Source organism: Pustulibacterium marinum (assembly GCF_900116665.1).
In the GTDB taxonomy this organism is placed as follows: domain Bacteria; phylum Bacteroidota; class Bacteroidia; order Flavobacteriales; family Flavobacteriaceae; genus Pustulibacterium; species Pustulibacterium marinum.
Map to the genome: position 1 here is coordinate 89,917 of NZ_FPBK01000004.1, position 115,343 is coordinate 205,259.

General features: G+C 35.5%; 90 protein-coding genes (2 of these 90 only partly in view). 41 read left to right on the forward strand and 49 right to left on the reverse strand.

Features of this window, described 5'->3' with window-relative positions; all coding sequences use genetic code 11:
- The 3 genes from gldF to dnaN all read left to right on the forward strand — a co-directional run.
- A protein-coding gene (gldF, locus tag BM383_RS07735; protein WP_093024554.1) for a gliding motility-associated ABC transporter permease subunit GldF crosses the window boundary here: on the forward strand, nucleotides 1-441 show its 3' portion. The gene continues 288 nt to the left of window position 1, outside the view; 441 of the gene's 729 nt are visible here — the last part of the coding sequence; its start codon lies off the left edge, out of view; the stop codon is at nucleotides 439-441.
- Nucleotides 441-2,096: a gliding motility-associated ABC transporter substrate-binding protein GldG gene (gldG, locus tag BM383_RS07740; protein ID WP_093024555.1), complete on the forward strand. Its 1,656-nt coding sequence runs from the start codon at nucleotides 441-443 to the stop codon at nucleotides 2,094-2,096. The genes gldF and gldG overlap by 1 nt, the downstream gene beginning before the upstream one ends.
- Before the next feature lie 73 nt (nucleotides 2,097-2,169).
- Nucleotides 2,170-3,288, forward strand: a complete 1,119-nt coding sequence (gene dnaN / locus BM383_RS07745; RefSeq protein ID WP_093024556.1) for a DNA polymerase III subunit beta — start codon at nucleotides 2,170-2,172, stop codon at nucleotides 3,286-3,288.
- 68 nt (nucleotides 3,289-3,356) lie between these two features.
- Here dnaN and BM383_RS07750 read toward each other — a convergent pair whose 3' ends face one another.
- Nucleotides 3,357-4,193, reverse strand: a complete 837-nt coding sequence (locus tag BM383_RS07750; RefSeq protein ID WP_093024557.1) for a universal stress protein — start codon at nucleotides 4,191-4,193, stop codon at nucleotides 3,357-3,359.
- A 223-nt stretch (nucleotides 4,194-4,416) separates the two neighbouring features.
- On the opposite strand from BM383_RS07750, the gene BM383_RS07755 reads away from it, so the two are divergent.
- The 3 genes from BM383_RS07755 to BM383_RS07765 all read left to right on the forward strand — a co-directional run bounded on the left by BM383_RS07755 (nucleotide 4,417) and on the right by BM383_RS07765 (nucleotide 7,020).
- Nucleotides 4,417-5,502: a sensor histidine kinase gene (locus tag BM383_RS07755; protein ID WP_093024558.1), complete on the forward strand. Its 1,086-nt coding sequence runs from the start codon at nucleotides 4,417-4,419 to the stop codon at nucleotides 5,500-5,502.
- Entirely contained in the window at nucleotides 5,499-6,188 is a 690-nt protein-coding gene (locus tag BM383_RS07760) for a LytR/AlgR family response regulator transcription factor (RefSeq protein ID WP_093024559.1), read from the forward strand. The genes BM383_RS07755 and BM383_RS07760 overlap by 4 nt, the downstream gene beginning before the upstream one ends.
- 97 nt (nucleotides 6,189-6,285) lie before the next feature.
- On the forward strand, nucleotides 6,286-7,020 hold the full coding sequence (locus tag BM383_RS07765; RefSeq protein ID WP_093024560.1) for a dioxygenase family protein: 735 nt from the start codon (nucleotides 6,286-6,288) through the stop codon (nucleotides 7,018-7,020).
- 136 nt (nucleotides 7,021-7,156) lie between these two features.
- Here the strand turns inward: BM383_RS07765 and BM383_RS07770 are convergent, their stop codons facing one another.
- Nucleotides 7,157-8,071, reverse strand: coding sequence for a sialate O-acetylesterase (locus BM383_RS07770; RefSeq protein ID WP_218157919.1), 915 nt, complete (start codon nucleotides 8,069-8,071; stop codon nucleotides 7,157-7,159).
- Nucleotides 8,072-8,186: 115 nt separating this feature from the next.
- Here BM383_RS07770 and BM383_RS07775 point away from each other — a divergent pair, with 115 nt between their 5' ends.
- From BM383_RS07775 to BM383_RS07800, 6 genes are all read left to right on the forward strand, one after another.
- Entirely contained in the window at nucleotides 8,187-9,263 is a 1,077-nt protein-coding gene (locus BM383_RS07775) for a DUF748 domain-containing protein (RefSeq protein WP_093024561.1), read from the forward strand.
- A gap of 57 nt (nucleotides 9,264-9,320) precedes the next feature.
- The gene (gene trmD / locus BM383_RS07780) at nucleotides 9,321-9,998 is read left to right on the forward strand and encodes a tRNA (guanosine(37)-N1)-methyltransferase TrmD (protein WP_093024562.1); all 678 of its coding nucleotides are present in this window, start codon (nucleotides 9,321-9,323) and stop codon (nucleotides 9,996-9,998) included.
- Nucleotides 9,999-10,168: 170 nt separating this feature from the next.
- Nucleotides 10,169-10,519, forward strand: coding sequence for a 50S ribosomal protein L19 (rplS, locus tag BM383_RS07785; protein ID WP_093024563.1), 351 nt, complete (start codon nucleotides 10,169-10,171; stop codon nucleotides 10,517-10,519).
- 214 nt (nucleotides 10,520-10,733) lie between these two features.
- On the forward strand, nucleotides 10,734-12,950 hold the full coding sequence (locus BM383_RS07790; protein WP_093024564.1) for an NADP-dependent isocitrate dehydrogenase: 2,217 nt from the start codon (nucleotides 10,734-10,736) through the stop codon (nucleotides 12,948-12,950).
- A gap of 87 nt (nucleotides 12,951-13,037) precedes the next feature.
- A complete protein-coding gene (gene murQ, locus BM383_RS07795) occupies nucleotides 13,038-13,856 on the forward strand; it encodes an N-acetylmuramic acid 6-phosphate etherase (RefSeq protein WP_093024565.1) in 819 nt (272 codons plus the stop codon).
- Nucleotides 13,834-14,076 (forward strand): DUF6095 family protein, encoded by a 243-nt coding sequence (locus BM383_RS07800; protein WP_093024566.1) that lies wholly within the window; start codon nucleotides 13,834-13,836, stop codon nucleotides 14,074-14,076. Before murQ ends, BM383_RS07800 begins: the two co-directional genes overlap by 23 nt.
- Here the strand turns inward: BM383_RS07800 and BM383_RS07805 are convergent, their stop codons facing one another.
- On the reverse strand, nucleotides 14,077-15,096 hold the full coding sequence (locus tag BM383_RS07805; protein ID WP_093024567.1) for an arginase family protein: 1,020 nt from the start codon (nucleotides 15,094-15,096) through the stop codon (nucleotides 14,077-14,079). It lies immediately after the preceding gene.
- A gap of 169 nt (nucleotides 15,097-15,265) precedes the next feature.
- Between BM383_RS07805 and BM383_RS07810 the strand changes: the two genes are divergently transcribed.
- Nucleotides 15,266-16,156 carry a hypothetical protein gene (locus BM383_RS07810; RefSeq protein WP_093024568.1) on the forward strand — a complete coding sequence of 297 codons (891 nt, stop codon included), beginning with the start codon at nucleotides 15,266-15,268 and terminating at the stop codon, nucleotides 16,154-16,156.
- Nucleotides 16,157-16,234: 78 nt separating this feature from the next.
- Here the strand turns inward: BM383_RS07810 and hutI are convergent, their stop codons facing one another.
- The 12 genes from hutI to BM383_RS07870 all read right to left on the reverse strand — a co-directional run bounded on the left by hutI (nucleotide 16,235) and on the right by BM383_RS07870 (nucleotide 29,306).
- Entirely contained in the window at nucleotides 16,235-17,470 is a 1,236-nt protein-coding gene (hutI, locus tag BM383_RS07815) for an imidazolonepropionase (protein WP_093024664.1), read from the reverse strand.
- Between the two features lie 61 nt (nucleotides 17,471-17,531).
- Nucleotides 17,532-18,938, reverse strand: coding sequence for a dihydrolipoyl dehydrogenase (lpdA, locus tag BM383_RS07820; protein ID WP_093024569.1), 1,407 nt, complete (start codon nucleotides 18,936-18,938; stop codon nucleotides 17,532-17,534).
- 303 nt (nucleotides 18,939-19,241) lie between these two features.
- A complete protein-coding gene (locus tag BM383_RS07825) occupies nucleotides 19,242-21,530 on the reverse strand; it encodes a VWA domain-containing protein (protein ID WP_245766550.1) in 2,289 nt (762 codons plus the stop codon).
- A 3-nt stretch (nucleotides 21,531-21,533) separates the two neighbouring features.
- A complete protein-coding gene (locus BM383_RS07830; protein WP_093024570.1) occupies nucleotides 21,534-21,905 on the reverse strand; it encodes a TonB-dependent receptor plug domain-containing protein in 372 nt (123 codons plus the stop codon).
- Between the two features lie 112 nt (nucleotides 21,906-22,017).
- Complete coding sequence (locus tag BM383_RS07835) at nucleotides 22,018-23,100, reverse strand: AMP-binding protein (protein WP_093024571.1); 1,083 nt, start codon at nucleotides 23,098-23,100, stop codon at nucleotides 22,018-22,020.
- A gap of 35 nt (nucleotides 23,101-23,135) precedes the next feature.
- The gene (locus BM383_RS07840; protein WP_093024572.1) at nucleotides 23,136-24,047 is read right to left on the reverse strand and encodes a CPBP family intramembrane glutamic endopeptidase; all 912 of its coding nucleotides are present in this window, start codon (nucleotides 24,045-24,047) and stop codon (nucleotides 23,136-23,138) included.
- A gap of 2 nt (nucleotides 24,048-24,049) precedes the next feature.
- Complete coding sequence (locus BM383_RS07845) at nucleotides 24,050-25,087, reverse strand: o-succinylbenzoate synthase (RefSeq protein WP_177229086.1); 1,038 nt, start codon at nucleotides 25,085-25,087, stop codon at nucleotides 24,050-24,052.
- A 46-nt stretch (nucleotides 25,088-25,133) separates the two neighbouring features.
- Nucleotides 25,134-25,541 (reverse strand): response regulator, encoded by a 408-nt coding sequence (locus tag BM383_RS07850; protein ID WP_093024574.1) that lies wholly within the window; start codon nucleotides 25,539-25,541, stop codon nucleotides 25,134-25,136.
- Nucleotides 25,541-26,650 (reverse strand): sensor histidine kinase, encoded by a 1,110-nt coding sequence (locus tag BM383_RS07855; RefSeq protein WP_218157920.1) that lies wholly within the window; start codon nucleotides 26,648-26,650, stop codon nucleotides 25,541-25,543. Before BM383_RS07855 ends, BM383_RS07850 begins: the two co-directional genes overlap by 1 nt.
- Nucleotides 26,651-26,792: 142 nt before the next feature.
- On the reverse strand, nucleotides 26,793-27,476 hold the full coding sequence (locus tag BM383_RS07860; protein WP_093024575.1) for a metal-dependent hydrolase: 684 nt from the start codon (nucleotides 27,474-27,476) through the stop codon (nucleotides 26,793-26,795).
- Nucleotides 27,477-27,559: 83 nt separating this feature from the next.
- Complete coding sequence (gene menA, locus BM383_RS07865; RefSeq protein ID WP_093024576.1) at nucleotides 27,560-28,456, reverse strand: 1,4-dihydroxy-2-naphthoate octaprenyltransferase; 897 nt, start codon at nucleotides 28,454-28,456, stop codon at nucleotides 27,560-27,562.
- A 10-nt stretch (nucleotides 28,457-28,466) separates the two neighbouring features.
- Nucleotides 28,467-29,306, reverse strand: a complete 840-nt coding sequence (locus BM383_RS07870; protein ID WP_093024577.1) for a 1,4-dihydroxy-2-naphthoyl-CoA synthase — start codon at nucleotides 29,304-29,306, stop codon at nucleotides 28,467-28,469.
- A gap of 60 nt (nucleotides 29,307-29,366) precedes the next feature.
- Between BM383_RS07870 and BM383_RS07875 the strand changes: the two genes are divergently transcribed.
- Nucleotides 29,367-30,485: a C1 family peptidase gene (locus tag BM383_RS07875; protein WP_093024578.1), complete on the forward strand. Its 1,119-nt coding sequence runs from the start codon at nucleotides 29,367-29,369 to the stop codon at nucleotides 30,483-30,485.
- A gap of 107 nt (nucleotides 30,486-30,592) precedes the next feature.
- Here the strand turns inward: BM383_RS07875 and BM383_RS07880 are convergent, their stop codons facing one another.
- Entirely contained in the window at nucleotides 30,593-31,429 is an 837-nt protein-coding gene (locus tag BM383_RS07880) for a glycerophosphodiester phosphodiesterase family protein (protein WP_093024579.1), read from the reverse strand.
- Between the two features lie 57 nt (nucleotides 31,430-31,486).
- Entirely contained in the window at nucleotides 31,487-32,320 is an 834-nt protein-coding gene (locus BM383_RS07885) for a CvfB family protein (RefSeq protein WP_093024580.1), read from the reverse strand.
- A gap of 205 nt (nucleotides 32,321-32,525) precedes the next feature.
- Between BM383_RS07885 and BM383_RS07890 the strand changes: the two genes are divergently transcribed.
- The gene (locus BM383_RS07890) at nucleotides 32,526-32,942 is read left to right on the forward strand and encodes a hypothetical protein (protein WP_093024581.1); all 417 of its coding nucleotides are present in this window, start codon (nucleotides 32,526-32,528) and stop codon (nucleotides 32,940-32,942) included.
- Here BM383_RS07890 and menD read toward each other — a convergent pair.
- From menD to BM383_RS07920, 6 genes are all read right to left on the reverse strand, one after another.
- Nucleotides 32,890-34,683: a 2-succinyl-5-enolpyruvyl-6-hydroxy-3-cyclohexene-1-carboxylic-acid synthase gene (menD, locus tag BM383_RS07895; RefSeq protein ID WP_093024582.1), complete on the reverse strand. Its 1,794-nt coding sequence runs from the start codon at nucleotides 34,681-34,683 to the stop codon at nucleotides 32,890-32,892. The genes BM383_RS07890 and menD overlap by 53 nt on opposite strands.
- A 134-nt stretch (nucleotides 34,684-34,817) precedes the next feature.
- Nucleotides 34,818-35,564: an SDR family oxidoreductase gene (locus BM383_RS07900; RefSeq protein WP_093024583.1), complete on the reverse strand. Its 747-nt coding sequence runs from the start codon at nucleotides 35,562-35,564 to the stop codon at nucleotides 34,818-34,820.
- A gap of 184 nt (nucleotides 35,565-35,748) precedes the next feature.
- Nucleotides 35,749-36,633, reverse strand: a complete 885-nt coding sequence (locus BM383_RS07905; RefSeq protein WP_093024584.1) for a carbohydrate kinase family protein — start codon at nucleotides 36,631-36,633, stop codon at nucleotides 35,749-35,751.
- 7 nt (nucleotides 36,634-36,640) lie between these two features.
- On the reverse strand, nucleotides 36,641-38,251 hold the full coding sequence (locus BM383_RS07910; protein WP_093024585.1) for a glycoside hydrolase family 32 protein: 1,611 nt from the start codon (nucleotides 38,249-38,251) through the stop codon (nucleotides 36,641-36,643).
- Complete coding sequence (locus BM383_RS07915; RefSeq protein ID WP_093024586.1) at nucleotides 38,251-39,606, reverse strand: sugar porter family MFS transporter; 1,356 nt, start codon at nucleotides 39,604-39,606, stop codon at nucleotides 38,251-38,253. The genes BM383_RS07910 and BM383_RS07915 overlap by 1 nt, the downstream gene beginning before the upstream one ends.
- Nucleotides 39,607-39,819: 213 nt before the next feature.
- On the reverse strand, nucleotides 39,820-42,549 hold the full coding sequence (locus tag BM383_RS07920) for a substrate-binding domain-containing protein (protein WP_093024587.1): 2,730 nt from the start codon (nucleotides 42,547-42,549) through the stop codon (nucleotides 39,820-39,822).
- Between the two features lie 115 nt (nucleotides 42,550-42,664).
- On the opposite strand from BM383_RS07920, the gene BM383_RS07925 reads away from it, so the two are divergent.
- The gene (locus BM383_RS07925) at nucleotides 42,665-43,099 is read left to right on the forward strand and encodes a hypothetical protein (RefSeq protein ID WP_093024588.1); all 435 of its coding nucleotides are present in this window, start codon (nucleotides 42,665-42,667) and stop codon (nucleotides 43,097-43,099) included.
- A 54-nt stretch (nucleotides 43,100-43,153) separates the two neighbouring features.
- Here the strand turns inward: BM383_RS07925 and BM383_RS07930 are convergent, their stop codons facing one another.
- A complete protein-coding gene (locus BM383_RS07930) occupies nucleotides 43,154-44,200 on the reverse strand; it encodes a glycoside hydrolase family 43 protein (protein ID WP_245766551.1) in 1,047 nt (348 codons plus the stop codon).
- Between the two features lie 99 nt (nucleotides 44,201-44,299).
- Between BM383_RS07930 and BM383_RS07935 the strand changes: the two genes are divergently transcribed.
- Entirely contained in the window at nucleotides 44,300-44,857 is a 558-nt protein-coding gene (locus BM383_RS07935; protein ID WP_143106369.1) for a hypothetical protein, read from the forward strand.
- Between the two features lie 48 nt (nucleotides 44,858-44,905).
- Here the strand turns inward: BM383_RS07935 and BM383_RS07940 are convergent, their stop codons facing one another.
- Genes BM383_RS07940 through BM383_RS07955 form a run of 4 tightly spaced genes read right to left on the reverse strand, consistent with a single transcriptional unit; the run spans nucleotide 44,906 to nucleotide 51,013 of the window.
- Nucleotides 44,906-46,216: a TolC family protein gene (locus tag BM383_RS07940; protein WP_093024590.1), complete on the reverse strand. Its 1,311-nt coding sequence runs from the start codon at nucleotides 46,214-46,216 to the stop codon at nucleotides 44,906-44,908.
- 3 nt (nucleotides 46,217-46,219) lie between these two features.
- The gene (locus tag BM383_RS07945; protein ID WP_093024591.1) at nucleotides 46,220-49,333 is read right to left on the reverse strand and encodes an efflux RND transporter permease subunit; all 3,114 of its coding nucleotides are present in this window, start codon (nucleotides 49,331-49,333) and stop codon (nucleotides 46,220-46,222) included.
- 27 nt (nucleotides 49,334-49,360) lie between these two features.
- Nucleotides 49,361-50,410: an efflux RND transporter periplasmic adaptor subunit gene (locus tag BM383_RS07950; protein ID WP_093024592.1), complete on the reverse strand. Its 1,050-nt coding sequence runs from the start codon at nucleotides 50,408-50,410 to the stop codon at nucleotides 49,361-49,363.
- A 15-nt stretch (nucleotides 50,411-50,425) separates the two neighbouring features.
- Complete coding sequence (locus tag BM383_RS07955) at nucleotides 50,426-51,013, reverse strand: TetR/AcrR family transcriptional regulator (protein ID WP_093024593.1); 588 nt, start codon at nucleotides 51,011-51,013, stop codon at nucleotides 50,426-50,428.
- A 436-nt stretch (nucleotides 51,014-51,449) separates the two neighbouring features.
- Between BM383_RS07955 and BM383_RS07960 the strand changes: the two genes are divergently transcribed.
- From BM383_RS07960 to BM383_RS08030, 15 genes are read left to right on the forward strand one after another with little or no spacing between them, the layout of a single operon-like run.
- Nucleotides 51,450-52,910 carry an MBOAT family O-acyltransferase gene (locus tag BM383_RS07960; RefSeq protein ID WP_093024594.1) on the forward strand — a complete coding sequence of 487 codons (1,461 nt, stop codon included), beginning with the start codon at nucleotides 51,450-51,452 and terminating at the stop codon, nucleotides 52,908-52,910.
- A gap of 6 nt (nucleotides 52,911-52,916) precedes the next feature.
- Nucleotides 52,917-53,963 carry a hypothetical protein gene (locus BM383_RS07965; protein ID WP_143106370.1) on the forward strand — a complete coding sequence of 349 codons (1,047 nt, stop codon included), beginning with the start codon at nucleotides 52,917-52,919 and terminating at the stop codon, nucleotides 53,961-53,963.
- A gap of 9 nt (nucleotides 53,964-53,972) precedes the next feature.
- Nucleotides 53,973-54,347 carry a response regulator transcription factor gene (locus BM383_RS07970; RefSeq protein WP_093024596.1) on the forward strand — a complete coding sequence of 125 codons (375 nt, stop codon included), beginning with the start codon at nucleotides 53,973-53,975 and terminating at the stop codon, nucleotides 54,345-54,347.
- Between the two features lie 12 nt (nucleotides 54,348-54,359).
- Nucleotides 54,360-55,556 (forward strand): sugar transferase, encoded by a 1,197-nt coding sequence (locus tag BM383_RS07975; protein ID WP_093024597.1) that lies wholly within the window; start codon nucleotides 54,360-54,362, stop codon nucleotides 55,554-55,556.
- On the forward strand, nucleotides 55,553-56,350 hold the full coding sequence (locus tag BM383_RS07980; protein WP_093024598.1) for a TolC family protein: 798 nt from the start codon (nucleotides 55,553-55,555) through the stop codon (nucleotides 56,348-56,350). Before BM383_RS07975 ends, BM383_RS07980 begins: the two co-directional genes overlap by 4 nt.
- Nucleotides 56,347-58,587 carry a GumC family protein gene (locus BM383_RS07985; RefSeq protein WP_093024599.1) on the forward strand — a complete coding sequence of 747 codons (2,241 nt, stop codon included), beginning with the start codon at nucleotides 56,347-56,349 and terminating at the stop codon, nucleotides 58,585-58,587. Before BM383_RS07980 ends, BM383_RS07985 begins: the two co-directional genes overlap by 4 nt.
- A complete protein-coding gene (locus BM383_RS07990; RefSeq protein ID WP_093024600.1) occupies nucleotides 58,587-59,933 on the forward strand; it encodes an oligosaccharide flippase family protein in 1,347 nt (448 codons plus the stop codon). Before BM383_RS07985 ends, BM383_RS07990 begins: the two co-directional genes overlap by 1 nt.
- Nucleotides 59,930-61,399 carry an O-antigen ligase family protein gene (locus BM383_RS07995; protein ID WP_093024601.1) on the forward strand — a complete coding sequence of 490 codons (1,470 nt, stop codon included), beginning with the start codon at nucleotides 59,930-59,932 and terminating at the stop codon, nucleotides 61,397-61,399. Before BM383_RS07990 ends, BM383_RS07995 begins: the two co-directional genes overlap by 4 nt.
- Nucleotides 61,400-61,417: 18 nt before the next feature.
- On the forward strand, nucleotides 61,418-62,320 hold the full coding sequence (locus tag BM383_RS08000) for a glycosyltransferase family 2 protein (protein WP_093024602.1): 903 nt from the start codon (nucleotides 61,418-61,420) through the stop codon (nucleotides 62,318-62,320).
- Between the two features lie 16 nt (nucleotides 62,321-62,336).
- Nucleotides 62,337-64,274 carry an LruC domain-containing protein gene (locus tag BM383_RS08005; RefSeq protein WP_093024603.1) on the forward strand — a complete coding sequence of 646 codons (1,938 nt, stop codon included), beginning with the start codon at nucleotides 62,337-62,339 and terminating at the stop codon, nucleotides 64,272-64,274.
- A 21-nt stretch (nucleotides 64,275-64,295) separates the two neighbouring features.
- On the forward strand, nucleotides 64,296-65,501 hold the full coding sequence (locus BM383_RS08010; protein WP_093024604.1) for a glycosyltransferase family 2 protein: 1,206 nt from the start codon (nucleotides 64,296-64,298) through the stop codon (nucleotides 65,499-65,501).
- Between the two features lie 16 nt (nucleotides 65,502-65,517).
- Nucleotides 65,518-66,672: a glycosyltransferase family 4 protein gene (locus BM383_RS08015; protein ID WP_093024605.1), complete on the forward strand. Its 1,155-nt coding sequence runs from the start codon at nucleotides 65,518-65,520 to the stop codon at nucleotides 66,670-66,672.
- 1 nt (nucleotide 66,673) lies between these two features.
- Entirely contained in the window at nucleotides 66,674-67,873 is a 1,200-nt protein-coding gene (locus BM383_RS08020) for a glycosyltransferase (protein WP_093024606.1), read from the forward strand.
- Nucleotides 67,857-68,477: an acyltransferase gene (locus BM383_RS08025; RefSeq protein ID WP_093024607.1), complete on the forward strand. Its 621-nt coding sequence runs from the start codon at nucleotides 67,857-67,859 to the stop codon at nucleotides 68,475-68,477. Before BM383_RS08020 ends, BM383_RS08025 begins: the two co-directional genes overlap by 17 nt.
- A 6-nt stretch (nucleotides 68,478-68,483) precedes the next feature.
- Nucleotides 68,484-69,698 (forward strand): glycosyltransferase family 2 protein, encoded by a 1,215-nt coding sequence (locus BM383_RS08030; protein ID WP_093024608.1) that lies wholly within the window; start codon nucleotides 68,484-68,486, stop codon nucleotides 69,696-69,698.
- Here the strand turns inward: BM383_RS08030 and BM383_RS08035 are convergent.
- Complete coding sequence (locus BM383_RS08035) at nucleotides 69,682-70,815, reverse strand: hybrid sensor histidine kinase/response regulator (RefSeq protein ID WP_093024609.1); 1,134 nt, start codon at nucleotides 70,813-70,815, stop codon at nucleotides 69,682-69,684. The two genes, BM383_RS08030 and BM383_RS08035, sit on opposite strands and share 17 nt — an antisense overlap.
- A gap of 219 nt (nucleotides 70,816-71,034) precedes the next feature.
- Here BM383_RS08035 and rfbB point away from each other — a divergent pair, with 219 nt between their 5' ends.
- The 3 genes from rfbB to BM383_RS08050 all read left to right on the forward strand — a co-directional run bounded on the left by rfbB (nucleotide 71,035) and on the right by BM383_RS08050 (nucleotide 74,630).
- The gene (gene rfbB, locus BM383_RS08040; RefSeq protein ID WP_093024610.1) at nucleotides 71,035-72,072 is read left to right on the forward strand and encodes a dTDP-glucose 4,6-dehydratase; all 1,038 of its coding nucleotides are present in this window, start codon (nucleotides 71,035-71,037) and stop codon (nucleotides 72,070-72,072) included.
- 16 nt (nucleotides 72,073-72,088) lie between these two features.
- Entirely contained in the window at nucleotides 72,089-72,946 is an 858-nt protein-coding gene (rfbA, locus tag BM383_RS08045) for a glucose-1-phosphate thymidylyltransferase RfbA (RefSeq protein ID WP_093024611.1), read from the forward strand.
- A gap of 346 nt (nucleotides 72,947-73,292) precedes the next feature.
- Nucleotides 73,293-74,630 carry an exonuclease domain-containing protein gene (locus BM383_RS08050; RefSeq protein WP_093024612.1) on the forward strand — a complete coding sequence of 446 codons (1,338 nt, stop codon included), beginning with the start codon at nucleotides 73,293-73,295 and terminating at the stop codon, nucleotides 74,628-74,630.
- A 72-nt stretch (nucleotides 74,631-74,702) separates the two neighbouring features.
- On the opposite strand, the gene BM383_RS08055 is transcribed toward BM383_RS08050, so the two are convergent.
- The 5 genes from BM383_RS08055 to BM383_RS08075 are packed head-to-tail and all read right to left on the reverse strand — an operon-like array spanning nucleotide 74,703 to nucleotide 83,897.
- Entirely contained in the window at nucleotides 74,703-76,850 is a 2,148-nt protein-coding gene (locus tag BM383_RS08055) for a glycoside hydrolase family 97 protein (RefSeq protein ID WP_093024613.1), read from the reverse strand.
- Between the two features lie 45 nt (nucleotides 76,851-76,895).
- On the reverse strand, nucleotides 76,896-78,272 hold the full coding sequence (locus BM383_RS08060; RefSeq protein ID WP_245766552.1) for an alpha-amylase family glycosyl hydrolase: 1,377 nt from the start codon (nucleotides 78,270-78,272) through the stop codon (nucleotides 76,896-76,898).
- 11 nt (nucleotides 78,273-78,283) lie between these two features.
- A complete protein-coding gene (locus BM383_RS08065; protein WP_177229087.1) occupies nucleotides 78,284-79,333 on the reverse strand; it encodes a SusE domain-containing protein in 1,050 nt (349 codons plus the stop codon).
- A gap of 37 nt (nucleotides 79,334-79,370) precedes the next feature.
- Nucleotides 79,371-80,864, reverse strand: coding sequence for a RagB/SusD family nutrient uptake outer membrane protein (locus tag BM383_RS08070; protein ID WP_093024616.1), 1,494 nt, complete (start codon nucleotides 80,862-80,864; stop codon nucleotides 79,371-79,373).
- 9 nt (nucleotides 80,865-80,873) lie between these two features.
- On the reverse strand, nucleotides 80,874-83,897 hold the full coding sequence (locus BM383_RS08075; RefSeq protein WP_093024617.1) for a SusC/RagA family TonB-linked outer membrane protein: 3,024 nt from the start codon (nucleotides 83,895-83,897) through the stop codon (nucleotides 80,874-80,876).
- Between the two features lie 367 nt (nucleotides 83,898-84,264).
- Between BM383_RS08075 and BM383_RS08080 the strand changes: the two genes are divergently transcribed.
- Entirely contained in the window at nucleotides 84,265-85,938 is a 1,674-nt protein-coding gene (locus BM383_RS08080; protein ID WP_093024618.1) for a DUF6377 domain-containing protein, read from the forward strand.
- A gap of 8 nt (nucleotides 85,939-85,946) precedes the next feature.
- On the opposite strand, the gene BM383_RS08085 is transcribed toward BM383_RS08080, so the two are convergent.
- The 7 genes from BM383_RS08085 to BM383_RS08115 form a co-directional block, all read right to left on the reverse strand.
- A complete protein-coding gene (locus BM383_RS08085) occupies nucleotides 85,947-86,693 on the reverse strand; it encodes a peptide deformylase (RefSeq protein ID WP_093024619.1) in 747 nt (248 codons plus the stop codon).
- Between the two features lie 184 nt (nucleotides 86,694-86,877).
- Nucleotides 86,878-87,795, reverse strand: a complete 918-nt coding sequence (locus BM383_RS08090; protein ID WP_093024668.1) for a glycerophosphodiester phosphodiesterase family protein — start codon at nucleotides 87,793-87,795, stop codon at nucleotides 86,878-86,880.
- Between the two features lie 13 nt (nucleotides 87,796-87,808).
- The gene (locus BM383_RS08095) at nucleotides 87,809-89,386 is read right to left on the reverse strand and encodes a calcineurin-like phosphoesterase C-terminal domain-containing protein (protein ID WP_093024620.1); all 1,578 of its coding nucleotides are present in this window, start codon (nucleotides 89,384-89,386) and stop codon (nucleotides 87,809-87,811) included.
- An 11-nt stretch (nucleotides 89,387-89,397) separates the two neighbouring features.
- On the reverse strand, nucleotides 89,398-90,828 hold the full coding sequence (locus tag BM383_RS08100) for a SusD/RagB family nutrient-binding outer membrane lipoprotein (protein WP_093024621.1): 1,431 nt from the start codon (nucleotides 90,826-90,828) through the stop codon (nucleotides 89,398-89,400).
- An 11-nt stretch (nucleotides 90,829-90,839) separates the two neighbouring features.
- Nucleotides 90,840-94,286, reverse strand: coding sequence for a SusC/RagA family TonB-linked outer membrane protein (locus BM383_RS08105; RefSeq protein ID WP_093024622.1), 3,447 nt, complete (start codon nucleotides 94,284-94,286; stop codon nucleotides 90,840-90,842).
- Between the two features lie 84 nt (nucleotides 94,287-94,370).
- Nucleotides 94,371-95,309 carry a FecR family protein gene (locus BM383_RS08110; RefSeq protein ID WP_093024623.1) on the reverse strand — a complete coding sequence of 313 codons (939 nt, stop codon included), beginning with the start codon at nucleotides 95,307-95,309 and terminating at the stop codon, nucleotides 94,371-94,373.
- 93 nt (nucleotides 95,310-95,402) lie between these two features.
- Nucleotides 95,403-95,939 carry an RNA polymerase sigma-70 factor gene (locus BM383_RS08115; protein ID WP_093024669.1) on the reverse strand — a complete coding sequence of 179 codons (537 nt, stop codon included), beginning with the start codon at nucleotides 95,937-95,939 and terminating at the stop codon, nucleotides 95,403-95,405.
- Nucleotides 95,940-96,332: 393 nt separating this feature from the next.
- On the opposite strand from BM383_RS08115, the gene BM383_RS08120 reads away from it, so the two are divergent.
- The 3 genes from BM383_RS08120 (at nucleotide 96,333) to BM383_RS18805 (ending at nucleotide 97,710) form a co-directional block, all read left to right on the forward strand.
- Entirely contained in the window at nucleotides 96,333-97,229 is an 897-nt protein-coding gene (locus tag BM383_RS08120; RefSeq protein ID WP_317040067.1) for a Gfo/Idh/MocA family oxidoreductase, read from the forward strand.
- Nucleotides 97,230-97,318: 89 nt separating this feature from the next.
- Nucleotides 97,319-97,522, forward strand: coding sequence for a hypothetical protein (locus BM383_RS08125; RefSeq protein WP_093024624.1), 204 nt, complete (start codon nucleotides 97,319-97,321; stop codon nucleotides 97,520-97,522).
- A 23-nt stretch (nucleotides 97,523-97,545) separates the two neighbouring features.
- Nucleotides 97,546-97,710 carry a hypothetical protein gene (locus tag BM383_RS18805; RefSeq protein WP_177229088.1) on the forward strand — a complete coding sequence of 55 codons (165 nt, stop codon included), beginning with the start codon at nucleotides 97,546-97,548 and terminating at the stop codon, nucleotides 97,708-97,710.
- Between the two features lie 591 nt (nucleotides 97,711-98,301).
- Here the strand turns inward: BM383_RS18805 and BM383_RS08130 are convergent.
- From BM383_RS08130 to BM383_RS08160, 7 genes are all read right to left on the reverse strand, one after another.
- Complete coding sequence (locus tag BM383_RS08130) at nucleotides 98,302-99,540, reverse strand: AGE family epimerase/isomerase (protein ID WP_093024625.1); 1,239 nt, start codon at nucleotides 99,538-99,540, stop codon at nucleotides 98,302-98,304.
- Nucleotides 99,541-99,568: 28 nt separating this feature from the next.
- A complete protein-coding gene (locus BM383_RS08135) occupies nucleotides 99,569-100,864 on the reverse strand; it encodes a BNR repeat-containing protein (protein WP_093024626.1) in 1,296 nt (431 codons plus the stop codon).
- Between the two features lie 3 nt (nucleotides 100,865-100,867).
- Entirely contained in the window at nucleotides 100,868-102,139 is a 1,272-nt protein-coding gene (locus tag BM383_RS08140; protein ID WP_093024627.1) for a DUF2264 domain-containing protein, read from the reverse strand.
- 79 nt (nucleotides 102,140-102,218) lie between these two features.
- The gene (locus BM383_RS08145) at nucleotides 102,219-103,817 is read right to left on the reverse strand and encodes a RagB/SusD family nutrient uptake outer membrane protein (RefSeq protein ID WP_093024670.1); all 1,599 of its coding nucleotides are present in this window, start codon (nucleotides 103,815-103,817) and stop codon (nucleotides 102,219-102,221) included.
- Nucleotides 103,818-103,833: 16 nt separating this feature from the next.
- On the reverse strand, nucleotides 103,834-106,836 hold the full coding sequence (locus tag BM383_RS08150; protein WP_245766553.1) for a SusC/RagA family TonB-linked outer membrane protein: 3,003 nt from the start codon (nucleotides 106,834-106,836) through the stop codon (nucleotides 103,834-103,836).
- Between the two features lie 373 nt (nucleotides 106,837-107,209).
- Nucleotides 107,210-111,256: a hybrid sensor histidine kinase/response regulator transcription factor gene (locus BM383_RS08155; protein ID WP_177229089.1), complete on the reverse strand. Its 4,047-nt coding sequence runs from the start codon at nucleotides 111,254-111,256 to the stop codon at nucleotides 107,210-107,212.
- 436 nt (nucleotides 111,257-111,692) lie between these two features.
- On the reverse strand, nucleotides 111,693-112,163 hold the full coding sequence (locus tag BM383_RS08160) for an endonuclease/exonuclease/phosphatase family protein (RefSeq protein ID WP_143106372.1): 471 nt from the start codon (nucleotides 112,161-112,163) through the stop codon (nucleotides 111,693-111,695).
- A 16-nt stretch (nucleotides 112,164-112,179) separates the two neighbouring features.
- Here BM383_RS08160 and BM383_RS19090 point away from each other — a divergent pair, with 16 nt between their 5' ends.
- Both BM383_RS19090 and BM383_RS18935 read left to right on the forward strand, forming a co-directional pair.
- The gene (locus BM383_RS19090; RefSeq protein WP_143106373.1) at nucleotides 112,180-112,968 is read left to right on the forward strand and encodes a molybdopterin cofactor-binding domain-containing protein; all 789 of its coding nucleotides are present in this window, start codon (nucleotides 112,180-112,182) and stop codon (nucleotides 112,966-112,968) included.
- 261 nt (nucleotides 112,969-113,229) lie between these two features.
- Entirely contained in the window at nucleotides 113,230-113,769 is a 540-nt protein-coding gene (locus tag BM383_RS18935; RefSeq protein WP_143106376.1) for a molybdopterin cofactor-binding domain-containing protein, read from the forward strand.
- 122 nt (nucleotides 113,770-113,891) lie between these two features.
- Here BM383_RS18935 and BM383_RS08175 read toward each other — a convergent pair whose 3' ends face one another.
- Nucleotides 113,892-115,343: the 3' portion of a RagB/SusD family nutrient uptake outer membrane protein gene (locus BM383_RS08175; RefSeq protein ID WP_177229090.1), read on the reverse strand. Its footprint extends 81 nt past the window's final position; the window shows 1,452 of its 1,533 coding nt (coding positions 82-1,533); its start codon lies beyond the right edge, outside the window — the gene reads right to left on this strand; its stop codon occupies nucleotides 113,892-113,894.

Consider the following 115,343-nt stretch of genomic DNA (forward strand, 5'->3'; position numbering starts at 1 on the left):
TTGGGCAAATATTTTGGAGCTTTGTTACTTGGCGTAATTGCTGTAGTACCAACGCTCATCTATGTATTTTCTGTCTACCAACTGGGGAACCCTGCAGGTAATCTTGATTTGGGTAGTATTTTTGGTTCGTATGCCGGTTTGTTTTTTTTAATGGCAACGTACACCGCAATTGGCATCTTTTGTTCTACACTTTCAGAAAATCAAATTGTGGCTTTCATTCTTGCTATTTGCCTTTCATTTATACTATTATATGGTTTTGATTTGGTAAATAATGCATTTTTTGACAGTTCGTATCTGTGGTTGAATTACATAGGATTTAAAACTCATTATGATAACATTAGCCGAGGCGTTATAGACACAAGAGATATTATATATTTTAGTTCTGTTGCATTCTTCTTTCTATATCTTACTGTGGTAAAACTTAAAAAAACACATCAATAATGCTGAAAAAAACTATTGTACAAATACTGTTAGTAGCTGTAGTTCTTGTTGTGATTAACTGGGTGTTTTCTGGTTTATACCTGCGTTTTGATGTGACGAAAGATAAAAGATATACACTTTCTGAAACCACATTACAAACACTAGAGAATATTGAAAAACCTTTGGTGGTTGATGTGTTGTTACAAGGAGACTTTCCTGCTCAATTCAAAAAATTGCAGTTTGAAACCAAGCAGCTCTTAGAACAATACGAAGCTGAAAATAATAACATCGTATTTAATTTTATCAATCCGTTGGAAGGAGAAGAAAATCCTGAACAGTTGATCAATAATATGATGAATATGGGCATGCCGCCTACCAATATTCCGGTTACTGAAAATGGAAGAAAAACGGTTACACAAATATTCCCTTGGGCGATTGCCAATTACGGTCAAAAAACGGTTTTAGTTCCTTTGCTCATCAATAATTTTGGGAATGACGGGCAGGAAAACATTACAAAATCAGTTCAGCAATTAGAATACAACTTTACAGATGCTATTACAAAGTTGACCATTCAACAGAAAAAAAGAGTTGCTATTCTAAAAGGAAATGGCGAACTAGATGAAAAGTATATGGGTGATTTTTTAGTGCATTTGAAACAATACTACGCACTTGGAAAATTTGATTTTGATTCGCTTCAAAATGATCCTCAAAAAACATTAGAGAATTTAAATTACTTTGACGCAGCCATTGTTGCCAAACCTACCAAAGCCTTTTCGGATAACGAACGCTACATTCTGGATCAATACATAATGAACGGCGGAAAAGTTTTATGGGCGCTAGATAAAGTGGCTGTAGATTTAGATAGTCTTCAAAACCAAACGCAATCTACGGTAGCATTACCTAGAAAGTTGAATCTTGACGATATGCTGTTCAAATATGGTGTTCGTATCAATTATAATTTAGTAGAAGATTTTATTTCTACTCCTATTACAGTGCAAGGACAACAAGGAAAAAATATTCCTATTGATTGGCCTTTGAGTCCCATCGTTTTGTCACCGGAAAATCATCCAATCAATAAAAATATAAATGTTGTAAAGTTAGAATTTGCGAATCAGATTGATCTTTTGGACAACGGGATTAAAGAAACCGTTCTTTTGCAAAGTTCACCACAATCTGCAGTAGAAGGAACTCCGGCAGAAATAAGTCTCAATCAATTTGCAAACCTTCAACCACAATACTTTACCAAAGGTCCGCAAAATTTAGCGGTATTATTAGAAGGTGATTTTACTTCAGCCTTTAAAAACAGAGTAAAACCTTTTGATTTAAAAACAGATCTTACCAATACCAAAGCTGGTAAAATGATTGTGATAAGTGATGGCGATATTTTCAACTATATGTACGCCAACAAAAAACCACTTGTAAATGGTATAGATCCTTGGACTCAACAAATTTATGGCAACAAGGATTTCTTGATCAATTGCATGAATTATTTGTTGGAAGATAACGGACTTATAAACATTCGTGGCAAAGAAATAAAGCTTGCCTTTCTGGATAATCAAAAAATTGAAAATGAAAAATGGCAATGGAAGCTACTAAACGTGGTACTTCCCGCAGTTTTGTTAATCATTTTTGGAATAGTATTTTTTGTTTTACGAAAAAGAATGTACACAAAATAATGTTAATAAGTTTGTTTCTTATTAAATTGCAATTAAAATATATTTGTATTTCTGAATATAAACAGAACCATCGATGAAATTTATAGTATCTAGCTCGTATTTATTAAAGCAGCTTCAAGTTTTAGGAGGCGTTATTAATAACAGCAACACATTACCAATCTTAGACAATTTTTTATTTGAACTTTCTAATAATACCTTAACCGTTTCTGCATCTGACTTAGAAACTACTATGAGTTCTACTTTGGAAGTAGAATCTGAATCGGAAGGTAGCATCGCAGTTCCTGCAAAATTACTTTTAGACACGCTAAAAACTTTTCCGGAACAACCGTTAACTTTTGTTATTGAAGATAACAACACTATTGAAATAAGCTCTAATCACGGTAAATATGCATTAGCTTATGCTGATGGAAATGAGTTCCCAAAAGCAGTTTCATTATCTGACCCAAGTTCTACAACTATCATGGGAGATATTTTGGCAACTGCCATTAGCAAAACTATTTTTGCTGCCGGAAATGATGATTTACGTCCTGTAATGAGTGGTGTTTTCTTTCAGTTCTCTTCTGAACATTTAACTTTTGTAGCTACAGATGCTCATAAATTGGTTAAATATCAAAGATCTGATGTAACCGCTTCTGAGGTTGCAGAATTCATTATGCCTAAGAAACCTTTAAATTTATTAAAAGGAATTCTTGGTGGTAGCGAAAGTGATGTAATTATTGAATACAACGAAAGTAACGCGAAGTTTACTTTTGATAATGTTGAATTAATTTGTCGTTTAATTGACGGAAAATATCCAAATTACGAAGCCGTAATTCCAAAAGAGAATCCTAACAAGCTTACTATTGAAAGAGGTCAGTTTTTAAGTTCTGTGAAAAGGGTTTCTATCTTCTCAAACAAAACGACACACCAAATAAGATTGAAAATTGCAGGAGCCGAATTAAATATTTCTGCAGAAGATATAGATTACAGTAACAAAGCGGAAGAACGCTTAACTTGTGATTACCAAGGTGACGATATGCAAATTGGTTTTAACTCGCGTTTCTTAACAGAAATGCTAAACAATTTAAGCGCCGATGATGTGACGCTTGAAATGTCTTTACCAAACAGAGCAGGAATTTTGACACCTGTAGACGGATTAGATGAGGGAGAAAGCATAACAATGCTTGTAATGCCGGTGATGTTAAACTCGTAACTAACCAACCTCAAATAATGAGAAACCGCTGATCAACTTTGTTGACAGCGGTTTTTTTTGTTTACAAACTAGCTCTTAAAGCTTAACAAAGGTATTTTGGTTTTTGCTTCCATACGCTTCACTAAGTCTTTTTGAAATCGTTCTTTTAATTTATTGTTTTGGCTTTTTCGCTCTTTCATGATGATCATGTCAGCTTTTTGAATGGTTACAAAACCTATTAACCCTTCTAATCGGTCTTCATTATAGATAATATCAAAACTATTCACTAAGCCGGAAACTTCATCATTTAAAAGTTCTTTGAATTCCGCTATTTCAGCTAATTTTTCATCAGATTTCTTATGAGCTATATGTACTACTTTTAAAATTGGTTTTACCGTTTCAAACAAACTGGCTATTTTTTTGATTGTAATAACATCTTCTTTTTTCAAAGCCGTGGCAAAAGCCATAGTTTTTAAAGTACTACTTTGTACATTCTCTGGAACTGCTATCACAGGAACAATTGAAGATGAAATAATAGACTGCGTAGTACTTCCCATAAAAAATTCTTGTACAGGATTCATCCCATGAACTCCCAAAATGAGAGCGTCGGGTTGATGTTCTTTTGAAAAATCTAAAATTGCATTCTCAACATCATCACCTTTTTTAACTTGATAGATAGCATTCTCTAAATGCCCTCCTATCTGTTTTTCACAAAACTCCTGAAGAAGATTTTTATAAGCATTTTCAGCTCCTTTCTCATAATCCTCAAACTCAGGTTTTGGTACATCACTATTCCAAATAGTGGGATATTCTAAAATGTTTAGAACTATCAATTTTTTATTTGTAAGCTGACTAAGACTATAGGCATATTTTAACGCTGGTACAGAATTCTTAGAATAATCTGTTGCATAAACTAAAGTGTTCATAACCTTTCTTTTTAAAGATATACTTAAAGTTACAAAAATATTATGGCAAAAAAATGATTAAAATCAATCAAAAAAGATGTTTTATTAAAAATTAATTAATTAGTAATCTTATTCTAAATCATATTATTTTTTAAATCATTTCTTAGATTTCAGAAATAACTATATGTTTTTCTTACAGGTTTTCATAAAATTGCAACACAAACTTTTTCTATCGTAATTATTTATGTTTCAAAAGCGAGAAACGTACAGTCAAATTCTTCTAGGAGTTGTTCTTCTGATACTTCCTTTTATTACCTCTCCAGATATTTCTTCGGGTTGGGCATTATTGAAAATAGAACCTTTTCAGCATAGCTTTTTAAGATATTTGCTACTCATCGTATTTATGTATGCTAATTATAATTTTATCATACCTAAATTTTATATCAAAAAAAGATGGATTTGGTTATTCGTAATACTCGTAATTAGTTACGTTTTCATCTCTCAAATACCGTCATTAATTTTAGGTAGTCCTGGAACGCCTCCAAATTTCAATGGAGAAATGCCACCAATAAGATCATCAGATATGGCTCCGATAAACTCCAGACCTAATATGCCTATGCCGCGAGGAGAAATGCCAAATCGTGGAATGAATTTCTTTTCTAATGATGGGTTTATTTTTCAGTTTCTTATCGTGTTTATTTTAACGCTTGTTATGCGATTGAATAGTCATTTGCGCGAAGTGAGAAGTGAAAAATTATTAGCGGAAGTTTCGTACCTAAAAGCACAAATCAACCCACATTTTTTATTCAACACCCTGAATAATTTATATGCATTAGCACTGAAAAAATCAGATCAAACTCCCGATGCTATTTTAAAATTATCTGGAATGATGCGCTACGTGGTTACCGAAAGTAATCAAGAAAAAGTGGCTTTGAAAAAAGAGATAAATTACATAGAAGATTACATTGCATTGCAAAAATTACGATTGAGCAATAGCAATATTTTCACTTTTAACGTTTCAGGAAATATTAATAGAGAACAAATTGCTCCCTTAATTCTTATCAATTTTATTGAAAATGCATTTAAGTATGGCGTTTCATCTCATCAAGAGTCGCAAATTACAATTGCTATACATGTTGAAGACGGAACACTTACCATGCAGGTAAAAAATACAATTTGCCGAAAACCAAAAGAAAGTGCAATTTCTACAGGTGAAGGAATTGCCAATTCCAAAAAACGTCTTGAAATGATTTATCCAAATGCCTATTCACTCAATATTCAGGAAGATTCAGACGTTTTTAATGTAATATTGAAAATTAATGTAGCATGATCACCGCAATTGCTCTTGATGATGAACCCCTAGCGCTTGATATTATTGAGGCGTATTGTAATGGAATCTCTTTAGTGTCATTACAGGGAAAATTTACAAGTCAACAAGAAGCTATTGATTATTTATACAAAGAAAACGTAGATCTACTTTTCTTAGATATTGAAATGCCAGGACTTAATGGCATTGAACTCTATAAATCTTTAAAAAACAAAACCAAAGTAATTTTCACAACGGCTTATAGTGAATATGCTATAGAGGGTTTTAATGTAAATGCTATAGATTACCTTTTAAAACCTATGGTAAAAACTAGATTTATAGAAGCTGTAGAAAAAGCACACCACATTATTTCTTTAGAAAAAAAGGAATTGGAAAAAGCTATAACTCATATTACTGTAAAAGCAGATTACAAAACCCATCAAGTTGCGCTAGATAGCATTCTATTTTTAGAAGGATTAGATGATTATGTCAAAATTCACAGAGAAACTGAAAAAATATTAGTGACTCGATCGACCTTGAAAAAAATGTTGGAGAAACTACCCACTGAAGAGTTTATTCGCGTACACAGATCCTATATCATTTCAAAAAATAAAGTTAGTAACTACTACAAACAGACGCTAAAAATTGGAACATTTACTATTCCTGTTGGAAATAGTTATAAAGAGAATGTTCAAAAAATCTTCGAATAAATTTTAGTTCACCTCACTTTGACCTGTGTTCACCTCATTTTTTTGAACTGAAAGCTAAAAACCAATAGTTTAGCTCAAAATTCAAAAATCGTCAGGTATGAAAAGGAAAGATTTTTTAAGAAAAGGAATTGTTGGTTTAGGAACTATAGTTGCTTTACCAACTGTTATTAATGGATGTTCAAAAGACGATGATGGCCTAGCTACCGGAGACACTTCTGCAAGTACTAGTGATGATGATGATAGTAGTGGTTCATCTGATTCTTGCGAACTTTCGCCAAGCGAAACTGCAGGACCATTTCCAATTGTAACGCCTGCAGATCTAGTTAGAGCTAATATAGTTTCCGATCGTGATGGAGTTGCACTTTTAATTACCTTGACAATTCAAGATAAAAGTGACGATTGTAATGCCTTGGAAGGAGTTTATGTAGATATTTGGCATTGTGATTCAGAAGGAAATTATTCTGAATATGGTGGTACACAAATGCAACAAACAGATTACACCGACAAACATTTTTTAAGAGGTAGACAACTTACAGATCGTAATGGACAAGTATCTTTTATAAGTATTTTTCCAGGCTGGTATTCAGGAAGAGCACCACACATACACGTAGAAATTTTGGATACCGACGAAAACTCATTACGAGTTACCCAAATAGCTTTCCCAGAAGATACTGTAGAAACGGTTTACGCTACCAGCAGATATAATGGAACGCCTGATACTGCTAACGAAAATGACAATGTTTTTTCGGATAGCTTAGGCGGAAACATGGTAGATAGTTTAACAGGAAATACCACAGATGGTTATACACTTTTAAAAACCATTGTAGTATAATTTTTTTTCATAATTAGTTTAGTTTGAGTTTTGATTTTCCCCCTAACCTAAATCAATTACACATTACCTAGCAACTCCTCATTTTTGAGGATAAAAAAAGCCTTGTGAACTCACAAGGCTTTTTACTATAAATTGCTTATTTCTCTAAAAGCGCTATCATTTTTTTGGCAAATTGCTTTCCAAAATCAATATAGCCTGCGGTATTGTAGTGCCATGGATCGGAATATTTATAATATCTGGTAGTTCGTACAATAGCTGCATTTTTATCGGTTGCCGCATATTTCTCTTCAGCATACTGAACCAATTCTCCATATTTCCATACCTTACCCGATTCGTTACTCCAACTATCAGAAATTTTACCTACAACCACTGGTAAATCGTCTTTTCGTAAACTAGCACGAATCAAATCCATCAATCTTTTAAGATGATCATAATAGCGTAAAGCAACTTCTTCTGTGGCTGCCGCATCTTGCTCTCCTTGCATCCATAAAATTCCAGCTGGAATCAACGTATCTTCTTTACCATCTCCGTTAATATCATGAATTTTCATAGCATTGTCCAATGTCTTTAGAAAATAATCATATTGATTCAATCCTTTTCTGCTATTCACATCAGGTTCCCAGCAGCCAGCCCAATCTACCATAGCAACACTGTCTATGGAGGTTCCGCCACGAGCATATTTTATAATTGCTATTTTTTTATCAGGATATTTCTGTTTTAAATCATATGCAAAACTCAATTCTGCTCCAAATCTATCTGAATAGTTGTTATTCTTTCCATCAGAAGCAAAACCGGTTCCATGACCTGGTTGTAATTTTGACCAAAGTCCATCACCTCCACCTTCTAGAGTACCATCTACAACGGTATTTCCTTGAAAAATATAAACATCTTTCATTTTTTTTGAAAGTGAATCCGGAAGTTCTTTCACATAACCATAGCCTTCCATATTGCTTTGACCTCCAAGGAAAAACAGCATAAAGTCGTCTCCATTTTTTTGTGCGTTCAAGCTGATTCCTATACATACGAATAGCATGAATATTGATTTTTTCATTGGTGAATTTTGTTTGATTTAGGAATAAATTTACACAAATGAGAAGTCTTTTAAGATACATTTCACGCAAAATTAATTTAACATTTCTAACTTTCTGATCCCTAAAACATTGAAAATGTCTAAAAGAAAAAAGTCTAGAAATATAATTATCATCGTTGTTGTTGCCTTGTTAGTTTTTCGCTTATTACTTCCAACCATTGTAAAAAACTATGTAAACAAAACTCTTGAGAATATCCCTGGTTATTGGGGACATGTAAATGATATAGATATTGCTCTTATCCGTGGAGCTTATGTAATCCATGATTTGAAATTGGATAAAGTAAATGGTGATAATAATATTCCATTTTTAAATTTTGAAAAAACAGATATTTCTGTCCAATGGCATTCCCTTTTCAAAGGAAAAATTGTTAGTGAGATAGAAATGTATAAACCCACCATAAACTACATTTTTGAAGAACAGGTACAAGATTCTACGCAACCATCAGAAGAAGATTGGACGAAAGCACTAACAGATTTGGTTCCGATTGACATTAACGAACTTACTATTAATGAAGGTAAAATTGGTTTTATGCAGTTTAATAAAGATCCTAATGTAGATTTATTTCTCAATCATATTCAGCTAACAGCAACCAACCTTCGAAATGTTGTAGATCAAGAGAAAAAATTACCTTCTACCCTACATGCTTCCGCAAAAAGTATTGGTGAAGGTGATGTAAGATTAGAAGGTAGGTTGAATTTAATCAAAGAAATACCAGACATGGATTTAGATTTCAAATTAGAAAATGCTGATGTAACGGCTCTCAATAGTTTAACATTAGCCTACGCAGGATTTGATTTTGAAAAAGGTCAGTTCGACTTGTATAGTGAACTTGCCATCAATGATGGTTATCTAAAAGGATACTTCAAACCAATTTTTACGAAAATTAAAATACTAGACTCTTGGAAAAAAGAAGACAGTAGTTTGTTTAAAAAACTATGGGAAGGTTTTGTAGGTGTTTTCAAGTTTCTATTCAAAAATCATAAAAAAGATACTTTAGCAACCGTTGTTAACGTAGAAGGAGATTTAAATGACGTAAAAAGTTCAACTTGGGGTACCGTACTTCGAATATTTAAAAATGCTTTTATAGAAGCCTACAAAAATGATATTAATAGAGATATTGAATTTGAAGATGCGTCTATACAAAATGAATGATAGCATATTGTTTTGTAAATGAATTATAGTCACCTTTGCAAAAAATAATTTTGCATCATGCGCATTGATATCATCACCGTATTGCCCGAGTTATTGGCTAGTCCGTTTGAAGCTTCTATTTTGAAGCGAGCTATTGAAAAAGAACTTGTTGAAGTTCATTTCCATAATCTTCGTGATTACGTTACTGACAATTACAAACAAATTGATGATTATCAATTTGGCGGTGGAGCAGGAATGGTGATGATGATTGAACCGATTGATAAATGTATTTCGAAACTACAATCGGAACGAAATTATGATGAAGTAATTTACATGACGCCAGATGGTGAAACTTTAAACCAAGGTATTGCAAATACACTTTCTTTAAAGGAAAACATTATTATTTTATGTGGACATTATAAAGGTGTAGATCAGCGGGTTCGCGATCACTTTGTAACCAAAGAAATTTCTATTGGAGATTATGTGCTTTCCGGTGGTGAATTAGGAGCTGCCGTTTTATGTGATACTATCATTCGCCTTTTACCAGGTGTTTTAAATGATGAAACCTCTGCCCTTACCGACTCTTTTCAAGATAATTTATTGGCGCCTCCAGTATACACGAGACCTTCAGATTATAAAGGCTGGACAGTACCTGAAGTACTTTTAAGTGGAAATTTCCCGAAGATTGAAGCATGGAGAGAAGAACAAGCCTATGAGCGTACAAAAACTCGCAGACCCGATCTTTTAGAAGATTAAAGTAACTCTTTGAATATCAAATACTCATATTTAAATAAAATTCATCTAAAAAATACAACTACACTGTTGCACGAATAGAAATATTTACTATTTTTGCAACCACTTTTGGAGTAACCTCTGGCGAGGTACGTGAATGTTGCTTTGAAATAACACAAAATCATTTAACAAAAATGGAATCGTTAATTAAATTTGTACAGGACGAATTCGTTACAAGAAAAGAATTTCCTGAATTTTCTGCAGGTGATACGATCACTGTGTATTACGAAATTAAAGAAGGTGAAAAAACACGTACTCAGTTCTTTAGAGGTGTTGTTATTCAAAAAAGAGGTACAGGTGCTTCTGAAACCTTTACTATTAGAAAAATGTCTGGTACAGTTGGTGTAGAGCGTATTTTCCCAATGAACATGCCTGCATTACAAAAAGTTGAAATCAACAAGAGAGGTAAAGTTAGAAGAGCTCGTATTTTCTACTTTAGAGGTCTTACTGGTAAAAAAGCAAGAATTAAAGAAGCTAGACGCTAATTTATTGCTAAAACATATCAAAAAGCATCGCCCACCGCGATGCTTTTTTTGTGTCTAATTCTTGGTAATTCAGAAGTAAATTATACCACTAATTAAAAAGCTCTAAAACTTTGTATAGTATTTAGCAAAACTATACATATCTTAATTTTCAAAAACTAGCATAAATTGTATATTTGTTTCCATTTGAAATATTTATACCAATATAATCACTCATATGTCAAACTCTAAAATAATGTACACCATAACGGATGAGGCTCCGATGCTGGCTACACATTCGTTTTTGCCTATTATACAGGCGTTCACTAAATCTTCAGGCATCGAATTTGAAACAAAAGACATTTCTTTAGCTGGAAGAATTTTAGCTAACTTTTCAGACATGCTACCGGCAGACCAACAAGTTCCAGATGCGCTTGCAGAATTAGGAGCTTTGGCTACTACTCCGGAAGCTAATATTATTAAATTACCAAATATATCTGCTTCAGTTCCTCAGTTAACTGCTGCAATCAAAGAATTACAAGCTTTAGGTTTCGACCTTCCTAATTATCCATCAGACCCAAAAACAGACGAAGAAAAAACCATCAAAGCAAAATATGCTAAGGTTTTAGGTTCGGCTGTAAACCCGGTTTTAAGAGAAGGAAACTCAGATCGTAGAGCGCCTAAAGCTGTTAAAAATTACGCAAAAGCACATCCACATAGTATGGGTGCTTGGACAGCAGATTCTCAATCACACGTTGCTTCTATGGACGAAGGTGATTTCTACGGAAGCGAAAAATCTGTAACTATACCTGCAGCTACTACTTTTACCATTTCTTTTGAAGGAACTGATGGAACGACTACCGAATTAAAAGGTGCGTCTCCATTAGAAGCAGGAGAAATTATTGATAGCTCTGTAATGAGCATGGGCAAATTAAAAACTTTTATTGCTAAAGAAGTTGCAGATGCCAAAGCAAGTGGAGTATTATTCTCTGTTCACATGAAAGCTACTATGATGAAGGTTTCAGATCCTTTAATTTTTGGTGCTTTTGTTGAAGTATACTTTAAAGACGTTTTTGAAAAATACGCTGCTCTTTTCAAAGAATTAGGTATAGATACTAAAAACGGTTTAGGTGATGTATATGCTAAAATTGACGGTCACGAAAAACAAGCTGAAGTAGAAGCTGCCTTAGCTGCTGCCATTACCAACGGACCAGATTTAGCCATGGTAAATTCTGATAAAGGAATTACCAACCTTCACGTTCCATCAGATGTAATTATCGATGCGTCTATGCCAGCAATGATCAGAAACTCTGGTCAGATGTGGAACAAAGACGGAAAATCTCAAGATACCAAAGCTATTATCCCAGACAGATGTTATGCGGGTGTTTACCAAGCAACTATCGACTTCTGTAAAACTAACGGAGCCTTAGATCCTACTACCATGGGTAGCGTTTCTAACGTTGGTTTAATGGCTAAAAAAGCTGAAGAATACGGTTCTCACGATAAAACTTTCCAATTAGCTAGCGCTGGTACTGTTAAAGTAACAGACGGAAATGGAACTGTTTTAATGGAACAAGCTGTTGAAGCCGGAGACATTTTCAGAATGTGTCAAGTGAAAGATGCTCCTATTCAAGACTGGGTTAAACTTGGTGTAAATAGAGCAAAAGCTACTGGAGTTCCTGCAATTTTCTGGTTAGATAAAAACAGAGCGCACGATGCACAATTGATCGAAAAAGTAGAAACGTATTTAAAAGATCATGATACTACTGGATTAGAAATTAAAATTTTAGCGCCAGTTGAAGCAACTCAATTTTCTCTAGAAAGAATTGTAAAAGGTTTAGATACTATTTCGGTTACCGGAAACGTGTTAAGAGATTATCTTACAGACCTTTTCCCAATTCTAGAAGTTGGTACTTCTGCTAAAATGCTTTCTATTGTTCCGTTGATGAACGGTGGTGGATTATTTGAAACTGGTGCTGGTGGATCTGCTCCAAAACACGTTGATCAGTTTACAGAAGAAAACCACTTACGTTGGGATTCTTTAGGTGAGTTCTTAGCATTAGGAGTTTCTTTAGAGCATTTAGGACAAACCTATGACAATGCAAAAGCTATTGTTTTAGCGGAAGCCTTAGATGTTGCTACTGAAAAATTCTTAGAAAATGACAAGTCACCTTCTAGAAAAGTAAACGAACTTGATAACAGAGGAAGTCACTTCTATTTAGCGATGTATTGGGCTGAAGCATTGGCAAACCAAAACAAGGATGAAGAATTAAAAACTTTATTCTCGAATGTTTTTGCTAAAATGGCCGCAAACGAAGCTACAATTGCAGAGGAATTAATCGCTGTTCAAAGAAAATCTATGGATATTGGTGGATATTACAAACCAAATACCGAAGCTACTTTTGCAGCTATGAGACCAAGTGCTACTCTAAATGAAATTATCGATTCATTATAAATGATATCTTACTCATAAATAGAAAGCGGCTGATTTTACAGCCGCTTTTTTTATGGATTTCCTTTTCCTAAATTGTATTTTTGCTTTATGAATTTTGAAAAAACCACCGAAAAAGATTCGAATTACGATCAGTTAGAAAACATGAGCGTAAGAGAACTTTTAAGTAACATCAACAACGAAGATAAAACAGTCCCAAATGCAGTGGAAAAAGCCATTCCGCAAATTGAAGCTTTGGTTCAACAAATTGTTCTAAAACTGAAAACTGGCGGACGTTTATTTTACATGGGCGCAGGTACTAGCGGACGTTTGGGTGTTGTAGATGCATCTGAATGCCCTCCTACTTTTGGAGTTCCTTTTGATAAAGTGGTTGGACTCATTGCTGGTGGTGATACGGCGATTAGAAAAGCTGTTGAAAATGCAGAAGATAATACTGAACAAGGTTGGAAAGATCTACAAGACTACAATATTTCTAATGAGGATGTTGTAGTAGGTATTGCGGCTTCAGGAACAACTCCGTATGTGATTGCTGCGTTGGAAAAATGCAATACTGAAAACATCGTGACAGGTTGTATTACTTGCAACGAAGGAAGTCCGTTAGCCAAAGCTGCTCAATTTCCTATTGAAGTTGTGGTAGGCCCTGAGTTTGTTACCGGAAGTTCTCGTATGAAAGCAGGAACCGCTCAGAAATTAGTTCTGAATATGATTTCGACCACTACCATGATTCAATTAGGACATGTAAAAGGAAACAAAATGGTAGACATGCAATTGAGTAATGACAAATTAGTAGCGCGTGGAATTCGTATGATTATGGAACAAATTCCAGTTTCTGAATCAACCGCTGCTGAGCTTTTAAACAAACACAAAAACGTAAGAAACGCGATAGATGCCTACAGAACACAGCAATAGAGAACTGATAAAAAAAGGAGTAACCCGCATGGTTGCCATGGTTAGTTTATTTTTCCTGGGGCCAATTGTAATCCATTCCAGTTTTAAAAACACCGACAAACCATTGTTTATTCCGGTATTAATTATTGGAATTTTAATCTGTTTTATTGGAGTCTACCAAGCATTTAAAGGCTTGCAAATTGTCATGAAAGCCCTTTTTAATGATTCTGACAAGAAGTAATTATCGAATAAAATCGGTAATCAAACAAGATATAAACGTTCCCACTTGCTGCAATTCAGTTTTATTTTCAGGATCTGGAGTGGCTTCAGAAATATGAAGGTAGGTTGTGTTTTCATTGGAGCTTAGCATTGCTACAGCTTTTCTAACTTCTCTAGTTGTAAAACCATTCATGCTTGTTGCATCTGTTGGAAAATTGGTAATGGCATCGCAATCTATTTCTAAACCATAAGCCGAAGTTTTCAAAAATTCAAAAGCTTTGTTCAGTTCAAAATCAATTCCTTTTTCATACCTGATAAACAATTCTTCAAACGTAGTGTATTTAATATTTGACTTGTTCTTCTTAATGTTCGATAATACATATTTTGGAATATGGTTTTCCTGCAAACCAAAAATGTAATACCTCTTAAGAAACCCTTCCTTCAAAGCATAACTGAAACCGTTTCCACTATGACGACCATTCATTTTAAGTAAATCTGAATGTGCATCAAAATTAATCACATTTAAGGCCATATTTTTAGCCAAAGCACAACCTTTGATAATTCCGTAGGCGTTATTTTGACCGCCACCTATGATAATTGGAATTTTACCACAACCTACAATCTTATGAATCCAAAAGGTAACTTCTTTATCTATTGCATCTACAATTTGCTTTACTGCTTTATGGCCCTCTTCTGAATTCACATCTAGGTCAGCCACTTTTTGAGCCTCTTCTGAAAAGTCTAGATGCCCAAGAATCAATAGTTTTTTTCCTTTGTTAAACTTATTGTTTTGCGTATTTAATAATGTTTTTAAGGTAGCATTCCAGGTAAATGTTGCATCTTTCTCACCCAACCCAGCTTTGATCCCTATATTTTCCGGGATTCCTAATAAAACATAAGAAGCTTTAGAAACCTCGAATTGGCTATCCAAAGAATCATTATCGTGCACATAACCAACCTTTTCACCAAACTTTACTTCGCCCTTTCGGTGACGAATAAAACTATTTATTTTCGGCAAATTATAGGTAACAAGTTTATTCATGAAATGCAATATTAAGTCTTACAAACTTAGTTTAAATTAAATAGCCTTAATCCACTATTGGCAATTATTATTTTGTTAAATTCGCACAAGATGGTTTATAATTTATGTTAAAACCATTTAGACTCATGATTAATTAATTTTTCTTAGCACAAACCAAAAGAAACAACTTATGGCAGAAAAAAGTAACAACACTGCGTTGAAAGCAATTGCTATAGTACTAGTAGTTGCCTTAATTGGACTAGGCTTTTTTGCGTATTCACAATATAGTGAAAACAAAAAGACTGAAGCAAATTTAGAAAATCAAAAAACAGAACTTAAAAAAGAGCTCGAAAATTATCGTGAAGAATTAGCAGCAGAAAAAGGCACTAAGGATTCTTTGAACATGGAATTAGACAAAGCTATGGCCGAAATCCAAGTATACATTGATTCCATTGGATCACTTGAAACTTCGGTTGCAAACTTAGAAAAGTTTAAAGGTTGGGCTTACTCGCTAAGAAAGCAAAAAGAAGATTTGATGGCTCGTGTAGATTCTCTTGAAAAAGCTAATAAATACATTACCATGCAAAGAGACAGTACAGTTACTGCTCTGGATGAGCAAATTGTATTTTCTGATTCTTTAGTAACCCAAAATACAAAGCTATCAGATGTAGTTAAAATGGGAGCTGCTTTGAATTTAGCTAAATTGAATATTGATGCTATTAAAGTTAGAAACAGTGGTAAAACAAAATCTGTTAACAAAGCAAAAAGAGCTGATAAAATAAAAGTTTGTTTTACGGTTGCTCCTAATAAAATTGCTACCGCAGAAGACAAAGCATTCTATATTCAAGTAGTAGACCCTAACGGAACTATTTTGGGTGATAATGCATCATCAGCTACGGTGGAAGAAAAAGAACCTATCCTGTACAGTAAAGTATCTAACTTCTATTATGAGAACTCAACGTTAGATGTTTGTGAATATATCAACAAACCGGGAGAAGAATTTCCTGAAGGAAATTATCAAGTTACGCTATATGACGCTCAATTAAATCCATTAGGAACTACAGATTTTACTTTGGATTAATTGAAAAAATTATAGAAAAATTGCAGAAGAAAAAAAAAAAAGAAAACGGTGATAAGCAATCTTATCACCGTTTTTGTTTTATATAAATGTTCCGTGAATCATTACCTTTTCTAGCAAATGATCTCCGAAAGCATAGGGCAAATAATAGTAAGACGGAATCTCCTTGGTTACTAAAATATTCGCTTTTTTACCTTTGGTAATGCTTCCATAGTCTTTAGCCAAATCCATGGCATAGGCTCCGTTTAAAGTAGCTGCGTTGATAGCTTCTTCTGGAGTCATTTTCATTTTGATGCAAGCAGTAGCAACTACAAAATTCATATTGCCACTTGGCGTAGTTCCAGGATTGTAATCCGTTGCTAAAGCCAACGGCAAACCTGCATCCATTAGTTTTCTTGTAGGCGTATACGGAATGGAAATAAAATACGAACAAGTTGGCAAAGCAACCGGCATCGTACTAGAATTTTTAAGTACTTCTATATCCTTGTCTTCTAAAACTTCTAAATGATCAACCGATAGTGCATTGTGTTTTACACAGGCCTCAATTCCATCAATTACCGTGAATTGATTCACATGTATTTTTGAAGGTAGACCGTATTTTTGAGCAGCTTCCATAATGCCTTCTGTTTGTGCGACTGAAAAATAACCAGTTTCGCAAAAAGCATCTACAAAATCTGCCAAGCCTTCCGAAGCCACTTTCGGCAACATTTCATTAATAATAACATCAATATACGCTTCTTGATCTTCTTTATATTCTGGTGGAAAAGCATGTGCTCCTAAAAAAGTAGCTTTGATTGGTAGCGGAAATTCTTCGTTCAATCTTTTAATAACACGAAGCATTTTCAATTCGGCTTCAGTAGTTAACCCATAACCCGATTTAATTTCGATAGCTCCGGTTCCCATTTGCATCACAGCTTCTAAACGTTCTTTAGATTGCTGGTATAAATCTTCTTCAGAAGTTTCCTGAAGTTTTTTAGCTGAATTTAAAATTCCTCCTCCTCTATTCGCTATTTCTTCATAGCTCAAACCGTTGATTCTGTCTACAAATTCTTGCTCTCTGTTACCCGCATAGACCAAATGCGTATGACTATCGCACCAAGCTGGTAACACAATTTTTCCGGTACAATCTTCGACATGATCCGCTTCTAAAATTCCTAAATCGGCCATAGCACCGTAATCAACAATTACCTCATCTTCTACTAAAAGAAAGGCATTTTTGATAGACGGTAAGATTTTCATATCCGCTCCGGAAATTTTTTCTTCTCCATTTTCACGAATCTGAATAAGCTCTTTAATATTGGTAAAAAGTGTTTTCATAATCATTGTAATTAAAAAGGCTGCCCGAGGACAGCCTTTCAAATGTAATATATTTTAAACCTTAGGTATGTAAAGGTCTGTTATCTGTAGCCGCTAAAGCAGCTTCTTTCACAGCCTCTGCATACGTTGGGTGTGCATGACTCATTCTAGAAATATCTTCAGCAGACGCTCTAAATTCCATAGCAGTAACTGCTTCTGCAATTAAATCGGCTACTCTGGCACCAATCATGTGCACTCCTAAAACCTCATCGGTAGCTTCATCAGCTAAAATTTTGATAAAACCATCGGTGTCCATACTTGCTCTAGCTCTACCTAAAGCGCGCATTGGGAATTGACCCGATTTGTATTTTACACCATCGGCTTTTAACTGCTCTTCTGTTTTACCAACAGCCGCAACCTCTGGCCAAGTGTACACAACACCAGGAATTAAGTTATAATCAATATGTGGTTTTTGTCCGGCTAAAATTTCAGCAACCATTACTCCTTCTTCTTCAGCTTTGTGTGCCAACATTGCTCCTTTAACAACATCACCAATTGCATAAATATTTGCAGCAGATGTTTGTAAATGATCATTGGTTTCAATCTGACCTCTATCGGTTAAATTTACTCCGGCAGCTTCTGCATTCAATCCGTCTGTGTAAGGTTTACGCCCCACAGAAACTAAACAGTAATCACCTTCAAAAACTACTTCGTTTCCTTTTTTATCATCTGCCTTCACGGTAACTGTGTCACCTTGGCGGGTAACTTCTTTTACTTTGTGAGAAGTGTAGAATTTAAATCCTTGCTTTTTCAATACTTTGGTTAATTCTTTAGACAAAGCACCATCCATACCAGGAATAATTCTGTCCATAAACTCAACCACAGAAACCTGAGCTCCTAAACGGCTGTATACTTGTCCAAGCTCTAAACCAATAACTCCACCACCAATAATTACCAGGTGATTTGGAACTTCTTTCAATTTTAAAGCTTCGGTAGAAGTGATTACTCTTTCTTTATCAATATCTATAAACGGCAAAGATGAAGGCTTAGAACCTGTAGCAATAATAGTATGTTTTGCTTCAATCTTATCAGTTTCTCCGTCTGCCTTAGCTATTTGGATATGAGTAGCGTCTACAAAACTACCAACACCTTGATATACATCAATATTGTTTTTTCCCATCAAGAATTCTATTCCTTTGGTGGTTTGATCTACAACACCTTGTTTACGCGCAATCATTTTTTCAAGATTAGCTTTCACTTCTCCTGAAATTTCGATTCCGTGCTCTTCAAAATGTTTTACAGCATCGTGAAAATGGTGTGTAGAGTCTAACAACGCTTTCGAAGGAATACATCCTACGTTTAAACAAGTTCCTCCAAGAGTGCTATATTTTTCTATAATGGCAGTTTTCATCCCTAGCTGTGCGCAACGAATAGCGGCTACATAACCACCGGGACCCGAGCCGATAACGGCTACATCATATTGATTCATAATACGTTTATTTGGTATCTATATATTAGTCTATTATTCTGATTACAATATTTTGAACTTACGCTGCTTTTGTAATCAGCTACTTTTTACCTAATTATTTTAGATTTATCTAAACTTAATTAGATATCAGTTATAACAAATGTACAAATGTTTTGAAAGTTAGCACTAAATAAACGTAGCGTTTCTGCTAAAAAGTTGTAGATATTTAAACTAAGGATTTTATAAAAATAAAATAGTCTCAAAACTCACTCATCATATACTGCTTCTTGTGTTTTGAGACTATTTTCCCCGAACCCTTAATTTTTATAAATTTTGAACTGACTTTACCAATCTTATAAACTCTGATCGGTAGCCGTCTTTATCTTTTGCTTTGCCCTGGTCTGCTAATTGAATAACCTGACTAACATCGGCATTGTTATCAAAGGAAGAACCTTTTAATTCCATTCCAAATAATGCTACTGCAGCTGCAAAACTGAAATCATCTGGCATGGTCTTCACTTCATCTTTATGCACTTGCACCATTTCAATACTTGTATCGCCATTCGGTTTTTTATATCGAAATTTGACTGTAAACAACTCGTCGTTGTAGTTATTTTCAATCTTTTTATCTGCATATTTCAAATCGGGAACATCTCTTAGATATTCACTTTCTACCCCCACAGGAATCACTTCGTACAACGCGGTTACCGTATGCCCCGCTCCTAATTCACCTGCATCTTTGGTATCATCTGTAAAATCTTCCGCAGCTAACATTCGGTTTTCATAACCAATCAATCGATATGCCTGAACTTTTTTTGGATTGAATTCAACCTGAATTTTCACATCCTTTGCAATGGTATATAGCGTACCTCCAAATTCCTTGCCAAAAACTTTTTGAGCTTCCTGCATATTGTCTATATACGCATGATTTCCATTTCCTTTATCGGCTAAGGTTTCAAGTTTTGAGTCTTTGTAATTACCCATTCCGAAACCTAACACCGATAAAAACACGCCACTTTTTCTTTTTTCTTCTATCAAATCTTCCATGGCTTTATCTGAAGAAGCGCCTACATTAAAATCGCCATCTGTGGCTAAAATCACTCGGTTATTTCCTTTCTTTTTGAAGTTTTCCATAGCCGTGTTGTAAGCCAATTCAATTCCTGCACCACCAGCTGTAGAACCGCCCGCTTGTAAATTGTCTAAGGCTTGCAATATTTTTTCTTTTTGATCGCCATTCGTTGGAGGCAACACCATACCCGCTGCGCCCGCGTAAACCACAATGGCAACTTTATCCTTTTCCCGTAATTGATTTACCAATAGTTTGAAGGCTTGCTTTAACAATGGTAATTTATTTTGACTATTCATAGACCCCGAAACATCAATCAAAAATGTCAAATTGGAAGCAGGCAAATCATCATTCTGAAATTCCTTTCCTTTGAGCCCAACTCTTACTAATTTGGTAGCTTCGTTCCAGGGAGTTTTGGCTACATTGGTAGTGATGGAAAACGGATGCTCATCAGTCGGTTGTGGATAATCATAATCGAAATAATTGATCATTTCTTCAATCTTTACAGCATCAGCCGGAATGGACATTCCGTTATTGATCATTCTTCTGATATTGCTATAGCCTGCTTTATCAACATCAATAGAAAAGGTTGAAAGTGGTTTCGACCTTACATTTTCAAACGGATTTTCGTGAATCACAGCATAACTTTCATTCTCTAAAATTTGAAAATTCCCTAATTGCGTATCAATGATTATGCAACCGTGTTTGGCTAATTTCCCGTATTTTTCTTTCGCTTCTTTCGAGTCTAATTTTGATTTCGATTTGATTTCTTTCTCTGGTAATTTTTCAATTAAAAGATTATTCCCTTTGTCGATAGGTTTTCCGTCTACAATGTATAAAGGTTCTTTTTTCTGATGCTTTTCTTCATCTTTTGTAGTTATAATGACAACTCCGTTGACACCTCTACCTCCATAAATTGACGTCGCTGAAGCATCTTTTAAGACATTTATAGAATTGATTGAATCTGTACTTATCTGTTGAAATTTATATTCTGAAACCGGAACTCCATTTACCACGTACAAGGGTTTGGCATTCTTAATAGCACCAACTCCTTTAATTTTAATCGTCTTTGCCGATCCTGGAGTACCTTGTCCTGTTTGTACATTGACACCTGCCACTCGTCCTTGTAACGCTTGATCAACATTGGCATTCTTTCTCTTAGATTTTCTACTACTCGAAACCGTTGTAACAGCCCCTGTAACTTCCATTCTTCTTTGTGTTGCATAACCTACCACCACAACTTCATCTAAAGTCGATATATCAGGTTGTAAACTTACATTGATTACATTTCCCTTTTTCACTTCCATTTCAGCAGTACTAAATCCTAGAAAAGAAAAAACTAACACATCCCCTTCTTTTGCTTCTATAGCATAAATTCCATCAAAATCGGTTTGAACTCCTGTTTGACTTCCTTTGATGAAAACGTTAACTCCGGGAATAGGATTGGCATCTGAGGCAGCTACAACTTTTCCGGTAATTAATTTTTCTTGGGCAAAACCTAACGTTACAAATAGGCTCACCATAATAATGGATATAATTCTTTTCATGATTTACAGATTTTGAGTTAGCACTGGAATAACAGATGCATTTGCATTGGGCAACACGGTAATACTTTCTATATCTGAAGGATTTAATGCTTGAAAAACCTCCATAGTAGTGCGCACACCGTCTATATAAACAATGTGATTTTCTTCATTTCGAATTCGGAAAACAGGAGTTTGCCCTATTTGTTTATTGTAGATTTGAATTCCTGGAACCTTAGCGTAGAGGGCATTAAACACATCTTGCAATGTATTCATTGTAAATTCATCTGCTGAAACTTTATAACAAGTGATAGTCTCGCAATACTTAACTTCTGGAGTTTGCTGAGCAAAAACTGATGATGTCAGCAATAACATGAGGAGATAAAAAAATGGCTTCATAGTTTTTATTTTTATTTGAAATAAAACTACAAAGCCAAGATTTTGTATAAAACGAGCATTGAGCAAACTGAAACAAATTACTCGTAAAACTCACTTTTCAATGAGTATGTATTTATGAATGAATCAACGCTGCAGTCTCTGAACGCTGAATTTTATCATTTGCGGTTCTTATAAACTTAGGTAACATTACCACATCTTTGGGTACTTCGTATCTTTCAAGATCAGCCGCAGCTACTTGTTCTTTTACGTCTTGAGCAAGTTCAGCTTTTCCTTCTACAACTACCACTAATTTTTCTCCCAATGTTTCATCTGGAATTCCAGTTACAAAAAATGGTTTTGTAATCGTGTTTAATTTTGCTTCTACACGCTCTGGAAATAATTTAATTCCGCCACTATTAATGGTATTGTCTATTCTTCCCAGCCATTCAAACTTTTTGTGTGTGATAATATTTACAACATCATTGGTCACAACTTCTTCATCTGAAATTTGTGGCGCATGAATCACCAAACATCCACGTTCATCTGTCTTCAAAGTAACTCCTGGAAGTGCTTTGAAATATGGGTTTTCTTTACCTTTTTTAAACTTGTTAACTTTTCTGGCAGCGATATGTGTTATGGTTTCCGTCATTCCGTATGTTTCATAAACATACGTTGAAACTTTTTGTAATTCTGACTTTAAACTTGGTTTCATTTGAGCACCACCAACGATCAGTTTTTTAACTCGGTTCAATTCATCCAAAGAGGATTGCACTTGCATTGGAACCATAGCACAGAAATCATACTCCTTTTCATTATACATTAAAGGATATCTGTCTGGCGGAACAATGTCTATTTCTAATCCAAGAATTAACGCTCTAACCAACATCATTTTTCCAGCAATATAATCAGCCGATAAACAATGTAATGCTCTATCTCCTACTTCCAATTTGAAATGATTGGCTGTAGCGATGGCAGAATTTACCATTTTGTTCTTTTCGATCTGAATGGATTTTGGTTTTCCAGTAGAGCCTGAAGTTTTCACCGTTACATATTCACTATCATCTAGCCAATCTAACAAAAAATTACCTACCGATACTTCACTGGGTTTTCCTTCCTTTATAAACGTGTATGCTACGTCGTTTAATTGTTCTCTGGTGAAATGATATCCGTTTAATTTAAATCTGTTGTGAACATTTTTGAAATTTGGAATTTGCATTGTTCTTTATTTTACAGTTAGTAGTCATGTTAAAGTTACTGCAAGTTACCAAACAATTTCTCCTTCCACCCTTTCCATTTGAAAATTTTAGCAAAAAATAACAAAATAATTGCTTGAATAAATACTGGAGTAAAAACATCGAATCCTAATGATGGATCTGAAACATCTACAAGAATAGAATCGGTTTGAATAGCCGACCAATCAGAGGTGATTAATAAAGCACCAATAATATTGTTTCCTGCATGATAGCCTAGTGAAAGTTCCATACCTTCATCCATCAAGGTTAAAATACCTAGAAAGAAGCCCGTACCGATATAATATACCAGAATCAAATAGCCTAGTTTGTCTAATTCCGGATTAAAAATATGCATTAAACCAAATATTACAGACGTTACTATCAATGGCCACCATTTAGTTTTTGAAATTACTCCCAATCCCTGCATTAAATATCCTCTAAACAGATATTCTTCAAAACTTGTTTGCAATGGTAATAATAGAAATGCTATAGCGCACAGAATTAAAAATGGTTGCAATTGAAAATTAAAAACATAGTCTCCAGGTGACAACCAATAATCTAAAAGAACCAAAGAAATATTAACTACCGAAACCATTAAAAAACCAATTCCAATACGTTTGAAGTCAATTCGATTTCTTGAAGTAGTTAATTTTAATAATGAAAATTTGTGCACGTATTTCACCCACAAGAACAAGGTAATTAAGCCAATAGCAAAACTTACGATACTTAAAACTAAGAACGAGTTTTTACCAATAACGTCAATGATCTCACTCATGGTGGTAGGAAAACTACCTTCTTGCATGGCTTTTAAAGCTACATATCCTCCTAATGGTAATGCTCCAACAACTTGCCATGCAATAAAAATTACAATGGCTCCTAAAAGGTATAACCACCAATCATGTCTGCCATGCAGCGCTTGTTTTATGTACATGCTTATATTAAATTAAAATTCCAATCCTTATTAGGATCATAAGTTAATGTTCCTTGCTTCACTTCTAATGGTGAATCAAAATTATTGGTATACAGCGAACCTGTTCCCAATCCTTGTGGCATTTTACTATTTAGCGTATAAGTGAACTGCGCTATGGCATTTAAACCTACATTACTTTCTAGCGCACTGGTAATCCACCAACCCATACTGTTTTTTTCTGCCAATTCAATCCACTCTTTAGAACCTTGAAAACCTCCAATTAAACTAGGTTTTAGAATGATGTATTGTGGTTGAATTTCGGTCACTATTTGTTGTTTTTTGTTGAAAGATGTTACACCTATTAATTCTTCATCCAAAGCAATATCCAATGGTGTAGTTTCGCAGAGTTTTGCCATTTCCTGAACTTGACCTGTTTTTATAGGTTGTTCAATTGAGTGTAATTCAAACTCTGACAATCTCTTGAGTTTTTCCAAAGCATTTTTAGGTTGAAACGCTCCATTTGCATCCACTCTTATTTCAATTTCATCAGAAGTAAACTGTGAACGAATGTATTTTAACAAATCTAATTCAGCATCAAAATCAATAGCGCCAATTTTTAGTTTGATACAATCAAAGCCAGCTTTAAGCTTCTCTTCTATTTGAGATTTCATGAATTCTTTCTCACCCATCCAAACAAGTCCATTTATAGGAATTGCTGTTTTTCCATTGGTGAATTCCGACGGAAAAAGTTCAAACTTAGATTTTGATTTTAGGGATAAAAATGCTTGTTCTAATCCAAATTGAATGGATGGAAAATCCTCTAACTGGAGTAGCAATTCCTTCTCTCCAAGATAAATATGCTCACAAACCCATTTGAGCTTTTGCTCATAATCTGGACGGTCATCAAAACTTAAGGTTCTAAGAATTCCACATTCTCCTACACCTATGTTGTTATCTTCAGAAAGAATAAGAAACCAGGTTTCTTTGGTAGTAAGAACGCCCCTGGAAGTTCCACTGGGGCGTTTGAAATTGAGTATATATTTTTTGTATTCAGCCTTCATAATTCTAATAAAAGCTAAAGGTACTTATTATCATTAAAATGAAGTATTAAGATTCCGGAAAGTATTTGGTCATGATATCTTCTATAGCCTGATTGTTTAAAGGTTTATTTTTAAAATCATCAATTTCGGGAATCTCTTTTGCCTTATCATAATCATCAGGATTCAAAGATGTAGTTAACATGACGATAATAATTTTTGCCTTTTGAGAATCCTTGAGCTTCTTGTACTCTTCTAAAAATTCCCAACCGTTCATAGCCGGCATATTGATATCTAAAAAAATGAGTTCTGGTTGATCTAAGTTCTCAGTTTTTGAAACTAAATAATCAAGTGCGGCTTTACCGCTTGTTACGGCATCCACGTGTTCTGCACAATGACTATCGTTAATAATCTTTTTATTTATGAAGTTTGTAGCGATATCATCATCAACCAATAATATATTTTTAAGCTTTTTCATTATTCAACAGGTTTAAGAGTGAAATAGAATGTACTACCTTTTCCTATCTTGGATATAACCGATATTTTTCCTTGATGTAACTCAACAATTTTTTTACAATGTGCTAATCCAATACCGGTACCATCATACTCTTCACGTTCATGTAATCTTTGAAACATTACAAAAATACGATCCAAATAACGCTCTTCAATTCCAATACCGTTATCTCTAACATAAAACTCCCAACCGTCGCGTTTTAGCTGAGCAGAAATAATAATTTTTGGAGCTATATCTGGTTTTCTAAACTTAATTGCATTAGAAATCAAATTTTGAAATAACAAACGTAACTCTATACTATATGCTTTTATTTCTGGCAATTCATCAACAAGGATTTTAGCATTGTTATCTTCAATTAATTCAGATAGATCATCTACGATATTTAAAACTAATTCCTTACAATTTACAACTTCCAAATTCTTTTTTTGACCAATTCTTGAGTAATCTAACAAGCCTTTTACAAGCTCACTCATTCGTCCTGTTGCTTTGGAAATAAAATCTAAATACAACATGCCAGTATCATCTAACTGTTGCTGATATTCCTCTTCAAAAAGTTTCACAAAATTGGTAACTGTACGCAATGGTTCTTGCAAATCATGCGAAGCTATATACGTGTATTGTTCAAGCTCCTTGTTTTTTTGTTCTATCTCTTTGGTGTGATTTATAAGTGCTTCCTCGGCTAATTTTCTTTCGGTAAGATCTCTAGTTAGTTTTACATAGCCGGTTACTACGTTTTCATCATTATGAATTGCTGTTATGGTAACACTTCCCCAAAAAAGAGAACCGTCTTTCTTAACACGATAACCTTCGTCTTCGGCCCTACCTTCTAGGTGAGCTTTTTCTAAAATTACATCAGGTTTGCCAAAATCCAAATCACGTTGGGGATAGAATCTGCGAAAATTTTTTCCGATAATTTCTCTAGCTGAGTAGCCTTTGATTCGTTCTGCTCCTTTATTCCAGTTTACTATATTTCCATCTATATCTAGAAGTATAATAGCATAACCTTCAATTTCATTGAGCATTTTTGGTACATAGTCGACATAAGAATCAACTTCAGGGGTAAACTTAAACATAAAAAATAGATAAAGGGTCGAGGCAAATATACTAGGCTCAACATAACTTCACTCATTATTTGTTAATTATTTAACAAAATACAATCAAAAACCTCCTGAAAATGAAGTCAGAAGGTTTTTAAAATTATTCTTTTCTATCTTTTTATACTTCAATAGAAGCTCCTAAATCTAACAACAGCAATTCTTTGTTTTTTGCCTTAAATGTCTCTAAAGCTTTGGAATGATCTATTTCTATCAAACCAAAGGTATCATAATGACAACCTAGAATTTTGTCACATTCTACAAATTCGGCCGCTACTACGGCTTCATCTGGCCCCATGGTGTAATTATCTCCAATTGGTAAAATGGCTAAATCTAAAGTAAAAAACATCGGAATTAACTTCATATCCATCGTTAAAGAAGTATCTCCTGCAATGTAAACAGTTTTACCACCCGCTTGCATTACAAATCCGCCTGGTAAACCACCACTCGCTCCATCAGGAAATGTAGATGAGTGATGTGCAATTACATATTTTACTTTTCCAAAATCGAACTCCCAACTTCCACCGTGGTTCATTCCATGAGCTTTGAAACCTTTTTCACCATAATACGAAGCAATTTCGGCATTGGAAACAATCACGGTTTCTTCGTTATTCTTCGCAATAGTTTCTACATCTAACACATGATCTTGATGGGCATGCGTTAGTAAAATATAATCTACTTTAATATCTTCGGCAGTAATGATTCCTTTCAAATTTTCATTCCCAGAAATAAAAGGATCTACCATAATTGTTTTTCCTGCAACTTCTATAAACAATGAATTCTGACCGTAATAGGTAATTTTCATACTAAGATTTTTTTGAATTTAAACTTGTTAAAAATATCCGTTTTTAAGCCTGAAACTACAAGCTACCCACTGTTAATCTTTCTTTAAAAATTGAGGAACTGCCCCACTAAAAAGAGAATCGACATCAAAAAAGTACTGAGTGCTACTTTCTTCAATTCGCCATCTAACAAATGTTCTTCTTTGTTTTTTTTAACGGTGATCATATGCTTTATTAACGGAATGAATGCCACTACATACATAATTTCCCAAGTGGTATCCCAGGAAAGAATGGAATAGCACATCATTAATATCATGGCTAATATCAATAAATAATAATGATAAAACTTAGCCATTTCTGCGCCCATTCTCACTACCAATGTATGCTTCCCCGATTTAATATCGTTTTCACGATCGCGCATATTGTTCAAATTCAATACAGCAATACTCAATAAGCCGACTGAAACGGCCGGTAAAACCACTTTCCAATCAAAAGTATGTACATATAAAAAGAACGAACCTATAACACTGACCAATCCAAAAAAGATAAAGACAAATAAATCGCCAAAACCAGAATATCCGTAAGCAGATTTCCCTACCGTATATTTAATAGCCGCCACGATCGATGCAACTCCTAAGAAGAAAAACAGTACCGAATACCCAAAATTCTCCATTCCGAATGCGGCATAAATCAATCCGAGTGCAATGATTAAAGTGATAATAGTTACCACTATCATTCCTTTCTTCATTTGCTCAGCCGTAATCACTCCTGCGGCAACCATACGCTGTTCTCCGGTTCTTTTGGCATCGGTTCCTTTTACACCGTCACCATAGTCATTAGCAAAGTTAGACAGTACCTGAAAACCAACCGTTGTTAGCAAGGCCAATACAAAAATTGTCGTATTAAAATGCCCGTATGATACAGCAATTGCCGTACCCACCAGAATTCCTGATAACGATAACGGCAATGTGCGTAAACGAGCGGCTTGTAGCCAATGTTTCATAAATCTTCTATTAAGGAATGTATTTTTTCTCGAAGTTTGGTTTACGTTTTTCTAAAAACGCATTTCTTCCTTCTTTTGCTTCGTCTGTCATATACGCTAAACGAGTAGCTTCACCAGCAAACACTTGTTGCCCTACCATTCCGTCGTCTGTTAAATTCATAGCGAATTTTAGCATTTTGATAGAAATTGGTGATTTTGCCAAAATTTCTTGCGCCCATTCATAGGCAGTATCTTCTAATTCAGCATGCGGAATTACAGCATTCACCATTCCCATTTCGTACGCATCTTGAGCTGAGTAATTTCTACCTAAAAAGAAAATTTCACGCGCTTTCTTTTGTCCTACCATTTTTGCCAAATATGCAGAACCATAACCACCATCAAAACTAGTTACATCGGCATCGGTTTGTTTAAAAATAGCGTGTTCTTTACTCGCCAAAGTCAAATCGCACACCACGTGTAAACTGTGTCCGCCACCAACAGCCCAACCCGGAACAACCGCAATCACAGCTTTTGGCATAAAACGAATCAATCGTTGCACTTCTAAAATATTCAAACGGTGATAACCATCGTCACCCACATAACCTTCTTTTCCTCTGGTTTTTTGATCGCCTCCACTACAGAAAGAATACACGCCATCTTTAGGAGACGGACCTTCGGCAGATAACAACACCACACCTATAGAAGTGTCTTCATTGGCATCGTAAAAAGCTTCGTACAATTCTTTGGTTGTTTGCGGACGGAAAGCATTTCGAACTTCAGGACGGTTGAAGGCAATACGCGCTACACCATCACATTTTTTATAAGTTATATCGGTAAATTCCTTTACGGTTACCCAATTTATATCGCTCATATTTTGTTAATTTACCGTAAAATTAATCTATTTCTACTGTTCAGTAAAATAAAATACTTCATGAAAAAACTAATCTTTCCTCTATTTCTTTTAGTATCAAGCACTTTTGCTTTTGCTCAGGAATATAAATTTACTCCAGTTGTTGATCTTGACGCTACCGAAGTGAAAAGTCAAGACATTACAGGTACATGTTGGAGCTTTTCTACAACTTCATTTTTAGAGTCTGAAATTATTCGACTTACCGGAAAACACATCGATGTTTCCGAAATGTATAATGTACGCAATACCTATTCTAAAAAAGCGTGGAATTATGTAATGCGACAAGGAAAAGCACAGTTTAGCCAAGGTGGATTGGCGCACGATGTAATCAATTCTGTAAAAGAAAATGGTTTGGTTACCGAAGAAGCTTTTAGTGGTTTGGTCTACGATGAAACCATATATAATCATACCGAATTGGAAACTACCTTGAAAGCTATGTTAGATAATTTTATTACTAATCCGGCCGGAAAATTGTCTCCAAAATGGAAAGCAGCCGTTGAAAATATTTTAAATGTATACCTTGGTGAAAAACCAACCGAATTTACTTTTGAAGGAAAAAAATATACGCCGGAAAGCTTTTTGGAAATGACCAAATTGAACATGGACGATTATGTGACTATAACTTCTTTCACACATCAACCTTATTACAGTTCATTTGTTTTGAACATTCCTGATAATTTTTCGAATGGAAGCATGTATAATGTTCCGTTGAATGATTTTATCAGCGTTATTGACAATGCATTGGATAATGGTTTTACGGTGGAATGGGATACGGATGTTTCTGAACCTACTTTCTCAGCTAAAAATGGAGTTGCATTTATTCCGCAAAACATGGCTGACACCCAAAAAGGATATACCGAAATTGTAACCGAAAAAGAAATTACTCCGGAATTCCGTCAGGAAGAATTTGAGAATTTTGATACCACTGATGACCATTTGATGCACATTGTTGGGAAAGTGAAAGACCAAAACGGAACGGTGTATTACAAAGTAAAAAACTCTTGGGGAACCAACCCAAACCGAGTGGCCAACGGTGGATATATCTACGTAAGCAAAGCGTATATGCAGCTAAAATCTATTTCGGTTTTGGTCCATAAAGATGCTTTACCAAAAAGCTTGAAGAAAAAACTTTCTTTATAAAATATTAGTTTGTCTATTGGGTGAAGTCGGAAGCTTGTTGAATTTGAACTTCGATAAGTTTTCGACTCCGCTCAAACGGACAATAGTTTCTTCTACAAACAGTGTTTTTAGTTTTCTTCCAAATATTCCAATAATTCTATTGGATAATCTGTTTGAATAACATCTACTCCTTTTGGTAGTAAAGTTTCAAAATTAATATTCTCTTCAACACCATCTTCATCCAATTCAACCAAAACATTGCTCCAAACCCGAATTCCCTTAGCATGCATTTTTGCTACAAGTGCTTCGCTATAAAAAGAAGCATCAATGTGAATCACATGAATATCATTTCGTTTTAAAAGTGTTGCTACATCTTTTGCTGAATGCGCTCTAGGCATTACCAAAATCTCCGAATCAAAGGCATGTATAGCGTCTATCAACTCATAATCATCATACACATAAAATAGTACTTGCTTAGCAACACCAACCTCTTTGATGGTTTGCAAAGCTTTTTTTAAAGAGCATTCAGAATTTGGTTTGAAATCTATATCTATTAAAATTTCATTTTTGGCAAGCTCTAAAGCTTCTTTAAAACTCAATACCTTTTCATTTGTTATGGAATCGTGATGCAACAAGTTCAATTGCTGAACTGAAGCCAACGAATGCTTTTTTACTTTTCCTTTTCCGGTGGTAGTTCTGTTCAAACGTTTGTCGTGCAAGACCACTAAATTTCCGTCTTTTGTTTCCCTTACGTCTAATTCTAGTATTGGAATTTTATCATTAATGGTAGCTTTTATAGAAGTACTCGAATTTTCAGGATACTGTTGATGTAAACCACGGTGCGCAACAACCAATGGTACTTTTCCTTCTAGAAAAATAATTCGGAAAGAATCTGCTCTTTCTTGCGCATTCACAGTTGCCAAAAACGCATAGAAACACAGCAAAATACTCAAAATTGATTTCATGCTAAAGATTTACGAGAAGATACAAAAAAGCCAATCTGTATAAGATTGGCTTTGCTATTATTTTATCAAATGAATTCCGTTTGGTTCAATTTTTATTTGTCGGTTTTTGTACAAACTCCCCACCGCTTTTTTGAATGACTTTTTACTCATTCCTAAAATGGCTTCTATATCTTCTGGTGAACTTTTATCATGCAAAGCCACAAAACCTTTATTTCTATTTAAAAACTCAAGAATTTTTGCAGCCGTAGGTTCTATATTTCTATAACCGATTTGTTGAAAAGAAACATCTATTTTATGATCATCTCTAATTTTTTTGATAATTCCTTTTCTTCTTTCTCCGAGTTTTACATCTTCAAAAATCTCATTGTTATAAACAAGCCCTTTATGTTTTGCATTGATGATTACTTCGATTCCTAGGTCGGTATAACGAGAGACCACACATTCAACTTCATCAAACTGATTTACAGTTAATTCATCATTCGATATAAAGTTTTTGGTTTTGCTAGATCCAACTAATCTGTCGGTTTGTTCATCTAAATACAAATGCACCAAATACCACTTACCAGCTTCCATTTTTCTAGCTTGTTCACGGAACGGAACAAACAAGTGCTTCTCTAATCCCCAATCTACAAAAGCACCAATATCATTGACTTCTACAGCTTTTAACAGTGCAAAATCATTTAAGTAAATAAATGGTTCTAATGTAGTTGCAATAGGTCTTTCTTCATGATCTAGATATACAAAAACTCTAATTTCATCGCCAATCTCAAAAGTATCTGGTACATACTTATTAGGTAATAAAATATCATTGCCTTTATCGTCTCCCAAAAACAATCCTACGGATGTTTCTCTTAAAATTTCTAAATTATGAAATTCGCCTATTGCTATCATGCTGTTTTTTATTTTATGCAAAAGTAATTGAATCTGATGACTATCCCGAAAAAAGATTTTTTTCTAGTGAAAAACCTATCCTGCTTTTACACTTTGTCGGTACAATTTTCCTATGAACGAAAATTTACATGTAAGACTTTGATACTGTAAACCGTATGTTACATTTGTAAGCATTAGCTAATCCCTTACACCCCTTTTATAAGCTATGATGAACAACGTGGTAACAAAAAGTAATGGAGTATTTATAAAAAAACATACCACAACACATGGTACGTTTTATTTCTTCGATAACTATGTGATCACTGAGTTTAATGAAGGCATAACTGTTACATTTGATACATGTAAAGAGTTATGCTTTCTTTTTAATAAATATTACGGTGAACATACGCCTTTTGGTGTTATCTCTAATAGAAAATTTTCTTACAGTGTATTTCCTACAGACTATTTAGTTCTTCAGTCCATGTTGTTTAATCTCAAAGCAATTGCTGTAATCAGCATACATCGTTCTTCATTTGATTTTGAAGGATCATATATTGAAAAAATCATTTGCCCAAGACCCTATGCTATTTTCAACGAATTGACCAATGCTCGCTCTTGGTTATTTCAAGAGATTTATGCTTGAGGAATTTGAAATAATTCAATAAAATTTCATCATTCTGAAGTCTGGGAGTAAATACTTCTAAGATTACTGGTTTTGTTCTTTCTGAAATTGATTCGTAATGAACAGCTAATAATTTTGAAAACCGATCTAAATCTGAACAATTACTATACTCAAACCCAAACATTTCTGCTAATTGCTCCCCGGTTTTATGATGAATGGTTTCAAAAAATGTATCAAACTCAGGTGTATTTTTATCTCCCGGTAAAATTCTAAATATTCCGCCGCCACCGTTATTTACTAAAATGATGGTAAAATCTTTCGGGATGTAGTTATTCCAAAGTCCGTTACTATCATACAGAAAACTAAGATCTCCTGTAACTAGCGTTACCGGTTTTTGACTAATTTGAGAAGCACCAACAGCTGTTGAAGTACTTCCATCTATTCCACTGGTTCCTCTATTACAGAATATTTCCCAAGTTACATCCATCTCAAACAATTGATTGTAACGAATTGCAGAACTGTTACTAATTTGCAATTGCATGTGCTCAGGTAGTTGTTGGTAGAGTTGATTAAATACCAAAAAATCTGAATATCCTATTTCCTTTAAATAAGCTTCATGTGCAGTTCTTCTATTATCTTGAATTTCTAACCAATGTTGCTGATAAGTACTCTCTACATTTTGTAATTGGTTTGAAACTAAATCAAAAAACGAATTGATACGTAACTTAAAATGACTTGTCAAACAAAAGAAAGTATTATAAGCCTTCTTTTCATTTACATGAAAATGCTTTTTCGGTTTATAGGTTCTTAAAAATGCTTTGATCTTTTTGGATACTACCAATCCACCAAAGGTCAACAATATATCTGGTTGTAATGCTTTTAGTTCTTCTTCATCCTTTTCAACAGGAGCTAAAATTTTATCAATTCCCGGAAAGAAATTTTCATGATGTAAATTTGAAGTAGTCTCTGTAAACACTAAAACAGACGGATCTTTTGCTAATAATTCAACATAGTTTGCTTCCAAACTGTTTGGAGCCAAAACCCCAACTAAAACCATCTTTTTCTTAGCTGAATTCCAATTTTTTATAAAAACATCCACTTCATCATGATTTATAATTTCCTGAGGATGTGGAGTTGGATACTCTTTTACAGAAACGGTTGGCGCCTCCAAAGTTTGATATAGAGGCTCTTCAAAAGGTGCATTAATGTGCACAGGACCTTTCTCTAAAATTGCAGTGTGAATGGCTTTTGCTATTTCCTGTTCGTTAAAATTCTGATTTACTTCGGATGAATTTATAATGGGTAGCGATTGATGCTTCCCATCTCCCGAAATATTTAATTCAAAAGGAATATCTAATTTTAAATTCGCTGAATATAAAATGTGGTTTGCAAAGACATTTTCTTGTCTAATGGTTTGTCCATCACCTATATCTATTTTATGTGGAGGTCTGTCTGCAGTAAGAACAATTAACGGGATATCACTATAAAATGCTTCTGAAATAGCAGGATAATAATTTAACAAAGCAGAACCGCTACTACACACCAACACAGTAGGTGTTTGATTTTGTTGTGCCATTCCTAAAGCAAAAAAAGCAGCCGATCGCTCATCAACTATACTATAACAATTGAAAAAATCATCATGTGAAAATCCAATAGTTAAAGGAGCATTTCTACTTCCTGGAGAAATCACAATATTTTTAAGTTGATGCGCTTTTAAAAGCTGAAGAATGGTTTGCGCTAGCGGAATAGCAGGATATATCATGAAATGAATGATTCTGAATAATTACTTTGCAAAATTACGAAATGTATAAGAATTTTGAAGTTAACAAGTCTTAAAATAAAAAAGCACTCAATTGAGTGCTTTTTGCAAATTATAAAATATTAATACTAAATAATTTATGCGTTACCATAAAGGTTAGATTCTCCTCCATCAATAGCGATAATTTGCCCATTTACATAGGTACACGCATCACTTAACAAGAAAGAAACTAGTTCTCCTACCTCTTCTGGTTTTCCTAATCTTCTGGTAGGGTTTCTACTAGCATATTGAGCTTCTGCCGCCGCAGGATCTTCCGGGTTTACTTGTTTAAAAGCTTCTGCAACCATTGGCGTTAAAATTGCCCCCGGAGCAATAGCGTTGGTAATAATTCCATCTTTACCATATTCTATTGCTGCATTTTTTGTAATACCTGCAACAGCGTGCTTGGTAGCAACATAAGCTGTTTGATTCACTACTCCGCGAATACCTCCAACAGAAGCTACGTTTACAATATTTCCTTTTCCTTGCTTCTGCATAATAGGAATAATGTATTTCAATCCGTAATAAACTCCCATTAAGTTGATGTCAACAACTTTTTTGAACACTTCAAGGTCATACTCCACCATTGATGCTTGTTTACCTTCGATACCTGCGTTATTGTAAAATCCATCAATTGAACCAAACTTTTCAACGGTTTGATCAACGTAATTTTTCACTTGCGCTTCATTAGAAACATCTGCTTTTACTGCTAATATTTCTATGTTTTCATTAAGCTTTGCTAACTCTTCTTTTGCTTTGTCCAAAGCCTTCTCGTTGTAATCTACAATGGTTAGGTTTGCTCCTTTTTTAGCCAAAACTTCGGCAGTAGCATAACCAAGTCCCATAGCCGCACCAGTTATAATATAGTGCTATTTTCAAATGTACTCATGATTTATATATATTAATTTACCATAAATTCACAACTTAAATAGTCATCTTTACTTTAAGATTTCGTTATTTAACAAGAATTTAGGTCATAAAAAAAGCGACACCATATTGATGTCGCTTTTCACTAAGAATCTTAATTGCTTATTTTTGAAGCATTTCATAGATTTCATGAGAATGAATCACCGGATTTGCACCTCTTTTAGAAGTTACCAAACTTCCTACAGCACAAGCTACATCAAGCGAATCTTGAGGAGGTGTTTGAGTTTTCAGATTGTGTATTAAAGTAGCCAAGAACGAATCTCCGGCTCCAACAGTATCTGCAACTTTAACTGCATAGCCATTATTTCTAAAAAATTGATTATCATGCCAAAGTACTGCTCCATCTTTTCCTAGCGTAACACAGATGGTTTTAGCACCGGTTTTTTCAGCTACAAATTCTATTTCTTCACTCAAATCTGTTGATGAAAAATGCATTTCCGCCGTAAATTCTTCAATTTCTTCCTGGTTGAATTTGATAAGATCTGCTGACTTCATTAAGTCTAAAACAGTATCATCATCATAATGTGGAGGTCTTAAATTCACATCAAAAACATTGAATGAACTTTCTCCCAATAATTTGAAGAGTGTCCTTTTAGACACATGATCTCTACAAGCTAAACTTCCATATAAGAATACATCACATGATTTCACAAGTTGAATCATTGCATCAGAAACTTCAATTTTATCCCAAGCTGAAGGATAATTAATGGTATAAGAAGCCGTATTGCGCTCATCTAAATGAACTTGTACCAATCCTGTTGGATAATCTACAGTAGTTATGCCTTCTGTATTTATGTGATTCTCTTTTAAATATTGAATCAAATTAGCTCCGTCCTCATCTTCTCCAATACTACTGATCATAGAAACTTGATGACCAAAGGAATTCATGCGAAGTGCTACATTTAGCGGCGCTCCCCCAACTATTTTTCTACCGTCAAATACATCGTAGAGAATTTCGCCAAAACTTACAAAATTTAATTTATGCATACAGTTTCTAATTTTTATTAAAACTAAGTGGATTTATGGTTATATCTTCTACAGAATAACTAGAATTTGTTTTCAAAGCATTGAAATTACTCACAGGTTTATTGAAAAAGAATATCTCTGTCATAACGGTTTCACCATGATCGTAGAAAATTTCCATGGATGTTTTGTCCAAAACTATAGTTACGGCTAAATAGGTTTCTTTAGATGTTCTTGGACCTGTAGAAACATGATTTCCAAAATCTTTATTGAAATCTATTTTCCCTGCTTTAGATCTATCTATATAAAACCGATGAGTCTTTGCTTTGTATCCAAAAATAATGGAATCTCCCACCGTATTGCTAAAGGAAAACGCTACATCTTTTTCTTCAAAATCTGGTATTTTAAATTTAATCACAGCCTTTTCTAAACTAGCATCCGTTGTATCTACGATGCTTACGTTTTTATCAACAACTACTGAGGATTTTTCTATTTTGGTATCCTTGTAATCATCTAATTCTTTTACTGGTTTAGAGAAAATTCGATAGGTATCTTCTGTCTTTTTCAAATGAAGACTACGAGCTACTGTCATTGCGTTTCGCCAAGTTTCAGTAGGAACTTCTTGTGCGTACAACCAGTTGGACATCCAACCGATAAATAATTTTCTTCCATCTTCATCTGGAATATTACTCCAGGTAACTCCGGCATAATTGTCTTTTCCGTAATCAATCCAATAGGTGTGATCTTCTGGTAAATTTTTCATTTGTTCAATTGGCGTGAAGGTTTTACCATCAAAATCTCCAATAAAATAAGGAGTTCCAGATCCACCATTATATCCTCCCGGATTTAAACTTTGAATTAATACCCACTTTATGTCATTACTTCCTTCAACCTGCATTGGAAAGAAATCGGGACACTCCCATACACCATCGTGTTTCCCGATTCCTAATCCAAATTCTGATTGTTTTGACCAATCTATTAAGTTGGAGGATGTATATATATACGTTCTGTCTAATACTGCTAAGACCATAACCCATTGATTATGGATCTCGTCCCGAAACATTTTAGGGTCTCTAAAATCTTTAATTCCAGGATTTTTAATTACAGGGTTATTCTTGTATTTGGTCCATGTTTTTCCTTCATCTAAACTGTATGCCAACGCCTGACTTTGATAATCTACGGCTCCTTCTTTTTCTTTTATAGCATCATGATATGTAAACATAGCTACTACCGGTGTTTCACCATTTTTAGCAAATCCTGAGGTATTGTTGATATCAACTACAGCACTACCGGAAAATATATAGCCTTTTTCATCTGGGAAAAGTGCAATAGGTTGCTCTTCCCAGGTTACCATATCTTTACTGGTAGCATGTCCCCAATGCATTGGTCCCCAAACATTTCCTTCTGGATAGTATTGAAAAAATAGATGATATGTTCCGTTCAAATAGAAAAGACCATTTGGATCATTCATCCAATGTGCCTTTGGAGTAAAGTGAAAATTAGGTCTGTACATGGCATCCTTATTGGTTTCCATGGCCACTTCTTCTTTAGAATTTTCTTCTACTTTTTTGGATGTTTCACAGCTAATCATTGCGAGTAAAAGCATCATCAATACGCCTAAATATTTTTTACTATTTATCATTATGAAATTGTTTGTTCATCTATATTAATTGTTTCATTCCCTTTAAAAGTAAGCTCCTTACTTAATTCTTCCAATGATTTTCCTTTGGTTTCGGGCATCATGAAAATGGCGAAGATCAACTGTAAAACCATCATAAAGGCGAAAATTGCAAAAACCCATGCCGCTCCAATTGTTGAGAACAAAAACGGAACCATTGATGGAATCACCGCAGCCAGCACCCAATGTGTGGAACACCCGAATGCTTGTCCTGAGGCGCGCAAATGATTGGGAAATATTTCTGAGATAAATACCCAAATAATAGCTCCTTGACCAATTGCGTGCGATGCTATAAACAGGAAAAAGAAGATAGGAACCCACATATTTTGCCATTCATTGAAAAAAGCTATTGAAACCAAACTTAAAGAAATTATGTAGCCTATTGATCCTATGATCAATAATTGTTTTCTACCCGCTTTATCAATCAAATTTACTCCAATCAATGTAAAAATGAGATTCACCACTCCAACTCCAATACTGGCCAAGAATTTTGTATCCTCACCCAAACCGGCAATTTCAAAAATTCTTGGTGCATAATAAAGGAATGCATTGATCCCAGAAAACTGATTAAAAAATGCTATGAGAAATGCTAATATCAGGGGAAAACGATATTTCTTGATAAAAATAGTTTCATTTGGCTGCTCTGCCTCGTCTGAATCTTTCATTGAAGAAATTTCAGTATTGACATCTGCTTCCGGATTAATTTTTTGAAGAACTTGTTTTGCTTCTTCCAATTTATTGTTAGCAATCAACCATCTTGGACTTTTTGGTAAGCTAAATGTAAAGCCGAAATAAATAATTGCTGGAATAGCCTCTACTCCTATCATCCAACGCCAAGGTTCATTACCAAAATCCTTAAGGAGTAAATTGGAAACATATGCTATCAAAATACCAAATACAATATTGAATTGATACAAGGCTACCAATCTACCTCTATTTTCTGCCGAACTAATTTCTGAAATGTATGCAGGCGCCGCGATTGTAGAAGCTCCAACTCCTAAACCACCTATGAAGCGTAAAACCGCAAAAGTATATGGATCAAAAGCCAAAGCAGAACCCAAAGCCGAAACAAAATAGAATACACCAATCACCATTAAAGTATTTCTTCTTCCCCATTTATTGGTTGGGATTCCTCCAAAAATGGCTCCTAAAACCGTTCCCCATAACGCACTTGCCATAACTACACTTCCATGAAAACCATCAGATGTATTCCAAAGATTTTGCAGTTGTTCATCTGCACCAGATATAACAACGGTATCAAAACCAAAAAGAAATCCTGCTAAAGCTGCCGTTATAGACCAAATTATAAACTTGTTCATCTACATAAATTTTATAACAAGACTAAAATATATGTTACCGATAACGTTTTCATACAGCCATGATACAATTTATATTGGAGTTTTCATCACAGGCATCTCAAACAAACAAAGACACTTAAGATTAGCTAGTTACAACAATTCAAATTAATAGATCTACAACGAAATAGTTTTATTATGTTACATTGTTTTAAAATATGTAACATTATTTCTAGTTTAATTACTCTTATAATCAGAAGGTGAAATTTTAAATTTATTCTTAAACAGGGTGGAAAAGTAATTTGGTGATGAAAAACCAACTGAATATGCAATTTCAGAAATTGACAATTTACCATCTTGTAATAACAGTTTTGCTTTCTGTAGTCTTACTTCGTTTATGTGTTCACTTACACTTACTCCTAAAATGGCTTTTACTTTTCGGTATAATTGAACTCGCGAAATGTTCATTTTATCTGCCAATTTTTCAACTGTAAACTGAGCATCGGTCATTTCCGTTTCAATAATTTCATTCAGTTTCAACAAGAAATTCTGTTCAGGTTGATGGAATTTTTCCGGAGTTATTTCATCTATAGAATTTGTATAGTGAAAACGCAATCTTTCTCTATTGTATAAAACATTTTGAATAGATTGCAATAACACATCAAAACTAAATGGCTTGGTTATATATAAATCCACACCACTCTCTAAGCCTTTGATTCTACTATATTCATCTGATAGCGCTGTAAGCATGACGATAGGAATATGTGAAGTCCTGAGGTCTGATTTTAAAGTTTTGCTAATGGTAAAACCATCTTTCTCTACTAAATTGATATCACAAATGATCATATCCGGAATTTGGGTAGTTGCTATATCCGTAGCATCACTTCCGTCAGAAGTAAATATTTGAAAGCTATTTTGCAATTTTCCTCTTAAAAATTGAATAAGTTCAGGATTATCCTCTATGATTAAAATGGAATTTTCTAGAGCATCATTTTCCTTCGACGAAACGGTATTTATTTCAACTGGCAATAAAGGATTAAAAACTGTTTCTTTATCAAGATCTCCTGATGCTTGTACATCATCTTCGGAAAAATGATCCGTTCCTTGCTTCAGAAAAATACTAAAAATTGTTCCTTTGGAAGAAGTAGCCGTAATAGTTCCACTGTGTAGTTCTACAAACTGCTTTGCGACATACAAGCCAATACCCGAACTCGGTCTAGAGTTGTTGGAAGCCTGATAGAATGGCTCAAAAATGTGTTGTATTTCTTCATTTGGAATTCCTATCCCGGAATCACTCACCGTAATTTCTACAGTATTATTTTCATTTTCAATAATTCTAATTTTTATAGTTCCATTATTGGGCGTAAATTTTAATCCGTTTGAAAGTAAATTGAAAAAAACTTTGTCCATCAACTCAGTATCTATAAAAAGCGGAACATGTTTTTTTCTACTTTTAAAATCGATATTGATATTTCTTCGAGCCGCTTCTGGTTTAAAATATGCTATTACTCCTTTCAGAAAATCATAAATATTTACTTCCCTTACTTTAATCGCAAATCGTTGATCTTCAATTTTTCTAAAATCTAATAATTGATCTATCAATCTTTTTAAACGATTCGAATTATTATAGATTAGTTTTAACTCGTTATTCTCAAGTTTCTTATTGTTTTCTAATTGATGTAATAAACTTTCTGTATAACTCATGATCAACGTTAAAGGCGTTTTGAATTCATGAGAAATTCCGGTAAAAAAATTTAATCGTGCTTCATGGGTTTCTCTTAACTCATTGGCTATTTTTTTGATTTCGTCTCGCTGAGCAATCACTGTTTTATTCGTATTCTCCAATTCTTTTCGCTTTCTAGCGATGGAAATACCGGAATAAATACTGTAGACTGCCAAACCAAAAATTACAATCAACAGCGCCAACAAGATTTTTAACAACATGTTCAGCGATGTATATTTTTCTTGTTGTTCTTTGAGAAATGATTGCTGAGTTTCGATAATTCCTTGTTGTTGATCAACCCGATCCATTTGGTGTTTCAGGATATTCGCATTGATGTTATTCACCACAATGGTGTTTAACATTTTATGATTTTCCACAGGAATTTCATTCACCAAATCTAGTGCGAGTTGCAAAGCATCGTTCCCTCCTGTTGGGTACAATATAGAAGCTTGTAAAACTCCTTTTTGAACCAGTGCAACCCCACCATCTGGAGTGTTTAATCCATCTACGCCAATAAATTTCAGTTTGTCTTCTACTCCAAGTTTTCTTGCTTCTTGCCAAGCGCCGTAAGCCATTCTATCGTTATGGGCAAAAACAAATTCTATATCATCATGATTCTTTAAATAATTTTTAAAGCTCTCTGTTATAGACTCTTTTTCCCAATCACCTTCTATAGATTTCACTAATTGTAACTTTGGATATTTTGTCAATCCTTGTAAAAAACCCAAACTACGTTCTTGAGCCGGAGATGAAGACTTTAACCCTGTTAACTCTATTATTTTTCCGGTACCAGTTTGATGTGTTCCTGCATAAGCCGCTGCTTCTCGTCCTACGGTAATATTATCTGCACCCACATACGCATCAAAAAACTCACCTTCTGTTTTACGATCGATTGCAATTACTGGAATGCCATGTTCCTTAGCCTTTTTCACAACAGCTGTTAAAGGTTTAGATGCTATAGGCGAAACAATCAAAACATCTATACCTTTTTTTATAAATGTTTCAATATCATTTATTTGTTTATCTACATCGTTTTCAGCATCCAAAATTTCAAGATCCACTTCCGGATGTAAGGAAGCCTCCACTTTCATGGTATAGTTCATCTGCAAGCGCCAATCATCTGTAGTCATTGCCTGTGAAAATCCGATTTTAATTTTCTTTTCATCGTCATTTGTATCACAAGAAATGAAACACCACAAAAAGCAAAAAATGGTGATCGTATATAATATTCTAAAAAGCTTCATACCCGAACAATTCCTTTATAGCAAGATATTTAAATTATTTAAGAACTGAAGAAAAACTAGTACTAGAAAAATAGAAAGTTTACCTTTGTTAAAGACAAATATTTAAATTTTAGAAATGAAAAAAATAGTATTTCTTTTGATTGCTGCGTTTGGACTTTTGTTTACTTCTTGTGAGGAAAAAGAAAATCCGAAGAAAGCAGAATTCAAACAATTATTAGACCAAACCATGGAAGTACACGATGCCTTAATGGCCGAAATGGGAACCATGAATGACCTTAGAAAATCATTAAAAACTCCGGCTGATTCTACCCAAGTGGCAGCATATGAAAAAGCAGATGCGGAATTGAAAAATGCGCACATGCAAATGATGAAATGGATGAACGATTTTAATGAAGAATTCCCTTATTCAAAAGATCGACTCGAAGGAAAAACAGCTGCAGAAATTGAAGACGCGATTGAAAAAATGAAAATACAAAAAAAGAACGTTGAAAATTTAGAAACCAACATGAAAAGTAGTATTGAAAATGCGAAAGAAGTTCTAGGCAAATAGTTTTTACCGTTTTAAGAAAACAAAAAATCCCCGAATTCTCGGGGATTTTTTGTTTTATGGAATTGGATTACTTTCCACGCCTTCAAAAGTCATTTTTACTGGTTTTATAGTTCCATCTTCGTTGAAATATAATCGATCTATACAAGTTACTCGATGGTCTCTATCTTTATTAGGAATAGGCCTGCGGTGATAAACCATATAATAATCTTCGGAATTTGGTTTGTGAATTACCGAGTTATGCCCCGCTCCTGTTGCAATTTCTTTATCTGATTCTAAAATGGTTCCAACTTTTTTAAATGGTCCAGTAATCTCATCAGCCATTGCATAAGCAACTTTATAACTATCGTCTCCCCAATTTCCTTCAGACCACATAAAATAATACGTGTTATTTCTTTTGAACAAAAAAGGACCTTCCACATAACTCTCTGGCGTAATTTCATGAAACTTTTGCCCATCTTCCCAAGGAATAATCGATGTAAAATCTGAACTCAATTTGCCTATGTTACAATGTCCCCAGCCTCCATAGAATATATAAAATTGTCCGTCATCATCTTGATATACAAATTGATCTATTGGCTGTGCATCATTGTAAAACTCACCAATTAACGGTTTTCCTAAATAATCTTTAAACGGTCCTCCGGGATTGTCTGCCACAGCAATTCCAATACCTCCTGAATGATTTTTAGTATCATTTTCATCCCAAAAAACGCTTCCTTCTCTTTGAATATCATTCGCTCCAAAGAAAAAGAAATATTGATCTTTATTTTTTATCACAGCCGGTGCCCACATGGCTCTGATCGCCCACGCAACTTTAGATGTATCTAAGATTCGTTCATGTTTTGTCCAATGAACTAAATCTTTAGAGGAGAATGCATCAAAATAAACTTGCTCATCAAACTTGGCTGAATATGTAGGGTAAATCCAATATTCATTACCAAAAACAATTCCTTCTGGGTCTGCATACCAATGGTTTGAAATTGGATTTTCACCTTTCTCAATTGGCATATCTTTTGATACAACATTTTCCTTTTTAGGAGATTCTTTACAAGAAATAAACGCAGCTAATAGCAATGTTATGAACCTGATTTTTTGTGTTTTCACGAAATAGCATTTTAAAAGTGACGTTAATATATCAAATAAAATAAAGGTCTCCCCAAAAGACTATCAAAAAAAACTCAACTTGAACTAAACTATCGAACTATGAAAAAAATTGTACTGGTATTGTTCTTCTTTATGACTTGTTTTTTACAAGCACAAGATTTTTCGTTTCATCATTTTGTGTACAAACATGATCTATTTTTTTGGGAAAATGAATATGAAGTTCCTTACAGTAAGGAAGAAATAATTCATCACTTTATAACCTCCGGAATTTTGGATAATATTACCGTAAATGATTCTTTGATAACCGGAACTATTACCGATTTAAACTTAGATTATAAAGGATTTGGAAGTTCTGCTTTTTTTACCAGAGACTATATTACAGATAGTGATTTGCAAGCTTTTGCCGTGATAGAAATAAAACCTTCGGGATATAAAGTGACTTTGAAACGTATTAAATTCAAACAATTTTTGAGTAACGATCAAAAAAAATGCGAACATAGTTTTGCGCTGAAGGATATTGAAGAAGAAGCTTTGAAAGATAATCGCAGTGATTTTAAAAGTTCATTCAAAAAAGATCCCTGTGAAATTATTAATTATTCTTTGGAAAAATACCTGATTATGTATACTCCAGACCCAGAAATGATCACCGAACAATAACTTAAAACGGCTTTCTATATAGAAAGCCGTTTTAAGTTATATAGCATTTTACTGTTCTAACTGATCTGTTCTGAAAAGATATGTCATTTCCATAATTTCAAAATTCGCATAAGCAGTTACAAGAGCAGTAGCAGCCTCTTGCTTGGTTCGTTGAGCATCAAGAAGATCTGTAAGATTATTAAGTCCGCTGTTATAATTATCGCGTTGCACTTTTAAATTTTCTTCTGCAAAAGCTACATTTTCCTGTGCATATTCAATTTGTTTAAAAGCATCTTCTAAATTGTACCAGCTTTGCATTATACCCACTTTTAAGCGATCTTCTACATTTTTCAAATTGTTCTCGGCAATAGATTCTTGCAGTTCTCGCTGTTTGATTTCCTGTTTAGTACTTCCCCACCAATTAGATATTGGAATACTTACGGTTCCAAAAGCTATTGGCTGAATGTCCGTGCTCAAATCTTGGTGAAATGTGCCTAATTTTGTGGCGGAAAAACCTATTGCTATCTGAGGGTATAAATCAGATTTTGCCATTTTGGTTTGCAGTTTTGAAGCTTCAACCGATTTTTGAAGTAACTGATAATTACTATTATTTTCTAAATTTAAATTAGGCTGCTGGTATTTTAATTCTGGTGCAGCAACATGATGAATTGTATCACTGGCGATCAATAAAGTGTCGAAAGGAATTCCTGTATACAAAGCTAAATCTAACAAGGCTAATTTTCGCATATTACTCAACTTGCTTTTTTGCAGCAATAACTCGCTTCGCTTTACTTTCACTTGTAACAATTGATTTTTAGCTATCAAACCTGCTGCCAGTAAATCTTCTTGTTGTTGCAACAGTTCATCTAAATAAGCTTTACTAACAGAAACCACTTTTTGTTGCTCCTGAAGTTGCACTAACTGCCAATATTTTTGTTCGGTATTCAATAGCACTGAATCTATCGACTGATCTGCTCGTATTGTATTTACATATACTTGAATATCGGTCAATTTATTACCTGTTCTCACTTTTCCGCCGGCATAAACTACTTCAGTAGCTACTGCCGTGGCTAAATAGACTTTATCTATATCTTCCGGTAATAAAATAGGAATTGCACTGATAAAATTATTAAAGTTATACATAGCAGTTCCTAATGCCTGAACAGTTGGAAAATAGTTAGAAAGTGCAGCTTTTTTAGAAGCTTCTGCTTGTTGTAAACGAAGATTTCCGTTCTTAATATCATGACTATATGCTAACGCAGCTTTGCGAGCATCTTCTAAACTAAGTTTTTGCTCCTGAGACCAAGCCGAAAAACAAATGCTCAGTACCAATAACAGGCTGAAACAATATTTTCGATTTTTACATTTTAAACTAAACATAAACTACTCTTTTGAAGTTTGAACATATGTTGATTCTGAATTTTCTTCGTCTGCCTTTTTGAAAAACAACCAATACAAAACAGGCAATACAAAAAGCGTTAAAACCATAGAAACCATTAATCCAAAAGCAATCACAGTTCCTAATGGTCCCCATAAAGTAGATCTACTAGCTATCATAGGAATAACGCCTACTGCAGCGGCTGACGATGTTAAGAAAATAGGACGCATTCTTCTTTGTGCTGCATGAATCGCAGCTTCTTTCACTGAATATCCATGAGAAATTCTAATTTCATCTGCAAAATCGATCAGAATAATTCCATTTCTTACTACGATTCCACACAGTGCTAACAACCCTAAAAACGAGGTGAACCCAAACGGATATTGCATTAACAACAATCCTAAAGCGGCTCCAAACAAGCTCAAAGGCATTGTCATAAAACTTAGAAACGCATGTTTAAACGATTTGAAATGCCATACTAAGATCAAGAAAATAATGAGCACACTCATCAATAATGAAATTCCCATAGGTAACAAGTTTTCTTGCTGCATTTCAAACTCACCACCATACCCTACTTCTATGGTATTTGGCATGTTTAAACTGGCAACTTTAGGCTTTAAAATGTCAAGAATTTCATTAGCAACTGCACCTTTTTCGATATCTACTCTAACAGTTAAGCAGCGTTTTCCGTTTCGGCGAACAATCTGTTCCTGATGCCAATTTGGAATCACCTCCGCTACTTGGCGTAAAGGAACTGTACTACCATCTTTAGGCACTATTACTTCCAAAGCTTTAAGATCTGCCACAGTTTGATTGCTGCTTTGTTCTGATTTTATTTTTACATTGATTGCATAATCCTCATCCCATACCTGAGTTGCTGTAAGCCCTTCTTCATGCATAACTACGGTATTGGAAATATCTTCTTTGGTTAAACCTAATCGTCCTGCTTCATTTTGCTTTATTTTTACTCCGATAGTAGATTGCATTTCCCCAAAATTGGTTCGAGACCAAATAGTTTTTGGTGTGCTTCGGGCTAAATCAATGATCTGATTTCCGTATTTTTTTAATTCAGAAATATCGTCTCCAAACAATCGAACTTCAATTTGAGCAGGCTTCGCCACCATGTTCAATTGTTTCATTCTAATGTATGCATTAGGATACATTTCGGAATACTTTTCATCGTATTCACGCAACACCTCTTCTGTAGCATCATCAGAAATTGTTGTTACTAAGATTTGAGCATAATTTTTCTGTGGAAGATTGGGAGCATACACCATATGAAAACGTGGAGAACTAGTGCCAATAAAACTGGTGTAGTGAGCAACTCTTTCATCCTTTGCCAATACTTCTTCAAAACCATCTACTACTTTGGTGGTTTCAACGAGATTACTGCCTTTCGATAAATAAATTTCTACCGCAAATTGATCTCTTTCGATAATAGGAAATAATTCCTGACTTAATAATGAAAACAAGAACACTCCGCCAGCAATTGCTGCTATTCCTAAAATACCCGTTAGTCTATAATGTTTTACAGCTTTTTCAACCGATCTATCAAAAAAGTCTTGTAACCTGTCTAACAACGATTTTTTCTTTTTCTTTTCTTCATCTTTTTTCAATCCTCTTTTAATGAAAATGGTATTGAAAAATGGAACTAACAACACCGAAATGGTTAAAGACAAAAAGAGCGCTATCATAATAGTGTACGGAAATGTACTCAAGAAGTCTCTGGCTACTCCTGTCATAAAGAAAACAAGAGGTAAAAATGTGGCCGAAATAGCTAAAGTTGCTGTGAATACCGATGGAAATAACTCTTGAGCGCTGTGCAAAGCTGCTTTCCAAACAGACTCTCCTTCATCTAATTTTTCAACATGATTATCTATCACTACAATAGGGTCATCTACTACAATACCCAACACCACTATTAAAGCTGCGAGCGTTACGGTATTCAATTCCATACCTAACATGTACATAATGGCTAAGGTAGAAGCAATGGTTATTGGAATAGTAGCCGCTGCTACTGAAGCAACACGAAATGGTAACAAAAACATGGCTACGATAATCACCCCAAATAATGCATATCCAAACTCTTTCATGAAGTGTGAAATGGAATGGTGCACCACTTCGGGCTGATCTGCTATTTTACTAATGTTGATATCACTTGGAAGCGCTTCTCGAAGTTGATCTAAATGCTCATCGATCTCTTTTCCGAACTGCACAATATTGTTTCCCGGAGCCATTTCTAAAGTAATGATCATTGCTTTGGTTCCGTTAGAAGTGATGAAAGAATCTGGAGTATCATATTCTTTCTTAACCGTTGCAATGTCTTTGATCCGGATGGTATTGCCTTCTGGAGTTGTTCTAACAACCTGATCTGCTATATCCGATTCATTCTTAAGAAAAGTATTTACATGAATTGGTTGATCAAACTGTTGCCCTTCTAGGGTTCCGGTAGGATACAAAACGCCTTGCTTTTGTAAACTTTGCATTAAAACTCCCGGACTAATGGCATATTGTGCTAGCTTGTTTTGATCTACACACACGGCTATTTGCTCAGTTAAACCACCATCATGACTAATTTTTGCCATTTGATCGATCTGTCTCAAATTATCTTCGATGTCTTCTACATGACGTTCCAGATCTTTATAAGGTCGGGTTTTAGATTCTACGGCTAAAATCATGGCCGCTGTGCTTCCAAAATCACTATTTACAATAACACCGCGAACTCCTTCTGGCAAATTTTGTTGCTGAAAAACAAACAGTCCTGTTTTTAGTTTGTTCCAAAATTGTTGAGTTTCGTTATAATTAATTCGATTAGCCACTTCAACGTATACATACATCATTCCGTCTTTAGAATACGAGTATGTTTTGGCTTTATCAACTTCGTTATAACTAAATAAATATTTTTCAACTTTAGAAGTTAATTGTGCTTCAACTTCTTCTGAAGTAGCTCCGGGATAAATACCAACAACCAATCCTTGATGAATGGTAAATTCTGGAAACTCATTTCTAGGCATGTTGAACAAACCAAAAATACCAACCGCCACGAAGACAAAAGCCAACGCAAGTGGAAACGCATGGTATTTCATGGCCCATTCTATAAGCGTAGGTTGTTTTTTCATATTATTACTTATGTATAGTGTTGTTGATTATTGAGCTAAAATTACTGGAGTTCCATCTGTCAATTTATGATATCCAGAAGTAATGATTTTATCTTTATTAGAAACTCCGTTGACTATTTCAATTCGGTTATTGAACAATTTACCTAGCGTTACTTTTTTTCTTTGGGCTATATTTTTTTCAGTGTTATAGATATACACATAATTTGTTCCGTCCTCATTCACAGAAACTGTTTCTAACGGAACTGTAATCATAGAAGGCTTTGTTGTCTCTTCATTTAAAACTTGTAACTGAATGGTACACGCCATTCCTGGTTTTATAGTTCGCTCTGGATTTTCAATAGAAATTTGAACATTATAAACCGGATTCATTCTGTTAGAAGCCACTGCTACCTCTTTTACAACACCTTGAAACATTTCATTCTCTAAAGCATCGATCGTAACATTTGCACTATCACCTACTCTATAATGATTGATTTCTTCACTAGGAATAGGTATTACAGCTTTCACTACATCAATATTCATTAACTGAATTACTGGACGACCGGGACTTGCAACATCGCCAACCTCTAACATTTTGTTACCAACATAACCACTAAAAGGCGCTGTTAATCTGGCATGTTTTACATTTTGGTAAACGGCATTTGCTGCTGCAGTAGCTTGCTCATAATTAGACTTTGCTTCGATCATTCTTATCTCGGCAATACTTCCTTTTTCATATACTTCACGAATTCTTTCATAATTCTCCTTTGCTAATTTAGCCTGTGCTGCTCTGGCTTGATATTGACTCTCATAAGCCGTAACATCTACAGTACCTATCAATGAATTTTGAGTCACAAAATCTCCCATGTTCACAGGAAGTGTTTCTACAGTACCCGCAACTTGAAACGTAAGATTTACTAATTTTTCAGCACTAATGGTTCCTGAATATTTCATCCCATTCTCAGCATTCGAAAAGTTGCTTACTGTTGTTGTTTTCACGGAAATTGGCTGTGGCACAACGGTTGTTTTTTCTTCTTTGCAACTCAGTATTCCTACTAACAAAAAGAGTATTAAAAATGATTTTGAAAACTTTTGCATAGCTTGTTTATTATTTTAATGTTGAAGTCCTTTGATTATTAATTGTGTAATCCATTGAAGACGTTTGAGCATATCGTTTTTAATGGTTTCGTATAAAAAGATTTCTCTTTCTATGCTGCTGGTTGCTGTTACAATGGCTAGTGCTAAAAATTCGATATCTGAGGTAGAAACAGGTGTTATTTCTTCTTTTTCAATGGCCCAGAGTAAGCACTCTTCTATCAAAACAATGTCTTCGTTCCTTACGTTCAAATGGATTTTACTAAGAATTGCTTCGTTTTTTTTAATATCAATTAAAATCCTGTCATAGGTAGTTGCCAACTCAATAAGGATTTTAAGTTTTACTTCAGTATAGTGTAATAAATTCTCATTAATAGAATTTGATTTATTGACAGCAGCCTTCGCTTTTGAAATCATCTTATAGTACTCATCGCTTACTACAGCTTCAAACACATCTCCTTTGTTTTTAAAGTAATAATAAAGTGTACTTCTACCCTTGCCTGAAGCTTTTGCTACGTCATCCATAGTTACTTTTTCATATCCCAATTGTTGAAAAACTTTTTTAGATGTTTCGAGTATATGCTCCCTTACTGATTGATCTTTCATTAAAACATAAGTAATTTCTTTAAACAAAATTACTCATTATGTCTAAATTTCGACAAACACCAAGATAATGTTTAATGAATATTTAACATCGAAAGTGATTTATGTTAAAAAAAATTCTCGAATCGGATTAAAAGCTTTTTGATTGAAGGTGTTTCCTAAGCTAACATTCTTAATGATTATGTAAGAATATAATTTGTATTTTTTTCTTAACTTCGGAAAGAATATTTTTCAATTTAAAAATTGAACGTCGTTAGCAACTTTCCATTCATCGATAGAAAGATGCCGTTAAACGGGAAATAAAAATGTACACCTATTATATAATATAGTTTTACCGTTAGAAATTAAGCAGGATATAACAATGGTTTTCATAGGATTATGAAAACTGATCATGAAGTAAACATTTAATAGAAGTCTCAAATCTTAAAAATCTTACTAAATGTTATTTAATTCAATAGAATTTACCATTTTTCTTCCTACAGTTTTTTTGCTGTATTGGTTTGTGTTGAATAAAAGTTTGAAACTACAAAATGCCTTATTGCTAGCGGCAAGCTATGTGTTTTATGGTTGGTGGGATTATAGATTTCTATCGTTAATAGTGTTTAGTACTATTTTAGATTATTCAATAGGTAGAGCGCTTTTAAAAGAAGAAAGACAAAGTATTAGAAAAGTTCTTTTATGGTCTAGTATTGTTGTTAATCTAGGTTTTTTGGGTTTCTTCAAATATTACAACTTCTTTTTAGACAATTTTGTGGCGGCCTTTACTTTCTTCGGAAAAGAAATTTCTACAAGTTCTCTAAATATTATTTTACCAGTAGGTATTAGTTTCTACACATTCCAAACTTTAAGTTATACAATAGACGTTTATAAGCGAAAGTTGACTCCTGAAACTAACTTCATTGCTTTTGCTTCGTTCGTAAGCTTTTTTCCACAATTAGTAGCTGGTCCAATTGAAAGAGCCACCAATTTACTTCCACAATTTTCAAAAACTAGAAGGTTTAGTTATTCGAAAGCCATTGATGGAATGCGACAAATTCTTTGGGGGCTTTTCAAAAAAATTGTAATTGCAGATAATTGTGCTCGTTTGGCCAATCTTATTTTTAACAACTATGAAACTTATAATGGAAGTACCCTAGTTTTAGGAGCCATATTCTTTACTTTTCAAATTTATGGTGACTTTTCAGGATATTCAGATATAGCTATTGGAACTTCGAGGCTTTTTGGTTTTGATCTTAAACGAAATTTTGCTTATCCGTATTTCTCAAGAGATATTGCAGAATTTTGGAGAAGATGGCATATATCACTTAGTACTTGGTTTCGTGACTATTTGTACATACCTCTAGGCGGTAGTCGCGGTGGCTTGACCATGAAATTGCGCAATACTTTTATTATTTTCTTGGTGAGTGGTTTTTGGCATGGTGCCAATTGGACTTTTATTGTTTGGGGAGGGCTTAATGCTATCTATTTTCTTCCGTTATTACTTTCCAACAAGAATAGAAATCATATAGATATTATTGCAAAAGGAAAACTATTTCCAAGCTTTAGGGAATTTATTGCTGTAATTACCACTTTTGGACTCACGGTTTTAGCTTGGATATTTTTTAGAGCTGAAAATGTCACACACGCAATTAATTACATTATTAGCATTTTTAAAGGTGGTCTTTTTGCGCTTCCAAATCTGGATAATTATAACTTACTCCTAGCAGTTTTATCACTCACTTTTATTGCATTCTTTTTAACTATAGAATGGCTTGGACGTGAAAACGAATATGCTATAGAAGGCATTCAAATAAAAACTGGAAATAGACGCATTTTAAGATGGTCTTTCTATACTCTTATCTGGACATTTATTTTCATTTTTTCTGGTAACGAACAAGAATTTATTTATTTCCAATTCTAACTAATTATGAAAGCACTGATACTTAAATTCTTAAAACAAATATCCATCTTCGCTATTATATGGGGCGCTATCATATATGTTGTGTGCTTGCTACTTCCATATCACTATTTTAATGGTGAATATCCTATGTGGAAACACAAAATGGAAATCATTGCTCAAAAAAATAGTTTTAATAATTTAATAATTGGTGATAGTAGAGCTATTGCAGGCATCGATCCTCATATTCTTGGCGATTCTTATTATAACTTAGCTTTAGGAGGAGGAACTCCAATGGAAGGTTTTTATCAGTTAAAAAAATCATTACAAGAAGGAAAAAAAATAGATACACTACTTATATCCTATGCGCCAATTCACTTTGAACAATCTGAAATGTTTTGGGATCGTCAAGTAAAATATAACTTCTATAATTTGAATGAAGTAGAAGAGATTTTCACAAAACTTAATACAAAAAATGAAATCTTCTGGGAATACGATGGATCTAGGTATTACAAAGAGAGTTCTGAGAGTGATTACCTTTGGAAAGCATTTTTTACTCATTACAAATCTCCAATGACACTAAGAGCAGAACTTAGTAAATCATTGTTATTAAGAGGATACAGCAACTACAAAATATATGATGAAATCAAGGCTAGAAAGGGTTCTTACGACTTTGGTAAAAAAGAATTTTCTCATGAACTAAATGTAGAAGCAAAAAGAACCAGTTTCTCACCTAAAAACATTATCTTAAGCAGTTTAAAGGAAACATTTAAGCTAGCAAAGGAAAACCATATTACGGTAATTTATGTATCGTTACCTATGAACAAAAGTTCATATTTGGCACTTAAGGATAAGTATAGAACAGGCGTGCTTGCTATGTACGGTACATTACAAACCGAGTATCCTGAGGTTATTTTTAAAGATAACGGACTACTATATTACGAAGACAAGTTTTTTGGTGACAATTCACATTTGAATAAAAATGGAAGAGAACGATTCTCTTTAGAAACCAAAAAAATATTACAACCCAATTTAACCCCTACCCCAAATTCATTAGCTATTAACTCTTTTAATTAAATCTACATTATGAAAAAAATTCTGGTAATCGATGACAAAGAAACACTTAGTGGCTTGGTAGCCCAGTTTCTAGGAACCAATTTTGATGTAACAACAAAATTGAACGGATATGATGCATTGCAATGGTTACAAGATTCTAACCTACCCGATGTGATTATAACAGATCTTCAAATGCCAAAAATGGATGGATTTGAATTTATTAATAAAGTAAAACAAAGTGGTTTTTTTGCCGAAATTCCCATCATCGTATTAAGCTGTAAAAATAGCAGTAAAGATAGAATTTCATGTTTAAAAGCAGGAGCTTCAGACTATATGGTAAAACCTTTTAATCCAGAAGAATTGCTTATTCGAATAGAAAATTTACTTCAAAAAAACAACGTTTAAAAAACGTAAACTATGATTGCTAGCAACCCCAACTCACTTAAGATACTGTACATTGGTAACGATGAAGAAATAGTACGTGCTTTTAAAAATATAGACCATACTCTGGATCTTATTTGCTGTAAAAGTGGATATGAAGCTTCTTCAGCCATTGAAAACAATCAATTTGACACCATCATATGCGAAAATACTTTACCGGGTCAAAATGGTTTATCTTTTTATATCAATATTGTTAAAAACAAGAATGATATAAAAACGACTTCTTTTATCTTGTTATTATCAGAATCTAGTTTAGAAATTCAAAAACAAGCACACGTTGAAGGAATAGATGATTGCTATACCAAACCAACCAATGTTGATAGAATTATTGATAGAGCTCACTTTTTGAAAGATTTAAAAAAAGCAGAAAATATTGCTGCAAATGAAAACAATAAATCGGTTTATAAACCTCGTTTCTTCAAACGCTCTTTTGATATTGTAGTCGCAAGCATTGCACTTGTTTTTGCTACTCCCCTTTTATTATTAACTGCATTGGCTATTAGATTAGAGTCAAAAGGCAAAGTATATTATATTTCTAAAAGAGTGGGTTCTGGCTTTAAAATTTTTGATTTTTATAAATTAAGATCCATGTATCCTGATGCTGATCAAAGAATGAAAGAGTTTCTTCATTTGAATCAATATGCAGGTACAGATGATACAAATACTACTGAAAACGACAATACAACAGACCTAAAACTTACACACGATAAAGAGAACGATGTGCTACTTATCAGTGACGAAGAAACAATTAGTGAAACACTGTACAACCAATCAAAAATGGAAGAAACTGCCAGTGCTTTTATTAAATTTGATAACGATCCTAGGATTACAAAAGTTGGCCACATCATCAGAAAATTAAGCATTGACGAACTTCCACAATTGATCAATGTAATAAAAGGAGATATGTCTATTGTTGGAAATCGACCACTGCCCGTTTATGAAGCAGAATTATTAACCACAGACGAGTGGACTCAACGATTTAATGGCCCTGCAGGAATCACAGGTTTATGGCAAGTAGAAGCACGTGGTAGAACTTCAAAAATGTCTCCTCAAGAACGTAAAGAACTAGATAACAAATATGTAGAATACGCCAATGGCAAATATGCTTTCTGGAAAGATATGTGGATTATCATGAGGACTTTCAGAGCTGTGTTTCAAAAAGAAAATGTATGAATTATATCTCATTGAAATTTGTAAAACTAATTTGTATAGTTCTTATTTCTTTTACAGCTAATTGCGTATTTGGACAAGAACAAATAACCGATGATTCGGAAGATGTAGATCCGGAACACTTCATTGAAAAAAGTTTAGAAGTGACGGATTTTAGTGTTAGAATTCCAACAATTGATAGTTTAAAAGTACTGGCTGAACAAAATTCTCCATTGCTTAAATACTACGAAATGGATGTAGAGTATGCTGCCGCAAACGTAAGTTTGGCCCGTACCAAATGGATGGATTACATCTATGGTGATGCTGTTTACAACTATGGAATGTTCAATTACCTAAGTGATGAAACCTCATCGGGAGATTTAACTTTGGTTGATCAAAGTTTGATAAATACAGAAACCTCCAGATATACTGTTGGTGTTTCCATGAAAATACCTATTTCGGCATTTTTCAATAGGAAAAAAAATATCCGAGCTGAAAAAGCTTTAGAAGAGCGCGCCAAATATAGAAGAGCCGCTACGGTTAGAGAAATTGAACGTGAACTAATATTAAACTATAACGACCTACTGAAGGCGCACCGTCTTATGTTCATAGCCGGGACTATTGTAGACACCTACAAAATACAGTCACTTCGTGCTAAAACAGATTATGAGAACGGACTTATTTCTTTATCGGAATATACTCGCCTTCAACAGCAAATGAACCAATCTTTTAAAGAATTTGAACGCGAAAGAGCCAACTTTCTACTTGCGTTCATGTATCTCGAAAATACTATTGGGACTAAACTGGAAATTAAATGATGAAATTCAACTTGCTATTTTTCATACGCATTTTAATGCGTCATATTGCTTTGCTAATAGGAGTTCCCATTCTATTGGCTACACTTGTATTTTTCCTTACCAAAAACTTACCAAAAGTTTACGATTCCAAAGCTCGCGTATACACGGGCTTTGCCTCTGGTTCTAGTATTGAATTGGAAAACACTCGTTTGGAAATTAGCAAAACCAATATTGCTTATGAAAACTTACTCAACCTAATCCGGTCCAGAACAACACTAGAAGAAGTTTCATTAAAGTTATTCACACAGCATATGCTGACCGAAAAACCTGAAGAACGTATTATTGGTGTACAAAAACTAAAAGACTTAAGAGAAATCGTTCCGCAAGAAGTAAAAGATCTTGTTGTACCTGGCGATTTTGATGCTACTTACAGTAATTTTTTAACATATAAAGACCAAGGACCTCACAACTTTATATATGAATTATTAAATCTAAATCATCCCGATTATAGTACCGAAAAAATTTTAGCAAAAATAACATTAAGACGTGTTTCCTCAAGTGATTTTGTAGATATAGGTTACCAATCTGAAGATCCTGGAATTTGCCAAAATACACTACTCATTTTAACCAATACATTCATCAAACTCAATCAACAGATGAAGGTGAATCAATCAGATGAAGTGGTGAATTATTTCCTTGGAGAATTAGCCAAAAGTACTAAAAGACTCAAAAAATCTGAAGATGAACTTTTAGTCTTCAATAGAGACAACAAATTGATGAACTACTACGAGCAAACCAAACAAATTGCCGCTCGTAAAGAAATCTTTGAAACGCAATACCAAAAAGTTCAGCAAAGACAATATGGATCCAAAGCTGTATTATCTACTCTTGAAGATAAATTAAGCACCTATGACAGAAGAAGATTGAATAGTGCAAACGTGCTAAGAATAAGAGATTCTTTAAGCACTTTGAATTTTGATATTGCCATGCTTACCAACGAAACTACTTTGGATTCAGTGAAGCGTGAAAAAAATCAATTAAAAATCAATCAACTACGAAAGAAAATTAACGGTTTAGAAAACGCTCTTGAAGTAACCATTGATACTGTTTTTACTATTGACCATACAACAGATGGTGTAGGATCTACCAGCGTGCTACAGGAATGGTTAGAAAATACCATGGAGTATGAAAGCGCTAGTGCAGAATTAAAAGTATTAGATGCTAAACGCGAAGAATTTGATAGAATTTATGCAAGATATGCTCCTCTTGGTGCAACTATGAAGCGTTTGGAACGTAAAATAAATATTGCTGAACAAGAATACTTGAGCCTTTTACATGATCTTGGTTTAGCAAAACTAAAACAACAAAATGCTGAACTTCAAACAAATATAAAAATAACGGAAATTCCATTTTTCCCAATTGAGCCAAACCCAAGCAAACGTATAATTTTTGTTATTGTAGCCGGTTTAATGGGCTTTATTTTGGTAACATTTACCATTCTTACACTCACTTTATTAGATGGAAATATCAATACTTCAGAACGAGCAGAAGCCAAAATAGCTTTAAAAGTGAGCTCCATATTCCCCGTTATAAGCAGTAAAATGCAAAAAGTAGATTTTGAATATCTGCAAAACAAAGCGGTGGTGGCTATATCAAGAAATATCATATTAAATCAGTTTAAGAAACAAAATGCCAAAAAACCATTGGTAAACATGCTTTTTTCTACTCAGGAAAATGAAGGAAAAACATTTATTTCTAAACAATTGATTTCAAAATTATGTGAGTTAAACTATCGTATCCTTCACATAACTTCTGATGAAGAAAGTTTAGATATTTCAACAAATCCTGAAAACTATACACAAATTATTTATCCAATTGATGATCATTTATATACAATTGGAAATTATCAAGAATTTGTTCCAAAAGGAATGATTGAAAACTATGAGGTTTTTGATTTTGTCATTCTAGAACTGCCTAGTATTATAAAAAATCCATTTCCTGTAAAATTGGCTGCCAGCATAGATCATTCATTTTTAGTTGTTAGAGCAAATAGATCTTGGTCTGAGGCAGATGCCAATGCGCTATCACTATTTAATGATGCGACTACAGGCCCAGAACCCACTATTATCTTAAATGGAGTAAAAGTGTTGGAAATGGAAACGGTTTTGGGTGAAATTCCAAGAGAGAGATCTCGTTTTAGAAAATGGATGAAAAAACTAGTACAAATGCGTTTTTTTAGTAAATCTACTGTCTTATAATGATAGCTAAACTTTTACATATTATAAAAGAAAAGAACTTTGCTTCACTCATTGCCAACGTTTCCGTTGCGGCTTTGGGCTTGTTATCATTTATGTTACTTGCCAGACAGTTAGACAAAACTTTCTTCGGCGAATGGATTCTTTTTATTACGCTTGCTTCATTTGTAGATCTATTACGATTTGGAATGACGAGTACTTCTACGGTAAGGCTTTTATCGGGTGCTTCAAAAGATAGAGTAAAAGTGCTGCTAGGTTCTAGCTATAAAATCAATCTTATATTGTGGTTGATTATAACAGTAGTTTGCTATCTCCTATTTTTCGTTTTGAGTTATTTTGTGAACGATCTCTCTTCAGGATATATGTTATTTTTAAAATGGTATCCAGTTTTAGCTTTGCTTAATTTAAGCTGGAACAACGCTTGTACTCTTTTCCAAGCTGAACAAAACTTTTTAAGAATGATGCTAGTGAAACTTTCCAACATAGGGTTGTTTTCATTGTTTCTGTTACTGAATTATTTATTTTTCAATCTTGGTTCCAACTACATAATAGCTGCTTTTTTAACTACCAATTTCATTGCAAGCGCTTGGGTAATTCTAAAAAAATGGGACGGACTTAGATTTTTAAAATATCAAGATAAAGCAACTGTAAAAGAGCTCATTAACTTCGGAAAATATTCCATGGGAACATTAGTGGGTAGCAGCCTTCTTAAAAGTGCAGATACTTTTATCATCGGCTTAAGTCCTATCATGGGTTCTGCTGCAATTGCTATGTATGCAATTCCATTAAAATTAACAGACGTTTTAGGAATTCCATTGCGTAGCTTAACCATGACGGCCTATCCAAAAATGTCGAAAAAAATGTTGAATAACGATATAAACGGAGCTCGAAAAACATTCTACGCATACTCGGGTGCCATCACCATTATATTTCTACCAATAGCCCTAGTTTGTTTTCTTTTAGCAAAAGACCTCATCTTGTTTTTGGGTGGTGAAAGCTATGCGGCGTATATAGATGAATTGGTCATAGTTTTTAGAATTTTCACGGCATACACGATTCTACTTCCGGTGGATCGTTTTGCGGGAGTAATGCTAGATAGCGCCAATAAACCACAACTAAATATGATCAAAGTAATCATAATGACTATAGCAAATATAGTTATGAATTGCATTGCGGTATTTTACTTTGAGTCATTGATTTTAGTGGCTGTAGGAACTGTAGTTTTCACTTTAATAGGAATTGGTTTGAGCTTTATATACCTAAAGCGCGAATTGCAAATACATTCCAGATATATCATACCAGAAAGTATTCATTTTTTCAAAAACATCAATTCCTTTTTTCCTAGATGAATCCGTTTGAAAAAACATATGGGCCAGATCTTTTGAAGAAACCAATACCCGTTGCTATTCTAATAAGCATTGCGGTATGTTTCAGCCTGCTAACAGTTTCGAAAGGAATTGTTATAGGAATCATGATGATCATTATGCCAATAGGTTTCGCTTATCTTACTGCGCTCATTATCAATCCGAGAATAGGATTGATCACCATACTCATTTTTAGCTTTTTTGTAATCGGGCTCTCACGTTATTTGACCGCCACATGGGGTCTATTCATCGATGGTCTCCTATTTCTTATGTATTTAAGTCTTTTCTTTAAGGCGTTTAAGAAGAAAATCCCTTGGGATAATGCAAAATCCCAAATTACGTTGTTAGCGACTATTTGGATGGGATACGCATTTCTAGAAGTTGCAAATCCCGAAGTCGTAAGTAGAGCAGCTTGGTTTTACGCAATGCGAGGAATAGCACTCTACCAATGGATGATGATTCCGCTGATTTTCATCTTATTCAATAGACCTAAAGATTTAAAAATCTTTATTATGATCTGGGGCATACTGTCTTTATTAGGAACAATGAAAGGTATGCAACAACTGTTCTTTGGAGTAGACCCATTTGAGCAGCGATGGTTAGATAATGGTGGACACGTAACACACATTTTATTTGGAAAGCTTCGCATATTCAGTTTTTATTCTGATGCAGGACAATTTGGAGCATCACAAGGACATGCAGGCGTAGTATTTGGAGTTTTAGCAATGGCAGTAAAAAAGAACATAAAACTTAAGATTTTCTTCATCATAGTATCTATTGCAGGTATTTATGGAATGATGATCTCTGGAACGCGAGGCGCTATCGCCGTGCCAGCTATGGGCGGAATTATGTTCTTAATTATTAGAAAAAATATTCCAGTATTGATTCTTGGAGCAATTATGGGAATTGGTGTATATGTATTTTTTGCACATACAACTTTGCTAAATAACAACGCGCAAATAAGAAGAATGCGTACTGCTTTTGATCCTAACGATGCTAGCTTACAAGTTCGTTTGGCTAATCAAAGAAAATTATCTGGGTATTTAGCTTCCAGACCATTTGGTGGAGGAATTGGCTCTACAGGAAACTGGGGGCAACGCTTTACTCCACATACATTTTTAGCAAACACGGCTACAGATAGTTGGTATGTAGCTATTTGGGCCGATATGGGAATCGTTGGTTTATACCTACACCTGTTTGTCCTATTTTTTGTTTTGATAACAGGCGCGTATAACGTAATGTTTAGAATTAAAGATCCCTGGCTCAAAGGACAAATAAGCGCATTAACCTGCGGAATGGCAGGAATTATGGCAGCTTCTTACGGAAATGGCGTTTTTGGTCAATTTCCCACAGGAATTTTAATGTACATGGGAATGGCATTTATATTTCTTGCACCAAGATGGGATAAGAAGATACAAGAAGAAAAAGTACAAGAATTACAATTAGCATAAATAAGAAAAATACGAGTGATGAAAACAACTACTCCATTAGTTTCTATTATTACGATTAATTATAACGAATCTGCAGTTACGTTAGATTTATTAGCATCCTTGCGTAATATTTCGTACTCAAATGTAGAAATTATTGTAGTTGATAACGCATCTCCAAATGATAATCCAAAAGTATTAAAAGAGCAGTATCCTGAAATCACTTTAATTGAAAGTACTGAAAATCTTGGTTTTGCAGGAGGCAATAATCTTGGGATTAAAGCAGCAAAAGGAGATTATTACCTTTTCATTAATAACGATACCATTGTTCCAGAAAATTTCATTGAGCCATTGGTAGAAACGTTGTTAAATGATGCATCCATAGGAATGGTAAGTCCTAAAATCAAATTTCACTGGGATGATAGTTTGATTCAATATGCTGGTTATACACCTATGAGTCACTGGACTATTAGAAATCATAGTATTGGCTACCATTCAAAAGATGACGGAACTTTTGATACTCCGGGAGAAACTGAATCTATTCATGGTGCAGCCATGATGGTTCCAAAATCGGTAGTAGAAAAAGTTGGCATGATGACAGAAATTTACTTTTTGTACTATGAAGAGCACGATTGGGCAGCAATGATCAAAAAAGCTGGTTATAAGATTTACTATCAGCCAAAAGCTTTCATTCTACATAAAGAATCAGTCTCAACAGGAAAATTTAGTCCTTTAAAGACATATTATATAGCGAGAAACCGATTGGTTTATGCGCGTAGGAACTTTAAACCGGTTCACTTATTTGTGAGCTTGTTATTTCAATTTTTCATATCCATTCCAAAAAACACCTTGAAATACATACTCAGACGTGAGTATCAACATTTAAAAGCATTTTGGAATGCGATATTCTGGAATTTGACCCATTATCATATCATACATCAATAAACCTATTTATCTAATTATGAAAACATTTTTTAAACCCTTAATCGGTCTTTTGGCCATCACTGCGATGAGCTGTGTAAATGAAAAGGATTTAGATCCAGTAGACGAGGCGACCAAAAACTTAGTACAAGACGGTCCAATGCAAGGAATGAATGTTGCAGATGATTTTAATTATGAAACTTCGAAACAAATTCAATTAGATCTTTCTGTTCCGGATTTTTTAGAAAACGCAACTTTCAAATTGTATAGTAAAATAGAAAATCGTGATAGCGTATATTTAGGTAAAGCCACTTTTAACAATGGTAATTTCACTAAAAATTTGATGGTTAGCAGCGCTATTGACAGTGTTTTAATCTATTCAGATTACGTTGGTTTAACGCAAGACATACGTTTGGGAGTTAATTCGGATGTTCTAAGTTTTGATTATAACGATTTATATCAAGAGCAAGTAGCCGGAGAACCGGTTGAAGATACAGGCTCAGAAGCCCAACGTAATGCAAATTTGACGTTCAGCTACTTGAGCACGTTTGATGGTAATGGCTTGCCTACTACTATGGAAAGTTCAGAAACCATAGATCAACTTTTACTAGATGACATTAATAATTCTTTACCAGAAAATGCAGGAGGAATCCCTACAACACACCCTGAGTTTTTATCAGGTAAAGAAACCGAGATTCTTATTACGCAAACTGCAGATGTATGGCTTACATTTGTGGCAGAAGGAGCAGGATATAGAAATTCACTAGGATTTTATACTTACCCAGCAGGAAATCCTCCTGCCTCTATAGACGATGTAGAATTACACTATGTTGCTTTCCCAAATGCATCCATGCAATACTCCGGTGGAAGTTTAACCCCAGGAAATAGAGTTCACTTGGGCCAATTTCCAGCAAATACAGTTATTAGCTGGTTTTTAGTAGCAAATGGATGGAGTGGTTATGGAGTAAGAACATGGAGCCAAAGATTTTACGCAAATCCTGATTTTAACCCCGAAAGTACCGATGAGAAAAGACAGCACATGGTACTTTTATATGACCAAGCCAGAAATTTAAATATCTTAGGTTTTGAAGATTTGAATAGAGATGGAAGTTCTGATGAAGATTTTAACGATGCAGTGTTTTATGTTAAATCAAATCCTGTAACCGCTATTTCTACCAATAATGTAGCCGTATTAGATGCCGCCAATGATTCTGATGGAGACGGAATTAATGATGCTTTAGATGAATTTCCTTATGATATTAATAAAGCGTTCAACACCTATTATCCATCAGCTCAAAATTCTGGAACTTTGGCTTACGAAGATCTTTGGCCAAGTCAAGGAGATTATGATTTTAATGACTTAGTGGTTGATTATAACTTTAACTTGGTTTCCAATGGTGATAATTTGGTTACACAAATAAATGCAAGCTACACAATTGAACATATAGGAGGAGCTTTCCATAATGGTTTTGCTTTTGTATTACCTATAGATCCTTCTAGTATTTCAGATGTTTCAGGCCAAGTATTAAATGGTGGTTACGAAGTTACGAACGCCAATGGCACTGAATCGGGTACTTTATCAAATGAAACCGTGATTATTGTGTGTGGTAATGCTATTAATGAAACTGGAGAAACCATTACGGTAACGGTTAATTTTAGCACTCCACAAGAACTAGATGCTTTGGGAGAGGTTCCTTTCAATACATTTTTGATTTCTAATGGAGATCGCTCAAGAGAAGTACATTTACCAGACCATTTACCTACAAGCAAAGCTGGTTATTTGAGTACTGAAGATGATTATAGCGATGAAGTTCATGATAGATATTATAAAACTGATAAAAACCTTCCATGGGGATTGAACATCTATTATGATTTCACGCCTCCAACAGAAAAAACTCCAATTACAACAGCCTATCCTAAATTCAAAACTTGGGCAAATTCTGGTGGTGAACAAGAGTTGGAATGGTATAAAGATTAATGATTACCTAAAAATATAGATATGGAGATACTAAAAATTTTAGCTAAGGTCATAGAATATACATTGCTTGTTTATTTTGGATTCGCAAGTGTCTATATTTTTATATTCTCTTTTGCAGCTATTTTTTCAAGATCGAAAAAGGCCTATAAAGAAAGTGTTACAAGAAAATTTGCTGTCCTTATTCCAGGATACAAAGAAGATAGTGTAATTGTTGAAGTGGCTGAAAAGGCACTTCAACAAACCTATTCTAAAAATGATTTTGATGTAGTGGTGATTGCAGATTCTTTTTTACCACAAACATTAGAAAAGCTAAGAGCACTTCCCATAAAACTTGTGGAAGTTTCTTTTGAAAAAAGCACCAAATCCAAAGCGCTAAACAAAGCGATGGAAGTTATAGGTGATGACTACGATGTTGCTCTAATTTTAGATGCCGATAACATTATGGAAAACGATTTTATTACCAAGATCAACAAAGCATTCGATCAAGGTTTTAAAGTGGTTCAAGGTCATCGCGCAGCAAAAAATGTAAATACCAATTTTGCGATTCTAGATGCCATTAGTGAAGAAGTAAATAACTCTATTTTTAGAAAAGGTCACAGAACACTAGGTTTATCATCTGCATTGATTGGTTCTGGAATGGCGTTTGACTATCATTTCTTTAAATCAACAATGGCCAATGTGAATGCCGTAGGCGGATTTGATAAAGAATTAGAACTAAAACTTCTGAAAGAAAAAAATCAAATTGAATATATCCATGACGCTATTGTTCTAGATGAAAAAGTGCAAAAAGCAGAGGTTTTTGAAAATCAACGTAAACGATGGCTTTCAGCTCAATTCGTTTATTTTCGTAGATATATTATGAGTGGATTAAAAGAATTATTTCTTCGTGGCAACATAGACTTTTTTGATAAAGTCTATCAAATGATCACGCCTCCACGTATTTTATTACTTGGAATTGTGAGCTTAATTACAGGGATTTATGTAATGGCCGATATTATTTTTAGTTCCGTATTTTCATATGTTCCACCTGTTCTTTGGTATGGCGTATTTACGCTTACTGTTTTGGCATTTGCTTTAGCTATTCCGAAGAAATTCTATAACAAGGCAACTTTAAAAGCCGTAATCACTTTACCAAAAGCATTTTTTGTCATGTTCTTATCGCTTTTTAAACTGAAAGGAGCCAACAAAAAATTCATTCATACACAACACGGAAAAATAGAAAGCTAACCAAATCACTACCCAAATGACCATTGGAATTGAAGGACAAAGACTTTACCGCAACAAGAAACATGGGATGGACATGGTTGCTTTGGAACTGATTAAAAATCTTCAAAAGATTGATCAGGAAAACCAGTATGTGATTTTTGTAAAAACCGATGAAGATAATTCCTGCATTCCTGCTGCACCAAACTTTAAAATAGTGGAATTGCCTTCAAAGTTTGGATATCCAGGTTGGGAACAAGTTGCTTTACCTAGAGCAGCTGAAAAAGAAGGTTGCGATATACTACATGTTACCAGCAATACTGGGCCATTAAGCTCCAATGTGCCATTGATTACAACGCTTCATGATATTATTTACATGGAAAGCGTAAGTATTTTGAAAAAAGATGGAACTTGGTATCAAAAGCTAGGAAACATGTACCGCCGCTATATTGTTCCTTCAGTGATCAAAAAAAGTAAGCGAGTAATTACCGTTTCAGAATATGAAAAGAAACGTATTCAAGATTTTTTCAAACTAGAAGAAAATCAATTAGTAGCGGTTTATAATGGTGTGGGTGCTCACTTCAAAAAAATTACTGATACCAACAAATTACAACAAATTAAACAACAATATAATCTACCGGATAAGTTCTTTTTTTTCTTAGGAAATACAGATCCAAAGAAGAATACCAAAGGAGTTTTGAAGGCTTTTGCAGATTTCAATAAAATCTATCCAACTCAATATAAAATAGTAATGTTAGATTATGATGAAGCCGTTCTAAGCAAGCTATTGCAAGAGATCAATGCTTCAGAAATTCGTAATTTAATTCACTTAACAGGATATGTTCAAAATACCGATTTACCTGCGATTATTAGTCAGGCAAAAGGTTTTTTATATCCATCCCTAAGAGAAAGTTTTGGTATTCCTATTTTAGAAGGAATGGCTTGTGGTGTTCCAGTGATTACTTCAAACACGGCTTCCATGCCAGAAGTTGCAGGAGACACAGGTGCAGCTTTAATTGTAAATCCTTTTAATTCACAAGAAATTACCAAGGCTATGCAACAAATTGTAGAAGATACAGCTTTGGTGAAAATCCTATCAGAAAAAGGAATAGAAAGAGCAAAGGATTTCTCTTGGAAAAACATGGCCGAAAAGGTTTTGACTATTTATAAAGAAGTCTATCAAGAAATTCAATAACATGAAAGAAAGACAAGACATAGTGTGCATTGCAAACACCACTTGGTTTGGAGAATATACCAAATCTACAGTGCAATTAATGTCGCGTTTGGCCAAAAATCATCGTGTTATTTTTGTGGAATATCCATTTACGATAAAAGATATGCTAAATACATTTCGTAAAAAACAGCATGCGCCTGTAAAACGAATGTTGAATCTTGAACCATCCCTAGAAAAAATTAAAACAACTGAAAATACCGAAATTTATCATTTGGTAGTGCCTCCAGTTTTGCCTGTTGATTTCATAAAAAATGATGCTATTTTTCAGTTTTTCTTTCAGCGAAATATTCAACTTTATCAAAAAAGGCTTCGAAAAGTTTTTAAAAAGTTAGCTGTAAAAGATCCTATAGTCATTAGTGCTTACAATCCGTTTTATGGTTTGTCTATGATTGGAAAACTGAACCAAAAGCTGAATATTTATTATTGCTATGACGGAATTGGAACACGCAGGCATGGTCCAAGAATTTTTGGTATCGACGAGCAATTTTCAAAAAAATGTGATGCTATTATAACGACTTCGGATTTCATAAATTCTGAAAAGAAAAAATGGAACCCCAATAGTTTTGTAGTGAAAAACGGAGTGGATTTTGAAAGCTTTGTGAAGGAAGCTAAAAAAGATGTTCATCAAAAATCAAAGAAAATTGTTGGATACATTGGCAGTTTAGATCATCGTTTTGACATTGAAACCATGGAAAAGGTAATACAACAATTGCCTAATTATGAATTTCATTTTACAGGAAATCTTCGAAATGAGGAAATCAAAAAACGATTGGAAGTTTTTGAGAACGTACAATTTTTTGGAGCTGTAAAACCTAATGAAGTTCCCGGGTTACTGGCGAGTTATGATGTTGGTATTATCCCATATTTAGTGAACGAAATTAACAAAAACATATATCCGCTAAAGATTAATGAATACATGGCGGTAGGCGTTCCAGTGGTGATGACGCCTTTTGCTGAGTTGAAAGATTTTGAAGGTATGATTAGTGTGGCCGGCTCTTCAGAAAATTTTGCGACAGCACTACAAAATGAGATAGAACAAGATTCAAAAGATAAAATTGCCAAACGAATTGCCTTTGCTGCTCAAAATTCGTGGGATGCAAAAGCTAAAGAATTCAATAACATTATTGAACAATTACTAGAAACAAATGGGAATCGTAAGTAAAATAAAATCAAACCCAAAAACCAAAGCATTTGCATTATGGATGATTGCGCCAAAACGTAATCCTAGACCGCGTTTGTGGGTAAAATGGTTTTTGAATCCTCTCAAACATAAAAAAGGAAAAGGAGCAACAATTAGAAGAAATTCTAGAATAGATGTCTTTCCTTGGAACCGATTTGAAGTTGGGGAATTAACCACAATCGAATCGTTTTGTACAGTAAATAATGGCTCTGGAGCTGTATTAATTGGCGATAGAGTTCGCGTGGGAATTGGTAGCGTGGTTATTGGTCCGGTTACCATGGGAAGCGGCTCTGGATTAGGACAACATGTATTTGTTTCTGGTTTTAATCACGGCTACGCAGATGGAGGTAAAAACTCATCAGAACAAGCGTTAGACATTAGACCTACGGTAATTGAAGAAGACGCACACATTGGTGCCAACTCTGTTGTTTTAGCGGGTGTGACCATTGGCAAAAGATGCCAAGTTGGTGCAGGAAGCGTAGTTACCAAAGATATTCCTCCTTTTTCTATTGCAGTTGGGAATCCTGCAAAAGTTATCAAACAATTTAACCACGACACGCAACAATGGGAACGTGTTAAAAACTAATCGACTATGACGGCTATAAAAATACTTTTTTGGTTTTCACTATTCGTAATCTTCTATTCTTATTTAGGGTATGGAATTGTGTTATTCATCATTATAAAAATTAGAAGAATGCTTGGTTTTTCCAATACTGAAAATCAACAAGAAGAGTATGAACCAGAAGTAACACTTTTTGTAAGTGCCTATAACGAGAAGGATTTTGTAGCTGCCAAAATAGCCAATTCAAAAAGTTTAGATTACAATCCACACAAGGTGAAATATGTTTGGGTTACTGATGGTTCTGATGATGGAACTCCAGATATTTTAAGATCTTATGATGATATCGATGTGTATCACGAGGATGCTAGAAATGGAAAAATTGCTGCCATGAACAGAGGGATGGAATTTGTAAAAACTCCGATTGTTATTTTTTCAGATGCAAATACCAATCTTGGTAAAAATTCCATTAAAGAAATTGTTCGGTTGTTTAGCAATCCTAAAGTAGGATGTGTTTCTGGAGAGAAAAGAATTTATGCAAAAGAAGCAGATAACGCTGCCGGCGCCGGAGAGGGAATGTACTGGAAATATGAATCTCAACTTAAAAAATGGGATGCCGAATTATACTCTGTGGTTGGCGCTGCAGGAGAGTTATTTGCCATTAGAACCGATCTTTGGCAAGAAGTAGAAAAAGATACGTTACTGGACGATTTTGTAATCTCTTTGCGTGTAGCCATGGCTGGTTACACTATTCAATACAATCCCAACGCTTACGCCATAGAAACTGCTTCAGCAAACGTAAAAGAAGAATTAAAGCGAAAGATTAGAATTTCAGCAGGTGGAATTCAATCTGTAGTGCGATTAAGAGCTCTTCTAAATATTTTTAAATACGGAACTTTATCTTTTCAATATGTTTCTCATCGTGTTTTACGCTGGACATTAACCCCACTTCTGCTGAGTGTCATTATTCCACTTAATGCAGTGCTGGCTTTTAACGAAGGGTTGTTCACTTTGAATATTTATTCTCTATTACTTTTAGGGCAAATATTATTTTATGCAGCTGCTTTGCTTGGTTGGTTTTTAGAAACTAGATCCATTCGATTAAAAGTTTTGTTTATCCCTTATTACTTTTTCATTATGAATCTTTCTGTGTACCTAGGTTTTGGTAGATATTTAAAAGGAAATCAATCAGTAAATTGGGAAAGAGCTAAGCGAGGGAATAACGAAACGGTTATTCTTGACAATTAATTTTTGGCAGCGCATAAGAGAATGTACTTCCCTCTCCTGGTGTACTCTCTATAATGAGTTTACTTCCATTTTTTCTGATAAAATCCTGACAAAGAATAAGTCCCAAACCAGTTCCTGATTCATTTTCGGTACCTCTTTCCGAGAAATGAATGGTTTCATCTTTCACTTTTTCTAGTTGTTCTGGTGTCATACCTACACCAGTGTCACAAATTGCCACGCTCCAAGTATCGCTTACATCACTAATTTTAATAGTAATTTTTCCCTCTATTGGAGTAAATTTAATAGCATTATGAACTAGGTTTACAAAAACAGTTTTAATAGTATTAAAATCAGCAAAAACACAAGCTTTGGACGGCATATCTAACTCTATTTCAATATCTTTATTGTCAAAAGCCATTTTTTGAAGTCTCACTGTTTGCTTTACAATTGTAACTAAATCTACTTCTTCTTTAATAATATTCAAAACACCACTTTCTGACTTTGCCCAACCTAATAAATTATCTAGTAAATTAAAGGCTTCATCAGAAGTTGAAGAAAGGTTGTAGATTACTTTCTCCATAAAATCGGGTTCATGAATATCTATATAACCACGAATAATAAAGTCTAATTGCATTTTAATGGCACTCAGCGGAGAGCGAAGATCATGACCAATGATAGAAAACATTCTATTTAAAACTTCATTGTCTTGAGCCAGCTGTATTGCCTGATCCTTTATTTGAGCTTTCGCTTCTACGAGTTCTAGATGAGTTAAAATTCGGGCTCTTAATTCATATTTGTTAAATGGTTTGGTCACATAGTCTACTCCCCCAATCTCAAGACCTTTAATTTTATCTTCTACGCGCTGGTTTCCGGTAACAAAAATGATAGGAATCTCTTTTAATTCTTCTTCTTGTTTTATCAGTTTACACAATTCAAAACCATCTATTTCCGGCATTCCAACATCAAGAAGTATTAGATTTGGTTTCTGTTCTAAAATCAGTTCTAAAGCTTCCGTACTCTTTTGAATCCCCATAAAACGAAGTTCTATATTCTTAATGATAAAAGATAACAACGTTAAATTAGTCAACTCATCATCTACAGCAATGACTAGTGGCTTGAGGTTATTTGGTTTTTTCATGAATGGTAAAATGATAGGATTGAATTGATTTAAAATTAAGTAATTTATTTTAAAAAGAACAGTGGCTTTTCATACAAAATACGCTTCAAAATTCCGTTTATCGATATAAACAAGCAGATTATCGACAGTAAAAAGCACGTCGAGTGGAGTTCGTCTTTTTATACTTTTTTTCAAACTACTTTGCTTTCAATTATTTAAACCTTAAAACATAAATTTAAGATGCGTCATATTCTAGTTACCGGAGGTGCAGGCTTTATAGGGTCTAATTTTGTAATCTATTATTTAGCAGAAAATCCCGATGTAACCATCATTAATTTAGATGCACTAACCTATGCTGGTAGTAAAAAAAATATCAAAGAAGTAGCAAATCATCCTCGTCATATTTTTGTCAAAGGAAACATTTGTAATAGAACTTTGATAGAAGATCTTTTTTATGAGTATGATATTAAGGGGATTATTCATTTTGCGGCAGAGTCACACGTAGATAATAGCATTACAAATCCTGATGCTTTTATGAGAACAAATATTCTAGGGACTTTTAACCTTATAGATGTAGCTAAAAAGTTTTGGATGGCAGCTCCTGGAATTTATAAAGAAGCGTACAAGGATTGTAGATTTCATCATGTTTCTACAGATGAAGTTTATGGTACACTTGGAGAAGAAGGTTTGTTTCATGAAACTACTCCATATGCTCCAAACAGTCCGTACAGCGCATCAAAAGCTTCTTCAGATTTTATTGTAAGAAGTTATCATCACACCTTTGGAATGAATATAGTAACTACCAATTGTTCTAATAATTACGGACCAAAACAACATAATGAAAAGCTGATACCGGTAATAATAAGAAAAGCTATTTCCGGTGAACAAATTCCTATTTATGGAAATGGTACCAATGTAAGAGATTGGCTTTATGTACTGGATCATTGTAAAGGTATCGCTCTAGCCTATAAAAATGGAAGATCTGGAGAAACCTATAACATTGGAGGAAGAAATGAACGCACAAACCTTTACATCGCGCAACGTATTTGTGAGATTCTAGATGAGAAATATCCTAGAAATGATGGTAAAAAATATGCTGAACAAATAGCTTATGTAAAAGATAGAGCCGGTCATGATTTTAGATATGCCATTGATGCTACGAAACTTGAAAATGAGCTGGGTTGGAAAGCAGATGAAAATTTTGAAACTGGTATTATGATCACTGTGGACTGGTACCTTCAAAAATTTGTGAATAATAAATCAAACGCTCTTATTTAATTTAAAATTATCTGGTATGAAAGGAATCATTTTAGCAGGAGGATCTGGTACTCGTTTACATCCTTGTACATTAGCCGTAAGTAAGCAATTAATGCCGGTTTATGACAAACCAATGATTTATTATCCATTGGCTACTTTGATAGAATCGGGTATTAGAGAAATTTTGATCATAAGTACACCACATGATTTACCACTTTTTCAAAAACTTCTAGGAGATGGCGAAAAATATGGTTGCCGTTTTGAATATGCTGTGCAAGCAGAACCCAACGGACTTGCTGAAGCGTTTCTTATTGGTGAAGAATTTATTGGAGATGACAAAGTAGCTCTTATTCTTGGAGATAACATTTTCTACGGAACCGGACTAGCCAAATTATTACAAGCAAATAATGATCCTGATGGAGGAATTATTTATGCCTATCATGTAACCGATCCAGAACGTTATGGTGTTGTGGAATTTGATAAAGATAACAAAGCAATTTCCATAGAAGAAAAACCAGTTTCACCCAAATCTAATTTTGCCGTACCAGGAATTTACTTTTACGATAATGATGTAGTTGAAATAGCAAAAAATATAAAACCAAGTAAAAGAGGAGAACTAGAAATCACCGATGTAAATAAAGTCTATTTAGCTAAAGGAAAATTGACAGTGAGTATTCTAGACAGAGGAACTGCGTGGTTGGATACCGGAACTTTCAATAGTCTTATGCAAGCTTCACAGTTTGTACAAGTAATTGAAGAAAGACAAGGATTAAAAATAGGTGCTATTGAAGCCGCTGCTTATAACATGGGATTTATTTCCAAGGAAGAGTTTAAAGAATTAACAGCGCCATTTCTAAAAAGTGGTTATAGTAAAAACTTGTTAACCGCTATCTAATAGTTTTTGAATTGTAACATAGTATACACATTTATTAATAGCACACATATAGTATTCAAAAACAATTATTTGTTGTTAGCCAATCAAAAAGAGATGCTCAAATGAACATCTCTTTTTTCTATTTTGTATTCATATTTTCTGAGGTTAGTTTCCTTTTCTAGCATTAGAACCTTCACTATCCAATCATAAATTTCAATTTACAATATTTATTTAATCATTTCTTCCTAGTAACAAAAGTATGTCAATCTAAATTTCTACGAGATAATACTCTCCAGTTTGAATACTACTAAAATCTATAGTAAATTTAGTCTTTTAATCCTTGAAACATTTTTTGGAAGCTGTTTACATGAAGTATACTATTATTGATATTGAAACCACTGGAGCGAGTAATAAGATCACAGAAATCTCTATTTTTAAGTTGGAAGATGACGTGGTCATAGATGAATTTACTTCTTTAGTAAATCCTCAGACTTATATTCCTGACTATATTACGGCACTGACTGGTATTGATAATGGCATGGTAGCCGATGCTCCTACTTTTGCTGCTATTGCCAATGACGTACAGCGCATTACCGAAGCTAGTGTGTTTGTAGCTCACAATGTGAACTTTGACTACAATATTATCCGTCAGGAATTTAGTGCGCTTGGTATCACGTTTAACAGGAGAAAATTATGCACCATAAGGTTAAGTAGAAAATTGATTCCGGGATTGCGATCTTATAGCCTTGGTAAATTGTGCGCGAGTGTGGGTATTCCTATTTCGGATCGGCATAGAGCGCGAGGAGATGCCGAAGCTACGGTGCTGTTATTTCAGCAACTCTACCAACAAGAACACGGGCCTGGGGTAATAGCCGACTTCCTGAAACGCACCTCAAAGGAAGCGACACTTCCCTCCCATCTACCTAGTTCGGTATTTGAAAAGATTCCGCATCAACCGGGGATTTATTATTTCAAAAACAAAAAAGGTAAGATTATTTATGTGGGGAAAGCCAAAGACCTTAAGAAGCGTGTTTTGGGTCATTTCTATGATAAATCTGATAAGGAACTTACTTTGTGCCGGGAAACGGCCTCTATTGACTATGAACTCTCTGGTAGCGAGTTGGTAGCCCTACTGATGGAAGACGCCGCTATCAAACAGCACTTTCCTATTTATAACAGTGCTGGAAAGCGCAAACCTAAAGCTTTTGGTATTTATACCTTTGAAGACCGAAAGGGCATTCAGCATTTGGCGTATAACACGCTTAAGCAAGCGACTGGCTCCCTGATTACTTTCTATAGCATCCATGACTGCCGAAGCTTTTTGGAACAACTGTGTAACCAATTTGAACTGTGCCCGAAGTATTGCCATCTGCAAGAAAACATAGCTGCCTGTTCTCACTTTAAACTACAGCATTGCCATGGGATCTGCCGTGATGAAGAAGCTGTGGATGCTTATAATGAACGTGTTTTTAAAGCCATTGCCTATATTCATGATAGTGCTTTTAACAAGGTGATCAAAAAGCCTGGGCGTCATGCAGATGAAGAAGCCTTTGTACTCATTAAGGATGGTCTTTATCGTGGTTATGGATTTGTAGGCAAGGAACACCAACTGATGCATGCAGAAGATCTGGAGCTCTTTTTGATTCCGCAGCAAGATACGGTGGATACCCAAAAGATCTTACGGAAGTTGCTACTGATTGATTAATAACAAAAACCACCCATTTATACTAAATAGGTGGCTTTAAAATCACTGGAATACAGCTAAAAAACACAAAGTTTATCGTAAACGCTTGAGTCCTTTTGCGGTCTCTTTAGTTGCTTTTTCAATGCTGATGGCTACGCCTCCACTTTTGGCTAACCATTGCTGTAAGCTGCTTTTGCTAGTCACCACATATTTTGTAATGTTGTAAGCTTGCGGATTTTTATCAAAACTCGCTCCCTTGGCATCGGCATATACGGTGGCGATGAACTTTTCTCCTTCCGGAAGAAAACTGAAATCTATGCTTGCCGTGCGCTCATTTTCATCGGTGATGCCCCCAACAAACCATGCTGCTGCTCCTTTTGCTTTTCTGGCAATGGTAATATAATCGCCAGGTTCTGCTTCCAGAATATAAGTATCATCCCAATCTACAGCAACGTCTTCTATAAACTGAAACGCATCTGGAAAACGCTCATAATTATCCGGAATATCAGCTGCCATTTGCAACGGACTGTACATGGTTACATAATACGCCAATTGCTTGCAAAGCGTGGTGTTTACACGTTGCGTACTTCCAGTTCCGTAATAACTTAAGTCGGTTTGAAAAATTCCGGGTGTAAAATCCATTGGCCCACCCATCAATCTTGTAAATGGCAAAATGGTAGTATGATCTGGATTCAATCCGCCCATGGCTTCAAACTCGGTTCCTCTGGCAGATTCTTGCGCAATCCAGTTCGGATACGTTCTGTGTAAACCTGTTGGGCGTACTGCTTCGTGACTGTTGATCATGATTTGGTAATCAGCTGCTCTTTCTGCCACGTGAATGTAGTGGTTCACCATCCATTGCGAATCGTGGTGTTCTCCTCTCGGAATAATTTGCCCAACATAACCTGTCTTTACTGCTGGATAGTTATGATCTTTCATAAACTGAAAAGCACGGTCTAATCTTCTTTCATAATTGGTGGCCGAAGCAGAAGTTTCATGGTGCATGATCAATTGTACGCCTTTTGCATTTGCATACGCTTGAAGCATTTCCACATCAAAATCAGGATACGGAGTTACAAAATCGAATACATTTTCTTTCCAATTGCCAATCCAATCTTCCCAACCAATGTTCCAACCTTCTACCAAAATACCGTCCATTCCATGAGCTGCTGCAAAATCGATGTACGCTTTTACACGCTCGTTGGTAGCACCGTGTTTTCCGTTAGGTGTCAATTTTGTAAAATCATCCTCTAGCTTTACGTTGGTTTCGGTAGCGTAGGCCCAGGTACTTTTTCCGGCTACAAAATATTCCCACCAAACGCCAATGTATTTCATTGGTTTAATCCAGGAAGTATCTTCATACTTGGTAGGTTCATTCAAATTCAAAATTAAATTCGAAGCCAAAATATCACGGGCATCATCACTCACAACAATGGTTCTCCAAGGCGTGTTGAAATCCGTTTGAATGTATCCTTTATTTCCTACGGCATCCGGAGTTAAATGCGTGCTGAATATTTTATTTTCAGCATCTACATTTAAACCCATTGCCGGATAATTGATCAAAGCTGCTTCGTGAATATTGATGTACAATCCGTCTGAAGATTTCATCATGGAAGGTGTTTGTACCGATGGGTGGCCAATAGGACTTTGCGCATTGATAGGAATGGTTGCTTCATCCATCAATTCAGGAATTTCAGATATTTTGGAAGTGGTATACGCGTATTCGTTGGTATCATAATCGCCCGGAATCCAGAAAATTTTGTGATCACCTGTTAAACGAAATTCGGTATGCTCCTCTTCTATTACAAAATAGTTTAAGTTCGCTTGTTTCGGAAATTCATACCGAAAACCTAATCCGTCATTGAACAATCTAAAACGAAGTTGAATGGTTCTGTTCTGAACTTCAGGCTGAATCAATTTTATCAATAATTCGGTATATGTATTTTGAATTTCTTTTTGCTCGCCCCAAACCGGTTCCCAAGTGGTATCTACTTTGTTTTCTTCGGTTGTAGCAATTTCAAAGCCATCTTCAAAAGAAGGCACATTTTTGGCGACAATTCCTAAAGCGCTCCATTTTATCACAGGTTTATCCTTAAAATTAAGTGCATAATACGGTTTTCCGTTTTCTTTTAGCTCAAATTGTAATTGAAGCTTGCCATTGGGCGAAGTAATTTGTTGTGCCCAAATAGACACAGGGAGTAGCAATAGCATTGCTAACAAAAGTTGTCTGTAGTGTTTCATGTTATATTCTTAAAATAGATTTCAATTATGTTGGGGGAATGATTGCTAATTCTCTAAAACTTTGTACTCATAAGGAGCTAGCGAAATGGTATTGGAAATGGTTTCGGAAGTTCCGGTAAATGCATCAGACCAAGTTTCTGTTGCCAAATTAGTCGGGACCACATATGAAGTTTCTGTATTGGTTACGTTTCCTAAAACCCATACCATTTTGCCATCTTTTTCCATGGTAAAAGCACAAATAGCGCTGGAACTATATCCATTGTAATTTCCTGTTTTTAGTGCTTCGGTATTTTCCCTGAAAGCAATAATATCTTTGTATTCTTCTAACATGTCATAATCAATATTCGACCAATCGATAGGGTTTTCACTGAAATAATCTATCTGCTGATCGTACCCAATTTCCTGAGCATTGTAAATCATCGGAATCGATTTCATATAGGCAGCCAACACAAAAGCAACCATAGAACCTTCTTTGCCACCAAACAGTTGTAGCGGAGTTCCGTCTGAAAGGTTCACGTCGTGGTTTGTGGTATACCTTACTACTCTATCTTCATTGTTATACACCTGCGCATATTCTGTCGCATTGGAATCTTGAAGCGTAGTTGCCGGTTCTCCATCTCCAAACACATATTCTAAGTTTGAAAAGAAGTTGAATCCGAAGATATAATCAAATCCAGCATGAAAATGAGCACTATCACTACCTTCTGCCAACATGATGATTTCCTGATCTTTGATGGGGCGTAATGCATTGATCGCTTGTGTCCAAAACGTATCTGGAACAGCATCTGCATAATCACATCTAAAACCGTCTACATTGGCATTGTACAACCAATACGCCATAGCATCGATCATCCCTGCTTTCATTTCCTCATTTTCAAAATCAAGTTGGGCTACATCAGTATACACCGTATTTGGAGGCGAAATAATGTTTCCTTCTTCGTCTTGTAAATACCAATCAGGGTGTTCGGTAATCCAATTGTTATCCCACGCAGTGTGGTTGGCAACCCAGTCTAGAACAACTGCTAAGCCCATTTCGTGAGCAGCGTCTACCAGGGAACGTAAATCTTCTAAGGTACCAAAATCGGGATTCACTTCTTTGTAATTTTTCACTGCGTAAGGTGAGTTCACAGAGTTCACCGTGCCCACAGGATAAATAGGCATCAAATACACCACATTAGCTCCTAAAGCTTTGATATGACCTAATTTTTCCTGAACACCTTGCAGCTTGGTTTCATCGCTAAATGCTCTAATGTTTACCTGATAAATAATAGCATCTTCTTTGGAAGGCATGGCAGCAAACGGTTCTCCATATTGCTCATATCCAAAATTTTGTGTTGTTGTATTGGCATCATCGTCTGACTGGCAAGCGGTAAAGTTTACCATACAAACGGCCATCATTATATTTAAAAATAGTTTCTTCATTGTCTTCTTTTTTATTGCGCTATCACAGAATAGGTTGCTGTTTCGGGAGCATTTGGGTCTACTACAAAAGTTACTGTATACGTACCCGGTTCTAAAATGGTATGTGCTCCTGGATTATCTAAATACACGAGTGCATCTGTGATTTCGCCACTGTTTCCATCCTCTGTTCCGTAGTTGATTGTCCATTCATTATTCAATCTAAATTTCAATGCTCCGGCATTCAAATCACCTGAAAATGTCCATTGTTGGTTTTGATAATCGTACACCATATCGGTATCGGCATCCCAACCGTCTGGAGTAGCCGGACCAATAATTCCCCAAGAATACGCGGTTGCCGTAAAGGTCATGGTATTGGTATTCACCGTTAGCATATATGAACCAGCTACTGGAACTGAAAGATTGCTTGTATCGTTTGCCAAGGCGAAATTTCCGTTAGCATCATAGCCATACGAAATATCCCAATTAGGCTCAGGAGTAATTTTAAACTCTAAACCAAGCTCTTCCGGAAAGGTTACAAAACCTTGATACACTCCCGATTCTACTTCGTTTAAAACCGCAGCAGAAGCAGGATCCCATCCTTGATAAGCTCCGGGAACATACAATTGTCCGGCCAATACTTCCGGCGTAAAAGGTGTTACCGAAATAGCGATTGGATTGGAATACACATATCTATCCATATACGCTTCTACACGCACAAATACTTCACTTGCCACATCAGCTGGTAAACCAAGCTCGGTTGCAATAGTATTCAATTCACTTCCGCTAAATTGTTTACTCAACACATCACCACCCACCGTAATACGTTGAGCATTATCCCAAGCAGTTTCGCCATAAATATCAGCTTCGGTATCAATGGCTAAGGTGTAGGTTACCTGCGCATCAATATGGTAGACAACTTCTTCCCATGAAAAAGCTACTACGGGTTCATACGTATTCTCTTCGGAAAGTATAATTTCTGTTGCCGAAGTTTGTATTTCTGCAGGAAAACTAAGTGCCGCTAACATGGTAAGTTCGGCATCGTCTTCGCAAGCCATTCCTGAAAATACAAGAATTGCCAGCATTAGTATTTTTTGAATATTGTTTTTCATCATCATTGCTTTAATATCCCGGATTTTGTGTAAGGTTTGAGTTGGCATTCAAAGCCGAGGTTGGAATAGGAAACAACGTTCTGTATTCTGAAGAAGCTCCTCTAAAATCATTCGCTTCTAAGAACGTTCCAAAACGAATCATGTCTTGTCTTCTGTGTCCTTCCCAATTCAATTCAAAACCTCTTTCATCATAAATATCTTCTAAGGTGGGATTGGCATTCAACGCCTCTAATCCGGCTCTGGTTCTAATAGCATCTACCATTGGTTTTGCGGAGGCTGCATCGCCTAAACGGGCATAACATTCGGCTTTCATCAATACAATATCAGCATAGCGATAGATAGGAAAATCGTTGGAAGCTCCACCGCCGTCCATGGTTCCCGCTGGGTAAAATTTTAAATTACGAACTCCAGCTTGTGGCGCTGCTCCAGGATCGTCTAAAGAAGAAACTGTAGTTGTATAATTGGTACCCCCTGGTTGTTCGCCAAAAATAAATTGTCTTCTACGAATATCATTTTCATCATATTTAGAAAAGAATGCTTCTGGCACAATAGTTCCGTTCCAACCACTATATCCAAAAACAGCTTGCGCATGCGGACCGTATAAACTTCTGATTCCGTAGATGTTTCTGGAAACAACATTAACCGAAGCGTACATTCCTAAAATGGTTTCGTCTTCCGGTAAATCATCTCCAAATAATTCATAGTACGAAGAACCTAAAGGATTTTCCTCATTAGCTTCTGAGCTATGCAATGAAAATCCGCCTTCATCAACTACTTGACAAGCCGCTAAACATTCTGCCCAGCGAGATGTCCCTGTATATACTTCGGCATTTAAATACACTTTGGCTAAAAGCGTGTACCCTGCCCAACGGTTGAATCGACCGTAATATTCGCCTCCTTTAGAACCCGAAAGCGCATCTACATTTGCCGTTAGTTCTGAAACTACAAAGTTGTACACCTCTTCTCTGCTCGCTTGCGGAATTTGATCTACCGTACTATTGTTTTCAGTATAAAACGGAACGTCTCCAAAATCATCCATCAACAAATAGTAAAAGAATGCTCTTAACACTTTTGCTTCTGCTATTTTAGCTTCATCGGCTTCAGCATTTTCCAATTGTTCTACCGCTAGATTTGCACTATAAATAGCACTGTATAACCAATTCCAGGTATTGGTGATCAAGGCATCGCTTGGCAACCATTGGTGCTTGTACAAACGCGCAAAATCTAACTGCCAATCGCCAGTATTACGGTGCGGAATTACCTGTTCATCGGCACACATAGAGTTTAAATCGTACCAACCATTGTCGGCACCAGCATAACCAACACCTCCCCAATTACCAGCAACTTGCGCATAAACTGCTGCCAGAGCCACATCTGAACCCTCGGGCGTACCGTAAAAGTCGTCTGCCTGATACTTATCGTATACGGTTTCGGAAACATCGGTACACGAAGTAGCCATCAATAGCCCGAAACAACCTATAAAGAATAGTTTTATATTTTTCATGATTCTGTTCTAATTCAATTTTACATTAAGCCCTAACACAAAGCTTCTGGTTCTTGGATAAATACCGTAATCGCTACCAAAACCATTACCACCGCTCATATTCAGTTCCGGATCCATTCCTGAATAATCTGTGATCAACAGTAAATTGGTTCCTGTTAAGGATACGCGAACCGACTCTACGTATTTGAGTTTTTCCATAGGGAATGTGTAGCCTGCAGTTACGTTTTCCAAACGAATAAAATCACCATCTTCTAACCATAAATCCGAAGCATACTGAGACGTATACATGTCTAATTCTGCTGCACTTTGTAGTAAGTTTGACTTACCAATGTTTTCGGTATAACTCAACGTAGAATTTAAAGCGTTGTAGATTTTATTACCTCCAGAACCTCTCCAGGTCATCGCCATATCAAAATTCTTGTAGATGAATGTTGGATTGAATGCAAAAGTGTAAGTAGGCAAAGCCGATCCTTGTAACATACGGTCCGGACTTTCATTTCCTTGATCTATGATTCCATCGCCATTCACATCTTGAACGGTTTCGGCATTTGAACTGTCTTTTCCGGTGTGGTGTAAAATATTGAAACTACCAATAGCCTCTCCTTCTATTAAATATGAATTGGTTCCCCACGGTACATAATCAGTATTCAACGGCACTCCGTTGATGCTTCCGCTAAGACTCAATACTTCGTTGCGTAATAAAGACACATTTCCGTTCAACGTCAAGGTCATATCAGCCTTGTCAATTAAATCATATCCAACCGAAAATTCTAAACCTTCGTTTCTGATGCTTCCCACATTCGCTTTGATAGTTCCGTATGGAAATGGCGGTTGTGGCACCGTGTAATCGAACAATAAATTATCTGTTGTGGCAGTAAACGCATCGATGGTAGCTCTGAAACGGTTATCGAACATCGCAAAATCGATTCCCACATTGGTTTGCTTTTTAGTTTCCCAACGTAAATCGGCATTTGCATTTTGTATAATAGCAAAGTTGGTAATCTGTTCACCTCCAAAATAAGTAACGCCGTTGCTACTCACCAAAGACAAAGATCCCTGTGGATACAAACCTTGCTGATTTCCTGTAACTCCGTACCCCGCTCTTACTTTGAAAGCGCTGAATGTTTTTTGATTTTGCATGAATGACTCCTGATCTACCTGCCACGCCACAGATGCAGAAGGGAAATTACCCCATTTGTGATTTTCTCCAAAAACCGAAGAACCATCTCTACGCAAACTCACCGTTAGCAAGTATTTATTTTTGAAATCATAATTAACACGACCTAAGAACGAAACCAACGTTCTGTCGTTTTTATAAGATGAAAGATCGCCGGATCTTACGTCTGACAGATCACCTTGTTGCAAAGCATTGTAGGTAGTAATATCATTAAAGAAACCTCTTGCCTGTGCATAATTTCCTTGATAGGTTTGATTTTGCCACTCGTACAACACTAAGGCATTGATGCTATGATCGCCAAACAAGTTCTTATACGTTAAACTGGCATTGGTAAGTTTTTCATCTTGTCGGCTATTGCTAATGTTTGCAAAACCACCCTGATCTATAGCATTGGCGCTTGTAGAAGCCACCGGAAGGAAAAAACCGTTGGTGTAACTTGTTTTTCGCCAGCTTCCAAACCAACTTGCCGTTAATCCGGTTACAATATTCAAATCGGCTCTTAAACTACCGAATAAATTATCTTGTTGAGATTCGTTCACCACAGTTTCTGAAACAGCATACGGATTCAAATATTGAAAAACATTTGGGTCTGTAAAATAACTTCCATCTGCATTATACACCGGGTCTGTAGGACGCATAATATAGGCGTTGGTAATTAAATTTGAAGTAAACGCAGCTGTACCAATACTTTGCACCGTACCTGTATTATTTACCACGCCACTATTCAAATTATAGGTTAAGGTTAGGTTATCATCCAACGCCTTTTGAGTAGCCTGTAATTTGGCAATGTATTTTTTGTTATTGCTATTAATCACAACACCGTCTTGCAAAATAGCACTCACGGACGCACGGTAATTGAATTTTTCAACACCGCCTCCAAAAGAAAGTGTGTGGTTTTGGGTAACGCCCGTTCTGGTTAAAATCCCGTACCAATCGGTATTAGCACCATGATTTGCCGATGCCGGCACTCCGTTTAATTGCGCTTGTTCCCACCATTGCGAAGCGCTCATCATGTCTAATTTATTCGGAATAAAATCAATAGATGTGGTTCCAGAATACTGCACGGTTGTAGTTCCTGCTTTACTCTTTTTGGTACTTACAATGATCACCCCGGCAGCACCACGAGAACCGTAAACCGCGGTAGCCGAAGCATCTTTTAAAATATCAATCGACTGAATTTCACTAGGCGGAATTTGATTTAATAAATCCATATTCCCCTGAATTCCATCTACTACTACCAACGGATCGTTCCCTCCTATTAAAGAAGAAATACCTCTAATACGTACCGATGGCGATCCGCCTGGTTCGCTCCCGGTTTGCGTAATGTTTACCCCAGCAGCTTTCCCCGAAATTAATTGTAACGGATTGGTAATTGCGCCTTGGTTCATGTCCTTTTCACTTACCGAAGCCACTGCTCCCGTAACATCTTTTTTCTTGGCCGTACCATACCCAACCAATACCACTTCTTCCAGTGTATTGTCGGCAGGCTCTAGTTGAATAGTTCCTAAATCTGCTGATGCTGCAACTTCCTTTTCTTTGTATCCTAAAAAACTAATAACTACCACAGCATCTGAAGAAGTTACTGATAACGAAAATTGACCATCCATATCGGAAGCCGTACCATTTGAAGTACCTTTTTCAATGATACTAGCGCCAGGTAATGGCGTTCCAAATTCATCTACTATGACTCCTTCAACTTTATAACTTTGGAAAAAATAAGTCTTACTCTTGCCCGAAAAAGCAGTGGCTTGCTGCCCTCCAAGTAAGCAAAGTAGTAAAACACAAATGCCCCATCTCATCTTTACACTTAGCGTATACCGATGTGTTTTCTGTTTGTATTTTTTGTTATTTTTCATACTTAGGTATCGTGATTGTTTCACGTAATTTGTTTGTTAAATAAGTATTGATAAACCGGTTATTAATGACAACTAAACGTCATTTATTAATGTTAACAGGCCAAAAGTAACTACAACGATGTAAGAGAAGAAGTGATTGAATTCAAAATCAAGATTATCAAACAGCAATAAAACATATAAAAAACTATTAATCAATAAACTGTATAATTTAACACTGTTTAAAAATCAAACTGTTTTTTTGACAAATCGAGGTCGTTTTTAGTGGTTTTCAACGGTCATTTCGTTATTTCGTAATAAATATTTCGTAAAATTGTGTCGTTATTTTAGCAGATTCGCAATCTGAATATCATCCTTAGCATTTAGATATATGTTCAAAAAAATACAATTTCATTCCCCTAAACTCACTTTTAACATAGCTCGTTTACACAGCTGTTGTATTCTTTTAGCACTTATTTGTCTACAAGGATTTGCCTATCAGGTTGAAGAAAATTATGAAGCACTCGATGCTGAACTATCTAACAGGAATGAATATGTTAATGAAAAGTACACTCACATTCAAGAATTAAAAGACAAGGCTAACAGATTGCTTTTGGCATCTAATGACGAAGCGCTGTACACTACCTATGTAAATTTGTATGAAGCCTACAGCTCTTTTCAGTTTGATTCGGCTTATTACTTTTTAGACAAGGCCAAAGTAACTGCTAAAACGATTGGAGATTCTTTAAAAATTCAACAAATAAAAATTAAAGAAGGCTTTGTTTTAATGTCGTCCGGACTATTCAAAGAAGCTATTGATACGCTTAATACGATTACCGTTACAAACCTAAACAAAGCGTTAAAGTTTGATTATTACGCCGTAAAAGCCCGTACATTTTATGATTTAGCCGACTATACTGCTGATGGACGATTTAGCATTACCTATACCCGCTACGGCAACAAACTACTCGATTCCGCATTGCAGTTTACATCAAAAACTGCGCAAAATTATTGGAGTACTATTGGACTTAAACACATTCGACAACAAGAATGGGACAAGGCCGAACATGCTTTTACACACCTCATCAATGCGTTTTCGTTAGATCCTAAAACGTATGCCATCTCCGTTTCGTCCCTAGCCTATGTGTACGATGTAATGGGTAAAGAAAACCTTTGCATAGACTACCTTATCAAAGCTGCCCTTACCGATGTAAAAGCGGCCATTAAAGAAACGGTAGCCCTTCGGGTACTGGCCAGTAAACTCTATGAAGAAGGAAAAATTGAAAAGGCCAATGCCTATATTAATATAGCTATGGAAGATGCTAATTTTTACAATGCACGCCACCGGAAAATGGCTATTTCATCTATTCTTCCTATTATTGAAAAAGCTCAAATATTAAAAACTGAAGAACAAAAACACCGACTTACTATAGCCGTTATAGCACTTTCTATACTAGCTGTAGCGGTGGTCATTTTTTTGATTATCATTTTTAAAAATTTAAAGGAAAGAAATGCTTCCAGAAAATCTTTGGCAGAAAATAACAAGAAACTGCAAGAACTAAACACACATCTTCGAGAAGCTGATAGCGTGAAACAAGAATACATTGCATATTTCCTGAGAGCATCTTCAGATTTCATAAAAAAGATAGATTACATTCAAAAAAGTACGTTGCAGAAGATTATTACCAAACGACAAGATGAAGCTGTAAAAAGTTTGAAAAAATTGAGCGTTAAAAAAGAACGTACTATACTGTTTACCCAATTTGATGAAATCTTTTTGAAACTCTTTCCCAACTTTAAACAAGAGTATTACAAACTTTTTCCTGAAACAGAAGAAACCATTTTAAAAGGTGAGAATACTCTAAACACCGAAATGAGAATTTTTGCCTTATATCGTTTAGGAGTACAAGACAGTCATCAAGTAGCGGAATTTCTAGATTTATCTGTGGCTACCATTTATACCTATAAAGCCCGAATAAAAAGTAGATCGTACTATAAAAAAGATTTTGAAGACCGTATTATGGCCATCAAACAACTGTATACCGACAATGCTGGTCTGGCTTAAAACGGCAACTATTTGGTGCGTTTATGGTATTCGTTGAGGGTTTCCCCTACTTGATATCCTTCAATTAACAAGGGTAATTTTTTATCTGTGATTTCAAAAAAAGGAAGCGTTCCGTTGTCTAGTTTTTTATCGAGTGCGGCTTTGGTTTCCAGCTGAGTGGCATGATCTAGATAGGTACCATTCAGTAAATGCCTGAATTCATGCTGAAAAATCACAGCGGCAAACCCGGTAAGTCTACCAGTTTGTAATTCGCCCTTTTCATTTTTGCACTTGTATTCTATCCAATCATACGTTGCTACATTTCCTCTAGGTTTGCCATGAGCGCTTAGGCAACCGTGCCAAAAATTTCTTCGTTCAGTAGACACTTTCGTTATGGTTGGATTGATAAAAACTTGCTTTTGTACAGGTCCCAACACCTTGTATCTGGGATTGCTTGCTTTGGCTTCAATGATAAAAATCTGCAAGCGTTTGCCCAACTGATTTGCTGCAATGCCTACACCAGCTTTGTCTAGCATTACGGTGTACATATGCGCAATGTATTGGTGCAGAGCTTCTGTTCCAAATTCATCTTCCGTAATTTCTCTTGGCGGCAGGTATAACGCATTTTTATTTCGGCCTGCAGCATCTTTAGGAAGGTATTGCACTACTTTGGTAGTTTCTTTAGGAATCTCAAGCGTTAAGGCTGTATCGGTATGGCATCCGGATTGTAACATAAGCAAACAAAGTATAAAGACATTGGTGTATAATTTTCTCATGGCATTTGGTTTTGAAAAATCAAACTTCTGTCAATATAAGAAAATTCTTAAACTATCAACAACTTACTATGTCATAAAAAAAGCGTAGTGGAATCACTACGCTTCAAAAACACAATTTAAAAAAATAACCACTATTTGTTAGTCTTTATCTCTAAGCTGCTACCAAGTATTCGGTTTTCTATTTTTACGGTAACTGACGTAGTACTCTTTCAGGATAGTCTGTAATAATACCATCTACTTTTAGAGCTATCATTTTTGCGATCGCTACGGAGTCGTTTACCGTCCATGGAATTACTTTTAGCTGTTTTACATGCAAACTGTCCATTGTTTTTTCATTCTGTAACAATTTGTAATTAGGACTGTAAATATCTGGCACAAAACTTAATTGCTTTAAATTATGCGCTACTCCCTCACGGTGTACTAAAAATGCTAAAGTTACTTTGGGATACCTTTTGTGTACTTCTTCTAAAATGGCCGGATCGAACGATTGTATATTCCATTTCCCCGCTATAGGCTTGCTGCTAAGTACCTGCATTACTTTTGCTACCATCTCCTGAGGATAGGGTTGGTAGGTACCGTATAAAGAAGGAACTGATTTGATTTCTATATTATACCCTACAGGCGTTAAATTGTGTTGTTTTACAAACAACTCCACACTATCTATCACAGCTGACAACAAAGGTTTATAAGCATGTATTTTTTGTTGCTGTGGAAAGTTTGTATTTCCTTTAAGCCCGGTTTCAAACTTTTGAATACTGTCATACGTCATTTGGTACATATTCAACGATTTTTCTTCTTGAGAACTAATGGTATCCCCGTTTGGTTTTAACACATACAAAGCAGCCATATAGGGTTCGTGCGAAACCACTACACTACCATCTTTGGCTATTACAACATCTAATTCTATAACGTTGACTCCTTTTTTAATGGCATTTATATACCCTCTAATGCTGTTTTCGGGACTGTGTCCTCGTTCTCCTCTATGCCCTTGCACTTCTATAGCTGTTGTTGTCTGCATTACCTCGGTTGATGGTTTTTCTGCTTGTTTGCAACCTACTATTCCCAAGCATAAGCATGCCCATATGTATATTTGGTGCTTCATTTTTGCTACCTTTTTAATTTTCACTTTCAATACGGTAGGTTGTTTGAGCACTATGTGCTGCTCCAAACCTATCTATTGCTTTAATTTCTATCGTATGAATTCCTTCTGACAAATTTGCTTCAATAGATCCGGTCCATAAATGGGTACAATCTATTGCATTAGAACCTCTTTTTCCTTTAGGCAGTGTTTCAGCTTCATCCCAATGGATTAATTGAGAAACATACGACGGATCTGGTTCGTTCACATACTTCATCTTTTTCCATTCACCATTATCTGTTCGGTAGGTTACCACATCATTGGCGCTTCCCATAAAGAAATTTACGTACAATGGCGATTTGGTACGTTTGGCTTTAGCTACTACTTTTGGAGCGTATACTTCCATTTGATAGCTTGCAGGTTTGCCTGCTACTTTGTAACGAATGCTATACGTAGTACCCTTGAAATCTATAAACGAATATCCCTTGGGAGTACCATCTCTCATGGTTGCTTCTGGAATACCTTCGGCATTTAATTTTCCTGAATACCAATCTCCCGAAGTAGTGCCTGCATTATACTCGTGATGCATTCTCTTTTGTTGCCAACCTGTTTGAGCATCAAATTCATCTTGCTTTTGAATATGCGTATGTGCTGACAGTGATAAGGTATACGGATAGTCTTTTAACAACTGAAATAATTCATTTCTATCGGTATCTCTGAATGTATCATTTCCTATTTCGGGCTCACTTAACGGAATGTGAAACGCCAATACAATTAAATGATCTTTAGGCACAAACTGTAAATCGTTGGCTATAAACTGTAGTTGATCTTCTCTAAAACCTCCCCAGTAATGTTTACCACCTCTTGGATCTGGATACAGTATATCATCTAATACAATAAAATGCACTTTACCGTAATTGAAGGCATTATTTGCCGGACCAAAATGGGCTTCGTAACTTTCATCTGATAAGTAGTCTTGCGCTACATCAAAATTAAGATCGTGGTTTCCTATTACATTGTGCCATGGAATTCCTATAGCAGTCATTACTTTTTTATAGGGTTCAAATAACGACAAATCATTACCAACCAAATCTCCTAAACTGATTCCTAAAACAGCCTCTTTGGTAGCAGCTACTTCTTTTACTACTCCCTCTTCAAAAAAGTTTAACTGCTCTTGATTGTAGGGTTGCGGGTCACCAAATACCAATATTGAAAAATCTTCTTTTTCTTCTGAAGGATACAAGCCAAAGCTTAGCTTTTTAGGTAGTTTTCCTGTAGGTTGCACTCCCTGAAACTTTGTAGCAGAAGATCCTTCTGGTTTGTGTATGTAGTAGTATTTGGGCAAATTGTAGGTATCTAAAGGAAAGGCGTAATTTGATGGCTTTATGACAGATACAATCATATCTGAAGACGCAGCTAACTCAAAATTACCATGCACATCCGTTTGTACTACTTGTGTACCATTGGTTACGGAAACCTTAGCTATACCAGCTTCTTTACGATCTTGTTTGCCATTATGGTTGGTATCGCAATATACCGTTCCTTTTACTGTTTGTTGTGAGAATCCCATAAGGACTCCCACACAACAGCAAGCTGCAATTAATTGTTTTTTCATTTTTGATCTACTTAATTATTGTCCCACCAAACTTTGGTGTTGATATTGTCTTCACCGTTTAATAATTCTAAGGCCTCCTGATATCCGGAAGCATTTTCTATAGGTAAATCTGTAGGATAGTATAAACGAGACGGCATTACTCCGTTATTAAACATGGCACTGGTTTGTGGCAATTGCGGATAACCAGTTCGTCTGTATTCAAACCACTGCTGATAATCTACAAAATACAAGGCGTAGTATTTTTGCAACAGTATTTGCTCTAAAGTTCCATTGTACTGTACCAATGGATTGCTAAAGTAGTCTAGTGGCGCTGTAGCTCCTACTTGCTCCATAGCTGCTATAACTCCATTTTCATAATAAGTAGCTGCATTGTCCAGGTAGCCACGTTGCGCCAATTCTGCCTTAATAAATGCAACCTCAGCATAGGGTAACAACACTATTTTCATAGGGTTGGTTACCTGTTCTATATTGAAAGTAGAAGCCTCGAAATTAAAAATAGTGGTTACAGGATCATAAGCACTTGGTATTCCCTGGTAGCCTATAGCATTGTTATCGATGTCTGTAGCTGTAGTAGCTATTACAGGACGTCTTGGGTCTTCCCAAGCATTCAAATTATCTAAAAAGAAAGCGGCCACTTTGGTACTAAGTCTAAAGTCTTGTGGACGACTCCATGGCGATACATTTGGCTCTACCCCCGTTACCTGTAAAATAGCAGATTCATCTGTAGTTTCGAAAACCGGATACACATCGGGGTTGTTCACCATACTAGCCATGGTGGCAAAATTTTGTGGTTGCACCCCCGCAATTCTCAACAATAACCTTAGGTGTAACGAATTGGTAAACTTTTGCCATTTTGTTACATCATTGTAAAACAAAATATCCTCTGCATACGCCATTGGCTGTCCTAGGTTGTATAGCTCATTAGCTGTTTCCAAATCTGCCAAGATCGTTTCATAAACAAATTCTTGCGAATTAAACCCCGGGTATATAATATCTTCATCTCCCTTTAGTGCTTCTGTCATAGGAATTGGGCCAAACAAATCTGTTAGATTGGCATATACCAAGGCTTTCAAGGTTAAGGCAATAGCTTTGTAGTTTGGGTCTTCGTAAGCATCTGCTGCCAGTTCCATTTCATTGATGTTCTTTAACCATCTGTAATATGCGTTCCAGGAAGAATTTCCTATACCAGCACTTACATCGTATCTGTGCAACCCACCACTTTCGCTAGGAAAAGGTAATGCTACCTGCATTAAATTAAAGGTTATATTATCTGCTCTACCAGCATTGTGGCTAGCTATTCCGTAAATAATTGGGTTTAATAACGTACCCGGACTAATCTGCTCTATACGGTTAGGATCTGTATTTACTTCATCAAAATTATTGGTACAACTCCAAAGCATGGCCGCCACAACCAACATATATAGTATACGTACTGTTTTCATAGATCAATGATTTATAAGTTAAGTTTTACATTTACTCCGTAACTTGCCGGAGAAGGCATTTGTCCCATTTCTACACCAGGCATTAGTTTGTTTCCATTTAAGGCTGCTGTTTCCGGATCGTAGATTGGAAAGTCTGACACTACCGCTAAATTTCTACCATACACACTCACATTCAACGACTTAACAAATGTGTTCTTCAAAAAGCGTTTAGGAAGTGTATACTGTACCGATATTTCTCTCAACTTTAGGTATGAAGCATCAAATGAGTTTGATTCTACATTCGCTCTTCTGTAAAACCTGTTGTACCAAGCCGGTGTGGCTACTTCTGTAGTATTTGGACTGTAGGTGCCATCATCATTTAATACTACGCCGTCACCTACAATGGTCATACTTTCTCTTCCCATATAGGTATGTGTTAGTTTTCCTTGTTGTGTTAGCTTATGATGTGTTTGCGAATAAATAATACCCCCATATTGACCGTCTATGGTAACACTAAACCTAAAATTGCCCCATTGGAATTCGTTGGTTAAGCCCGCTCTCCAATCTGGAGTAGCATCGCCTATGTACTGAATGTCTCCACTATCAGGATATGCAGGCAGCCCAGAGCTGTCGTACACAATTTCACCTTCCGGAGAACGTACAAAACCATAGCCATAAATGGCCGTTGGCGATCCGCCTACTTTAGCAATCATAGAAGCACTACCGCCGGTGTCTATAATAAACTGATTGTCTACTTCATCTGGTAACTCAAAAACCTCCCCTTCATTTTTGGTCCAGTTTACTGTAGCAGCCCACTTAAACTTGTCGTTATTAATAATTTTAGCTCCTAGTGTAAGCTCAATTCCCTGGTTTCTAATTTTACCTGCATTGGCATATTTGGTACTATAACCAGTACTCCAGTTAAGTGGCAAGGTAATAATCTGATTGTCTGTAGTAACTCTGTACAAACTCACATCTAAATTAATTCGGTTGTTTAGCAAACGAGCCTCTATACCGGTTTCGAAACTGTTAGATGTTTCTGGTTTTAAATTGGTATTGTACAAAGTATTATCTACCACAGCTGAGCTAGCAAAAGAGCTTAAATCATAGTATTTTCTGGTTTGATACGGATCTGTATCGTTTCCTACTTTTGCATACGAGAATCGATACTTCAAATATTTAAAAGCATCTGATTTGAATTGAAAGATATCTGAAACAATAGCACTTACATTAGCCGATGGATAGAAATAAGACCTGTTTGATTTGGGCAACGTACTAGACCAATCATTTCTGGCACTCACATCTAAAAACACCTGATCTTTAAAAGAGAATGTAGACAAGCCATACAAACTACTTACAATTTTATCTGAATCGGCAGAACGGGTTGTAGCCGCATTGATTCCGTTTGAAAGTTTGTAAACTCCGGGAATTACCAGGCCGTCTACAGAAGAAGTCTGTTGTCTGCGATGTTCTGTTCTATGGTTTCCTCCTACATTCAGTGCTAGCGCAAAATTAGTACTCAACTCTTTATCGTAGGTTACCAGAAAATCGGTATTAATTTCTTCTTTAAACACTTGTTGTTTCTGGTAAAAACCTCTTGCATACCTATTGATACTAAACGGTCTTTTAAGCTCGCGTAATTGGTTATAGGTATTTAAAGAGCTTCTTAGCAATACCTTTACCTCTGATGTTAGCTGAATATCTGCATACATATTGCCCACAATCTGGCTACTTTCTAACGCATTTAAAGACTCATTAGCAATTACAAAAGGATTGTCTATGTAAGAGCTAAAAGGTTGAATCTGTTGAAGGTTTTCTTGTCCTTCTTCCCACATGGGACGGTACCAATCTAGGTTTACATTAGGGTTCTGAAAAATCATAAAATATGCTATAGAACCGTTGTTGTATCCTGTAGAAGGTAGATTGTCGCTACCGCGATTGTTGTAATTAACCACACTTCCCAATGTGATACGATCTGATATTTGGTACTTAGCATTCACAGCTGCCGTAATTCTTTCAAAACCTGTATTTGGCATAATCCACTCGTTTTTACTATGGCCAAAAGAAGCTCTCATAGAACCTTTATCGTCACCACCTTGTAAAGACACATTGTTTTGAATAGTAACTCCGGTACGCCAAAAATCTTTTCTATTATCATCGTAACCACGCCATAACTGACGTTCTTCTGACTGACCACCTACCACAGGATCGTACTGGTAAAAATATTGTCCGTCAAAAGCTGGTCCCCAAGCACTACTAGTACCTCCTGTATTGCTACCATCTTCAGAAGCTCCGTAAGAATAATATGGGGCTCCGTTAGCATCTACAGCACCTGTACCCTGCCCGTAACGATACTGATACTCTGGCCAACGCTGAATTACATCAAAATTAGCAGAAGAGTTAATGGTTACCCCTAAACCTTTGTGTTGTTTACCCGATTTGGTTGTAATCATGATAACACCGTTTTGTCCGCGACTACCATATAAAGCGGCAGCATTAGGTCCTTTTAGTACGGTAATTTCTTCAATATCATCTAAATTCAAATCAGAAATACCGTTTCCGTAATCAACAGGTGAGTCATCCCCCATGTATGCACTAGAAGAACCAGATGTTGTCATTTCTGTATTTACCGGTACACCGTCTACCACTACCAATGCATAATTTTGTTGCAAATCGAAAGAGCTATAGCCTCTCAACACTATTTGCTGGGAGTTGATAGGTCCTGACCCTGATGATACAATGCTCATTCCGGCTACTTTTCCTTTTAACCCAGAAGACCAGTTTACAGGATTGGTTTGACTTAAATTTTCTGCACCGATGGTTGCCTGTGCATACCCTAATTTCTTTTCTTCCCTTTTGATACCTAATGCTGTAACAACCACCTCATTTAGAGCCTGAGCAGAAGGTAGCATTGTGATTTCCTGAAACGTTCCTACAACCGCTGCTACTTCTACATTTTGATAGCCTACATAAGAAACCACTAAAGTTACTTTTTGGGTAGCAACCTGAAGTTTAAAATTACCGTCGAAATCTGTAGAGGTTCCTGTTTTGGTATCTTTAATAGCAACCGTGGCTCCGGGCATAGGCACCCCTTGCTCATCTATAACACGGCCTTCTATTTCTAATTGTGTCTCTTCTGATGTAGAAACCACTGTTATGGTATTATTTATTACATTGAACGTAACATGAACCTGTGAAGCCAGTTGGTTGAGTACGCTTTCTATGGTAGCATTTTGCACTGTAATGCTACACAATTTATTGCCTGTAGCAATGGCATCGTCAAAGACAAAGGTATAGTTTGTCTGGTTTTCTACCAGCTCAAAAACAGCTGTTATATTTTTGTTTTGTACCGCCAACGTAATTAGCTCTTCAGGCATTTGTTTTTCGGTAACTGTATTTGCAAAGCTATGGTGTGTAAACAAGCAAAAGAAAATACCTATGCACACATACTCCACAAAAATTTGTAGTTTTGTTTTCATTACTTATGGTTATGGGTTAATCTATCGATAATCATTTCTATGAAGCCCATTTTCTGTTGCCGCAGAAATTGGGTTTTTATATTGTTATTGTTTTGTTTTTCTACTGATAACTATTTCATTCTTGTCATTGGTTTTAATGGTTAGTGATTTGATTACTGCAATACTCTTTAGCACGTTCTCTAAAGGTTCGTCTTTAAATTTTCCGGATAAGGTTTCTTTTTTCAGACTATCGTCATGTATTATAATAGCTACATTGTACCAGTCTTCCAGTATGGTTTCTAAATCTTCCATAGTGGTTTCTTTCAGCAAAATAACCTTGTGCGTCCAGGCACTGAAATCCATACTGCTTTCATGCGTAATAGCAGTTAACTGATTTTCCGCAAAGGTTGCCTGCTCATTTTTTGTTAACTCTACCGCTGCCGCTGCATTCTTATTAGGAGTCACACGTACTTTTCCGGTATTTACACTCACTTTTAGATACTTTGACTTTTTTGCATTGATATTAAACGATGTACCCAACACCTTCGTTTGGTACCCATTGGCATCAATAATAAATGGATGTAGAGTATCTCTGTGTACTTTAAAAAAGGCTTCACCTTCCAGCGAAACTTTTCTAGTAGCCCCTTTAAAAGTTTCGGGATAGGTAAGCTTGCTATTCGCATTTAAAGTAATTACACTTCCATCTGGCAAATTAACACTGGTAATAGCTCCCTTTTCTGCCACTACCATAATATTTTTGGGTTGCCAAAGATTCCAGATGAATACACCTAGCAACGCTATACTGGCCACCGCCATTAGTGTTCTTACTTTGGTAATATATCTTTTAGGACGCTTTGCTAATCGAAGCTTGGCTGCTATATTCTGATAGGCTTTTTCCTGTTGTTCGGGAGTGGTTACAACTTTTAGAGCTGTATTGCTTTGCTGAAGGGTTTCCAGAAATTTTTCAAACGTAGCAATCTCTTCTTTGCTTGCCGTTTTGGCTGCATACTTATCTGCTAGTTGAATAAGTTTTGATTTGTTCAATGTACTGTCTTTTTACAGTAAGACACCAAAAGTGGTTTGTACACGTATGCAGTTTTTGGGGTTTAACCATTTGGTAATATAAGCACTATGCTCTTAAACATAGTTTAACATACACCCCACTACTACCCCATACCCAGGATAATGCTTTTTAAAATGCTTGAGCGCTTTGCTTATTTGAGTTTCTACCGTTCTTATAGACAAATCTAACTCTTTGGCTATGGTTGTATTGTCTTTATGATCGAACCTACTCATCTTAAATATCTGTTTGCATTTAGGAGGTAGTTGCTCTATTAACAGCATAATCTTATGTTCTGCTTCCTGAGATTCTAAAACAACATCGGGCAAGCTGCTGTCTGTAGAAGTTTCTAATGCTTGCGCTACGTCTTCGGTTACCTTAAGATCTCTGATACGATTGGCTACTCCGTATTTTACAGCTCTAAAAAGATAGCTTTCTAAATTCAGAATTTCGGTGTCATTGGTACGCTCCCATAACTGTATAAACACTTCTTGCACTATGTCTTCGCAAATAGCTTCTTCTTTGTAGATTTTATAAGCATAACTGAACAAACGCTTCCAGTAGGCGTCAAAAATTGCTTTGAATTGCTCCTGATCACCTTGTATAAACCGCATTATAAGAAGTTCTTTTTCAATGTAGAGTTTTATGAGTACAAAAGAAGATTGTTTTTTTAACAATAGCCAGTCTCTTTGGTTAAGCTATGGTTAAACCTGATGTGCTTTCACAAAAAATTAGCATTCAAAGCTATTCTTCTCTAGTATCTGTTTACGATTTCTATAACTTCTTGTACGATAGTAGCAGTAGCTTTTCGATTTTCTAAAAACTCATCAAATGTGTACCTTCACCAAAATTAGAAGCACTACATGAAAAAATTAATGCCGCCATTTTATCCTATGGCATGTCGGGTAAATTGTTTTAAGCCCCTTTTTTAACCTTACACCCCCGGTTTTGAATTTAAAGGCTCTTTAGAGCGTTCGCATAAACGTGTTCAAAACGACTATCCTCACGTGAAAAGCTATAGTTCTATTGAAGAACTTTTGGCAGACGACATCAGCCTTGTTGTGGTAAATACCCCCATAGATACCCATTACCAATACGCCAAACAAGCGCTGGAAGCCGGCAAACATGTGTTGGTAGAAAAAGCTTTTACTACTACCGTTGCCGAGGCCGAAGAACTGCACCGCATTGCACAGGCTAACGGACTTACTCTTACGGTGTACCAAAACCGACGATGGGACAGTGATTTTAAAACGGTACAATCTGTTATTGAAAAAGGATTGTTGGGCGATGTGGTAGAAGCCGAGATTAGATTTGACCGCTACAAACCAACACTCAATACCAATGCCTGGAAAGAAGAACCTACTCCCGGAGCCGGAATTTTAAAAGATCTTGGTCCGCATGTAATCGATCAGGCGTTGTGTTTGTTTGGGATGCCCGAAGCTGTTTTTGCCGATATTAGAGTGGTAATACCCGAAACGCGCATAGACGATCAGTTTGATATTTTATTGTACTACGCCGATAAACGCGTTCGCCTACACGCTGGTTTGTACAACAAAGAGCAGCTACCTGCCTACACGATTCAGGGGCGCAAAGGAAGTTTTATAAAACAGCGTGGCGATGTACAAGAAGATACCTTAGCCAGTGGCATTGCCCCTAGGCTTGACCATTGGGGAGCCGAGCCTACCGATAAAGAAGGCATATTACACATTGTTTCTAATGAGGAAAGCATTAGAAAAACCATTCCTACTTTACCCGGACATTACTATCCTCTTTTTGATGGTGTTTACAAAGCTATTACCGAAAATGCTCCAGAACCAGTCACCGCTATAGATGGTATCCGTATTATGAAAGTGATTGAGGCTGCTATAAAAAGTTCTGCCAACCGTGCTGCCGTAACACTCTAATGACTTAACTTATTTTATAAAATAAAACTTACAAAATATTGTATCATGATCTCTAAATACATACATTTAAAAGTCCAAAATAAACATGTATGAAAAAAGATGTACAAACAGCCGTTAAATCGGTTAGCATAGCAGCGTTAGTCTATGCTGTTTTTATGTTTTTGGTATATTACATACAAGACGATACGTTTAACTTAGTGAAATACATATTTAACGTAGCTGTATTTACTTTTTTTATGACTATGATTCAGGTATTTAGAATTAAAACTTTACGCAAAGAAGAGAAAGAATAATAAAAAACTAAAAAAGTGTTCATATGAAAAAATTAACCAACATAGGTGCTGCATTACTTATTGTAATAGCCTTGGCATGGCTGTTCATAGCTAAAGACATGTCTACTTTGATACAAACCATTTTGCTAGGTTTAATTATTGGAGCAGGAATGGTATTTATTCTACCGCGCATCACTGGAAAACCATAAGCATATTCGCATCATACTATATAAAATTGACTAGCAGGCAATGCCCATATGTTAGTCAATTTTGTTTTCAAGGCTTCAAAATCATGATGAGATTTGATGTCTAGCAATTCTCGTTTTTTCCCATTTTTCAATAGGTCAAGTTGCTGAATATGGCAATTTAGATACAAAAGGCGATTACAATCTCTATATAACAAAAGCCAACGATACTTTGAAAATTGGAGATACTATTCATATTAATTTACCATCTGGTTATAATGGTTTTCGATATATTAGAAAAAACGGAAGTAGAACAGCCGATTTCTTAGCTGGAAAAAAATGTGGTCATCACAAAGTTTAGAAGTCTTGGTAATAAACGTACCGGTTATAAAATCTATGCGCTTTTCAGAGGATATGGATTGTCTCCTCTTTACATTGATTATGAAGTTGCCTTACACACCAAAGAGATTTTGTAACATGAAACAAAGTGCTATTAGTCTTTAGATATGATTTCAATATTAAATTCACTACTATAAATTATACACAACAAAGCCCTTGAAAAACAAGGGCTTTGTTGTGTAAATCCAATTTTCAAAATACCTAGATCACAGAGATTTAATTATTTCTCCCATGCAACTTCTGATAGCGAAGCATTGCTTCTACCAAATAGTAATCTCCATAGGTTAATGGTGTATCTATTTCGGTTTTATTGGGCATGTTTCCTACTCCATGCTTTAAGATAAAGCCTCCGTTTTCTTTATTGGTAGCCAAATACGTTGGCGACAATAGATTCATTAACATAGTTTCGGAAGCTTTGTAGTAGTTCAAAGCTTGTTCTTCATTAGCATACCCGCTTAACTCTAACAAAGCAGATGCCATGATGGCCGCAGCAGACGAATCGCGCAACGCATCCGGAATATTAGGTGCATTGAAATCCCAATACGGAATCATATCATCAGGCATGTTGGGATGATTCAAAATATAATCAGCAATATGAGTGGCTTGTGCTAAATATTTTTGATCTTTTGTGAAACGATACATTACTGTATAACCATACAATCCCCACGCTTGTCCGCGTGCCCAAGCAGAACTATCAGCAGCTCCCTGATTGGTAATTTGCGCATTGACACCTCCTGTTGCTTCATCATACGTTACTTGATGATAAGAACTATAATCTGAACGAAAATGATTTTTCATTGTTGTGTTGGCATGATTCACAGCAATGTCTCTATACGTTGCATCTCCACTAAATTCTGATGCCCAAAACAGTAATTCTAAATTCATCATATTATCGATGATCACTGCTATTTCTCCTTCTCCGGCTTTGTTCCATGGAGCGCTGTCCCAAGAGCGTATCACCTTAGCCGTTGGGTTATACCGAGAAGCCAAAGATTTGGCACTGTTTATTAAAATTTCTTCGTAAGCTTCATTTTTTTGTAGACGCTCGGCATTTCCAAAACTACAATACATCATAAAACCAAGATCGTGTGTCGTGGTATTGAATTGTTCGCGCTTTAAATCTTCCAAAAAGCTCAAGGCTTCTTGTTTTAATTCGGGAGCACCCACAGCTTCATCTAAATACAACAAAGTTCCTGGGTAAAATCCGCTACACCACCAACCAGAATTACTGGTTTCAAATGTATCAGTTTCTGGAATATAGGTTTTGGGATATTGCCCCGGAGTTACTTGCGTACCTAAATAAGTATACTGATCGACAGCCACTTTAAACGCATCGTCTATGGTTTTGTTGAGTTGATTTTCTTTGGCTGCAACTGTTGTAGTCTCTTGCTTAGGCGATTCTTTGCAAGCAAACAACAAACAAATAGCAGCTATGGTTAAGATTTTATATTTCATATTTGGTCAGTTTTCGTTTTTCTAAATTCTATAAACTTACTTCAATAATTTCTACGGGTTGTGGAGTTGTTTCCTGAAGTCCTTCTCCATCAACTTGAATTACTTTTTGAGAAAATATATGTAATTGCTTTGTACTCTTCCACAAGCTATCGTCATAATTAGGTTCCCATTGTCCTACTCCGCTTTCCGAAACATCTGTTAAAGCCCAACGGTCTTTGCAAATTTTCGATGCTGCTAGTGTAATCTTGTTATTTCGTTCTTCATCTCTAAAAAGTAAATAGATCGTTTTGTTATCCACCAACACTTTGGGTCTGGCAATAGGAATGCTCTTGGTTCCGCCACCGCCTAAAGAGAACGTTTCTTTATGAAAATGAGTTTCTTTCAATCTCCATTTTCCTTTTCTTTTATACACGATTTTATACTGCGGAATGCTATCGCTGTTCCAATACGTTGCTATGTACGGATTTCCTTTTTTATCAACCGTCATCGATGTTTGATTGATCAAGCTACTGTTTTGAGGAATTTTGAAAGCTACTTCGGCAGACGCAGCGTTGATAGGAAGTGTATATGCTTTTCCTTCGGAATTTTTCCAGGTTCTTCCGCCGTCTTCAGACATGGCAAAACACAAATCATGATTGGTAGACACGTCCCAGGTTTCTCTCCAAACCCACGATATATAAACGGTATTGTTTTTACCAACTGTCATTTGCCAATACGCACTTCGCTGCTCTTCGCCATCTAGCAAATTATTTTGTAATTGCGTCCATTGTTGAGTAGCGACATTGTATTCATTAATCACCATATTTCCTCTGCCCGATTCACCCGAACGGTAACAAAACAACAATTTTCCGTTTGATAATTTATGAAATTCCGGATACGTTACACGCTCTTCTTGCTTTCCTGTCATTGTTAATTCTTCCGACAGTTCTAAACCAAAAGGTTTGATACTTTTTGCATAGCGCAATTTGGTGTTGTGCTGATCCCAACTGACATGCACATATCCTTCATTATCTACAATGATACTGATGCTGTTGTGAGCATCAGACACGTTTCCTGAATATTGTGTTGTTTGTACTTGCCACTGAGCATCTCCCAAATTTCTTTTGGCTAAGACTAGTTTTCCCTCGGGATTGTAATACGTTGTAAACTGAATATTCTTGTAAGTTGTGAGTGCTTTTCCTCTGAAAACAACAGCGTTTACTGAGTTGTTACTCCAGCCCAAACCAACGGTAGATTTTTGTATTTCTTGTGCAAAACCCTGAATTGAGCACAAACTCATCATGATTACTGCACAAACTATTTTTATCGATTTTAATACGCTCATTCGTTATTTCTTTTGATACAATGCATGATCTATTACTGCATTTTCACCTGTCCATATTTTCTTTTGTGTCCAACTTTCAGCAGCATCTTGCCAAAAAGGAGCCTCTTCCGGCAAGCCTAACATCAAGAAAGCGGTAGTACACAAATACAAACTTCCTGTGGTAATGTAAGGTTCGGCAATAGAACGTTGATGTCCGTAAAACCCGATAGTTAACCAACCATTGGCGTCAAAAGTTTCCGGTGCCGAAATCTGATTTTTAATCACTGCATACAAAGCTTCTCTTACCTGAGCAGCTTTCACATCTTTGGGCAATTGTTGTAACAATGCCATTTGCGACAATGCCTGAAAAACTCCAAAACGATACGCCAACGAACGACCTATAGCAGGGTATGTTCCATCCTTACCAATTAATCGTTCTTGAATAGCGGCATAACGCTGTGCTCTTTCTGTAAATACATGTGCATTCGTAATAAACTTGTCTTTGTATCGGTAATTAGAAAGTTCGGTTTCTTTTTCTTTCAGTACAGAAAGAATGTCTAACAACATCGGTTGAATAACAAAACTGTTGTAATAATCAAAATGAAAATCGGGTCCGTCGCCATAAACACCATCGCCCAAATACCATTCGTCATGTTTTAACAATGCATATTCTATGCGCATCATATCTGCTTTGCCTTCAAACTTTAACAACGCCGCTTCTACAATGCCACTAAACAACAACCAGTTCATATACGGTGGAGACGTTGCACGTGTTTTTTTCAACTCCTTTAACACGCGTTGTTGTGTCAGGATATCTAAATTATCCCACAATTGGGTTGGTGCTCGTAGCAATGCTTCTGCAAAAAACGCAGCATCTACCAGCGGTTGTCCTTCTCCTGAAAAATTCAGGTAATCATTTGCATCAGGATTCACTGCATTCGTGATTCCTTTTACCGCTAATTGAATGTATTTTTTTCTAAGTTTTCCTTCTTTGGTTTTATCAGGCCCCAATTCTAACCAAGGAGCCATCCCGGCCAACGTTCTCCCAACAGCCTCTAAATGCACCACTTCTTCTCTGCCGCCATAAGGATTATCGGCTTTTTCAACCGGCATATTTTGCTTTAACTGATCATCTGCCAGATTTTGCAAAACAGGATCACTGATTTTGAGTAAGGTTTCTACAAGGAACTTTCGTTCTTCAAGCCCTGATTTGTTACTCTTTGTTTTTTGCGCCTTCAAACTTACTATTCCTATACAGCTTAGAAATACGCAAATTAGTTTTGTTTTAATGTTCATTTGTTAAAATTATGATTAAAACCTGATGTCCCAAAATAGGAGCATCAGGTTTCTGTAAAAAACACAAGTATTAAGCTAACTAGTAGCCAGGATTTTGTTCTAAGTTTCCATCTTTGTTCAGTTGAATTTCTGTCAAAGGAATCGGGAACAATGTGTGCGTACTTGTGAGTCCTTGAACTTGCATGCCTTCTGGAGCTCCGTAATTGAGATTCACACGATCCAGTAAAGTACCGGTACGCATCAATTCCATTCTTCGGTTTTCTTCTCCAATTAATTCTCGTACACGCTCATCAAGAATGAAATCCAAATTTATATCGCTAGCAGCCACCATTGGTGCATTTGCTCTATTTCTTAATGCATTAATAGACGTTGCAGCCCCAGATAAATCACCTTGTTTGAACTGAGCTTCTGCTTTTAAAAGATAGGTTTCTCCTAACCTCATCAAGATAAAATCTTTCCACATTCCATAACCAAAAACATCTCTATCATCATATTGTCCCCATTTCATTGTATATGGATTGATACGATACAATGTATCAAAGCCTTCATAAGGTACATCCTGTCCGTACAATTCTGGTAAATTGGGATCATTATATCTGAATTTACGATGAATGTTGTATTTAGAATTTCGCATATCTTCCTCTTCATACAAATCATACAACACCCAATTATTCAATCGCATTCTTGAAATACCTCTACCACCCAGGGAGTCTGCCGGAATTAATCCATTTATATTGTGATAACCTGCTCCCCAAACTCTTCGCTGTTGAGGAGATCCTGAACTACCTCCACGAACATCGGCAGGATTTTCGTTTTCTAAAACCCAAATAGCTTCTTTATTTCCTTGAGATCTGCGTTGATTTCCTACCAAAAACATATCAGAAAAAGCATCTCCTGGTTCTCCAGATTGTACTCCATAACGTTCAGTTATTAAAAATAGATTTGGATTACTAATTACCAAATTACATTGTTCTTCGGCCAAAGCATTTTGTCCTGTTCTTAAGTATACTTTCGCCAATAATTGACTAGCTGCTGCACTACTTACGCGTTGCTCATGCTCTGTTTCATCAATTGGAGCTAAATATTCTACAGCATATAGTAAATCTTCTTCCACCAAAACATTTACTTCATCCAAAGAAGCTCTAACAAAATCAAATCGGGGTTCGCGTATAGGCTCCGTTACAATTGGAATACCACCAAATAAGGTTGCTAGCTCATTATAGGCTCTTGCTCTAAAGAATTTTGCTTCTGCGTTAAATGCCATCTTTTCCTCCTCAGTCATATCGGTAATTTCATCTCCTCTGGTCTCAATAGTGTAGATCACATTATTGGCATTTTCTATAATGTTATAATCCATGGTCCAAATTGTAGATGCCACTACGTTATCTGAAGTCAAAGTATTGTACAAATAAAAAGGATTTTCCCATCCGGCCGGTTGTGTGGGCCATACCACATCGGTTCCCACTTGCCATACACATAACCATCCTTGATTCCAGTCTCGAGTATAGGCTATACTAGCTTGCTGATAAAGCCCCAGTAGCGCTGCTTGTAGACTTAATTTATCATTGATATCTGTTGAATAAGAATCAATATCCTTTTCATCTAAAAAAGATTCATTACAAGAGGTTATAAAGCCAAAGCTCCATAACATTACAAAATAGATTGTATATTTTTTCATCATTGTGTTTTTTAATTTATAAGGAAATGTTTAGTCCTAAAGAGATGGTTCTCACCAATGGGTAATTATTGGCCCAATCTCCAGATCCACGGCCATATTGTGTACTCTCTGGATCCCAACCTACCCAATCTGTAAATGTGTACAGGTTTCTACCAGCTACGTATACCATTAAGTTTTGAATATTGTATTTTTCTATGAGTGACTTTGGTACGTTGTAACTTAGCCTCACATCCTTAATTCGTGTATAACTTGCATCTCTTGGAAAGGAATATCCACGATTGTGTAAATGAGAATTTAACCCTGGCCATTCATTACTTTGATTTTCAGGTGTCCAATACTGAAAATCTGCTGGTACATTTCTTCGTCCGGCCTCATCTCCATAATTAATATCTGTATTATTCTTTAAAATTCCTTGAGCCGTTTGAATAAAAACACTCAAGGTAAAATCTTTATAGGTAAAAGTATTCGTCAAACCACCAGTCCAATCTGGTAATGTATTTCCTTGAATCACACGATCATTTTCAGAATCAATTTGACCATCACCATTGATATCTGCAAATTTGATATCACCAGGTACTGCTATAGGGTCTACAGCAGAAGGATCTTCTCCTTCTTGCCAAACTCCTACCATTTTATAAGTATAAATAGTACCCAAGGATTCTCCTATAAACCAACCGTTTGCAATGTTATCCTCTCCGGTACCATCTAGTTGGACGATCTTATTTCGAAATGAAGAAAAATTAAGTCCTGTTTCCCATTTAAAATCTCCTGAGTTGATGTTGACTGTATTGAGCGTTAATTCAATTCCCTTATTTTCTACTTTTCCTATATTATCAATTACACTTGAAGATCCGGTAATATTTGGGATACTTCTAGAGAGTAGTAAATCATCGGTTTCACTTTTATAAACCTCTAATGTACCGCTGATTCTGTTTTGAAAAAATCCATAATCTACGGCAAGGTTAGCTGATGTGGTTGACTCCCATTTCAAATTGGCATTTCCCATTCCCCCGATATACGTTCCAGTTACAGCCGACCCTCCAAAAGGGTACAATACAGTACCAGCTGAACTAATGGTAGAGTTAACACCTACTGCTTGATTTCCTGTTTTACCATAGGAAAAACGTAGTTTAAGTTGATTGATTTTTTCGTGATCTTTCAAGAAATTTTCATTGTTAAGATTCCAACCCAAGGCTAAAGATGGAAACAATCCGTACTTATCTGTATTGGCTCCAAAGGCAGAAAAACCATCGCGACGCGCTGTTAAGGTTAATAAATAACGGCTGTCATAGGAATAATTAAGTCTAGCCATTTGAGATAATAAATTTGTTTTATACGCTGCCGAACTTCCTCCAATTGTCTCAGCACTTCCTATATTGTTATAATCCAATGCATCACTTAAAAAAATGCTTCCGTTTACATTAGAATTTTGATAATTGGTTTCTGCTGCACTATACAATAACGTCACATCAAAATGATGTTTTTGTATGTCCTTATTGTAGGTTAAGATATTCTCTATCAACCAACGATTGGTTTCGGCATTATAAATATATCCATACCCATTATTATTGTTTGCAGCTCTACCTTCATAATACGCATTGTATCTTGGGTTATAATAATAAGAAGCATTCATACGATATTGTAGTCCTTCAATCCAAGGTTTTACAATGGCATATGCGGTACCAGATAGGTTTTTTACGTGATCTACTCTTGTAGTTGTTAAACCTAGCAAAGGGTTTTCATATAGTAATTCAGGAAACATAGGAAAAATAAGGTATTCACCAGATTCGTCATAGGGAACCGAATAAGGACTCATGGCAGATGCTTCCAAAAGATTGGCGCGACCTCCATCATAATTATTATTAGCAAAAAATGCATTCATTCCGGTAGTCAACCAATCGGTAATTTTTAAATCTAAGTTTGTTCTCAGATTGATTCGATTGTATTGATATCCTTCTATTACCCCTTTTTGATCTAAATAACTTCCAGATAAAAAATATTTAGCATCATCCGTTCCTCCTGAAAAACTTAAACTGTGTTCCTGAATAACTCCTGTACGGGTTACTTCATCAATCCAATCGGTTGTAATACCTGCTTCGTAATTTTCGACTTCAAATGAGTTAGGCAATATTTGAGTTTGTGTATCTCCTCTAGCAACTAAATAATCTGCATATTTCTGAACATATGCTTCCGGACTCATAGGATTCAAAACATGCGGAATATCTTCTACTCCACCATATACACTATATGTAATGGTTGGTTTACCGGTTTTTCCCTGCTTTGTTGTGATTAAAATAACCCCATTGGATCCTCTTGTACCGTAAATCGCTGTACTTGAAGCATCTTTTAAAATTTCTATAGAAGCTACATCCCTACTATTAATATCATTTAAACTTCCATAAAACGGAGTTCCATCTACCACGATTAGAGGAGAGGTTCCTGCACTAATGGAATTTAACCCCCTAATCTGAATTGCTCCCTGGCTTCCAGGAACAGAAGATCCTGAAGTTACATTTAGACCGGCGGCAGTACCTTGAATTGCTTGGGCTATATTGGTAACCGGCAAATTCTCTAAACGGTCTTTGGGTACGGAAGTTACAGATCCCGTAACATCTGATCGTTTTTGAGTACCGTATCCCACAACTACAACCTCATCTAGTTGAGAGAAATCATCTTCCAATATGATTTCCATACGTGCATTGGTATTTGCACTTATTTCTTTCTTTTTAAATCCTACATAAGAAATAACCAATATAGCATTCGCATTGCTAACATTTAAAGTAAACTCTCCATCAAAATCTGTTTGAGTTCCATTCGTAGTTCCCTTTTCCATTATAGTAGCACCTGGTAAGGGCATTCCGTCTGATTGTGATTTTACAATTCCAGAAACTTCTATTTGTTGAAAGCTAGTTGCGGAGGATGCCCAAGGAGCCATCAATAGTAAAGAGATCAATAAAATTAATCTGATTTCTAACTTTGAAGAACTCCAGCGTTCATAAAAAATCATAAAGTGGTTCATATTACAAGTGTGTTAGTTTAACGAAATCGTTTTCGAATTTCCATTATAACATGAAGTAATCGATTACATTTTTATCACAAATTCATCAATATCTATAAAAGTATGATGCATTTAAAAAAGATAATCAACCTAACTCCAATCGTATAAATTACATGAAGTATGAAATTCGAATAATCAAATTAACAGTGAATTTTTATTGTATATAGGGGGTGAAATCATCTAATATGAGGGGTGAAATCGTACTATTTTTAAAAAATCAGCATAATTGCTAAAATCTTTAATTAAATAATTACTATTTATTGCAGTAAATTTTAAAAACTTGAAAATTAATTCAGTCTTAAATTATAAATATTCTATTTAAAACCATATTAGTCTAAGGGCGTATCCTATGGTATTCTTTATGGAAAGAATCACGGTATTTTTTTACATATTTAGAAGGTGGCATTCCAAAAAGTTCCACAAATTTTTTCCGGAAATATTTAGGATCTTCAATACCTACAAAACTCCCGGCTTCTCCTATAGTACTATCTGTAGTGAGTAACAAGATGGCCGCTTTTCTTAAACGAACTGAACGAATAAAGGCTGTAGTTGTTTGCCCCGATATGGCCTTAATTTTTTTATACAATGCAGAATGACTCATTCCCATAATCTTGGAAAATTCTTTTACATTAAATTCTTTATCTGTGATATGGTCTTCTATAACCTGAATACATTTTTCAAAAAATTCGCTATACTCTGGCGCTACCTTCGAGTGATTTTCTTTTAGAGTAATACTATCTAAATAATACCTCCTTAATTCTGAACGGCTCTTCAATAGACTTTCTACTCGTGCCAACAAAATTGCATTATCAAAAGGCTTGGTTATGTAATCATCTGCTCCAGAATGAAGCCCTTGTAGTTCGGTTTCTGAACTTCTTGTGGATGTTAACAAGATAATCGGAATATGACTCCATTTAGGATCTTTCTTCATCCAATTACACAAAGCAATCCCGTCTATCTCATCCATGACTACATCGCTGATTACTAAGTCTGGTTCATTCTTTTTAATGGAGGTTATAGCTTCCTTACCGTTTGAGGTGGACTCTACTATATATTCAGCACTAAACAACTTACCCACATAATTTCTCATGTCCTGATCATCCTCAACGATTAAAATTTTGTATTGTTTCGTCAAAGGATTTAAAGCCATCTTAGGACTACTTTCTGTAAAAGAATCAAATGAAGCTTCTGTCGGTTTTGGTATCGAGCATTTATTTTCTTTCTCTAATTTAAAAATAACGTCTTTACAGTTTTCAAAATGCTCATATCCCTTTTTAATAACAATATGAAACGTAGTACCTCTTCCCAGACTGCTTTCACAAGTAATATATCCCCCATGTTTTTCAACAAAATATTTTACTGTAAATAATCCGATTCCGTATCCTCCGTTTTTTTTCCCATCCTGATTTCTACTACTATAAAATTTCTCAAAAATATGCGGAACATCTTCCGGATGAATTCCACATCCTGTATCTGCTACTTGTATTGTAAAGTCCTCCACAGTATCTGTAACTGTTACTTGAATAGATTGATGTTTAGGCGTAAACTTAAAGGCATTGGAAAACAGATTGAAAAACACGATTTCCATTTTTTCAAAATCACCATAGCAAAGCGTTTCAGTACATTGAAAATCTATTTGACAGTGTATGTCCATGTCATGAGCTCTATATTCAAAACACGCATAAATTTCTTGTAGCATTTGGTCTAAATGAAACTCAGATACTACCAGCTGCTCAGCATCTGATTCAGCTTTCCTAAAAATTAATAATTGATCAATTAACTTTAATAGCCTTTCTGAATTTCTTTGAGCTACCAAAATATCTGGTTGAAATTCTGGTGCCACTTTGTGTACTAACTTTTTAATAGGATTGATAATAAGTGTAAGCGGTGTTCTAAATTCATGTGTTAAATAGGTAAATACCGCTTTTTGTTTCTCTGCCAATTCTCGTTCTTTATGAGCAGTGAGCTTGGCTATTTTAATATCGTAACGCAGGCGTTCTCTTTGTTTTGTATATCTAAAGTACAAGACGAAAATTCCGATAATTACCAAACCATAAAGTGTGTATGACCACCACGTTCTGTACCAAGGTGGCAAAATAGTTAATGTTGCTAGCTGAACTGGATTTCCCCAACTCCCATTTTCATTTCTAACTTTGACTTTGAATTGATAGGTTCCTTTCTCTAGTCTATTGTAACTCGCATTACGATCGTTGTGACTATAGTTCCACTGCATATCCCAATTTTCTAGAATGTAGGCGTACTGTATTTTATCGGCATGATGATAGTCTATTGCTACAAAATTAAATGCAACAGCTGTTTGGTCATATGGAATTTGTAATTGATAATGGTTGTTTTTACCAATTTTCAATTCCTTTCCGTTGGGTGATAGTTCTTTGTTTTGTATGGTTACACTTTTTAGTTGCACACCATGCGTTTCATTAGAAGGATTAATTTTTATTGGATTGAAAACATTAAATCCGTTTATACCTCCAAAAGCTAAATCTCCATTGTGTAACCTCAAACCTGCATTGAAACTAAATTGATTACTTTGTAAACCATCGGAACTGGAATAATTTGTAAAATGAGTGGTCTTGTCAAAACTGGCAATTCCATGATAAGTACTTAGCCAAAGTTTTTGATGCTCATCTTCTAATATTCTTAAAATTGTATTATCTGGCAGTCCTTCGTCTGTAGTAAATCTTTTATAGGTATGATTTTTTCTATTATAGGACAAAAGGCCACCTTCTTGTAATCCTACCCAAAGTTGACCGTTGCTATCCTCTGCAAGAGACCTAACTGGATACCCCAATTCGTAACTTTCAAAAGTATGTTTAGTGGGATTAATTTTTAAGAGTTCGGAATAATTACCTGCCCACAATGTTCCATCTTTGGTTTCTATCATGCATTGTACATCACGAATATTACTATTATAAATTTCGAACTGATTTGTTTCAGGATTAAAACGATATAAAGTTCCCGTATTTGAAGTACTTACCCATAATTGATCTTTGGTATCCTTTAATGAAAACCAAGCGTTTTTCTCTTCTTTACCAGTTACTGTATTGTAACATGTATAATGTTGCATCCTATTGCTTTGGCTATCCCAACAATCTACACCGCCATTCCAAGAGGTTACCCAATATTTTGCCCCTATACCTTGAGTAATGCCCGTGATGAGCTTACTGGTATAACCATTTTCTGGATTCACAGCTTGAAAACGATCTGCTTCCCGATCCCAAAACTGAATTCCTTCACCAGAAGTGCCTATGTACAATCCTTTACCATTTTTCGCTTCACAAAAACTAGAGACAAAATTGATTTGGGCGTCTATATCGCTGCCTTTTTCAATTAAATATTTTTGAAAAACAGGTCCACGATGAGAAATCATACTTATACCAGCTCTTAAAGAACCTAGCCATATATTCCTTTCTCTATCCTCGAATATTCCAAAAAATGCATCGCTACTACTTATTTGTTTTCGGTGGAACTTTTGTTCATTTTGAAGTGTTAAACTATCATTTTCTATGGTATATATACCAGAACCATCGGTTGTTATCCATAGTTTTCCAGCATGATCAATTAAGAGTCTGGTTACTGAAATTTCGTTCAGATACGATAATTGGATCGTAGCATTTTTAGTATCTATTCCAAAGAGTCCTTCCTCTGTTGCCATCCATAACAGATTTCTTTGAGTATCTAATAGTAAATCTTTGATCTGAGACTTAACACGTAAAAATGGCAGTAACTTATTTGACTTCAAATCCAATGAATAAATACCATAATTTTTAACAGCAATCCAAACCTGTTCTCTATGAGCATTGTAACCAATACATTCAACATCGTACGAAAAAATACTAGAAGAACCGTCTGGGAGTATTAATGGAATTTGCTTACCTATGTATTTATCTCTTTTATATAAAAGCAAACCTAAATGATAGCTAGCAACCAACATATCACCATTACTCAAACGTTGTATATCCTGAATATTTGAATTGAGTTCCTGCGTATTTAAAGTATCCCGTTCGGATTGGTAATACAAATTGGTAAACCTGTACTCATTCTTTTTCAATACACTAACGCCCTTAACGCCTCCAACCCAAATATCGCCTGATGACGTTTCCGCTAGGCTATGAACTGTATTGGTTCGTAGACTATGTTCATCTCCAATTCTATTCTTGTAAACTCTAAAATTATATCCATCATATTTGTTTAATCCATCATAAGTTCCAATCCACAAATATCCTTTTGAATCTTGCATCAAACTGGTCACAGAATTGTGTGATAACCCATCTTTAATATCTATATGCTTTATATCCTGTGCTTGAGTTGTATGGTATAGTTGTATTAAACAGCAGCAAAAAATGCTTAAAAATTTTTTCATATGTTGGTTTAGATCTTTTTCAAAGTTACAGTTATAATGTAAGATAATCCACATGATTCTCTAAAAGGAAAGTTTTCACTAAGTTCAAAAATATTTTTATTTCTTGTCTACAAATTTTTGATGACTGAAAAATTAGATTCAGTATACAAATCTGTCACAAAACTTAAAAAGCACCTACAATAAAACTGCAAGTGCTTTTTAAATAATGACTGTCTAAAAATAACTTTACTCAAAACTTATTTTTATCCATAAGTAGTATAACGTAAACAAAAAATGAAGCATTATTCCCATTTATAAAAGTGCTTGAGATTCACTTCTACACACTTATATTTCTCAGCAGTAAAATTTCTGTTATTCACCGAATAGAAATAAAAAATACCTCTCACAAATTTAGGAGAACGTATTATACAGCTTGGAAGTAACTTACCAATAACGTTTACTCGGCTTTATTTGAATTTAGCTTTACTACAATACAAATAGGATAATGGTCTGATGGTGTTCTTGCTTTTTGAACTGCTAGCTCAAGCTCTTTCGGAAAATCTCCTTGTGTAACTATATCTTTTATCACATCCTTGTTTGAATGATAAACATCTGACAAGATTCCGTGTTTTAATACTTGAATTTCCTTACTTACAAAAATGTGATCAATTCTCTTATCTGAATTCGTATTAATATTAAATCCGTTAAATGTTCCGGAGGGACCATATAAAAAATTAGTTTTATCATAAGCATCTGTCAACACATCAGAATCATTTATCACTTTATAGCTAGGACTGGTTTGGTCTACATTAAAGTCCCCTGTAAGTACCACTCTAGCTATTGAAGTACCGGAAACAATTCCATTGAAATCTATTAAAGATTTTACAATAGTGGGTTCTTCCAAAACGAATGTCAAAATTGATGACATTATTACGGGAAAACCCTTGTTTGGAATTGACTATCATGAAGATGGTATGCAAATAGCTATGCCTATTCATCCGCCAGCCTTTGGGATGAAATTAGATTCTTTTGATGCTTCAGAAGCTTTACAAATGAAAGGAATTAGCCATGTAATTTCCGTGAGATCATTCAAGAAAAATTATGGCAGGGCCATTTTTGACGAACATGCATTTCCTGAATTTATTGCGGTCGTTGGAGATTCCGTTTGGAATGTAATGCAAGCAAAAAAGAAAGTAAAAGCCAACTGGAAACCTTTTGATTCCTATGCTTTAGAAAAAAATATCTTTGGCAATAAATCTACAGTAACCGTTCCTGCAGGTTTGGAAAGTACTACCGAGCACTATAAAACTATGAAAAAAGGCAATTCAAATGCATTGAAAACTTTACGAAAAGATGGCAACCCTGAAGTTGCTTTTAAAAATGCTCATAAAGTAATTGAAAGTACTTATACTGCACCTTTTTTGGCGCATAATGCCATGGAGCCAGTAAATTGTTTTGCAGAAGCCAGTGGGAAACATATTCGGGTAGTTTCTCCTATGCAAGCTCCCGAGTATATGGAAACTACCTTAGCAGATAACTTTGGCATTTCAAAAGAAAACATTGATTTGAAAGTTACCCGAATGGGCGGTGGTTTTGGGAGAAGAGCCTATAGCTTTAACATTGTAGAAGCTGTTGCCATTGCTCAAAAAGTAAAAACTCCTGTTCAACTTATATATACACGTGAAGATGACATGACGGGTGGCATTTACAGACCTATGTATCAAATAACCTAACGTGCAGCTTTAGACTCAAAAAATAATTTAACAGCTTACCATATTACAGGAACCGGAGTTCCTGAAAACGCTGTTTTTCCAGATAGGTTTCCTGCAGGAGCTGTAGAGAATTATTTAGCACAAAGTTGGGAAGTTCCCTCAAATATTTCTGTTGGCGCTTTCAGAGCTCCTCGTTCAAATTTTGCAGGAGCTTCTGAACAAGCCTTTCTGGATGAAGTAGCTGAAGCAGCTGGCAAAGATCCAATTGAATTTAGACTAGCATTGTTTGATAAGGCTATACAAAATCCTGTTGGTGAAAATAATCAATACGATGCAAAACGTTACAAGGGAGTGCTCCAATTAGTAAAGGAAAAAGCGAAGTGGCAAGGGCTTTCAGACAAGCGGGGTGTGGCTGCCTATTTTTGTCATAATACGTATGTAGCGCATGTAGTAGAAGCTAATCATTTATCAGAAACTCCTATAGCACAGCATGTAACCACTGCAGTAGATTGCGGAGTGGTTGTCAACAAAGATGCTGCAAAAAATATGGTTGAAGGTGCCGTGATAGATGGTATTGGAAATGCCATATATGGCGAAATGACCTTTACAGATGGAAAACCTGATAAGGAAAACTTTCATTCTTATAAAATGATTCGAATGCCCGAAAGTCCTACATCTATTGAAGTTCATTTTGTTGAAAATGAAGAAAAGCCAACCGGATTAGGTGAACCTCCATTTCCTCCAGTTTTTGCTGCATTAGCCAATGCTCTTTACAAGAAAGAACATAAAAGATTCTATCATCAGCCATTTACAAAAAAATAAGATCGCAAACTTTGATCATCATTCTAACATACAACTATAATATTACCAAAATTTCACTAATACTTTATAAATAAAAAACCCACATTCAAGAAAGAATATGGGTTCAATAACTTTACTAAATTTTAATAACTAGGGTTTTGTTCTAAGTTTGGATTTGCATCCATTTGTTGTTGAGGAATTGGCATAATATCTTTTCCTGTAGGAATAGTAATTCCAAAATGATCATAAATATAATTTTCATGTTCACCAGATCTTCTTAATAACCACCATGTAGAGAATTCTCCTCCAAGCTCATGTCTGTATTCTTCTAAAATACCATCTAATAAATCTCCTGTTGGTAACGTAGTTAAACCTGCACGGTTTCTTACTTGCATTAAATAAGACTCTGCAGTGCTTGTATTACCCACTCTATAATGAGCCTCTGCTAAACTTAATAAAACTTCAGCATAACGCAATAAAATAAGATTTTGATCACTGTAAATATTACCTTGACTAGCATCTACTAAAGGATTTCTCCAGAATTTAAGTAAGTAATATCCGCTTCTTCCTTCCGGATTCCATGGTGCAGCAGCCGTACCACATGTATTGATACCGCCATAATTAGATTGAACCATAGGATAATCGGAAATATTAATATCTGAATCTGGATGTTCCATATCCGGACCAATTAAAGTTGCATCTCTTCTTACATCCCCAGCTTCAAAAGAATTGAAGAATTGAGCTGTTGGAACAGTATAACCACCATACGTTTGAATTTCTAATGGCATAGTAAACCACTGGAAGAAGTTCATATTATCATCATTCCCCCCCCAGTTAGCTGCTCCACTAGAAGAAAACATTTGAATCTCAAAAATTGATTCCATACCATTACGGTTATCATAATCATGAATATTCAAATAATCAGGCTCTAAAGTATAGTGCCCGTCTAAACTTTCATAAGCAGTTATAGCACTATTATAATCTCCTAACCACATATAAGCATTTCCTAAATAAGCTTCAGCAGCTCCTCTAGTTACTCTACCAACATTTTCAGAAGTATAAGACCATGGTAGAAATTCTACTGCTGCCTCTAAATCAGAAACCACTTGTTGAAATGTTTCTTCTTGGGTACTTCTTGCAGTATATAAGCTTTCTTCAGAAGTAGAAGTAACACCAGTAACTAAAGGCACACCTCCAAAATTAGAAGCTAGTATAGAAAAGTAAATTCCTCTTAATGCATAACTCTCTCCTATTAATCTATTACCTAACTCTTCTTCAATAGTACCCGCATCAATCATGTTTTGAATGTTCGGAATAGCATTATTGGCCGATACAATACCAGCATACATTTTAATCCATAACTGGTTTAAACCATCAAAATCTGTTGGTACTTCATACGTATTAAAGAAAGTATCACTCCCAATGTTATAGAAATCTAAGGTAGAATATGTATTAGGATACAACATCCCCTTCATATTACCTTCTACAATATCCATTTGCAGAGCATCGTAAATAGAAGTTACGGTTGCCTGAGCAGTTGTAGGATCTGAGTAAACAATATCTGATGTTAATCCATCGTACTTTTGATCTATCAA

What these genes read in the sequence shown, in the direction of transcription:
- BM383_RS07990 (WP_093024600.1), top strand. Translation starts at nt 58,587, where the DNA reads ATGATAGCTAAACTTTTACATATTATAAAAGAAAAGAACTTTGCTTCA.
- BM383_RS08015 (WP_093024605.1), top strand. Translation starts at nt 65,518, where the DNA reads ATGACCATTGGAATTGAAGGACAAAGACTTTACCGCAACAAGAAACAT.
- BM383_RS08150 (WP_245766553.1), bottom strand. Translation starts at nt 106,836, where the DNA reads ATGAACCACTTTATGATTTTTTATGAACGCTGGAGTTCTTCAAAGTTA.
- BM383_RS08155 (WP_177229089.1), bottom strand. Translation starts at nt 111,256, where the DNA reads ATGAAAAAATTTTTAAGCATTTTTTGCTGCTGTTTAATACAACTATAC.
- BM383_RS08000 (WP_093024602.1), top strand. Translation starts at nt 61,418, where the DNA reads ATGAAAACAACTACTCCATTAGTTTCTATTATTACGATTAATTATAAC.
- BM383_RS07940 (WP_093024590.1), bottom strand. Translation starts at nt 46,216, where the DNA reads ATGTTTAGTTTAAAATGTAAAAATCGAAAATATTGTTTCAGCCTGTTA.
- BM383_RS07880 (WP_093024579.1), bottom strand. Translation starts at nt 31,429, where the DNA reads ATGAAATCAATTTTGAGTATTTTGCTGTGTTTCTATGCGTTTTTGGCA.
- BM383_RS08070 (WP_093024616.1), bottom strand. Translation starts at nt 80,864, where the DNA reads ATGAAAAATATAAAACTATTCTTTATAGGTTGTTTCGGGCTATTGATG.
- BM383_RS07945 (WP_093024591.1), bottom strand. Translation starts at nt 49,333, where the DNA reads ATGAAAAAACAACCTACGCTTATAGAATGGGCCATGAAATACCATGCG.
- BM383_RS08080 (WP_093024618.1), top strand. Translation starts at nt 84,265, where the DNA reads ATGTTCAAAAAAATACAATTTCATTCCCCTAAACTCACTTTTAACATA.
- BM383_RS08095 (WP_093024620.1), bottom strand. Translation starts at nt 89,386, where the DNA reads ATGAAAAAACAATTAATTGCAGCTTGCTGTTGTGTGGGAGTCCTTATG.
- BM383_RS07965 (WP_143106370.1), top strand. Translation starts at nt 52,917, where the DNA reads ATGAAAGCACTGATACTTAAATTCTTAAAACAAATATCCATCTTCGCT.
- lpdA (WP_093024569.1), bottom strand. Translation starts at nt 18,938, where the DNA reads ATGAATCAATATGATGTAGCCGTTATCGGCTCGGGTCCCGGTGGTTAT.
- gldG (WP_093024555.1), top strand. Translation starts at nt 441, where the DNA reads ATGCTGAAAAAAACTATTGTACAAATACTGTTAGTAGCTGTAGTTCTT.
- BM383_RS07925 (WP_093024588.1), top strand. Translation starts at nt 42,665, where the DNA reads ATGAAAAAAATAGTATTTCTTTTGATTGCTGCGTTTGGACTTTTGTTT.
- BM383_RS08130 (WP_093024625.1), bottom strand. Translation starts at nt 99,540, where the DNA reads ATGAAATATAAAATCTTAACCATAGCTGCTATTTGTTTGTTGTTTGCT.
- BM383_RS07805 (WP_093024567.1), bottom strand. Translation starts at nt 15,096, where the DNA reads ATGAATAAACTTGTTACCTATAATTTGCCGAAAATAAATAGTTTTATT.
- BM383_RS07790 (WP_093024564.1), top strand. Translation starts at nt 10,734, where the DNA reads ATGTCAAACTCTAAAATAATGTACACCATAACGGATGAGGCTCCGATG.
- BM383_RS07810 (WP_093024568.1), top strand. Translation starts at nt 15,266, where the DNA reads ATGGCAGAAAAAAGTAACAACACTGCGTTGAAAGCAATTGCTATAGTA.
- BM383_RS08145 (WP_093024670.1), bottom strand. Translation starts at nt 103,817, where the DNA reads ATGAAAAAATATACAATCTATTTTGTAATGTTATGGAGCTTTGGCTTT.
- BM383_RS07900 (WP_093024583.1), bottom strand. Translation starts at nt 35,564, where the DNA reads ATGGGACTTGGTTATGCTACTGCCGAAGTTTTGGCTAAAAAAGGAGCA.
- BM383_RS07955 (WP_093024593.1), bottom strand. Translation starts at nt 51,013, where the DNA reads ATGAAAGATCAATCAGTAAGGGAGCATATACTCGAAACATCTAAAAAA.
- murQ (WP_093024565.1), top strand. Translation starts at nt 13,038, where the DNA reads ATGAATTTTGAAAAAACCACCGAAAAAGATTCGAATTACGATCAGTTA.
- trmD (WP_093024562.1), top strand. Translation starts at nt 9,321, where the DNA reads ATGCGCATTGATATCATCACCGTATTGCCCGAGTTATTGGCTAGTCCG.
- BM383_RS07760 (WP_093024559.1), top strand. Translation starts at nt 5,499, where the DNA reads ATGATCACCGCAATTGCTCTTGATGATGAACCCCTAGCGCTTGATATT.
- BM383_RS07800 (WP_093024566.1), top strand. Translation starts at nt 13,834, where the DNA reads ATGCCTACAGAACACAGCAATAGAGAACTGATAAAAAAAGGAGTAACC.
- BM383_RS08075 (WP_093024617.1), bottom strand. Translation starts at nt 83,897, where the DNA reads ATGAAAAATAACAAAAAATACAAACAGAAAACACATCGGTATACGCTA.
- BM383_RS08140 (WP_093024627.1), bottom strand. Translation starts at nt 102,139, where the DNA reads ATGAACATTAAAACAAAACTAATTTGCGTATTTCTAAGCTGTATAGGA.
- BM383_RS07835 (WP_093024571.1), bottom strand. Translation starts at nt 23,100, where the DNA reads ATGCAAATTCCAAATTTCAAAAATGTTCACAACAGATTTAAATTAAAC.
- hutI (WP_093024664.1), bottom strand. Translation starts at nt 17,470, where the DNA reads ATGAAAACACTTTTTACCAATATTAAAGAGCTTATTCAGATTCGTGAA.
- BM383_RS07995 (WP_093024601.1), top strand. Translation starts at nt 59,930, where the DNA reads ATGAATCCGTTTGAAAAAACATATGGGCCAGATCTTTTGAAGAAACCA.
- BM383_RS07920 (WP_093024587.1), bottom strand. Translation starts at nt 42,549, where the DNA reads ATGAAGCTTTTTAGAATATTATATACGATCACCATTTTTTGCTTTTTG.
- BM383_RS07905 (WP_093024584.1), bottom strand. Translation starts at nt 36,633, where the DNA reads ATGCATAAATTAAATTTTGTAAGTTTTGGCGAAATTCTCTACGATGTA.
- BM383_RS07935 (WP_143106369.1), top strand. Translation starts at nt 44,300, where the DNA reads ATGAAAAAAATTGTACTGGTATTGTTCTTCTTTATGACTTGTTTTTTA.
- BM383_RS08035 (WP_093024609.1), bottom strand. Translation starts at nt 70,815, where the DNA reads ATGAAAAAACCAAATAACCTCAAGCCACTAGTCATTGCTGTAGATGAT.
- BM383_RS07750 (WP_093024557.1), bottom strand. Translation starts at nt 4,193, where the DNA reads ATGAACACTTTAGTTTATGCAACAGATTATTCTAAGAATTCTGTACCA.
- BM383_RS07765 (WP_093024560.1), top strand. Translation starts at nt 6,286, where the DNA reads ATGAAAAGGAAAGATTTTTTAAGAAAAGGAATTGTTGGTTTAGGAACT.
- BM383_RS08115 (WP_093024669.1), bottom strand. Translation starts at nt 95,939, where the DNA reads ATGCGGTTTATACAAGGTGATCAGGAGCAATTCAAAGCAATTTTTGAC.
- BM383_RS07985 (WP_093024599.1), top strand. Translation starts at nt 56,347, where the DNA reads ATGATGAAATTCAACTTGCTATTTTTCATACGCATTTTAATGCGTCAT.
- menA (WP_093024576.1), bottom strand. Translation starts at nt 28,456, where the DNA reads ATGAAACATTGGCTACAAGCCGCTCGTTTACGCACATTGCCGTTATCG.
- BM383_RS08085 (WP_093024619.1), bottom strand. Translation starts at nt 86,693, where the DNA reads ATGAGAAAATTATACACCAATGTCTTTATACTTTGTTTGCTTATGTTA.
- BM383_RS07755 (WP_093024558.1), top strand. Translation starts at nt 4,417, where the DNA reads ATGTTTCAAAAGCGAGAAACGTACAGTCAAATTCTTCTAGGAGTTGTT.
- BM383_RS07885 (WP_093024580.1), bottom strand. Translation starts at nt 32,320, where the DNA reads ATGATAGCAATAGGCGAATTTCATAATTTAGAAATTTTAAGAGAAACA.
- BM383_RS07830 (WP_093024570.1), bottom strand. Translation starts at nt 21,905, where the DNA reads ATGAAGCCATTTTTTTATCTCCTCATGTTATTGCTGACATCATCAGTT.
- BM383_RS08020 (WP_093024606.1), top strand. Translation starts at nt 66,674, where the DNA reads ATGAAAGAAAGACAAGACATAGTGTGCATTGCAAACACCACTTGGTTT.
- BM383_RS08025 (WP_093024607.1), top strand. Translation starts at nt 67,857, where the DNA reads ATGGGAATCGTAAGTAAAATAAAATCAAACCCAAAAACCAAAGCATTT.
- BM383_RS07770 (WP_218157919.1), bottom strand. Translation starts at nt 8,071, where the DNA reads ATGAAAAAATCAATATTCATGCTATTCGTATGTATAGGAATCAGCTTG.
- BM383_RS08030 (WP_093024608.1), top strand. Translation starts at nt 68,484, where the DNA reads ATGACGGCTATAAAAATACTTTTTTGGTTTTCACTATTCGTAATCTTC.
- rplS (WP_093024563.1), top strand. Translation starts at nt 10,169, where the DNA reads ATGGAATCGTTAATTAAATTTGTACAGGACGAATTCGTTACAAGAAAA.
- BM383_RS08050 (WP_093024612.1), top strand. Translation starts at nt 73,293, where the DNA reads ATGAAGTATACTATTATTGATATTGAAACCACTGGAGCGAGTAATAAG.
- BM383_RS07980 (WP_093024598.1), top strand. Translation starts at nt 55,553, where the DNA reads ATGAATTATATCTCATTGAAATTTGTAAAACTAATTTGTATAGTTCTT.
- BM383_RS07970 (WP_093024596.1), top strand. Translation starts at nt 53,973, where the DNA reads ATGAAAAAAATTCTGGTAATCGATGACAAAGAAACACTTAGTGGCTTG.
- BM383_RS07855 (WP_218157920.1), bottom strand. Translation starts at nt 26,650, where the DNA reads ATGTTTAAGTTTACCCCTGAAGTTGATTCTTATGTCGACTATGTACCA.
- BM383_RS08060 (WP_245766552.1), bottom strand. Translation starts at nt 78,272, where the DNA reads ATGAAGAAACTATTTTTAAATATAATGATGGCCGTTTGTATGGTAAAC.
- BM383_RS08105 (WP_093024622.1), bottom strand. Translation starts at nt 94,286, where the DNA reads ATGAAAACAAAACTACAAATTTTTGTGGAGTATGTGTGCATAGGTATT.
- BM383_RS08005 (WP_093024603.1), top strand. Translation starts at nt 62,337, where the DNA reads ATGAAAACATTTTTTAAACCCTTAATCGGTCTTTTGGCCATCACTGCG.
- BM383_RS08100 (WP_093024621.1), bottom strand. Translation starts at nt 90,828, where the DNA reads ATGAAAACAGTACGTATACTATATATGTTGGTTGTGGCGGCCATGCTT.
- menD (WP_093024582.1), bottom strand. Translation starts at nt 34,683, where the DNA reads ATGATATATCCTGCTATTCCGCTAGCGCAAACCATTCTTCAGCTTTTA.
- BM383_RS07860 (WP_093024575.1), bottom strand. Translation starts at nt 27,476, where the DNA reads ATGAAAATTACCTATTACGGTCAGAATTCATTGTTTATAGAAGTTGCA.
- BM383_RS18805 (WP_177229088.1), top strand. Translation starts at nt 97,546, where the DNA reads ATGAAAAAATTAACCAACATAGGTGCTGCATTACTTATTGTAATAGCC.
- BM383_RS08065 (WP_177229087.1), bottom strand. Translation starts at nt 79,333, where the DNA reads ATGCTGGCAATTCTTGTATTTTCAGGAATGGCTTGCGAAGACGATGCC.
- BM383_RS08135 (WP_093024626.1), bottom strand. Translation starts at nt 100,864, where the DNA reads ATGAGCGTATTAAAATCGATAAAAATAGTTTGTGCAGTAATCATGATG.
- BM383_RS07975 (WP_093024597.1), top strand. Translation starts at nt 54,360, where the DNA reads ATGATTGCTAGCAACCCCAACTCACTTAAGATACTGTACATTGGTAAC.
- BM383_RS08125 (WP_093024624.1), top strand. Translation starts at nt 97,319, where the DNA reads ATGAAAAAAGATGTACAAACAGCCGTTAAATCGGTTAGCATAGCAGCG.
- BM383_RS07915 (WP_093024586.1), bottom strand. Translation starts at nt 39,606, where the DNA reads ATGAACAAGTTTATAATTTGGTCTATAACGGCAGCTTTAGCAGGATTT.
- rfbB (WP_093024610.1), top strand. Translation starts at nt 71,035, where the DNA reads ATGCGTCATATTCTAGTTACCGGAGGTGCAGGCTTTATAGGGTCTAAT.
- BM383_RS07840 (WP_093024572.1), bottom strand. Translation starts at nt 24,047, where the DNA reads ATGTACATAAAACAAGCGCTGCATGGCAGACATGATTGGTGGTTATAC.
- BM383_RS07845 (WP_177229086.1), bottom strand. Translation starts at nt 25,087, where the DNA reads ATGAAGGCTGAATACAAAAAATATATACTCAATTTCAAACGCCCCAGT.
- BM383_RS07950 (WP_093024592.1), bottom strand. Translation starts at nt 50,410, where the DNA reads ATGCAAAAGTTTTCAAAATCATTTTTAATACTCTTTTTGTTAGTAGGA.
- BM383_RS07870 (WP_093024577.1), bottom strand. Translation starts at nt 29,306, where the DNA reads ATGAGCGATATAAATTGGGTAACCGTAAAGGAATTTACCGATATAACT.
- BM383_RS08160 (WP_143106372.1), bottom strand. Translation starts at nt 112,163, where the DNA reads ATGTCATCAATTTTGACATTCGTTTTGGAAGAACCCACTATTGTAAAA.
- BM383_RS07775 (WP_093024561.1), top strand. Translation starts at nt 8,187, where the DNA reads ATGTCTAAAAGAAAAAAGTCTAGAAATATAATTATCATCGTTGTTGTT.
- BM383_RS08055 (WP_093024613.1), bottom strand. Translation starts at nt 76,850, where the DNA reads ATGAAACACTACAGACAACTTTTGTTAGCAATGCTATTGCTACTCCCT.
- dnaN (WP_093024556.1), top strand. Translation starts at nt 2,170, where the DNA reads ATGAAATTTATAGTATCTAGCTCGTATTTATTAAAGCAGCTTCAAGTT.
- BM383_RS07875 (WP_093024578.1), top strand. Translation starts at nt 29,367, where the DNA reads ATGAAAAAACTAATCTTTCCTCTATTTCTTTTAGTATCAAGCACTTTT.
- rfbA (WP_093024611.1), top strand. Translation starts at nt 72,089, where the DNA reads ATGAAAGGAATCATTTTAGCAGGAGGATCTGGTACTCGTTTACATCCT.
- BM383_RS07890 (WP_093024581.1), top strand. Translation starts at nt 32,526, where the DNA reads ATGATGAACAACGTGGTAACAAAAAGTAATGGAGTATTTATAAAAAAA.
- BM383_RS08090 (WP_093024668.1), bottom strand. Translation starts at nt 87,795, where the DNA reads ATGAAGCACCAAATATACATATGGGCATGCTTATGCTTGGGAATAGTA.
- BM383_RS08010 (WP_093024604.1), top strand. Translation starts at nt 64,296, where the DNA reads ATGGAGATACTAAAAATTTTAGCTAAGGTCATAGAATATACATTGCTT.
- BM383_RS07910 (WP_093024585.1), bottom strand. Translation starts at nt 38,251, where the DNA reads ATGATAAATAGTAAAAAATATTTAGGCGTATTGATGATGCTTTTACTC.
- BM383_RS07825 (WP_245766550.1), bottom strand. Translation starts at nt 21,530, where the DNA reads ATGAAAAGAATTATATCCATTATTATGGTGAGCCTATTTGTAACGTTA.
- BM383_RS07960 (WP_093024594.1), top strand. Translation starts at nt 51,450, where the DNA reads ATGTTATTTAATTCAATAGAATTTACCATTTTTCTTCCTACAGTTTTT.
- BM383_RS07850 (WP_093024574.1), bottom strand. Translation starts at nt 25,541, where the DNA reads ATGAAAAAGCTTAAAAATATATTATTGGTTGATGATGATATCGCTACA.